Origin of the sequence: Rhizobium sp. SL86 (genome assembly GCF_026672545.1) — a bacterium.
Classification (GTDB): domain Bacteria; phylum Pseudomonadota; class Alphaproteobacteria; order Rhizobiales; family Rhizobiaceae; genus Neorhizobium.
The window spans coordinates 387,425-497,243 of record NZ_JAPPRJ010000001.1 but is presented as its reverse complement, the minus strand read 5'-3'; the positions used below and the strand labels follow the sequence as shown (position 1 = coordinate 497,243).

The 109,819-nt window shown below is 62.9% G+C and carries 118 protein-coding genes, 1 tRNA gene and 1 pseudogene (2 of these 120 cut by a window edge); 50 read left to right on the top strand and 70 right to left on the bottom strand.

The window, feature by feature from the left end:
* From OU993_RS02675 to OU993_RS02640, 8 genes are all read right to left on the bottom strand, one after another.
* A protein-coding gene (locus tag OU993_RS02675; protein ID WP_268154716.1) for a metal ABC transporter substrate-binding protein crosses the window boundary here: on the bottom strand, nt 1–46 show its 5' portion. The gene continues 854 nt to the left of window position 1, outside the view; only the first 46 of its 900 coding nucleotides appear in the window; the start codon lies at nt 44–46; its stop codon lies beyond the left edge, outside the window.
* Between the two features lie 19 nt (nt 47–65).
* The gene (locus OU993_RS02670; protein ID WP_268154714.1) at nt 66–938 is read right to left on the bottom strand and encodes a metal ABC transporter permease; all 873 of its coding nucleotides are present in this window, start codon (nt 936–938) and stop codon (nt 66–68) included.
* Nucleotides 935–1,699: a metal ABC transporter ATP-binding protein gene (locus OU993_RS02665; RefSeq protein WP_268154711.1), complete on the bottom strand. Its 765-nt coding sequence runs from the start codon at nt 1,697–1,699 to the stop codon at nt 935–937. Before OU993_RS02665 ends, OU993_RS02670 begins: the two co-directional genes overlap by 4 nt.
* A gap of 8 nt (nt 1,700–1,707) precedes the next feature.
* Nucleotides 1,708–1,830, bottom strand: a complete 123-nt coding sequence (locus OU993_RS02660; RefSeq protein WP_268154709.1) for a hypothetical protein — start codon at nt 1,828–1,830, stop codon at nt 1,708–1,710.
* An 88-nt stretch (nt 1,831–1,918) separates the two neighbouring features.
* Nucleotides 1,919–2,266, bottom strand: a complete 348-nt coding sequence (locus tag OU993_RS02655) for a phosphoribosyl-ATP pyrophosphohydrolase (RefSeq protein WP_268154707.1) — start codon at nt 2,264–2,266, stop codon at nt 1,919–1,921.
* A 160-nt stretch (nt 2,267–2,426) separates the two neighbouring features.
* Nucleotides 2,427–3,662: a tetratricopeptide repeat protein gene (locus OU993_RS02650; RefSeq protein ID WP_268154705.1), complete on the bottom strand. Its 1,236-nt coding sequence runs from the start codon at nt 3,660–3,662 to the stop codon at nt 2,427–2,429.
* Between the two features lie 164 nt (nt 3,663–3,826).
* Nucleotides 3,827–4,312, bottom strand: a complete 486-nt coding sequence (locus OU993_RS02645; RefSeq protein WP_268154703.1) for a peroxiredoxin — start codon at nt 4,310–4,312, stop codon at nt 3,827–3,829.
* A gap of 58 nt (nt 4,313–4,370) precedes the next feature.
* Complete coding sequence (locus tag OU993_RS02640) at nt 4,371–5,213, bottom strand: protein-disulfide reductase DsbD domain-containing protein (RefSeq protein WP_268154701.1); 843 nt, start codon at nt 5,211–5,213, stop codon at nt 4,371–4,373.
* 162 nt (nt 5,214–5,375) lie between these two features.
* Here OU993_RS02640 and OU993_RS02635 point away from each other — a divergent pair, with 162 nt between their 5' ends.
* The 3 genes from OU993_RS02635 to OU993_RS02625 all read left to right on the top strand — a co-directional run bounded on the left by OU993_RS02635 (nt 5,376) and on the right by OU993_RS02625 (nt 7,425).
* A complete protein-coding gene (locus OU993_RS02635; RefSeq protein WP_268154699.1) occupies nt 5,376–5,996 on the top strand; it encodes a YqgE/AlgH family protein in 621 nt (206 codons plus the stop codon).
* Nucleotides 5,997–6,076: 80 nt separating this feature from the next.
* Complete coding sequence (locus OU993_RS02630) at nt 6,077–6,268, top strand: CsbD family protein (protein WP_268154697.1); 192 nt, start codon at nt 6,077–6,079, stop codon at nt 6,266–6,268.
* Nucleotides 6,269–6,363: 95 nt separating this feature from the next.
* Nucleotides 6,364–7,425 (top strand): zinc-binding metallopeptidase family protein, encoded by a 1,062-nt coding sequence (locus OU993_RS02625; RefSeq protein WP_268154695.1) that lies wholly within the window; start codon nt 6,364–6,366, stop codon nt 7,423–7,425.
* A 40-nt stretch (nt 7,426–7,465) separates the two neighbouring features.
* On the opposite strand, the gene OU993_RS02620 is transcribed toward OU993_RS02625, so the two are convergent.
* From OU993_RS02620 to thrC, 4 genes are read right to left on the bottom strand one after another with little or no spacing between them, the layout of a single operon-like run.
* Nucleotides 7,466–10,372 (bottom strand): EAL domain-containing protein, encoded by a 2,907-nt coding sequence (locus OU993_RS02620; RefSeq protein WP_268154693.1) that lies wholly within the window; start codon nt 10,370–10,372, stop codon nt 7,466–7,468.
* Entirely contained in the window at nt 10,369–10,992 is a 624-nt protein-coding gene (locus tag OU993_RS02615) for a GNAT family N-acetyltransferase (protein WP_268154691.1), read from the bottom strand. The genes OU993_RS02620 and OU993_RS02615 overlap by 4 nt, the downstream gene beginning before the upstream one ends.
* Nucleotides 10,993–11,050: 58 nt before the next feature.
* Nucleotides 11,051–12,349, bottom strand: a complete 1,299-nt coding sequence (locus OU993_RS02610; protein WP_268154689.1) for a M16 family metallopeptidase — start codon at nt 12,347–12,349, stop codon at nt 11,051–11,053.
* A 29-nt stretch (nt 12,350–12,378) separates the two neighbouring features.
* Nucleotides 12,379–13,776 (bottom strand): threonine synthase, encoded by a 1,398-nt coding sequence (thrC, locus tag OU993_RS02605; RefSeq protein WP_268154687.1) that lies wholly within the window; start codon nt 13,774–13,776, stop codon nt 12,379–12,381.
* Nucleotides 13,777–14,001: 225 nt separating this feature from the next.
* Here thrC and OU993_RS02600 point away from each other — a divergent pair, with 225 nt between their 5' ends.
* A complete protein-coding gene (locus OU993_RS02600; protein WP_268154685.1) occupies nt 14,002–14,574 on the top strand; it encodes a PilZ domain-containing protein in 573 nt (190 codons plus the stop codon).
* 76 nt (nt 14,575–14,650) lie between these two features.
* On the opposite strand, the gene OU993_RS02595 is transcribed toward OU993_RS02600, so the two are convergent.
* From OU993_RS02595 to OU993_RS02580, 4 genes are all read right to left on the bottom strand, one after another.
* Complete coding sequence (locus tag OU993_RS02595) at nt 14,651–15,124, bottom strand: cupin domain-containing protein (protein WP_268154683.1); 474 nt, start codon at nt 15,122–15,124, stop codon at nt 14,651–14,653.
* 128 nt (nt 15,125–15,252) lie between these two features.
* A complete protein-coding gene (locus OU993_RS02590; protein WP_268154681.1) occupies nt 15,253–16,101 on the bottom strand; it encodes a helix-turn-helix domain-containing protein in 849 nt (282 codons plus the stop codon).
* 192 nt (nt 16,102–16,293) lie between these two features.
* Entirely contained in the window at nt 16,294–16,983 is a 690-nt protein-coding gene (locus OU993_RS02585) for an HAD family hydrolase (protein WP_268154679.1), read from the bottom strand.
* Nucleotides 16,984–17,053: 70 nt separating this feature from the next.
* On the bottom strand, nt 17,054–17,752 hold the full coding sequence (locus OU993_RS02580) for an ArsR/SmtB family transcription factor (protein ID WP_268154677.1): 699 nt from the start codon (nt 17,750–17,752) through the stop codon (nt 17,054–17,056).
* A 73-nt stretch (nt 17,753–17,825) separates the two neighbouring features.
* On the opposite strand from OU993_RS02580, the gene OU993_RS02575 reads away from it, so the two are divergent.
* Together OU993_RS02575 and OU993_RS02570 are read left to right on the top strand one after the other, a co-directional pair.
* Complete coding sequence (locus OU993_RS02575; RefSeq protein WP_268154675.1) at nt 17,826–18,155, top strand: NIPSNAP family protein; 330 nt, start codon at nt 17,826–17,828, stop codon at nt 18,153–18,155.
* Nucleotides 18,152–18,511 carry an antibiotic biosynthesis monooxygenase family protein gene (locus OU993_RS02570; RefSeq protein ID WP_268154674.1) on the top strand — a complete coding sequence of 120 codons (360 nt, stop codon included), beginning with the start codon at nt 18,152–18,154 and terminating at the stop codon, nt 18,509–18,511. The genes OU993_RS02575 and OU993_RS02570 overlap by 4 nt, the downstream gene beginning before the upstream one ends.
* On the opposite strand, the gene OU993_RS02565 is transcribed toward OU993_RS02570, so the two are convergent.
* Together OU993_RS02565 and OU993_RS02560 are read right to left on the bottom strand one after the other, a co-directional pair.
* Nucleotides 18,500–18,619, bottom strand: coding sequence for a HepT-like ribonuclease domain-containing protein (locus OU993_RS02565; protein WP_268154672.1), 120 nt, complete (start codon nt 18,617–18,619; stop codon nt 18,500–18,502). The two genes, OU993_RS02570 and OU993_RS02565, sit on opposite strands and share 12 nt — an antisense overlap.
* A gap of 217 nt (nt 18,620–18,836) precedes the next feature.
* The gene (locus OU993_RS02560) at nt 18,837–19,133 is read right to left on the bottom strand and encodes a nucleotidyltransferase family protein (protein ID WP_268154671.1); all 297 of its coding nucleotides are present in this window, start codon (nt 19,131–19,133) and stop codon (nt 18,837–18,839) included.
* 144 nt (nt 19,134–19,277) lie between these two features.
* On the opposite strand from OU993_RS02560, the gene OU993_RS02555 reads away from it, so the two are divergent.
* On the top strand, nt 19,278–20,408 hold the full coding sequence (locus tag OU993_RS02555; protein ID WP_268154670.1) for a site-specific DNA-methyltransferase: 1,131 nt from the start codon (nt 19,278–19,280) through the stop codon (nt 20,406–20,408).
* A gap of 198 nt (nt 20,409–20,606) precedes the next feature.
* Here the strand turns inward: OU993_RS02555 and OU993_RS02550 are convergent, their stop codons facing one another.
* From OU993_RS02550 to mutY, 3 genes are read right to left on the bottom strand one after another with little or no spacing between them, the layout of a single operon-like run.
* A complete protein-coding gene (locus tag OU993_RS02550) occupies nt 20,607–20,900 on the bottom strand; it encodes a putative quinol monooxygenase (RefSeq protein ID WP_268154669.1) in 294 nt (97 codons plus the stop codon).
* A gap of 13 nt (nt 20,901–20,913) precedes the next feature.
* Nucleotides 20,914–21,528, bottom strand: a complete 615-nt coding sequence (locus OU993_RS02545; protein WP_268154668.1) for an HAD family hydrolase — start codon at nt 21,526–21,528, stop codon at nt 20,914–20,916.
* A 32-nt stretch (nt 21,529–21,560) separates the two neighbouring features.
* Nucleotides 21,561–22,640 (bottom strand): A/G-specific adenine glycosylase, encoded by a 1,080-nt coding sequence (mutY, locus tag OU993_RS02540; protein WP_268154667.1) that lies wholly within the window; start codon nt 22,638–22,640, stop codon nt 21,561–21,563.
* 60 nt (nt 22,641–22,700) lie between these two features.
* Between mutY and OU993_RS02535 the strand changes: the two genes are divergently transcribed.
* From OU993_RS02535 to OU993_RS02490, 10 genes are all read left to right on the top strand, one after another.
* Entirely contained in the window at nt 22,701–23,453 is a 753-nt protein-coding gene (locus OU993_RS02535) for a glycosyltransferase family 25 protein (protein ID WP_268154666.1), read from the top strand.
* A gap of 97 nt (nt 23,454–23,550) precedes the next feature.
* Nucleotides 23,551–24,765, top strand: coding sequence for an O-antigen ligase family protein (locus OU993_RS02530; protein WP_268154665.1), 1,215 nt, complete (start codon nt 23,551–23,553; stop codon nt 24,763–24,765).
* A 2-nt stretch (nt 24,766–24,767) separates the two neighbouring features.
* Nucleotides 24,768–25,271, top strand: coding sequence for a DUF721 domain-containing protein (locus OU993_RS02525; RefSeq protein ID WP_268154664.1), 504 nt, complete (start codon nt 24,768–24,770; stop codon nt 25,269–25,271).
* Nucleotides 25,272–25,413: 142 nt separating this feature from the next.
* The gene (locus tag OU993_RS02520) at nt 25,414–26,118 is read left to right on the top strand and encodes a DsbA family protein (protein ID WP_268154662.1); all 705 of its coding nucleotides are present in this window, start codon (nt 25,414–25,416) and stop codon (nt 26,116–26,118) included.
* 105 nt (nt 26,119–26,223) lie between these two features.
* Nucleotides 26,224–29,685 carry a chromosome segregation SMC family protein gene (locus OU993_RS02515; RefSeq protein ID WP_268157471.1) on the top strand — a complete coding sequence of 1,154 codons (3,462 nt, stop codon included), beginning with the start codon at nt 26,224–26,226 and terminating at the stop codon, nt 29,683–29,685.
* Nucleotides 29,686–29,770: 85 nt separating this feature from the next.
* A complete protein-coding gene (locus OU993_RS02510) occupies nt 29,771–30,184 on the top strand; it encodes an Ivy family c-type lysozyme inhibitor (RefSeq protein WP_268154660.1) in 414 nt (137 codons plus the stop codon).
* 555 nt (nt 30,185–30,739) lie between these two features.
* Complete coding sequence (gene ppdK, locus OU993_RS02505) at nt 30,740–33,415, top strand: pyruvate, phosphate dikinase (protein WP_268154658.1); 2,676 nt, start codon at nt 30,740–30,742, stop codon at nt 33,413–33,415.
* Between the two features lie 16 nt (nt 33,416–33,431).
* Nucleotides 33,432–33,734, top strand: coding sequence for a BrnT family toxin (locus OU993_RS02500; protein WP_268154656.1), 303 nt, complete (start codon nt 33,432–33,434; stop codon nt 33,732–33,734).
* The gene (locus tag OU993_RS02495; protein WP_268154654.1) at nt 33,718–33,996 is read left to right on the top strand and encodes a BrnA antitoxin family protein; all 279 of its coding nucleotides are present in this window, start codon (nt 33,718–33,720) and stop codon (nt 33,994–33,996) included. Before OU993_RS02500 ends, OU993_RS02495 begins: the two co-directional genes overlap by 17 nt.
* Before the next feature lie 19 nt (nt 33,997–34,015).
* Nucleotides 34,016–34,243 (top strand): hypothetical protein, encoded by a 228-nt coding sequence (locus tag OU993_RS02490; protein WP_268154652.1) that lies wholly within the window; start codon nt 34,016–34,018, stop codon nt 34,241–34,243.
* Nucleotides 34,244–34,583: 340 nt separating this feature from the next.
* Here the strand turns inward: OU993_RS02490 and OU993_RS02485 are convergent, their stop codons facing one another.
* The gene (locus OU993_RS02485) at nt 34,584–35,663 is read right to left on the bottom strand and encodes a glycosyltransferase family 4 protein (protein ID WP_268154651.1); all 1,080 of its coding nucleotides are present in this window, start codon (nt 35,661–35,663) and stop codon (nt 34,584–34,586) included.
* A gap of 30 nt (nt 35,664–35,693) precedes the next feature.
* On the bottom strand, nt 35,694–35,969 hold the full coding sequence (locus tag OU993_RS02480) for a hypothetical protein (protein WP_268154650.1): 276 nt from the start codon (nt 35,967–35,969) through the stop codon (nt 35,694–35,696).
* 182 nt (nt 35,970–36,151) lie between these two features.
* Between OU993_RS02480 and OU993_RS02475 the strand changes: the two genes are divergently transcribed.
* Nucleotides 36,152–37,081: a DUF1499 domain-containing protein gene (locus OU993_RS02475; protein WP_268154649.1), complete on the top strand. Its 930-nt coding sequence runs from the start codon at nt 36,152–36,154 to the stop codon at nt 37,079–37,081.
* Nucleotides 37,082–37,099: 18 nt separating this feature from the next.
* Here OU993_RS02475 and OU993_RS02470 read toward each other — a convergent pair whose 3' ends face one another.
* Together OU993_RS02470 and OU993_RS02465 are read right to left on the bottom strand one after the other, a co-directional pair.
* On the bottom strand, nt 37,100–38,020 hold the full coding sequence (locus OU993_RS02470) for an MBL fold metallo-hydrolase (RefSeq protein WP_268154648.1): 921 nt from the start codon (nt 38,018–38,020) through the stop codon (nt 37,100–37,102).
* A 78-nt stretch (nt 38,021–38,098) separates the two neighbouring features.
* A complete protein-coding gene (locus OU993_RS02465) occupies nt 38,099–38,398 on the bottom strand; it encodes a cupin (RefSeq protein WP_268154647.1) in 300 nt (99 codons plus the stop codon).
* Between the two features lie 175 nt (nt 38,399–38,573).
* Between OU993_RS02465 and OU993_RS02460 the strand changes: the two genes are divergently transcribed.
* Nucleotides 38,574–38,648, top strand: a tRNA-Gln gene (locus OU993_RS02460).
* Nucleotides 38,649–38,667: 19 nt separating this feature from the next.
* Here the strand turns inward: OU993_RS02460 and OU993_RS02455 are convergent.
* Both OU993_RS02455 and OU993_RS02450 read right to left on the bottom strand, forming a co-directional pair.
* On the bottom strand, nt 38,668–39,063 hold the full coding sequence (locus OU993_RS02455; RefSeq protein ID WP_268154646.1) for a DUF2293 domain-containing protein: 396 nt from the start codon (nt 39,061–39,063) through the stop codon (nt 38,668–38,670).
* Between the two features lie 199 nt (nt 39,064–39,262).
* Nucleotides 39,263–39,616, bottom strand: a complete 354-nt coding sequence (locus OU993_RS02450; protein WP_268154645.1) for a hypothetical protein — start codon at nt 39,614–39,616, stop codon at nt 39,263–39,265.
* 397 nt (nt 39,617–40,013) lie between these two features.
* Here OU993_RS02450 and OU993_RS02445 point away from each other — a divergent pair, with 397 nt between their 5' ends.
* Nucleotides 40,014–41,051 (top strand): LacI family DNA-binding transcriptional regulator, encoded by a 1,038-nt coding sequence (locus OU993_RS02445; protein ID WP_268154643.1) that lies wholly within the window; start codon nt 40,014–40,016, stop codon nt 41,049–41,051.
* Between the two features lie 95 nt (nt 41,052–41,146).
* Here the strand turns inward: OU993_RS02445 and cysN are convergent, their stop codons facing one another.
* The 3 genes from cysN to OU993_RS02430 form a co-directional block, all read right to left on the bottom strand.
* Nucleotides 41,147–42,631, bottom strand: coding sequence for a sulfate adenylyltransferase subunit CysN (gene cysN / locus OU993_RS02440; protein ID WP_268154641.1), 1,485 nt, complete (start codon nt 42,629–42,631; stop codon nt 41,147–41,149).
* Nucleotides 42,631–43,587, bottom strand: coding sequence for a sulfate adenylyltransferase subunit CysD (gene cysD, locus OU993_RS02435; RefSeq protein WP_268154639.1), 957 nt, complete (start codon nt 43,585–43,587; stop codon nt 42,631–42,633). Before cysD ends, cysN begins: the two co-directional genes overlap by 1 nt.
* Before the next feature lie 146 nt (nt 43,588–43,733).
* On the bottom strand, nt 43,734–44,480 hold the full coding sequence (locus OU993_RS02430) for a phosphoadenylyl-sulfate reductase (protein WP_268154637.1): 747 nt from the start codon (nt 44,478–44,480) through the stop codon (nt 43,734–43,736).
* A gap of 437 nt (nt 44,481–44,917) precedes the next feature.
* Here OU993_RS02430 and OU993_RS02425 point away from each other — a divergent pair, with 437 nt between their 5' ends.
* Complete coding sequence (locus OU993_RS02425) at nt 44,918–46,231, top strand: phosphatidylglycerol lysyltransferase domain-containing protein (protein ID WP_268154635.1); 1,314 nt, start codon at nt 44,918–44,920, stop codon at nt 46,229–46,231.
* Nucleotides 46,228–47,595 (top strand): virulence factor family protein, encoded by a 1,368-nt coding sequence (locus OU993_RS02420; protein ID WP_268154633.1) that lies wholly within the window; start codon nt 46,228–46,230, stop codon nt 47,593–47,595. The genes OU993_RS02425 and OU993_RS02420 overlap by 4 nt, the downstream gene beginning before the upstream one ends.
* A gap of 11 nt (nt 47,596–47,606) precedes the next feature.
* On the opposite strand, the gene OU993_RS02415 is transcribed toward OU993_RS02420, so the two are convergent.
* The 15 genes from OU993_RS02415 to betA form a co-directional block, all read right to left on the bottom strand.
* Nucleotides 47,607–47,810, bottom strand: coding sequence for a hypothetical protein (locus tag OU993_RS02415; protein ID WP_268154631.1), 204 nt, complete (start codon nt 47,808–47,810; stop codon nt 47,607–47,609).
* An 80-nt stretch (nt 47,811–47,890) separates the two neighbouring features.
* A complete protein-coding gene (locus tag OU993_RS02410) occupies nt 47,891–48,175 on the bottom strand; it encodes a hypothetical protein (protein WP_268154629.1) in 285 nt (94 codons plus the stop codon).
* A gap of 43 nt (nt 48,176–48,218) precedes the next feature.
* Nucleotides 48,219–50,126: a PatA/PatG family cyanobactin maturation protease gene (locus OU993_RS02405; protein WP_268154627.1), complete on the bottom strand. Its 1,908-nt coding sequence runs from the start codon at nt 50,124–50,126 to the stop codon at nt 48,219–48,221.
* 271 nt (nt 50,127–50,397) lie between these two features.
* Nucleotides 50,398–51,711, bottom strand: coding sequence for a TRAP transporter large permease (locus tag OU993_RS02400; protein WP_268154625.1), 1,314 nt, complete (start codon nt 51,709–51,711; stop codon nt 50,398–50,400).
* The gene (locus tag OU993_RS02395; protein ID WP_268154623.1) at nt 51,711–52,250 is read right to left on the bottom strand and encodes a TRAP transporter small permease; all 540 of its coding nucleotides are present in this window, start codon (nt 52,248–52,250) and stop codon (nt 51,711–51,713) included. The genes OU993_RS02400 and OU993_RS02395 overlap by 1 nt, the downstream gene beginning before the upstream one ends.
* A gap of 77 nt (nt 52,251–52,327) precedes the next feature.
* A complete protein-coding gene (locus OU993_RS02390) occupies nt 52,328–53,362 on the bottom strand; it encodes a TRAP transporter substrate-binding protein (protein ID WP_268154621.1) in 1,035 nt (344 codons plus the stop codon).
* A 277-nt stretch (nt 53,363–53,639) separates the two neighbouring features.
* Nucleotides 53,640–54,983 carry a chloride channel protein gene (locus OU993_RS02385; RefSeq protein ID WP_268154619.1) on the bottom strand — a complete coding sequence of 448 codons (1,344 nt, stop codon included), beginning with the start codon at nt 54,981–54,983 and terminating at the stop codon, nt 53,640–53,642.
* Between the two features lie 146 nt (nt 54,984–55,129).
* Complete coding sequence (locus tag OU993_RS02380) at nt 55,130–56,353, bottom strand: DUF1501 domain-containing protein (RefSeq protein ID WP_268154617.1); 1,224 nt, start codon at nt 56,351–56,353, stop codon at nt 55,130–55,132.
* Nucleotides 56,354–56,357: 4 nt separating this feature from the next.
* Complete coding sequence (locus OU993_RS02375; RefSeq protein ID WP_268154615.1) at nt 56,358–57,872, bottom strand: DUF1800 domain-containing protein; 1,515 nt, start codon at nt 57,870–57,872, stop codon at nt 56,358–56,360.
* A gap of 79 nt (nt 57,873–57,951) precedes the next feature.
* Nucleotides 57,952–58,401: a periplasmic heavy metal sensor gene (locus tag OU993_RS02370; RefSeq protein WP_268154613.1), complete on the bottom strand. Its 450-nt coding sequence runs from the start codon at nt 58,399–58,401 to the stop codon at nt 57,952–57,954.
* Nucleotides 58,398–58,715: a hypothetical protein gene (locus OU993_RS02365; protein WP_268154611.1), complete on the bottom strand. Its 318-nt coding sequence runs from the start codon at nt 58,713–58,715 to the stop codon at nt 58,398–58,400. Before OU993_RS02365 ends, OU993_RS02370 begins: the two co-directional genes overlap by 4 nt.
* Nucleotides 58,708–59,301: an RNA polymerase sigma factor gene (locus tag OU993_RS02360; RefSeq protein WP_268154609.1), complete on the bottom strand. Its 594-nt coding sequence runs from the start codon at nt 59,299–59,301 to the stop codon at nt 58,708–58,710. The genes OU993_RS02365 and OU993_RS02360 overlap by 8 nt, the downstream gene beginning before the upstream one ends.
* A 60-nt stretch (nt 59,302–59,361) precedes the next feature.
* Nucleotides 59,362–59,940, bottom strand: a complete 579-nt coding sequence (locus tag OU993_RS02355) for a PIN domain-containing protein (protein ID WP_268154607.1) — start codon at nt 59,938–59,940, stop codon at nt 59,362–59,364.
* Nucleotides 59,937–60,386, bottom strand: coding sequence for a helix-turn-helix domain-containing protein (locus OU993_RS02350; protein ID WP_268154605.1), 450 nt, complete (start codon nt 60,384–60,386; stop codon nt 59,937–59,939). Before OU993_RS02350 ends, OU993_RS02355 begins: the two co-directional genes overlap by 4 nt.
* Nucleotides 60,387–60,490: 104 nt before the next feature.
* Nucleotides 60,491–62,146 carry a choline dehydrogenase gene (betA, locus tag OU993_RS02345; protein WP_268154603.1) on the bottom strand — a complete coding sequence of 552 codons (1,656 nt, stop codon included), beginning with the start codon at nt 62,144–62,146 and terminating at the stop codon, nt 60,491–60,493.
* A 111-nt stretch (nt 62,147–62,257) separates the two neighbouring features.
* Between betA and OU993_RS02340 the strand changes: the two are divergent.
* A pseudogene (locus tag OU993_RS02340) lies at nt 62,258–62,371 on the top strand (helix-turn-helix domain-containing protein); the annotation flags it as partial.
* 244 nt (nt 62,372–62,615) lie between these two features.
* Here OU993_RS02340 and betB read toward each other — a convergent pair.
* Both betB and betI read right to left on the bottom strand, forming a co-directional pair.
* The gene (gene betB / locus OU993_RS02335) at nt 62,616–64,079 is read right to left on the bottom strand and encodes a betaine-aldehyde dehydrogenase (protein ID WP_268154600.1); all 1,464 of its coding nucleotides are present in this window, start codon (nt 64,077–64,079) and stop codon (nt 62,616–62,618) included.
* Complete coding sequence (gene betI / locus OU993_RS02330; RefSeq protein WP_268157470.1) at nt 64,076–64,687, bottom strand: transcriptional regulator BetI; 612 nt, start codon at nt 64,685–64,687, stop codon at nt 64,076–64,078. The genes betB and betI overlap by 4 nt, the downstream gene beginning before the upstream one ends.
* A 159-nt stretch (nt 64,688–64,846) precedes the next feature.
* Between betI and OU993_RS02325 the strand changes: the two genes are divergently transcribed.
* The 3 genes from OU993_RS02325 (at nt 64,847) to OU993_RS02315 (ending at nt 68,404) form a co-directional block, all read left to right on the top strand.
* The gene (locus tag OU993_RS02325) at nt 64,847–65,401 is read left to right on the top strand and encodes an HdeD family acid-resistance protein (protein ID WP_268154598.1); all 555 of its coding nucleotides are present in this window, start codon (nt 64,847–64,849) and stop codon (nt 65,399–65,401) included.
* Between the two features lie 108 nt (nt 65,402–65,509).
* Nucleotides 65,510–67,315 (top strand): bifunctional diguanylate cyclase/phosphodiesterase, encoded by a 1,806-nt coding sequence (locus OU993_RS02320; protein ID WP_268154596.1) that lies wholly within the window; start codon nt 65,510–65,512, stop codon nt 67,313–67,315.
* A gap of 87 nt (nt 67,316–67,402) precedes the next feature.
* Entirely contained in the window at nt 67,403–68,404 is a 1,002-nt protein-coding gene (locus OU993_RS02315) for an NAD(P)H-quinone oxidoreductase (RefSeq protein WP_268154594.1), read from the top strand.
* Between the two features lie 28 nt (nt 68,405–68,432).
* On the opposite strand, the gene OU993_RS28805 is transcribed toward OU993_RS02315, so the two are convergent.
* The 3 genes from OU993_RS28805 to OU993_RS02305 form a co-directional block, all read right to left on the bottom strand.
* The gene (locus OU993_RS28805) at nt 68,433–68,750 is read right to left on the bottom strand and encodes a type II toxin-antitoxin system RelE/ParE family toxin (RefSeq protein WP_442792920.1); all 318 of its coding nucleotides are present in this window, start codon (nt 68,748–68,750) and stop codon (nt 68,433–68,435) included.
* A gap of 2 nt (nt 68,751–68,752) precedes the next feature.
* A complete protein-coding gene (locus OU993_RS02310) occupies nt 68,753–69,022 on the bottom strand; it encodes a ribbon-helix-helix protein, CopG family (RefSeq protein WP_268154591.1) in 270 nt (89 codons plus the stop codon).
* Between the two features lie 275 nt (nt 69,023–69,297).
* Nucleotides 69,298–70,035 carry a DUF3750 domain-containing protein gene (locus OU993_RS02305; protein ID WP_268157468.1) on the bottom strand — a complete coding sequence of 246 codons (738 nt, stop codon included), beginning with the start codon at nt 70,033–70,035 and terminating at the stop codon, nt 69,298–69,300.
* A gap of 99 nt (nt 70,036–70,134) precedes the next feature.
* On the opposite strand from OU993_RS02305, the gene OU993_RS02300 reads away from it, so the two are divergent.
* Nucleotides 70,135–71,142, top strand: a complete 1,008-nt coding sequence (locus tag OU993_RS02300; protein WP_268154589.1) for an asparaginase — start codon at nt 70,135–70,137, stop codon at nt 71,140–71,142.
* A gap of 279 nt (nt 71,143–71,421) precedes the next feature.
* Here OU993_RS02300 and OU993_RS02295 read toward each other — a convergent pair whose 3' ends face one another.
* Nucleotides 71,422–71,826 carry a hypothetical protein gene (locus OU993_RS02295; protein WP_268154587.1) on the bottom strand — a complete coding sequence of 135 codons (405 nt, stop codon included), beginning with the start codon at nt 71,824–71,826 and terminating at the stop codon, nt 71,422–71,424.
* A gap of 111 nt (nt 71,827–71,937) precedes the next feature.
* Complete coding sequence (locus tag OU993_RS02290) at nt 71,938–72,693, bottom strand: DeoR/GlpR family DNA-binding transcription regulator (RefSeq protein WP_268154585.1); 756 nt, start codon at nt 72,691–72,693, stop codon at nt 71,938–71,940.
* Between the two features lie 98 nt (nt 72,694–72,791).
* On the opposite strand from OU993_RS02290, the gene OU993_RS02285 reads away from it, so the two are divergent.
* Both OU993_RS02285 and OU993_RS02280 read left to right on the top strand, forming a co-directional pair.
* Nucleotides 72,792–73,163: a DUF4406 domain-containing protein gene (locus tag OU993_RS02285; protein WP_268154583.1), complete on the top strand. Its 372-nt coding sequence runs from the start codon at nt 72,792–72,794 to the stop codon at nt 73,161–73,163.
* Nucleotides 73,164–73,213: 50 nt separating this feature from the next.
* Nucleotides 73,214–73,837 carry a glutathione S-transferase family protein gene (locus tag OU993_RS02280; protein ID WP_268154581.1) on the top strand — a complete coding sequence of 208 codons (624 nt, stop codon included), beginning with the start codon at nt 73,214–73,216 and terminating at the stop codon, nt 73,835–73,837.
* A gap of 22 nt (nt 73,838–73,859) precedes the next feature.
* Here OU993_RS02280 and OU993_RS02275 read toward each other — a convergent pair whose 3' ends face one another.
* On the bottom strand, nt 73,860–74,072 hold the full coding sequence (locus OU993_RS02275) for a hypothetical protein (RefSeq protein WP_268154579.1): 213 nt from the start codon (nt 74,070–74,072) through the stop codon (nt 73,860–73,862).
* Nucleotides 74,073–74,172: 100 nt separating this feature from the next.
* Here OU993_RS02275 and OU993_RS02270 point away from each other — a divergent pair, with 100 nt between their 5' ends.
* Together OU993_RS02270 and OU993_RS02265 are read left to right on the top strand one after the other, a co-directional pair.
* A complete protein-coding gene (locus OU993_RS02270; protein WP_268154577.1) occupies nt 74,173–75,096 on the top strand; it encodes a LysR substrate-binding domain-containing protein in 924 nt (307 codons plus the stop codon).
* A gap of 168 nt (nt 75,097–75,264) precedes the next feature.
* Complete coding sequence (locus OU993_RS02265; RefSeq protein ID WP_268154575.1) at nt 75,265–75,900, top strand: DUF2087 domain-containing protein; 636 nt, start codon at nt 75,265–75,267, stop codon at nt 75,898–75,900.
* Here the strand turns inward: OU993_RS02265 and OU993_RS02260 are convergent.
* Both OU993_RS02260 and OU993_RS02255 read right to left on the bottom strand, forming a co-directional pair.
* A complete protein-coding gene (locus OU993_RS02260) occupies nt 75,848–76,513 on the bottom strand; it encodes a glutathione S-transferase family protein (RefSeq protein ID WP_268154573.1) in 666 nt (221 codons plus the stop codon). The genes OU993_RS02265 and OU993_RS02260 overlap by 53 nt on opposite strands.
* A 111-nt stretch (nt 76,514–76,624) precedes the next feature.
* Entirely contained in the window at nt 76,625–78,007 is a 1,383-nt protein-coding gene (locus OU993_RS02255) for a TIGR03808 family TAT-translocated repetitive protein (protein ID WP_268154571.1), read from the bottom strand.
* Between the two features lie 249 nt (nt 78,008–78,256).
* Between OU993_RS02255 and OU993_RS02250 the strand changes: the two genes are divergently transcribed.
* Nucleotides 78,257–79,783: a diguanylate cyclase domain-containing protein gene (locus tag OU993_RS02250; RefSeq protein WP_268154569.1), complete on the top strand. Its 1,527-nt coding sequence runs from the start codon at nt 78,257–78,259 to the stop codon at nt 79,781–79,783.
* 15 nt (nt 79,784–79,798) lie between these two features.
* Here OU993_RS02250 and OU993_RS02245 read toward each other — a convergent pair whose 3' ends face one another.
* Nucleotides 79,799–80,317 carry a MarR family winged helix-turn-helix transcriptional regulator gene (locus tag OU993_RS02245; RefSeq protein ID WP_268154567.1) on the bottom strand — a complete coding sequence of 173 codons (519 nt, stop codon included), beginning with the start codon at nt 80,315–80,317 and terminating at the stop codon, nt 79,799–79,801.
* A gap of 114 nt (nt 80,318–80,431) precedes the next feature.
* On the opposite strand from OU993_RS02245, the gene OU993_RS02240 reads away from it, so the two are divergent.
* The 9 genes from OU993_RS02240 (at nt 80,432) to OU993_RS02200 (ending at nt 89,558) form a co-directional block, all read left to right on the top strand.
* The gene (locus tag OU993_RS02240; RefSeq protein ID WP_268154566.1) at nt 80,432–81,937 is read left to right on the top strand and encodes an MDR family MFS transporter; all 1,506 of its coding nucleotides are present in this window, start codon (nt 80,432–80,434) and stop codon (nt 81,935–81,937) included.
* 45 nt (nt 81,938–81,982) lie between these two features.
* Nucleotides 81,983–82,993, top strand: coding sequence for a ligase-associated DNA damage response exonuclease (locus tag OU993_RS02235; protein WP_268154564.1), 1,011 nt, complete (start codon nt 81,983–81,985; stop codon nt 82,991–82,993).
* A gap of 476 nt (nt 82,994–83,469) precedes the next feature.
* Nucleotides 83,470–85,101 carry a cisplatin damage response ATP-dependent DNA ligase gene (locus OU993_RS02230; protein WP_268154562.1) on the top strand — a complete coding sequence of 544 codons (1,632 nt, stop codon included), beginning with the start codon at nt 83,470–83,472 and terminating at the stop codon, nt 85,099–85,101.
* Between the two features lie 33 nt (nt 85,102–85,134).
* Nucleotides 85,135–85,569 carry a putative toxin-antitoxin system toxin component, PIN family gene (locus tag OU993_RS02225; RefSeq protein ID WP_268154560.1) on the top strand — a complete coding sequence of 145 codons (435 nt, stop codon included), beginning with the start codon at nt 85,135–85,137 and terminating at the stop codon, nt 85,567–85,569.
* A 2-nt stretch (nt 85,570–85,571) separates the two neighbouring features.
* Nucleotides 85,572–85,814, top strand: a complete 243-nt coding sequence (locus tag OU993_RS02220) for a hypothetical protein (RefSeq protein ID WP_268154558.1) — start codon at nt 85,572–85,574, stop codon at nt 85,812–85,814.
* Nucleotides 85,815–86,011: 197 nt separating this feature from the next.
* Nucleotides 86,012–86,926, top strand: coding sequence for an alpha/beta hydrolase family protein (locus tag OU993_RS02215; RefSeq protein WP_268154556.1), 915 nt, complete (start codon nt 86,012–86,014; stop codon nt 86,924–86,926).
* Nucleotides 86,927–87,002: 76 nt separating this feature from the next.
* Nucleotides 87,003–87,827 carry a L,D-transpeptidase gene (locus tag OU993_RS02210; protein WP_442792857.1) on the top strand — a complete coding sequence of 275 codons (825 nt, stop codon included), beginning with the start codon at nt 87,003–87,005 and terminating at the stop codon, nt 87,825–87,827.
* 159 nt (nt 87,828–87,986) lie between these two features.
* Complete coding sequence (locus OU993_RS02205) at nt 87,987–88,697, top strand: L,D-transpeptidase (RefSeq protein ID WP_268154554.1); 711 nt, start codon at nt 87,987–87,989, stop codon at nt 88,695–88,697.
* 177 nt (nt 88,698–88,874) lie between these two features.
* Nucleotides 88,875–89,558, top strand: a complete 684-nt coding sequence (locus OU993_RS02200; protein WP_268154552.1) for an NYN domain-containing protein — start codon at nt 88,875–88,877, stop codon at nt 89,556–89,558.
* A 50-nt stretch (nt 89,559–89,608) separates the two neighbouring features.
* Here the strand turns inward: OU993_RS02200 and OU993_RS02195 are convergent, their stop codons facing one another.
* The 4 genes from OU993_RS02195 to OU993_RS02180 form a co-directional block, all read right to left on the bottom strand.
* On the bottom strand, nt 89,609–91,021 hold the full coding sequence (locus OU993_RS02195; RefSeq protein WP_268157465.1) for a D-alanyl-D-alanine carboxypeptidase: 1,413 nt from the start codon (nt 91,019–91,021) through the stop codon (nt 89,609–89,611).
* Nucleotides 91,022–91,326: 305 nt separating this feature from the next.
* The gene (locus tag OU993_RS02190) at nt 91,327–91,785 is read right to left on the bottom strand and encodes a nuclear transport factor 2 family protein (RefSeq protein ID WP_268154550.1); all 459 of its coding nucleotides are present in this window, start codon (nt 91,783–91,785) and stop codon (nt 91,327–91,329) included.
* Between the two features lie 39 nt (nt 91,786–91,824).
* Nucleotides 91,825–92,277, bottom strand: a complete 453-nt coding sequence (locus tag OU993_RS02185) for a GNAT family N-acetyltransferase (RefSeq protein WP_268154548.1) — start codon at nt 92,275–92,277, stop codon at nt 91,825–91,827.
* Nucleotides 92,274–92,477, bottom strand: a complete 204-nt coding sequence (locus OU993_RS02180) for a hypothetical protein (RefSeq protein ID WP_268154546.1) — start codon at nt 92,475–92,477, stop codon at nt 92,274–92,276. Before OU993_RS02180 ends, OU993_RS02185 begins: the two co-directional genes overlap by 4 nt.
* Before the next feature lie 403 nt (nt 92,478–92,880).
* On the opposite strand from OU993_RS02180, the gene OU993_RS02175 reads away from it, so the two are divergent.
* The gene (locus OU993_RS02175) at nt 92,881–93,486 is read left to right on the top strand and encodes a nucleotidyltransferase domain-containing protein (protein WP_268154544.1); all 606 of its coding nucleotides are present in this window, start codon (nt 92,881–92,883) and stop codon (nt 93,484–93,486) included.
* A gap of 210 nt (nt 93,487–93,696) precedes the next feature.
* On the opposite strand, the gene OU993_RS02170 is transcribed toward OU993_RS02175, so the two are convergent.
* The 3 genes from OU993_RS02170 to OU993_RS02160 form a co-directional block, all read right to left on the bottom strand.
* Nucleotides 93,697–94,680: a ribose-phosphate diphosphokinase gene (locus OU993_RS02170; RefSeq protein WP_268154542.1), complete on the bottom strand. Its 984-nt coding sequence runs from the start codon at nt 94,678–94,680 to the stop codon at nt 93,697–93,699.
* A gap of 391 nt (nt 94,681–95,071) precedes the next feature.
* Nucleotides 95,072–95,461, bottom strand: coding sequence for a hypothetical protein (locus OU993_RS02165; RefSeq protein WP_268154540.1), 390 nt, complete (start codon nt 95,459–95,461; stop codon nt 95,072–95,074).
* Between the two features lie 197 nt (nt 95,462–95,658).
* A complete protein-coding gene (locus OU993_RS02160) occupies nt 95,659–96,648 on the bottom strand; it encodes a YihY/virulence factor BrkB family protein (protein ID WP_268154538.1) in 990 nt (329 codons plus the stop codon).
* Between the two features lie 121 nt (nt 96,649–96,769).
* Between OU993_RS02160 and OU993_RS02155 the strand changes: the two genes are divergently transcribed.
* Both OU993_RS02155 and OU993_RS02150 read left to right on the top strand, forming a co-directional pair.
* A complete protein-coding gene (locus OU993_RS02155; RefSeq protein WP_268154536.1) occupies nt 96,770–98,386 on the top strand; it encodes a helicase HerA-like C-terminal domain-containing protein in 1,617 nt (538 codons plus the stop codon).
* 57 nt (nt 98,387–98,443) lie between these two features.
* Entirely contained in the window at nt 98,444–98,848 is a 405-nt protein-coding gene (locus tag OU993_RS02150) for an endonuclease domain-containing protein (protein ID WP_268154534.1), read from the top strand.
* 292 nt (nt 98,849–99,140) lie between these two features.
* Here the strand turns inward: OU993_RS02150 and OU993_RS02145 are convergent, their stop codons facing one another.
* The gene (locus OU993_RS02145; RefSeq protein WP_268154532.1) at nt 99,141–99,443 is read right to left on the bottom strand and encodes an alkylphosphonate utilization protein; all 303 of its coding nucleotides are present in this window, start codon (nt 99,441–99,443) and stop codon (nt 99,141–99,143) included.
* A gap of 304 nt (nt 99,444–99,747) precedes the next feature.
* Between OU993_RS02145 and OU993_RS02140 the strand changes: the two genes are divergently transcribed.
* Genes OU993_RS02140 through OU993_RS02130 form a run of 3 tightly spaced genes read left to right on the top strand, consistent with a single transcriptional unit; the run spans nt 99,748 to nt 102,595 of the window.
* Nucleotides 99,748–101,355 carry an AMP-binding protein gene (locus OU993_RS02140; protein WP_268154530.1) on the top strand — a complete coding sequence of 536 codons (1,608 nt, stop codon included), beginning with the start codon at nt 99,748–99,750 and terminating at the stop codon, nt 101,353–101,355.
* Complete coding sequence (locus OU993_RS02135) at nt 101,352–101,603, top strand: acyl carrier protein (protein ID WP_268154528.1); 252 nt, start codon at nt 101,352–101,354, stop codon at nt 101,601–101,603. Before OU993_RS02140 ends, OU993_RS02135 begins: the two co-directional genes overlap by 4 nt.
* Nucleotides 101,600–102,595 (top strand): hypothetical protein, encoded by a 996-nt coding sequence (locus tag OU993_RS02130; protein ID WP_268154526.1) that lies wholly within the window; start codon nt 101,600–101,602, stop codon nt 102,593–102,595. The genes OU993_RS02135 and OU993_RS02130 overlap by 4 nt, the downstream gene beginning before the upstream one ends.
* A gap of 6 nt (nt 102,596–102,601) precedes the next feature.
* On the opposite strand, the gene OU993_RS02125 is transcribed toward OU993_RS02130, so the two are convergent.
* The 3 genes from OU993_RS02125 to OU993_RS02115 form a co-directional block, all read right to left on the bottom strand.
* Nucleotides 102,602–103,501: an aminoglycoside phosphotransferase family protein gene (locus OU993_RS02125; RefSeq protein ID WP_268154524.1), complete on the bottom strand. Its 900-nt coding sequence runs from the start codon at nt 103,499–103,501 to the stop codon at nt 102,602–102,604.
* Between the two features lie 22 nt (nt 103,502–103,523).
* Entirely contained in the window at nt 103,524–104,438 is a 915-nt protein-coding gene (locus OU993_RS02120; RefSeq protein ID WP_268154523.1) for a DUF2243 domain-containing protein, read from the bottom strand.
* A 77-nt stretch (nt 104,439–104,515) separates the two neighbouring features.
* Complete coding sequence (locus OU993_RS02115) at nt 104,516–104,872, bottom strand: HNH endonuclease (RefSeq protein ID WP_268154522.1); 357 nt, start codon at nt 104,870–104,872, stop codon at nt 104,516–104,518.
* A 197-nt stretch (nt 104,873–105,069) separates the two neighbouring features.
* On the opposite strand from OU993_RS02115, the gene OU993_RS02110 reads away from it, so the two are divergent.
* Together OU993_RS02110 and OU993_RS02105 are read left to right on the top strand one after the other, a co-directional pair.
* Entirely contained in the window at nt 105,070–105,891 is an 822-nt protein-coding gene (locus OU993_RS02110) for an alpha/beta fold hydrolase (protein ID WP_268154521.1), read from the top strand.
* A gap of 49 nt (nt 105,892–105,940) precedes the next feature.
* Nucleotides 105,941–106,735: an alpha/beta fold hydrolase gene (locus tag OU993_RS02105; RefSeq protein WP_268154519.1), complete on the top strand. Its 795-nt coding sequence runs from the start codon at nt 105,941–105,943 to the stop codon at nt 106,733–106,735.
* 81 nt (nt 106,736–106,816) lie between these two features.
* Here the strand turns inward: OU993_RS02105 and soxR are convergent, their stop codons facing one another.
* The gene (soxR, locus tag OU993_RS02100; RefSeq protein ID WP_268154517.1) at nt 106,817–107,251 is read right to left on the bottom strand and encodes a redox-sensitive transcriptional activator SoxR; all 435 of its coding nucleotides are present in this window, start codon (nt 107,249–107,251) and stop codon (nt 106,817–106,819) included.
* An 89-nt stretch (nt 107,252–107,340) separates the two neighbouring features.
* Here soxR and OU993_RS02095 point away from each other — a divergent pair, with 89 nt between their 5' ends.
* Entirely contained in the window at nt 107,341–108,636 is a 1,296-nt protein-coding gene (locus tag OU993_RS02095; RefSeq protein ID WP_268154515.1) for an MFS transporter, read from the top strand.
* A 13-nt stretch (nt 108,637–108,649) separates the two neighbouring features.
* Here OU993_RS02095 and OU993_RS02090 read toward each other — a convergent pair whose 3' ends face one another.
* Nucleotides 108,650–109,444: a VOC family protein gene (locus OU993_RS02090; RefSeq protein ID WP_268154513.1), complete on the bottom strand. Its 795-nt coding sequence runs from the start codon at nt 109,442–109,444 to the stop codon at nt 108,650–108,652.
* 68 nt (nt 109,445–109,512) lie between these two features.
* Nucleotides 109,513–109,819 carry the 3' portion of a DUF1579 domain-containing protein gene (locus OU993_RS02085; RefSeq protein WP_268157463.1) on the bottom strand. Its footprint extends 161 nt past the window's final position, so only the last 307 of its 468 coding nucleotides appear in the window; the start codon falls outside the window, past its right edge; its stop codon occupies nt 109,513–109,515.

Sequence of the window (109,819 nt, the reverse complement as noted above, 5' to 3'; positions counted from 1 at the left end):
TGGCGGGAATGGCGGCGGCGGCAAAGAGCAGGGGGCGGAGTGACATCGGGAGCGTCTCCTTGAGGTTAGCCCGTCAGATGCGGGCGGGGAAAGTAACGCCGGGCAAGGCCGGACGGGGCGAAAAAGATCGACAAACCGTAGAACAGGGCGGCGGTGACGATGATCGTCGGGCCGGAGGCAAGCTCCAGATGGTAGGAGGCGATCAGCCCGAGATAACCGGAAACCAGCGCCGTGCCGGAGGCGATCACCAGCATGGTGGGCAGGTTGCGTGACCAGAGCTGGGCAATGGCCGCCGGCAGCATCATCAGGCCGACTGCCATCAGCGTGCCGAGCGCCTGGAAACTGGCAACCAGGTTCAGCACCACCAGCACCAGGAAGGCGATGTGATAGAGCGGCCCGCGCCCGCCGACGGCGCGCAGGAAACCGGGATCGAAACATTCCGCCACCAGCGGTCGGTAGATGATCGAAAGCGCCACGAGTGTCACAGAGGTGATCACGCCGATCTGTGTCAGCGCCTCGGAATCGATGGCAAGAATGGTGCCGAACAGCACATGCAGCAGATCGACATTCGAGCCGCGCAACGAAACGATCAGCACGCCGAGCGCCAGCGAGGTGAGGTAGAAGCTGGCAAAACTGGCATCTTCGGCGAGACTCGTGGCGCGCGAGACGGCGCCGGCAAGCAGTGCCACCGAAAGCCCGGCAATCAGGCCGCCGATCCCCATGGCGGTCAAGGAGAGCGACCCGGCCACCAGATAACCGATGGCAGCCCCCGGCAGCACCGCATGGCTCAGCGCATCGCCCATCAGGCTCATCCGCCGCATCATCAGAAAAACGCCGATCGGTCCGCAACCGAGCGACAGGCACAGGCAGGCGACAAGTGCCCGGCGCATGAAACCGTAATCGGCAAGCGGGGCGAGGAAGAGATCGTAAAGCGTCATGCCGCCGTCTCGCAAATGCCGGCCGTGTCATCCCAGCGCTCGGCCATGGCACGTGCCTTGAGCAGATTTGCCGGCGCCATCACCTCTTCGGTCGGCCCCCAGCCGATCAATTCGCGGGCAATCAGCAGGGTCTGCGGAAAATGCGTGCGCACCTGGTCGAAATCATGCAGCACCGCCACCACCGTGCGACCCTCGCCATGCCAGCGGGCAACGATTTCGAGCAGGTCATGCGTGGTGCGGGCATCGATCGCCGTAAACGGCTCGTCGAGCAGGATCAGCCGCGCATTCTGCAGAAGCAGCCGGGCAAACAGCACACGCTGGAACTGGCCGGCGGAGAGCGAGCCGATCGGTCGTTTCTCGAACCCTTCCAGCCCCACGGCCAGCAGCGCCTCGCGGGCCTGCGTGCGGGCGGCGGCAGACATCCGGCCAAAGGCGCCGCTTTGGTGCCAGTCGCCGAGAAGCACCGTATCCAGCACATTGATCGGAAAACGCCGGTTGATCTCGGCCGCCTGCGGCAGATAACCGATCTCGCGCGGCGAAAAGGCGTGTTCGATGCGGCCTTCCGCCGGACGAAGCTCGCCGACGATCGCCTTCAGCAGCGTGGATTTGCCGGCGCCGTTCGGTCCGGCAATCGCCGTCAGGCTACCGGCGGCAAGCGTACCCGACAGATGATGCACGGCCGGATGGCGGTCATAAGCGACCGTCAGGTCATGGAGCGAAAGGGCCGGCCCGCTCTTCGCCCCGCGTGTGGCCCCGCTCATGATACCGCTCATGGCAGGTCGACTGCCCAGGCGATGGCGAGCCACAGGCCGGCAATCAGGACGGATGCGGCGGCAACGCGCACAAGGGCTGCCTGTTGCAGCAGGCTGAAGGAAGAGGGGATACGGAGCATACGGCGCCTTCGTGATGTAACTGTATAACAGTTATGTTATAACGAATGCGGCGACAAGAAGGCAAGGCTGAAGGTCTCCCCGTCAGCGTCACTCCGCGCGGTCGGCAGCCTGAGCCAAGGCCAGGTAATGGTCGAGATGCCGCAGCCATTTCCGCTCGATGGCCGCCTCGATGTCGATCTCGTTGGCGCGCAGATAGAGCACGAACTGTCCAAAGAGGTCGGCCGCTTCGTTTTCCAGCGCCTCGCGCGTGCCGCTTCCCTCCGCAGCCGGCCGGGCACGGCCCTGCATCAACAGATGTTCCGCCGTCAGCTCGCCCAGTTCTTCCGTCAGTTTCAGGAGATACCAGTCGGGGCTGCGGGGAATGCCATGGACGCGCGCATAAAGCTCGCCCACCTGTCCGATGCGCGCGCTCAAAGCCTTGAATGTCTCACTCATCACGCCTCCGATGGTCGAATCGTCGTCAAACGAGCCTAGCCGGCAGATGCGACATCTAGTTTGTCTCTTTCACACCGTGACGAATTCACTGCAGTCGGCAGCCGAACCCGGCGGGCCCGCGGCCCCGTGCAGGGCGCCGCGGGACCGAAGCCCTTTGGCCTTATTCCGCCATCTCTGCCTCCGGTACGGGTGCGAGCAGGAAGTAGCGGCCTTCCGGTGCCGCCTCGGCTTTCGCCTGCAGTTCCCGGGCCAGATCCTTGTTGCCCATTGCCTCCTGCAGCACCGCGCGTTTGGCATAATTGGGCGCCCAGCGCGGCAACATGGCGATCGCCTTGTCAAGGGCCGCATCCGCTCCCTTCATGTCGCCACGGGTCTTCAACAGCAGAGCATAAGCGGCCTGCACATCGGCGCTGCCGGAATTGATCATCATGGCGCGTTCGATAAGCGCTTCCGGCGTGCCGACCGCTATGGAAATCGACAGACCGATTTCACCGAGCACCGCCATCGCATCGGCCGAGAGAACAGGATCGTTGCGACCTGCAACCTCTCGCAGAAGGTCGACAGCTCTTTGCAGCTTGCCGAGATCGTCGCGCCAGATGGCGGCCATCATGCGCGCCAGATCAAGGGCGCCGGCCGGATCACCCAAGCCCGCAGCACGCTCGAAATTGCCGATCGCCGCATAGGGGTCAAGCGGCAGACCAAGGCCTCCATCGCGGTAAAGGCGACCGAGAACCGTATGCGCCTCCGGATTGTTGTGACGCGCGGCATCCAAATAGGCCGAAACGATGGGCTTCGGATCATCACCCGCTACGTAGCGGTCCAGAAGCAGGCTTGCCTTGCCAAAACGTGCCACCGCATCGCCCTCGGCAATGGCTTTGTCGTAATATTGCAGCGCCAGTGCCTCGTTCTTTTCCACCCGATTTCCGGTGTGGTGCATGATGGCAAGTGCCCTCAATGCGCTGCCGATCTTCGCATCGGCCGCCTTCTGCAGCAGGTCGAGCACCTGGCGGGGGTCGCGTTCGTTCGAGGCGTTATCGAGATAAAGAGCTGCCAAGGTCACGTTGGCAAGCAGGTAACCCTTCTCGGAGGCTTCCTGGTACAGCGCTTTCGCCCGGTCGGCATTGCCCAGCTTGTGCTCCGCCCGGCCCAGCTGGTAGGCCAGCCGCGCGATCTTGGGAAAGGCGGCATAGGCCGGCTCGCAGGCAGCCTTGGCAGCCGGCGCATCCAGATCGCTGAGATAGACGCCCCGAATGCCCCCCGTTATCTGATGGTCCGCCCGCGTTGCAAAGCGGTCGCAGGCGAGGATGCGTGCGTCGATTGTCTGTGCTTGGCTATGGCATGCAAAACCAAGCAGGCTCACCGTAAAGAAAAGAATACGTGAAGAAAATCCCGTCATGTTCGTCCCTCGAAAACCTGTCCCGGAGGGCAAAATACATGGACCGCAACAAGGCGGTTAACCTACGCGTCTCATTCCGACGTCGGATTTGACCTGTGCGTCTCAAACAACAAAAAAAGCGGCCCGTTGGGACCGCTTTTTCATCAAAGACCGTGGGGCAGCAGTCAGAGCTGTTCCAGCATGGCGGCGGCACCCGAAACGGTGGCCTGGCCCGGATTTTCCTCAAGGTTCAGCGACGTCACCACGCCGTCTTCCACCAGCATGGAATAACGCTTGGAGCGCACGCCGAGGCCGGCGGCGGAAATGTCGATCTCGAGGCCGAGCGCTTTGGTGAACGAGGCATCCCAGTCCGAGAGAAAGTGGATCTTGCCCATGCCGCCGCTCTTTTCGGCCCAGGCACCCATCACGAACATATCGTTGACGGCAACGACGGCAATGTCGTCCACGCCGCGCTCCAGAATGGCGTCGCGATTTTCCAGGTAACCCGGCAGGTGGTTCATCGTGCAGGTGGGGGTAAAGGCGCCCGGCACGGCAAACAGCACCACCTTCTTGCCCTTGAACAGGGCTTCGGTCGTCACTTCCACCGGGCCATCAACGGTCTTTTCCTTAAAGGTGGCGGCGGGCAGGGTATCTCCGACGGCAATCGTCATGATGGTCTCCATGGTGCAACGGGTGGGGTTGAGATTCCGTCGCGACTATAAAGAGGCCTTAATCGAAGGCAAGCGAGGTTTCCATCGCGCGGCTGCCGGTCACCACCAGAATGTCCCAGCTCTTGCCCTTCGGGTCATAGCCCTTCGGCAGCCTGCCGACCGGCATGTCCACCTGGTAGAGCCCGTCATCCAGACGCCCGTTTTCCTGGTCAAACAGCACATGCCCGTCCGGACCCGCCACGTAGATCTTCGGCGCCTGTGAGGCCTGCGGCAGCCTGATGGCAAGGTTCAGCGTCTGCCGGTCGTCGGTCAGCCCGTGACGCGTGACGTCGAAATCCTTGGAGGGGCGTTCGGGAAGGCTGCGCGCGGCCTTGTCCAGGATGAGGTTTTCCTCGAGCGGCAGCCCCTTGGCCTTTGACAGATCCAGCTCGAATTCCGCCTGGAAGGGAATGCAGATATTGCGGCAGAGCCCGATGAAGGCCGAGGCATTGAGTTTGAGCGGTCGGTTGGGATCGGCAACCGTCAGCGTGAAGGGCAGGGTGACCGGATGATCATAACCCAGATCGCGCACATTGCCGGTCTCGAACGGTTTTGGCACCGGAAAGGAAATATTCTCCAGCGTGATGCCATCGCCCGGCGACAGCGTGATCTGTGGCGGAATGCCCGCCTCGCCCGGCTCTTTCCAATAGGTGATCCAGCCGGCTTTGGGCTCGATCTGCAGGGCGCCCTGCACGGTCCCGTCCTTTTCCGGCGCAAGCGCGATGATTCGCATGCGCCCGCCCTCGTTCTCCGCCCAGCGGGTCATGGCGGCCTCGACCGTCCCGGCAAACAGGAGCACTGGGGCGGCAAGCCCGGCGAACAGGCTTCGGACAAACCGATGGGATGGAGCAGAATTGAACATGGGCGGTTTTTTAGTTCATCCTTTTAACAGCGACCAGTCACAAGCACTGTGAACAGATCATTTTCGGTTGATTGATACGAGACACTGCCCCATCTTCGTTGAAGAAGGCTTTCCATGAAAGCCGCCCGCCCGAGGGCCGGGCCTACCGGAACAGGAGGCACGATGTCTTTTTCGACACTCACGGATAAGCGCGACCTGAACACGCGTGAGCGCGGTTTTCTGGACGGCCAGTTCCTGATCGCCATGCCCGGCATGCAGGACGGCAATTTCGCCCGCTCGGTGGTCTATATCTGCGCCCATTCGCCGGCCGGTGCCATGGGCTTCGTCATCAACCGCTCCCAGTCCATCTCGTTTACCGAAATCCTGCTGCATCTGAAGCTGGTGGACCAGCCGGAGGCCATCATGTTGCCCGGCGCCACGCGTGATTTTCCGATCCTCAACGGCGGACCGGTGGAAACCGGCCGCGGTTTCGTGCTGCATTCGGATGATTATGCCAGTGAAAGCAGCATTCCCGTCAGCGACGACATTTCGCTGACGGCCACGCTCGATATCGTGCGCGCGATCTGCGATGGCCGTGGCCCGCGCCGTGCAACCATGCTGCTCGGTTATGCCGGCTGGGGGCCGGGCCAGCTGGAAAGCGAGATCGGCGCCAATGGCTGGCTGAACTGCCCCGCCTCCGAGGAGCTGATCTTTGACCGCGCGCTCGATGGAAAATACGAGCGCGCGCTCGCCCTTCTCGGCGTGCGGCCGGAAATGCTTTCGACCGAAGCCGGACATGCCTGATGGGTGGAACCGCACGGCGGTTCCCGCGTTTCCCTTTCGAAGACGCCGCACGAAGCAGCGCCAACCAAGGGAGAAACACCATGGGTAGCATGAGCGACAAGATGACCGGCAAGGCCAACGAGATGGCAGGCAAGGCCAAGCAGGCTGTGGGTGATGCCACCGACAACCGCTCCATGGAAACCGACGGGCATTCCCAGGAAGCCAAGGGCAAGATGCAGCATGCCAAGGGCGAAGCCAAGGACGGTGCCAAGCAGGTCGTCGACCGCGCCTGATCTCAGACGTCTGATGAAGTTCCCTCGAGAGCCTGTCCCGCCGTTTCGGTGGGGCAGGTTTTCTCTGTCCTGACCCCCCTTTTCGGACATTGCCCATGCGTCTTTACGAATGTGATCATTGCGGACAGACCATCCATTTCGACAACCGCACCTGCGTGAACTGCGGCCAGCGGCTGGCCTTCGTGCCGGAACGGCTGGCGATCCATGCGCTTTCGGAAGGCGAGGCGGGGCGATGGCACCTGATGGCGGCACCCGATCATGTGGTGCGCCTCTGTGCCAACGAACATCACGACATCTGCAATTGGACCGTGCCGGCGGAAGGGACCGAGACCTTTTGTGTCGCCTGCCGCCACAATCGGCTGGTGCCGGATGCCAGCACCGACGAGGGGCTGTCGCAGTGGCGCCATATCAGCCAGGCGCAGCGCCACCTTTTTTATTCCCTGCTGAAATGGGGTCTGCCGCGCACGACCCGCAACGAGGATCCGGACGGCGGTCTCGTCTTCGATTTCCTCGTGGACGAGGTAAAGCCGGATGGCACCGTCGTGCCCGCCATGACCGGCCACGAGGATGGCCTCATCGCCATCCGCGCCGCGGAAGCCGACGACGTGACCCGCGAAAAGGTGCGCGTTTCGATGAGCGAACCCTACCGCACCATGCTCGGCCATTTCCGCCACGAGACCGGCCACTACATCTGGGACAAGCTGGTGCGCGACGGAAACCGGCTGGACGCCTTCCGGAACACGTTTGGCGATGAGCGCGCCGATTATGGCGAGGCACTGAAGCGCAATTACGAAGAAGGCCCGCCGACCGACTGGCAGGAACATTTCATCAGCACCTATGCCGCCTCCCACCCCTGGGAGGATTTTGCCGAATGTTTCGCCCACTACATCCACATCGTCGACACGCTCGAAACCGCCCGTGCCTTCGGCATGGTGGTTGATCCGCGCGGCCATGACGATCTGACGTCAGAGCTGCGTTTCGATCCCTACAGGGCGCGCAATGCGGAGCAGCTCGTCGATGCCTGGGTTCCCTTCAGCGTGGCGCTGAACAGCATCCATCGGTCGCTCGGCGTGCCGGATCTCTATCCCTTCATCCTCACGCCGGCGGTGGTTGCCAAGCTGCAATTCATCCACGGCGTCGTGCACGGACAGGTGTGATGGACCGCTGCCGACAGGTTAGCGGACCCCGGACATCACCTCACGCCCGTTTGGTCAGTGGAAAACGTTCCTTCAGCAATCTTTGTACGGCGTCGGAGGGCATGGGCGTGCCGAAAAGATAACTCTGGCCGAACTGGCAGCCCATCTTGACGAGCGCTGCGGTGTCTTCATCGGTCTCGATGCCTTCCGCGACGATCGTCATCTCCATCGCGCGCGACATGGCGATCACAGAGCGCAAAAGCACCACCCCACGGTCTGAGGTATCGGTCACCAGGCTCTTGTCCAGCTTGATCGTGTCGAAGGGCAGCTGCGTCAGATGGCCGAGCGAGGAATAACCGGTGCCGAAATCATCGAGCGCCAGGCTGACGCCGAGATCGCGCAGCTTGGACAGGATGAGCCGTGCCTGTTCCGGGTTCTCCACCATCATCGATTCCGTCAGTTCCAGCTTCAGCCGGGACGGTTCGCACTGGGTGCGGGCGAGCAGCGAGCGGATCTCGGTGAAGAGATCGGCGTTGAGCAATTGCGCGCTCGACAGATTGACGGACACGAAGATCGGGATTTCGCCGGTCTGTTTTTCCCAGCTCATCAGGTCGCCCGTCGCACATTCCAGCGCGAACATGCCGAGCGGCTCGATCAGGTCGCAACCTTCGGCGATCGGAATGAATTCGCTTGGCGGAATGGTGCCGCGTTTGGGATGTTCCCAGCGCATCAGCGCCTCGAAACCGGCGATTTCGCCATCGTTCAGCCGGATGATCGGCTGGTAGGCGAGCGACAGTTCCTTGCGTTCGATGGCGCGGCGCAGTTCCGTCTCGATCTGCAGGCGGTCCGGCACGCCATTGGTGCGGAAGGCCGGACGGAACGGTTCGACACGATTGCCGCCACCGCGTTTTGCCCGGTACATGGCAAGCTCCGCATCGCTCAGCATGCCGGAAGCGCTTTCCTGCTGGTCCACCCAGGAGCACAGCCCGATCGAGGCGGTAAGGATCACCTCGCGATTGGCAAAGTTGATCGGCACCCGGATGGCCTGGGCCACCGCTTCGGCAAAATCCGCCACCTTGCCCGGGTCCCTCTCGGAGGCGAGGATGAGGCCGAACTGGTCGCCGGAAATGCGACCCAGCGTGTCCTGCGGTTTCAAAAGACGACGCAGGCGGCGTGTCAGCGCGATGAGAATGTTGTCGCCGGCGGCAATGCCCAGCACGTCGTTGACCTGTTTGTAGCGGTCGAGATCGATCGCCATCACGGTCGGGCGCACGCTGTCGGACGCTGCGGCAATGGTCAGTACGCCCTGCAGTCGGTCGAGGAACAGCTGGCGGTTCGGAAGGCCGGTCAGGTTGTCGTGCAGTGCATCCGATAGCAGCCGCTCGACGGAATTTTTCGGTTCCGTGACGTCAATGATGGTGCCGACGCAGCGGATGATCTCGCCGTTTGAGCCGAGCACCGGGCGCGCCCTGATCTGCAGCCAGTGGAAATGCCCGTCTTCGGCGCGGATTCGGAATTCGTGGTTGAGCCGGCCCTTGCGTTGTTCCAGAAGCACGTCGAGCGTTGCCTTGAAACGGTCGCGGTCGTCCGGATGCAGGCGCGGCAGCCAGTTGCGCACCGGCCCGTGCATGGAACCCGGCGCCAGGCCGAGCCTCAGCGAGATGTCTGGCGTCGTCACCAGCCGGTCGCGCGCCACGTCCCAGTCCCAGACCGTATCGCCGCTGCCCATCAGCGCCAGCGACTGGCGCTCCAGATCGGAAAACAGCCCCTGCTGGTAGGCGCCGCCGGCAAAGGCGTGCTGCATCACGGTGAAGCCGATGAGCAGCACGATCAGTACCAGACCGCCGCCGAGCGCCGGCTGCACGATGTCATTGTCGAGCTGGCCCGTTACCGTCAGCCAGCCGCCGAACAGCCAGACGAGGATCAGCGTCCAGGAGGGCACGAGCAGGATCGCCCGGTCATAACGGTTGAAACCGAGATAGATGATCAGCACGATGCCGGCGGTCGCCGTCAGCGCCAGCGAGATGCGCGCAATGCCGGAGGCGATCGACGGGTCGTAGATGCCGACCCCGAACAGCAGCCCAAGCCCGATCACCCAGGCAAAGGTGGCGTAACCCAGGTGGACGTGCCAGCGGTTCAGGTTGAGATAGGCAAACAGGAAAATGTTGAGCGAGGAGGCGAGCGCCACTTCCGCGCAGGCGCGCCACACACGTTCGTCGCTGGAGGTGATGCTGATCAGTTTTTCGAGAAAACCGAAGTCGACGCAGATATAGGCCAGCACCGCCCAGGCAAGTGCTGCGGCGGCCGGCAGCATGGACGTGCCCTTGACCACGAACAGGATGGTGAGGAACACCGCCAAAAGGCCAGCAATGCCGAGCACGATGCCACGATAGAGCGTAAACGAGTTGACCGTGTCCTTGTAGGCGTCCGGCTGCCAGAGATAGAGCTGCGGCAGTTCCGGTGTCGTCAGTTCGGCGACGAAGGTGACGACAGCGCCCGGGTTGATCGTGATGCGGAAGACATCGGCATCCGGGCTCGGCACGCGGTCAAGCGCAAACCCTTCCGACGGCGTGATGGCATTGATCCGCTGCGAACCGAGATCCGGCCAGATCACCTTGGAATCCACCAGCCGGAAATGCGGCGCGACGATCACGCGCTCCAGCTGTTCCTCGGAGACGTTGGCAAGCGCAAAGACCGCCCAGTCGCCCTGGTGGCCGGGCGTGCTGGCCCGAACCTCGATGCGCCGGCGAATGCCGTCGGCACCGGCCGCGGTCGAGACCTGGAAGGCTTCGCCCTGGTTCACATAGACATCCGTCGTCGCCGTGAGATCGAGCGCGGTATCGTCACGCGAGATCTTCACGGGTTCGAAGGCCATCGCCGAACCGGTGGCGAAAGACAGGATCACGAGCGCAAGCAGCACGGACAACCGGCCGCAGACCAGCGCGAGAAGGGAACGGGCCATCGTCATCGTTCGGTCCGCATCTTGTCGGCGCGGTCACCCACCTCGTCGCCCGCGAGCAGCGAATAGAGAATGTGGTCCCGCCACTCGCCGTTGATTTTCAGATATTTGCGCAACAGACCTTCCCGCTCGAAGCCGGCCTTCTGCAAAAGCCGTATGCTCTTCCAATTGTCCGGAATACAGGCTGCCTCGATGCGGTGCAACTGAAGCCCGGAAAACACATAGGGCACTACAAGCCGGAGTGCGGCAAACATATGACCTTGGCCGGCATGCCGTTCGCCCATCCAGTATCCGATCATGCAGCTTTGGGCCGCACCGCGGCGGATGTAACCGATGGTAATGCCGCCCAAGAGCGCCATGTCGTCGCGCCGAAAGAGGAACATCGGCACGGCAAGGCCGGAGGAGAATTCCTGTGAATTGCGGGTCACGCGGGCCCGGAAAGAGGCTTCCGTCAGTTCGTCATGCCGCCAGGTCGGCTCCCAGGGCTGCAGGAACGACCGGCTTTCGGCGCGTACCGCAAACCACTGCCGGTAATCGGAATACCGCGGCAGACGCAGGAGGTGATGATCTCCATACAGTTCCGGCGTATCCGGCTGACGCGATAAAAACCGAAAAACCGACCTCGTCATGCTGAGAACATTCCGCTCCGTCCGAAGCGACTAGGCTGAACGGAGCGGAAACCCGCGCTCAGCCAAGAGCCTTCTGCGTCTTGTAACCCGGCATTGAGAGTGCCGCCGTGATGTCCGACAGCGGCGCCAGCTTTTCGACCGGCCCGATGGCAGACAAGGTGGGAACTGTATCGAAAAACAGCCGCCCGGCAAGATCGGTCAGGCGTTGTGTCGTAATTCCGGCCAGTCGCTCCATCATCTCCTGGTTCGGGATGATGCGGCCATAAAGGATCATCTGCCGGGCGATCTGGCCGGCGCGTGCTGCCGGGCTTTCCTGGCCCATCAACAGCTGGGCACGGATCTGGGCGCGGGCGCGGTCGATCTCCTGCTGGTCGATGAAATCGGCCGATTTGCGCAGCTCGTCGAGGATGACGGGCACCAGTTCCGGCAGATCTTCGCCGCCGGTCGCGGCATGGATGCCGAAGATTCCGGTATCGGAAAAACCCCAGTGGAAGGCATAGACCGAATAACACAGGCCGCGATGTTCGCGCACTTCCTGGAACAGGCGCGACGACATGCCGCCGCCGAGAATGTTGGCGAGAATCTGCGAGCAGTAGAAGTCGCGCATGTGATACGCCTTGCCCTCGAAGCCGAGGAGAAGCTGCGTGTCCATCAGGTCGCGTGTTTCGCGCACTTCACCACCGAGATACCGCGCCGCTTCGAAGACGGGCGGTGCCGATGGTTTCAGCGGAAGCAGCGCAAAACGTTCCTCCACCTGTTTGACCAGCGTATCGTGGTCCACCGCGCCGGCGGCAACGATGAACATCCGGTCGGTCGTGTAATTGCGCGACAGGTATCCGCGGATCTGGTCCGGCGTAAACGACTTGACCGTCTCCGGCGTGCCGAGGATCGCCCGGCCGATCGTCTGGTCGCGATAGGCGACTTCGGAAAACCGGTCGAATACAACGTCGTCCGGCGTGTCGTTGGCGGCGCCGATCTCCTGCAGGATCACGTGTTTTTCGCGCTGCAGCTCGTCCTCGTCGAAGGCCGATTCCGTCAGGATATCGGCGAGGATGTCGATGGCGAGCGGCACGTGGTCCTTGAGAACCCGGGCGTAATAGGATGTGGTTTCGGTCGAGGTGGCGGCGTTCAACTCGCCGCCGACATTCTCGATCTGTTCGGCAATGTCGCGGGCGCTGCGGCGCGCGGTGCCCTTGAAGGCCATATGCTCGAGGAGATGGGCAATGCCATGCTCGTCGGCCGTTTCATTGCGCGAACCCGACTTGATCCAGACACCAAGCGCCACACTCTCCAGATGCGGCATGTTCTGAGTCACGACGGTCAACCCGGAGGCAAGCCGGGTGATTTCAACATTCATTGTCGGTCTTTCCGGCACTCGATGCCTGTTCAAGTTTTTGCGCGGGCATGCTGGCCGATGAAGGTTTCGACCGCCTTAAGCTCAGCGTCCAACAGATCGTAGCGCTCCTCCCTGCTCATCAGATCAGCGAGCCATGATGGGAGCGACGGATGAATTCCGCAAGCGGATTCTACCGAAGCCGGGAACTTGGCCGGATGCGCGGTGGCAAGCGTCACCATCGGGCTCGATGGTTTTGCATGCTTTTTCGCGACGAAAACGCCGGTCGCCGTATGCGGATCGAGCAGGTAACCGGTCTCGGCGAGCGTCTCGCGGATCGTCTGGGCCACCTGCTTCTGCGTCGCGCGGCCGGCGCGGAATTCCTTGCGGATCGCCTTCAGGGGCTCCGGCTGGATCTCGAAGGCGCCCGACTGACGCAGCCCCGACATGGCAGAGCGTACGGCGGAGGCATCGCGGCCATAGGCCTCGAACAACAACCGTTCGAAATTGGACGAGATCTGGATATCCATCGACGGCGAGGTGGTGGCGATGACCGACTTCATCTCGTAACGGCCGGTCTTCAGCGTGCGGGCCAGGATGTCGTTGTCATTGGTGGCAATCACCAGCCTTTCGATCGGCAGGCCCATGCGCTTGGCGACGTAACCGGCAAAGATGTCGCCGAAATTGCCGGTCGGCACGGTAAAGGAGACCTTGCGGTCCGGCGCGCCCAGCGCGACGGCGGCGGAGAAATAATAGACCACCTGCGCCATGATGCGCGCCCAGTTGATCGAATTGACGCCGGAGAGTTTGACGCTGTCGCGGAAGGCCACGTCGTTGAACATCGCCTTCACCAGGTCCTGGCAATCGTCGAAATTGCCCTTCAGCGCCAGCGCATGCACGTTCGCGTGGCCCGAGGTCGTCATCTGGCGCTGCTGCACCGGAGAGACCTTGCCATGCGGGAAAAGGATGAACACGTCGGTGCGTTCGCGTCCGCCAAAGGCGTCGATCGCCGCCCCGCCGGTGTCGCCGGAGGTCGCGCCGACAATGGTGGCACGTTCGCCGCGCTCGGCCAGCACATAGTCCATCAGACGGGCGAGCAGCTGCATCGCCACGTCCTTGAAGGCGAGCGTCGTGCCGTGGAAGAGTTCGAGCACGAAATCGTTCGGGCCCGTCTGCACCAGCGGCACCACCGCCGGATGGCGGAAGGTGGCATAGGCCTCATCGATCATGCGCTTCAGGTCGTCGGCCGGAATTTCCCCGTCGACGAAGAGCGAGATCACCTGCAGGGCGATCTCCTGATAGCTCTTGCCGCGCATGCCGCGGATGTCCTTCTTGGAGAGTGTCGGCCATTCGCGCGGCAGGTAGAGGCCGCCATCCGAGGCAAGACCGGCGAGAAGTGCGTCGCGAAAACTCAAGGCAGGCGCGTCGCCGCGTGTCGAAATGTAATCCAAGATGCGTATCCCAAGACGAACTGTGCTGGCCTCGTCGCCGCGCCTTTCGGAGCGTTTGTCTCTCTCACGTCGTCGACGTTTAGAGGAGGCCGTTCCGTCTGGACAAATTTCGGCTGCAATGCCAATCGATTTTTCCGTGCGCCGCTGGTATAGACCATCGGAATTTGCGGTGAAAGCCCGGAATGAGTATTCAGGGACCGTTCAGAAGAAAAGGGTCGCAGTCACGTGTCTGGCAAGTTGTCGCTCAAGTTTCTCCCGCTGTCGCTTCTCGCAGTTCTTGCCGGCTGCAACTCTTCCTCGCCCATTGCCGGCCTGAATGTCGGCCAGCCGGCCGCCCAGCAACAGCCGGTGACGCCGGTCGTGCAGGCCTATTGCCCGGATGTGGTGATGCGCGACGATACCGCGATCCGCAGCACTTACGCGGGCAATGCCAAGGATGATCCGGAAAAGCTGATCTACCGCGCCTCGCTTGCCGATGCGACGCGTGCCTGCACGGCCAACGAGACGACCCTGACGATCACGGTGATGGCGCAGGGCCGAATCGTGCTCGGTCCGGCCGGCAAGCCGGGCCCGACCAAGGTGCCGGTGGTGGTCGAAGTCGTCGAAGGCGACAACGTGATCTATTCGCAGACCACGCAGTTCAATGTCGATATCCCGCCGGAAGGTTCCACCCAGTTCATCTTCGCCAAGAACGACGTGGCGATCCCCAACACCGCCGGCGGTGTCTCGCGCTTCACCCGCGTGCGCCTGGGCTTTGAGGCCGTGGCGGCCAAAAAGACCACCCGCCGCCCAGGTTGAGGCAAGCTGGTTGAGACAAACGGCAACGGGCCGCAATCTGCGGCCCGTCGTTCGTCGGAGAAGGTGTTAATCGCCGTCAGGCGGCCTGTGCCGGGGCGGCGATCGGCGGGCCCACGATCTCCATGCCGAAACTCCGGGCAAGGTCCGGGACATCGGACATCGGCCGTCCGCGCATGGCCGGCATGAACTGTTCGAAACCGCCAGGCGTCAGCATCACCAGCATGCGGGCAGGCTGAGCCTCGAAGTTGCGGAACGCGTGTGGTGTGCCTCGCGGGATGGCGGCAAATCCGCCGGCGCCCGTGCGGAACTGTTCACTTCCACAGATGAAATCGACGGTTCCCTCGAGAACATAAAGAACCTCGTCGGCATCTGTATGGATGTGGAGGGGTGGGCCCGACTGCGGCGCGACGATGATTTCGGTGAGCGAGAAGGCGCCGCCGGTGTGATGGCTTTCCACCCGCATGGCGATCTGTTCACCCGGAAGTGGCTGGAACCAGTCGCGGCTTTCTGCGCTGCTGAACATATGCCCCTGGAGGCAGGATACTGTCATTGGCTTGATTCCTTCGCATGGGCATCCAGCGCCTCGTGCGCGGGATGCGAACAGTCGAAGAATAGACGCTCGAGGTGAGCCGCTTCTGGAACAAAGCCGCTGGTTTTGGAAGGAAAGCGACGCGAAGTTTACCGGGACGCCCGGTTAAGGCGCCACACCCGCGGCGAACTTCCGGTGTGCTGCAGAAAGACCCGGGAAAAATGGCTCTGGTCGGCAAAACCGCAGTCCAGTGCCACATCGAGAAGCGTTTTATCCGGATCGTGCAACAGCTGTTTGGCGCGCAGGATGCGCCGTTCCTGCAGCCAGGCATGCGGTGTGACGCCGGTGGTCATCTTGAAGGCCCGTGTGAAGTGGTCTGCCGAGAGGCCACATTCCCGGGCGACCTCCTTGACGGAGGGCGCGTCGGCCAGTCCGGCGTCCAGACGTTCCTTCGCCCGCCGTTCCTGCCAGGGGGCAAGCCCGCCACGCAGACGCCGCGCCGGCGACAGCCCGCCATAACGGTGGGCGAAATGCCCGCCGAGCGCCAGCAGCATGTGGTCGATCAGCAGCCTGTTGCGCTCGGGCGGCGGTTCGGCCAGTCCGTGCAGAAGAAGCGGGGCCACCTGTTGCACGACAGGATCGACGGTCAGCCAGCGGTCCGGTGCGTGCAGGGGGGCTGCCGATCCGCTGCCGGCAGACGCGGCGATGTCCTGCAGCGCTGCGGTGGGCAGATGCACCATCAGCGTATCGGCTGGCGTTGTCAGGCGGCCGCAGGCGTCGCCGATGCTGAGATCGACGATGTTGAGCGACCCCTCCGGTGTTGCGGGCGATCGCTCGAAGCGGCCGTCGAGCTTGAACTCGTGGCTCGGATAGGCGCGCAGCTGATAGAGGACGACAAAGGCATGTTCGGCCTGCATCTTGGCCACGTAAACATCGCGCGGCGGGATGTCCGGGGTAAAGCGCGTCACGCTGATGGCCGAGGTCTCGGTCGAAACCATCAGTGCGTCCTGTTCACCGGGGAAGGGCGGCCGCTTTAATGCTGTTGTGGCAGACCTCATCATTCTCTACCGCTGATCCACTCTCCTGCGACAGTTAGCGCAACAGTGGTTCCGGCAAAAGAGTGTCGCGATCACAAGCCCGTTTTCGCCGGTTCCCTCTGACATGGCCATAACGCCAATTCCAGACGCTCCTCAGATCGCGCCGGCCCATTGGCCCAATGCGGCAATCGTCGCCGGCAGGTCGCTCATCCGGGCAATCACGGTTTCGGCGCCGGCATCCGTCAGGCGGTCGGCATGGCTCGGATAGGTGTGCGATGCACCCGTAAAGCCGATCACCCGGCAGCCGGCGGCAACCGCACCGTGAATGCCATGCACCGAATCCTCGATCACCACCGTGCGGGATGCATTCACCTTGAAGGTGTCGATGGCGTGCAGGAAAATGTCCGGTCGCGGCTTCACCTTGTCGGGTCCGAGATCTTTCGCCGAGAAGATATGCGGCTCGAAATAGGGTTTCAGGCCGACCTTGGTCAGCATCATGTCAAGCCGCTGGCTTGAGGAGTTGGAGCAGATGCAGGCCTGCGTGGTGATCTTCGACAGCGCAAGCTTCACACCGTCGATCACCTTCACGTCGCGCTCCAGGCGGGCGTCGAGCAGCTTTTCCGACTTGTCGATCAGCGAGGCGGACAGCGGAATGTCGACTTCCTTCTCGATTGCAAGCAGGATGTTCTTCCAGGTCATGCCGGCAAAACGTTCGCCCATTTCTTCCACGCTGATCGGGTATCCGGCTTCCGTCAGCAGGCGGGATTCGACCTGCGCGGCAATGATTTCCGAATCGACCAGAACGCCGTCGCAGTCGAAGATGATGAGGTCGAAGTCGCTCATGTCAGAAGTTCTCTTTCGTCAAGCCGTAAGGGATCGTGCCTGACCTACACGAGGCAGGCCTCGATAACAATCAGGCGGCGTCGACGTCCTGGACCGGGAAGAGGGCGAGAAAACGGCTGGTGCCCTCGCGGGTGAAACGGATGGCGCGGCTTTCCGGCTCGCGTTTCGCCCAGCCCTTCGCGAGCATCTGGTCGAAAAGCGCCTTGCCGAGCGAGCCGCCGAGGTGCGAACGGCGTTCGCTCCAGTCGAGGCAGGCCCGGCAGAGCGGCCGGCGCGGCGTCTCGATGGTCTCGACGTCAATGCCCATGTCGCAGACGAATTGCCGGCCCGTCGTCGTCAGTGTGAGCGTCTCGTCCTCGGAAAGGATCGCGCCGCGTTCGATGAGGCTGTCGAGGATCCGCACGCCGAAATCGCCGGCCAGGTGATCATAGCAGATGCGCGCCCGGCGCAGCGCCGGATCTTTCGGGCCGGGGCGATGGCGCAGATGACCGCGCGTTGCGGCAAGCCCGGCAAGATCCTCCAGCAGGCTTGCCACCCTGTGGTCGGCCAGCGCGAAATAGCGGTGGCGCCCCTGTTTGCGCTGGGTGAGCAGCCCACCTTCCTCCAGCTTGGAGAGATGCGCGCTGGCGGTCGCCAGCGTCACGCCGGCGGTCTGAGCGAGTTCGGTGGCCGTCAGCGCCTGGCCGCACATCAGGGCGGTCAGCATGTTGGCGCGGGCCGGGTCGCCGATCAGCGTGGCGATGCGGGCTATGTCGGGTCCTTCTTTCATACTTCGATCGTAACCGAAGCATCGATGCTCTGCAATAAGACAATTTGGGATCATCGAGACTGGAGACAACACGATGATCACCTGCTTCATCCGCTATGAGATCGACCCTTTCAAGCGCGGCCAATTTGCCGATTACGCCAAGGCCTGGGGGCAGGCCATTCCCCGCTGCGGCGCCGATCTCATCGGTTATTTCGCCCCGCACGAGGGATCTTCCACCACCGCCTACGGCGTCTATTCCATCGAAAGCCTCGCCGCCTACGAAGCCTACCGCGCGCGCCTTGCCGAAGACCCGCTCGGCCGCGAGAACTATGCCTTTGCCAGCCGCGAGCGTTTCATCCTGAAGGAGGACCGGATCTTTTTGCGCAACGTCTCGCTGCCGCATGGCCCGAAGGTGTCGCCATGATCGCCGTCATCTTCGAAGTGGTGCCCTATATGGGCGAACGCCACCGCTATCTGGATCTGGCCGGAGAGCTGCGCAACGAGCTTGAAACGATCGACGGCTTCATCTCGATCGAACGCTTCGAGAGCCTGACGCTGCGCGGCAAGCTCCTGTCGCTTTCCTTCTGGCGCGACGAGGAGGCGGTGAGGGCCTGGCGGAACGTGGAAGCACACCGTGCCGCGCAACGGGCAGGGCGGACCGAGATCTTCGCCGACTACCGCCTGCGCATCGGCCATGTGCTGCGCGATTACGGCCTGTTCGAGCGCGACGAGGCGCCGGCGGAGAAGGGGGAGGCGCTGGGAGTGCGGTCAAAATCTTGATCTGAGGCGCAATAAGGCAAGCTTGAGTGGCGGAAGATCGTGTGTGAGGACGTCCCAGATGACGTCCTCAGCGATCCGATGATACTCATGGCGAAGAACATTCCCCATGCTGCGCACCCGTTCCACGGGATCTGTGGCTCGTGCGCCAGCAGCTCTTCCGGCAAGTGCCTGCTTGCTTCGGACAGGATCTCGATTGCCCGTTCGACTCCCATCCGAAAGAACCAATCGGCAGCCAGGTACTCAATCGTCTTGCCATCGGTCGCCGTTTGCAGCTAGGTGATTGTCTCCAGCATTTCATCCAGAACAATGGTCACGTCCCGCGGCATCAGAAGATCCGTTCGGCGGAGGCGATGATGTGATTTTTAAGGCGGGGATGCAGGCTGTTGCGTGTGGTCACGTCCACACCCAGCCGCAGTTCCTCCTCGAGAAATTGCTTCAGACCCACCAGATCCAAAAGTGAAAACTTCTTCGAGGCATCATAATCGATGAACAGATCGAGGTCGCTCGTCTCCTTCGCCTCGTCCCGCACCACGGATCCGAATAGATACATCGAGGTCGCACCGAGCGCCCGGATGGCGTCGGCCCGTTCCGTCAACTGTCTGATCGCCTCGTCTTTCCTCATGCCGTTAATCTAATACGGACCGGCTGTTCTTTCCATTGCGATTATTTCGCGCGTTTTTCGCGGTCTCTTCAGGCTTTGGTAACCAAACTGGGTAACCATAACAGTCTGTAAACATTGTCCGAGTCAGCGTTCAGCGAGTATCAGATGGCATCCGTTCTTCCGCTTAAGGATCTGAAGGCCCAGGTTCGTCCCGACACCTGGCTGAATACCATCATCAAGGGCGATTGCGTCGCCGCCCTCGAAGCGCTTCCCGACCAGTCGGTCGATGTCATCTTTGCCGATCCGCCCTATAATCTGCAGCTTGGCGGCATGCTGCACCGGCCCGACCAGTCGCTGGTCGATGCGGTCGACGACGAATGGGACCAGTTCGAGAGCTTTCAGGCCTATGATGCCTTCACCCGCGCCTGGCTGCTCGCCTGCCGCCGCGTGTTGAAGCCGAATGGCACGATCTGGGTCATCGGCTCCTACCACAACATCTTCCGGGTCGGCTCCATGCTGCAGGATCTGCGGTTCTGGCTGCTGAACGATGTCGTGTGGCGCAAGACGAACCCGATGCCGAACTTCAAGGGTCGCCGTTTCCAGAACGCGCACGAGACGCTGATCTGGGCAAGCCGCGATGCCAAGGCAAAGTCCTACACCTTCAACTACGATGCCCTGAAGGCGTCGAATGACGACGTACAGATGCGCTCCGACTGGCTGTTCCCGATCTGCAGCGGCCATGAGCGGCTGAAGGACGATGACGGCAAGAAGATCCATCCGACGCAGAAGCCCGAAGCGCTGCTCGCCCGCATCATCATGGCCTCCACCAAGCCGGGCGATGTCATCCTCGACCCCTTTTTCGGGTCCGGCACGACAGGCGCGGTTGCCAAGCGGCTTGGCCGCAACTTCGTCGGCATTGAGCGCGAGCAGGATTACATCGATGCGGCGTCTGCCCGCATCGCCGCCGTCGAGCCTCTCGGCAAGGTGGAACTCACCGTGCTCTCCGGTAAGAAGGCCGAACCGCGGGTTGCCTTCAATACGCTGGTGGAAAGCGGCATGGTCAAGCCTGGCCAGGTGCTGACGGACGCCAAACGAAAGGTCAGCGCAATCGTGCGCGCCGATGGCACGCTGGTCTCCGGCGGCGAGGCGGGATCGATCCACCGCGTCGGCGCCAAGGTGCAGGGTTTTGACACCTGCAACGGCTGGACCTTCTGGCATTACGAAGACGAGGGCACGCTGAAGCCGATCGATGCCCTGCGCGCTCTTGTCCGCAAGGATATGGCGGCTCTCGATTGAGGGCAGGTCTGCCATCGGGCGAGGGGCGAACCGGTTGCCCCGTCCGGTGTGACATTGGAATGGTCTTTCTCATTGCACGGAGACAGCTGATCCACCGCCGCCGTCAATGAGCTTCCTTTTCGGTTCATTCTCCAGTCCCGAAGAGGGATATGACGCCCGGATCTGGTGAAGGTCCGGGCGTCAATTCATTGTAGCGGCTCAGCCGTCATCCCCGGTGCGGATGCGGAAATGCCGCTCAATGCCCGCCGTCACGCGGAACCATTCGGAAGCGCGGTTGCGGGCCTGATGGGCTTCGAAGGCGGCTTCGTCGAGGAAGATTTCCGAGACGATGAGGCGACCCGCCACCGTCTTGCTGGGAGAAACCTCGAATTTCACGCAGCCGGGTTCGGCGCGCGTCAGCCGGATATGCTCCGGCAGTGCCGCCAGAACCTCTTCCAGCCGGCTGGATGGAATATCGATATGTCCATCGAGATAGATTTTGTCGTCAGCCATTTACTCCTCCGCTTCACACTGCGATGCCATAGGCGCCAAGATCGCGGCGCAAGGTTGCGGCATCGGTAAACTGTACGGCCTGCCAGCCGGCTGCCTTGGCGCCGTCCACATTGGCCGCGGAATCATCGATGAAGATCGTCCGGGCCGGATCGAGGCCAAAATCCTCCGCATGTTTGCGGTAGATCGCGACATCCGGCTTGATGAGAAAGATCTCTCCGGAGACGGTGACACCGCGCGGGCGGTTCAGGAAGGGATACATCTCGCGCGCATGGCGAAAGGTGTCGGCGGCAAAGTTCGTCAGCATGGTCACGTCGCGGCCTTCATCGATCAGGCCTTCCATGATGGCGACGCTCTCCTGATAAGCATGCGGCACCATTTCATGCCAATGCTTGCGGAAGGCGCGGATCTGCGCCTCGCGTTCCGGATATTGTTCGATCAACAGCGCCTCGGCCACCGACCAGTCGCGGCCGCGATCCTGTTCCAGGTTCCAGTCATGGGTGCAGACATTGTCGAAGAACCAGCGCCGCTCCTCGGCATCGGGAATGATCCGGCTGAAGGGAAGGTTGGGATCGTAATGGATCAGTACCTTGCCGATGTCGAAGACGATATGCTTGATCTCAACGCGCATGAAACAGTCCTCTTCTCACAGATGAGTCCGGTTTAAATCGATTTGAATGCCAGTGGAATAGCCTGGACGATGACTTTTTTCATCACCGTCGGCAGCGCCTGCGCCTCGAGTGTTTCGACCGGCTCCCACCATCCCGCCACCGCCGCGGGCTCGTCGGTACGTGTGCGAAACACGGTCAGCCGCAGTTCAAAATGCGTAAAAACGTGGCTCACCACGCCGCAGGTCTGCCAGTCTGCGGCAAACGGCGCATGGTCCGCCGTCGTGCCGCCATCCATGCGTGAGGTCCAGTCCGTCGTCGGCACCTCGCTCATGCCGCCGAGCAGCCCGGAGGTGGGGCGCCGGCGCAGGAGAACGGCCCCATCCGAAGAGACCGCCACGAAGGCGGCCCCCTGGCGCACCGGCTTCTCCTTCTTCGCCGCCTTCACCGGAAAACGTTCCGGCTCGTCGGTCGCAAGCGCCAGACAGTCGCCGCGGAAGGGACAGAGCGCGCAGGCCGGACGTTTCGGCGTACAGATCGTCGCGCCGAGATCCATCATCGCCTGGGCGAAATCGCCGGGTCGCTCTGTCGGCGTCAATTCGCGCACCTTCGCCTTCATCTGCGGTTTGGACCCCGGCAGCGGCGAATCGATCGCATAAAGCCTTGAGATGACGCGCTCCACATTGCCGTCCATCACGGCGGCGGGACGGTCGAAGGCGATCGCCGCGACGGCCGCTGCCGTATAATCGCCGATGCCGGGTAGCGACCTGAGCCCGTCCTCCGTATCGGGAAAACGTCCGGCATGCTCGGCGGCCACCGCTTCGGCGCATTTCTTGAGATTGCGGGCGCGGGCGTAATAACCGAGGCCGGCCCAGGCGGCCATCACGTCGTCCACCGGGGCCGCCGCCAGATCGGTCACGGATGGCCATGTATTGAGGAATTTACGGAAATAGGGCTTGACCGCCTGCACCGTTGTCTGCTGGAGCATCACTTCCGAAAGCCAGACGTGATATGGCTCGGCCCTTTTGCCCGCCTCGCGCTCGCGCGGTGTCACCCGCCACGGAAGTTCCCGATGGTGCCGGTCATACCAGTGAAGCAGGGTGTCGGAAAGGCGGGTTTCTGTTCGTGCGGGCATCGGATCAGGACAACAGATTACATTTGGCCCCAGTGATAGAGTGCGGTGACGTTGAAGCCAATGGCATTAGAGATGGAATTGCCGGTCCTCCTGATCAATATCGAACGCGCCGCAGCCAGGCGCGCCCTGATCGAGAGCCAGGCCGCAGAGCTTGGCATCACGCTGGAGCGGGTGGCGGGCGTCGATGGCAGTCAGGTTCCCCAGGAGGACTGGGCGGATGTCGATCTCCATCTCTTCCGCAACCGCAATGGCCGTCCGATGATGGCGGGTGAATATGGCTGTTACCGCAGCCACATCAATGCCTTCCGCCATCTGGTCGCAAGCGGCAGCAAGGCAGCCCTCGTCATCGAGGACGATGTGGCTCTCACCCATGACCTGATGCAGCGCGCCACCGCGATCCTGCAGGCGGTGCCGGAGGATTGCGTCGTCAAGCTGGTCAATCACCGCACGGTAGCCTTCCAGCACCGCTTTACCAGCGCGATGGGCGATCGCATCGGCCTGTCGCGGTTCGGGCCGCAGGGCTCGTCCGCCTGTTACCTTCTGACCGCAAAGGCCGCGGAGCGGCTGGCGGAGCGGATGCTGCCGCAATCGCTGCCGCTTGACAGTGCTCTGGAGCGCTGCTGGCAGCATGGTGTCCCGGTCTATACGACCGAGGACAATGTCATCGATTTCGGCGCGCTGCGCAACGAGACGCTGATTGCCAGCCGGGCGGACTATCGCGGGCTCAAATTGCGTGGACTGAAGAAGATGCCGACCCATATGTTCCGCGTGGCAGAAGCATTCAGGCGTGCAATTTACGCATTGGTTCGGTAAATCTTGTGCTTTAACCCGGTTGTCGGGGCCGCGGTTTCAGTGTTCTAACGGAATTATAAAAGGCCGAAATGTTTTGATGATGTCGTTCCGGAAATTCATGCTCGCACGCCGGCGGATCGATCTCTGGCTGCTTGGTCTTGCTGGCATCATGTTCCCGCTTTACCTGCCGGGCCCTGTGGGTCTGGCGAGTTTTTTTGCCATCTGCGGCCTCTATGTCGTCTTTTCCAACCGACGCCGGGCCTGGCACTATGCGGCCTCCGCTTATGGCGTCGTGGTGCTCTATTGTGCCTGGTCGCTATCCCTGATCATTCTGCGAGGCGAAGTTGAGCCTGGAAACCGCCAGTTCGGTTTCATGCTGCTCTTGTTCGGAGCGACCTTTATCGGCCCTGGCCTCTGTCTGGTGCGCAGACCCTTGCGGACCCTGGTGATCGGCACCCGCATCGGAACCTGCGCGGCCTTCCTCGTTGCACTCGGTTTGCTGCTCTATCACGGTCACGATCTTGAGCGTTACAGTGGCGGCGGCAATGCCGCGATCGTGGCGCTGCTCGTGCTCCTCGGCGCGCTGGTGGCGACGATCCGTCTCGATCAACCGCCACGTTTCCTGCCAAACGGCCTGCAATACATGGCGCTCGCCAGTTTCCCGATCTTCCTGACCGAAACCCGGGCCGTCCTGGTGCTGGTGCCCGTCCTGTTCGTCGCCGAGTTCTTCTTCTGGAGCCTTGGCTGGCGGCCTCGCATTCGCAATCGCAGTTATGCCGGGATGTTGCTCGGCATGGCCGTGTTGCTTTTCCTGCCGCCGGTCCAGGACATGATCAGCGATCGTTTCTACAGCGTCTACGAATATTACGTGGCAGGCGCCAACAACTACAACATGGAATCGGGTGATATCCGCCTGACCATGTGGGTCTCGGCGCTCGCCGTGATCAAGCAGCATCCGCTGACCGGCGTCGGTCTCATGGACATGTTTGCTCTGATGAAGGTGGAGGCGGGAAGCCATGCCGGCATGATTGAGGGCTTCAAGCACGTGCACAATTTCGTGCTGCAGGAACTGCTCGCCAACGGCGTCGTCGGTCTGGTCCTGTTGTGTGCCATCCCGACCGCTTTCTTGCTGACCGTTCTGCGCCAGACCTTGCACCGGAGCATCCAGCGGTGCGGACTTTACTTCTACGGCAGTGTCGCGATGTTTGGTCTGCTGCACGATCCGTTCTATCATGAACTGTGCCTGGCAACGAGCATGCTGTTCTTCGGCTGCTGCATGGCGCAGTTCCGCCGCTGGAACATGCTGACCCCCGCCGCGGCAAGAAAGGTCTGACCATGGCAAAGCCGCGCGTTCCACTGCAGATCGCGGAGATCGCCAACGGCATCATGGATCCAGTGCTGGCGCGCCGGGCCGGCATCACAACGGCCTTGCTCGGCTCCTGGGACGAGATCGCCGGTGAGGATTTTGCCGATTGCACCCGACCGGAAAAGATCGCCTGGCCGCGGCGCGATGGCAGCGAGGGGCCGAGCGGCCACCAGCCCGGCACCTTGACGATTGCCTGCGAAGGTGCGCGCGCGCTCTTTCTCAGCCATGCGCAGGGCGAGCTGATAGATCGCATCAATGGCTTTTTCGGTTTTCCGGCGGTGCGGCAGGTGCGCATCGTGCAGAAGCCGGTCTCGGCACCGGTTAAATCGCGTCGCAAACCCCTGCCTCTGCGCGGCGATGCCGCACGGCGCCTGCACGACATGATGGACGGGATCGAAAACGAAGCGCTCAAGAAGGCTGTCGAGCGTCTGGGAACCGCCGTTCTGCAGCCCGGCACCCGTCGCCGGCCGTAAAGGGCGGCGCTCAGCCGCCGTTCATCTCGTGCGTGTCACGATTGTTTGAGAAAACCATCCGTGCAGACGCTTGTTCTCGACAAAACGGCACTATACGGAAGTTGAACATGAATCTGCTCTTTACTGAACAATGGGTGTCCCAATGCCGATGAATGCGTTGACAATCTCCAGGCGCCAGCTTCTTGGCGGTGTCGCAGCCTCTGCCTTCAGCCTCACGCTGCTCGGCCCGGTCTCCGAAGCCTTCGCGCAGGAAAAGCCGGAATCCTCCGGCAAGGTCGACATGGCCAAGGTCCTGCAGCCGGGTCCGCTGCCGGAAATGTCGATCGGCGATGAAAAGGCACCGGTCACCATCGTCGAATACATGTCGATGACCTGCCCGCATTGCGCCCATTTCCACGCCACCACCTTCGATCCGATCAAGACGAAATACATCGACACCGGCAAGGTGCGCTTCATCCTGCGCGAGTTCCCGTTTGATCCGGTTGCGACCGCGGCCTTCATGCTGGCGCGCTGCAATCCGTCCAACCCGCAGCAGCTCGCGGGTTCGAAGGAATATTACGCCATGGTCTCGATGCTCTTTAAGCAGCAGCGTGCCTGGGCGGCTCCGGCGGACGGCAATGTGCGCAACGCGCTGCTGCAGCAGTCGAAACTCGCCGGTTTTACACAGGAGAGCTTCACCGCCTGCTTGACGAACCAGAAGCTTCTCGATGATGTGAACGCCACGATGAAGCGCGGCGCCGAAGAGTTTGGCGTAAATTCGACGCCGACCTTCCTGATCAACGGCAACCGCTATTCTGGAGACATGTCGGTTGAAGCCATGTCTGCCCTCATCGACAGCCTGCTCTGAGACGACCGTTCCGGGTAAGGAAAAGGGCGTGTGGCCTTGCCGCGCGCCCTTTTTGCCGTCTGCGGCTCGCTTGGCCGCCCGCTGGCCGGACCTGAGGCGAAGCGCATGAAGTTCAACAAGCTGCGCCTGACCGGTTTCAAGTCCTTCGTCGAACAGACCGAGTTCGTCATCGAACCGGGCCTCACCGGCGTCGTCGGTCCGAACGGCTGCGGCAAGTCGAACCTCGTCGAAGCGCTGCGCTGGGTGATGGGGGAAAACTCCTACAAGAACATGCGCGCGTCCGGCATGGACGACGTGATCTTCTCCGGCTCCGGCAACCGCCCGGCGCGCAACACGGCGGAAGTGGCGCTGTTTCTCGACAATGCCGACCGCTCTGCACCTGCCGCCTTCAATGATAGCGACGAAATCCAGGTCTCGCGCCGCATCGAGCGGGAGCAGGGGTCGGTCTACCGCATCAACGGCAAGGAGGCGCGCGCCAAGGATGTGCAGCTTCTGTTTGCTGATGCCTCCACCGGCGCCCGCTCGCCCTCCATGGTCGGGCAGGGGCGTATCGGCGAGCTGATCCAGGCCAAACCTCAGGCACGCCGCCAGTTGCTGGAAGAAGCCGCCGGCATTTCCGGCCTGCATTCGCGTCGCCACGAGGCCGAACTGCGTCTGCGCGCCGCCGAAACCAATCTGGAGCGATTGGAAGACATCACCGCCCAGCTGGAAAGCCAGATCGAAAGCCTGAAACGCCAGGCGCGTCAGGCGAACCGCTTCAAGATGCTGTCGGCCGATATCCGCCAGCGCGAAGCGCTTCTTTTGCACATCCGTTTCGTCCAGGCCCGCGAGGCGGAAAACGAGGCGGCGATTGCGCTGAATGCCGTCACCTCGCTCGTCGCGGAAAAGGCGCAGGCGCAGATGGAGGCGGCCAAGGCGCAAGGCATTGCCAGCCTCAAGCTGCCGGAACTGCGGGAGGCGGAAGCGAAAGCAGGGGCCGCCCTGCAGCGCCTGCAGATCGCCCGCAGCCAGCTCGATGAAGAGGCCGACCGTCTTTCGCGGCGCCGAGATGACCTGATGCGCCGGCTCGCCCAATTGGGCGAGGATATTCGCCGCGAAGAACAGCTGATGGCCGACAATGCCGATGTGCTGGCACGGCTCGATGCCGAGGATGAGGAGCTTCGAGCACTTCTCGACCAGTCGGGCGAAGAGGCGGAGGAGACCAAGGCCGCCTTTGACGATGCCGCGGCAAAACTGGCCGAAAGCGAACGCCAGTTCGCCGCTGTCACCGCCGAGCGTGCGGAGGCGGCGGCAAACCGCGCCCAGCTAGAACGGGCGATCCGCGACATCGCCGACCGGCGTCTCCGTCTCGATCGCCAGCTGTCGGAGGCCGGCAGCGAGGTGGAGGCTTTGACGGAAAGGCTGGCGGGCCTTGCCGATCCGGAGGAGCGCCGCGAGGCGGTCGAGGCGGCCGAAAGCGCGCTCGAGGATGCGAGCCTTGTGATCGAGGCGATCGAGGAGCGGCTGGCGGAAGCGCGCACCCGCGAGATCGAGGCCCGTCGCCCGGTGGAGACGGCGCGTGCCAGCCTGAACGGCCTGGAGACGGAAGCCCGCACCATTCGCAAGATGCTGGCAACGGGGGCGGCCAGCGGCAGTTTTGCCCCGGTTGCCGAGATGATCCGTGTCGATCGTGGGTTCGAGGCAGCTCTTGGCGCAGCGCTTGGCGATGATCTCGACAGCCCGCTCGATCCGTCGGCCCCGGCCCACTGGTTGAAGAACGGCGATGGACGCGAGGATCCCTCGCTGCCGCCGGGCGTTTTGCCGCTGTCTGCCCATGTGAACGCGCCGCCGGAGCTCAACCGGGCTCTGCGTCAGGTCGGTATCGTCGAACCCGCCGAGGCCGCACGCTTGATGCCGCAGCTGAAGCCCGGCCAGCGGCTGGTGACGAAGGACGGCGCGGTCTACCGTTGGGATGGCCATGTCACCGGCTCGGAAGCCCCCTCAGCGGCGGCCTTGCGCCTTGCGCAGAAGAACCGGCTGTCGGAACTGGAAGCGGAGATCGACGAGGCGCGTATTATTCTTTCCGAGGCTGAAAGCCTGCTCGGCGATGCGGGCGAGGTCATCCGTGCGGAAGAGCTGAACCTAGCGGAAGCGCGCGAACGCAGCCGCATCCTCACCCGCACGCTCTCGGATGCGCGCGAGGCGCTCTCCCAGGCCGAACGGGCGGCCGGTGACCTGATGCGCCGCCGCGCCGCGGTCGAAAGCGCGCTCGAGCAGCTGCGCGGGCAGGGCGAAGAACTGGACGAGCAGGCCGAGGCAGCCCGCAGCGAACTGGAAGAGGCGCCGGACCTTTCCGATGTCGAACGGCGTCTGACCGCGCAGCAGATGGCGGTGGCCACCGACCGCGCCGAACTGGCAGAAGCCCGCGCCCGTTTCGAAGGCCTGTCGCGGGAGATGGAGGCACGCCGCCGCCGCCTCTCGGCCATTGCACAGGAGCGTGGCACCTGGGCCGCCCGTGCGGCGAGCGCCGAAGATCATATCGCGACGTTGCGCGAGCGTGAGGAGGAGGCCCGCGAGGAGGTGGCCGAACTCGATCTGGCTCCGGAGGAGTTCGAGGACAAGCGCCGTGCCTTGCTCACCGAATTGCAGAAGGCCGACGAGGCGCGCCGCGAGGCCGGTGATCGGCTGGCGGAAGCAGAAACGCGTCAGCGCGAGGCCGACCGGCAGGCGGCAACCGCACTTGCGGAGCTGGCGGAAGCCCGCGAAAAGCGCGGTCGTGCCGAAGAGCGCCTCGTTTCGGCCGCCGAACGCCGCCACGATGCCGAAAACGCCATCCGCCAGACCCTGTCGATCGAACCGCACGACATCTTCCGCCTTGCCGGCATCCAGCCAGGTGCCGCGCTTCCCGATACGGTCCAGGTGGAGCGAGAGGTCGACCGGCTGAAGATCGAACGCGAGCGGCTCGGTGCCGTCAACCTGCGCGCCGATGAGGAGCAGAAGGAGTTGTCCGAAAAGCTCGCCAGCCTCATCAAGGAGCGCGACGACATCATCGACGCGATCAAGAAACTCCGGTCCGCCATCCAGAGCCTTAACCGCGAGGGCCGCGAGCGTCTGATCGCCGCCTTCGATGTGGTGAATGCGCAGTTCCAGCGCCTGTTCACCCACCTCTTTAATGGCGGCACGGCCGAACTGCAGCTGATCGAAAGCGATGATCCGCTGGAAGCCGGGCTCGAAATCCTCGCCCGCCCGCCGGGCAAGAAACCGCAGACCATGACGCTCCTGTCGGGTGGCGAGCAGGCGCTGACGGCTATGGCGCTGATCTTTGCCGTCTTTCTCACCAATCCGGCGCCGATCTGCGTGCTGGACGAAGTGGATGCGCCGCTCGATGACCACAATGTCGAACGATATTGCAACCTGATGGATGAGATGGCGGCCTCCACGGAGACACGTTTCGTCATCATCACCCATAACCCCATCACCATGGCGCGGATGAACCGGCTATTTGGGGTCACCATGGCGGAGCAGGGCGTGTCCCAGCTGGTCTCCGTCGATCTGCAGACCGCGGAACTGCTGCGCGAGGCAAGCTGAGCCGGCAACCGTGCCGGCCTTCCGCGGTTCCACTGCGACAGGCAGCGGTGACCGTGTCGCTGCCGCGAACTGTGAGAGACACACGATGATCGCCCGGCTTTTCCTTGTCATCCTCCTTTTCGTTCCGGTTCAGGCCTTCGCGGCGGAGGCAAAATCCGGCCGTTTCCTGCATGAGGTGCTCGCCTCATCGAAGGTGCATGAACAGAACCTGCGCAAATTGCTGCAGGGGGAGCGTGGGCTTCCTTCCTGGGTGCGCAACATGCTGTCCCGGCCGCGTTACGTCTCGGGCGCCTCGCAGGCCGTCACCGTGGATGGCGTGGCGATGGAGCTTTTTGGCGCTTGCCTTGCCAAACACTGCCCAGACAGCCAGTTGCGGGTTCTCTTCCTGCCGGACGGGAAGGTCGTTGCCCTCCGCGTGACGGATAAAACTCTCGGTCAGGTTGTGCTCGGCAAACCTTCAGCCGACGCGCTATCTCAATTGCGGCGTGAAGGGCTCTAGGGAATGCCTTTGGTCTGTGCACATCTGCGTGACCAAAAGGGGCAAAGGATGCGCCAAAGGCCTGGCGTTTGACGCAGGAAGAGAAATTCTTGAAATTTATCAAACCTGTTGCAGAAATCTGTGGAATTACCCGGCCTTTTGAGGGGTGCCTATAATTTCTTGTCCCCTTATTATGACTGCTATCGAAGCTCATAATGTTGTGCTACGCAGCATCCATATGTCAGTTTCTTGCTGACACGTGCGCGTTTCGCACCCCCCGGCAGGGTTCCTGTACCTGCCGGAAGGCTTTGCGGGGCCGGAGCAGGCGGCCCCGCAAAGCCTGTTTCTCCACCGCTCCCGTCTTGACCGAATGCGCGTACAGGCTGCATCCCTGTGCCATGATCGTCGATGCTGGCTGCCGTTCCCTTCGTCCTTGTTCCCGCCATCGCGGCAGTGAAAGTGCCGCAATTTTGTTGCAATGCAGCATCATCCTGCATACCCCCGGTTTTCAAGGGCCTTCAACTCCTGTAAATGCTTGAGAAAACAAGAAGCAGCTATGCTCGGTGGAGGAGAACGATGACGAAATGGGTCTACCGCTTTGGTGGCGGAGAGGCGGAGGGGCGGGCAGTCGATGTTGCGCTTCTGGGCGGCAAGGGCGCAAACCTTGCCGAGATGGCCTCGCTTGGCCTGCCGGTGCCGCCGGGTCTCACCATCACCACCGATGCCTGCCTGGCCTATTTCGCCTCCGGAAAGCGCCTGCCGGACGATCTGAAAGCCCAGGTTCTCGACGGGATTGCCGAGATGGAACGGCTGACCGGCCGAACCTTCGGCGGCTCCGCCCATCCGCTGCTTCTCTCCGTGCGCTCCGGTGCCCGTGCCTCGATGCCCGGCATGATGGATACGGTTCTCAATCTCGGTCTCAACGACGAGACGGTTCAGGCGTTGGGTCACGATGCCGGCGATGCACGTTTTGCCTGGGACAGTTATCGCCGCTTCATCCAGATGTATGGCGACGTCGTCATGGGGCTCGACCACGAGATTTTCGAGGAGATCCTCGAGGACGAAAAATCCCGCCTTGGCCATGATTACGACACCGAACTTTCCGCCGTCGAATGGCAGCATGTCGTTTCCCTCTACAAGCAGGTGATTGCCGAGGAACTGGACGAGGAGTTTCCGCAGGATGCCGAGGTGCAGCTGTGGCGGGCGATTGCGGCTGTCTTTTCCAGCTGGAACAATGCCCGCGCCGTGACCTATCGCACGCTGCACCGCATCCCGCATGACTGGGGAACAGCGGTCAATGTGCAGGCCATGGTCTTCGGCAATCTCGGCTCCTCGTCGGCGACCGGTGTTGCCTTCACCCGCAACCCCTCGACCGGCGAGAAGAGCCTCTACGGCGAATTCCTCATCAATGCGCAGGGCGAGGATGTCGTGGCCGGCATCCGCACGCCGCAATCGCTGACGGAGGAGGGCAGGCTCGCCGCGGGCTCCGAAAAACCCTCGCTCGAAAAGCTGATGCCGGAGACCTTTGCTGAGTTCAAGGCGATCTGCGCGCGACTCGAATCTCATTACGGCGACATGCAGGACGTGGAATTCACCGTTGAGCGCGGCAAACTTTGGATGTTGCAGACCCGCTCCGGCAAGCGCACGACGCGCGCGGCGATGAAGATTGCCGTCGATCTGGTGGATGAGGGCGTGATTTCCGAAGAGGAGGCGATCTGCCGCATCGAGCCGCCCTCGCTCGACCAGCTGCTGCATCCGACCATCGATCCGAGGGTCGAACGCACCATTCTCGGCTCCGGCCTTCCGGCCTCGCCGGGGGCGGCGTCTGGCGAAATCGTCTTTACCGCCGAAGATGCGGTCGCGGCCGAAGCGGAAGGCCGCAAGGTCGTGCTGATCCGCATCGAGACCAGCCCGGAAGACATTCACGGCATGCACGTGGCCGAAGCGATCCTGACGACCCGCGGCGGCATGACGAGCCACGCAGCCGTCGTCGCGCGCGGCATGGGTATCCCCTGCGTCGTCGGCGCCGGTGCTCTGCGCGTCGATATGCGCAACGAACTCCTGATCGGCCCGGGCTTCACGCTGAAGCGCGGCGAGATCGTCACCGTCGACGGCTCCTCCGGTCATCTGCTGAAGGGCGAAGTGCCGATGATCCAGCCGGCCCTCTCCGGCGATTTCGGCCGGCTGATGCAATGGGCCGACAAGGCACGACGGATGGCCGTGCGCACCAATGCCGATACACCGGCGGATGCGCGCGCTGCCCGGTCTTTCGGTGCGGAAGGCATCGGCCTCTGCCGTACCGAACACATGTTCTTCGAGGGCGGCCGCATTCATGTGATGCGCGAGATGATTCTGGCCGAAGACGAGGCGGGACGCCGCGCGGCCCTCGACAAGCTGCTGCCCATGCAACGGTCTGATTTCACCGAACTCTTCACAATCATGTCGGGGCTTCCCGTCACCATCCGCCTGCTCGATCCGCCGCTGCACGAATTCCTGCCGAAGAGCCAGGAGGAAATCATCGAGGTGGCGGCGGCGATGGAGATGGAGCCGGCACAGCTGTCGCGCCGGGTCGAGGCGCTGCACGAGTTTAACCCGATGCTCGGCCATCGCGGCTGCCGTTTGGCGATCTCCTATCCGGAAATCGCCGAAATGCAGGCGCGGGCCATCTTCGAGGCGGCGGCCACTGCCGCAAGGGCGACGGGTGCAGCCGTGGAGCTGGAAATCATGGTGCCGCTTGTCGGCCTGCGCTCCGAACTCGATTACGTGAAGGCCTGCATCGACAAGGTGGCCGCCGATGTCTCCGCCGAAACCGGCATGCAGATCGGCTTCCTCGCCGGCACGATGATCGAACTGCCGCGCGCGGCGATCCGCGCCCATGTGATTGCCGAGACGGCGGATTTCTTCTCCTTCGGCACCAACGACCTGACGCAGACCACCTTCGGCATTTCGCGTGACGATGCGGCAAGCTTCATCCCCACCTACCAGCGCAAGGGCATCATCGTGCATGATCCGTTCATTTCGCTGGATTTCGATGGGGTCGGCGAACTCATCCGCATCGCTGCCGAACGCGGCCGCAAGACGAAACCCAGCCTGAAACTCGGCATCTGCGGCGAACACGGCGGCGACCCGGCCTCCATCCGCTTCTGCGAAGACGTCGGGCTCGACTACGTCTCCTGCTCGCCCTTCCGCGTGCCCATCGCCCGGCTCGCCGCGGCACAGGCCGCCATCGACGAGCGACGGCGGGGGGGCTAGCAATGTATGTACAAAAATGTCAATATCGGATAAAGTGACATTTGAATGGGATCCCGAAAAGGCTCGGCGCAACCGGATAAAGCATCTGGTGTCTTTCGAACTCGCACGCGAGGTGTGGGATAATCCGTTGCATGTCATTGTTCCAGATCGCGTTGTGGATGGCGAGGAACGTTGGCACGCCGTCGGAATTGTTGGTGCGGTTGTTCTGCTTGTCGTGGTTCACACCTATCCGCGAATGAACAATGACACCGTTGTTCGTATTATTGGCGCCCGCAAAGCGACCAAACAGGAAAGGCAGCGATATGAGCAAGGCGGATGACAGGCTATTGGAACTTGCTCGGCTCGAGGCCCTGCCTGACAATGCGATCGATACGCATGATATTCCGGAAGCGCCCGGAGAAAACTGGCTGAACGCCAGGCGCGGGGATCTGTATCGCCCCGTAAAGCAGGCGATTACCATTCGCCTGGATGCCGATATCGTTGCATGGTTTAAGGACAATGCGGGTGGCAGCGGCTACCAGACAGACATAAACCGTGTTTTGCGTTTGCATGTGTCCCAGTCGCACAAGCGGGACGCGTGAGGAGGGAGTAGTTTTCACTATGACCGATCTCCTCGAACACGCCGTCAACCGACTTCGCATGCTGCCGTTCGACCAGCAGAATGAGATGGCGCGTCTGTTGATGCGGTTGCTGGATGCCGAAGCCGAGCCGGTTTCCTTCTCGGCTGCGGAGCGGGCAGCCATTGCAAAGTCGAAAGCGGCGGCAGCGCGCGGGGAATTTGCCAGCGATGAGGAAGTCCGTGCGGTTTGGGCGGGCCATGGCCTTTGAAGCTGTGCTATACTCGGCCCGTGCTGGAGGATTTGAAGCAGATTGCTGACTAGCTCGATCCGCGCTCGCCGGATGGAGCACGCAAAGTCCGACGGCGGATCAAGCTTCTCATCGAGCAACGGCCTTTTCACCCGCTCCTGGGCAAACGCACGGAAGATCCCGCTATCCGTCGTCTTGTGGCGACGCCTTACCTCTATCAGATACTTTATGAGATGGCGGAACGGGACATCATCATTCACGCCATCCGCCATGGCGCTAGTGATCCGTTGACGCCGCAAGGCGAGGCCGGGTCTTGACGAATTTCCTCGCCGCGACAGGCGGCAGGAGGCCGATAGAGCTACTATTCGCGCACGACATCGACCGTTGAAAGCCGCGCAACCTCCGCAAGCCACCCATCCATTCCGTCAAACGTCTCCTCCCAGCTCGGCAGCGTCTCGCCAAAACGCCAGGCCCGATCTGCGAGTTCGCGCAGGCGGCCGCGGTCCGACAGCAGCGGGCGGATGAGGTCGGCCATGCCGGCCGGATCGTCGGCGGGGGCGGCCAGCATGCCGCCGGCGGCCCAGGTGGAGACGGCGCCGGAGGCGGTCGTCACCACCGGCATGCCATGCCGGAAGGCTTCTGCCACCGCCATGCCGTATCCTTCGTAGGCCGAGGTCGCGACATAGAGATCGCTCTCCTGGAACAGTCTTTCCAGGTCGTCATCCGCCACGTCGCCGAGGAAGACGAAACGATCGGCCAGTCCGGCGGCGGCTGCCGCAGCCTTCAGCGCGGAAAGATGGTCCGGATACCGGTTCGGATCTCCGGCGATCTGCCAGCGCCAATCGACGTCTTTCAGGCAGGCGGCGACCGAGAGCATGTAGTCGTAACGTTTGCGCGGGATGATTGCCCCGACGGAGAGGATCGACAGCGGCTCCGGCCGTGTGCCGACGGCAACACGCGGCACGATCCCGTTGCCGGGCACGGCCACCCGCACCCTGTCTCCGTCCGCGCCATAGTGATGGGCAATGTAGCGCGCCGTCTCGTCGGAGGTCACGAGAATGCCGGCCGACCGGGCGATTGCCCGCCGCTCCGCTTGGCGCAGTGTTTCCGCCTGTTCATCCGCATGGTCGCCATGTTCCACCACCAGCGAATGATGAAAGATCGCCACCACCGGCAGCGTCACGGATGCAAAGACATCGGCGAGGTCGCACAGATAGATATGATCGGTCAGGAGGATGGCATCCTCCGGCAGACCCTTCAGCGCCGCAGAAAGCCACTGGCGCTCCGCCTCCGGCACGCGCGGAAAGCCCGTCTCCAGTGTCAGCTGCTCAACCCGCATGCCCTGCCGTTTCAACGCGTCGAGCAGCTGCATGTTGTAGACGAAGCCGCCGGTGCGGCGCGCGTAATCGGCGCTGGCAAGAAAAACGATCGGTGCTGGCAAGGGGAGGGGTCCTGGTGTGGCGAAGAACTGTTACCGTCGCTCTACGATCACCCGCCGTTCCAGGATCACCGGCTGGTTCCACATGGCCGCCGAACGAGCCTCGAAGGCGCGCATATCGGCGCGGCGGTCGAGATCGAGCTGCAGCAGGCACTGCGCCATGCCGTCGGTGTTCGGTTTGAAGCCATAGCCCATGCAGGTGCGCTGGTCGGCGGCGCGCCGTTCCTCGGGTGTCATCGTCTGGCAGCCGGCCAGCAGGCCGGCCAACGCCGCAAGCGCGATCAGGGCGGCGGTGCGCGAAATATTCATGAGACGGTTCCTCCGGCAAGGGTGACGACGCATAACGCATGTCGTAAAAGAAGGGGCGCAAGGCAAGTCAAAAAAGCGCGTTCTTGCCCGCCGATGCCGTCAGCGGCCGCTTGGCCGACGACGATATTGTCCGGGCGCCGGGCGGGAATGCCGATCACAGACTGGGACAAGACCGAGATCCGATGGCCGTCCGTTTTGTCAGACCCGTTTCTTCCGCCGCCTTCCTGGCCAGACGGCTCGCGCTCGGGGCTTTCCTTCTGTTGCTCATCGCCGTCGTCTCCCACCGCTTCGGCCCCTTGCCGACGCCGCAGCTGGCGGCGCTCGTGCTGCTGTCGGCGGCGATTGCCGCGCTCAGTGTACCGCTCGCTCTGCGTGGCCTGATGCAGCTGTGGACGATCGGTGCCCTGGGCGGGGTCGCGGCCGCCAAGGCGTTGTTTCTGGCGCTGCCGCCGCTGCTGCTCGTCGGTTTCTGCCTCTGGCGGTTCGAAACCATGCCGCGGCTGTTCGACCTGACGACGGATATTGCCGATCCGCCCACCTGGGTACGGCAACCGCAGGCGGACCAGATCTGGCTGAAGCGTCCGATGTTTGTCACCTCGATGGACCGCCAGGTGCAGAAAAGCGCCTATCCGGGCCTGTCTGGGCGGCGTTACGAAGGCGCGCCAGACCGGGTCTACGAGGCGGTGATGAAGGTGGCAAAGGCCGAAGGCATGCAGCTCCGGCCGCAGGGTGACAGCCCCATCGCCCGGGCGGAAAAGGCAGCCGAACGCCAGGTTCAGGCCGCCGCTCAGTCGCAGGAGCCTGCAGGTGCCCTGTCGGGGCTTCGGCTGCCCGCCATCGTGCCCGTGCCGCTACCGCGTCCCGACCGACAGGCCGCCATCGCCGCGGCGGAAGCCTCCAGCGATGTGCTGCTGCAGGGATCGACCCGCACGCTTCTTCTCGGTATTCCGTTCGACGTGGTGCTTCGCCTGCGCGAAGAGGAGGAAACGACGCTGGTGGATCTCAGGATTGCCGCCCGTTACGGCGCGCATGATCTCGGTTTCGGGGCCGGGCTTGCCGAAAGTTTCCTGAGGGCGCTTGATGCGGAAATGCTGGGTATTGCCACGCAATAGGTGTCCGGAACTGTGGTCTCACGCCACCCGGTAACGGCCGGAGAGCGCCGGCGGACCCTCGGTCAGGATTTCGCCGCGCTCCACCAGATCTTCCAGATGCGCGAGAACCGAAAGGGCGGCCGCCGGATGCAGGCGCGGATCGGTGCGGGCATAGATCGCCTTCACCATCTGGTCGATGTCCGTATCCCCGGCCTTCACCCGCTCGAAGATGGCGCGTTCGCGCATACGCCGATGCGTGCGCAGGCCGCGCAGAAAGGCTGGCGGATCGCTGACCGGCCCACCATGCCCGGGAAAGAAGATCTTGTCCTGGCCCTCGCGCGCGATCAGCTTGTCGATCGAGGCCATGAAATCGGCCATGGATCCGTCCGGCGGAGCCACGATCGTCGTGGCCCAGGCCATCACGTGATCGGCGGAAAACAGGATGCCGGTGCCCTCCAGCGCAAAGGCCGCATGATTGGCCGCGTGACCGGGCGTATGAATGCCGGTGACCTTCCAGCCGTCGCCTTCCACCGAGGCGCCGTCGGCAAGCGTGATATCGGGGCGGAAATCGTAATCGGAGCTTTCGGAGAAGGGGTTCTCTTCACCCTCATGCAGCGGGCGCGATGCGCGGTGCGGACCCTCGGCCACCGTGAGCGCCCCGGTTTCCGCCTGCAGCCGGCGGGCCAGCGGCGAGTGGTCGCGATGGGTATGGCTGATCAGGATATGGCTGACCACCTTTCCCTTCAGCGCCCGCATCAGCGCCTCGAAATGCTGGTCGTTCTCCGGCCCGGGATCGATCACGGCCACCGCGCGGCCGGGGCCGATGATGTAGGAATTCGTGCCGTGGAAGGTAAAGGGCGAGGGATTGTTGCAGGTGACCCGCCAGACACCCTCTGACAGCGGCACCGCCTCCCCATGGGCCGGTTCGAAGGCGAGGTCGAAATCGGGGGCAGCGCTCATGGCATCACACGTATCTGTTGGCGATCTGTTGGCCGGCCTCAAAACGTCGCACGCAAAACCGCGCGCGGCGCCGGCCGGTCATTTGTATTCGATTTCGATGAAGGACATCGGCTGTGTGCCGGCATTCACCACGTTGTGTGTGGCGCCCGCCTCGCGGCGATAGGCAGCCCCTTTGGTGATGAAGGCACGCCGTTCGCTGCCGTCTTCCTCCTCGATCAGGAAATCGCAATCGGTCATCGGCACCACCACATAACCCAGCCCGTGGGTGTGAACACCGGTATCGGCGCCGGGTTCGAAATCCCAGCGGATGATGCGCACCACGGCATCGTCGACGAGCGTGGTGGGAATGGCGGGCGGGCGGGCGCGGAACTGGCTCATGCGGATCTCATCGCAGGTGTTTCGTCTTCGTTTGCAAGACCTAGCACGCACCGTCGCCGATGCCACAAAAAACTGTCACAAGGCGAAACTTAGAGATTGTGAGGTGCCGGGAGCTTTGCTAAACGCAAGTCGCATTCGAGACGCGAGTGCTTTGCCTTGCGTCTTCGGTCTCTGGTGGGGCGTAGCCAAGCGGTAAGGCAGCGGTTTTTGGTACCGCCATCCCCTGGTTCGAATCCAGGCGCCCCAGCCATGAACTTCAATGAATATCGCTAGACTGATATCGGCAGCTGTCGCGCGTGTTGTGCTGGCGGACTGTTGGGGCGCGGTCCTTCATCGGTCGTTTGCCAGATGGCGATCATGGCAGCGATTTTGGCCTGCACCCTCCGCCGGGCCTCTTTGCGCCGGACTCCAACCAGCAGCATCTGATCATAATCTGTCAGTTCATGCCGGAGCACGTTTTGGATGACGTGGTCGACGGCCGCCGCGATTGACACGCCTCGCCAGTTCTTCGGCTCGGTGCAAACGAGATGCGCAAACCGCACCACGGCGAACTCCGGACATCCCGGGTATTCCCGTCTTATGAAATATTCGACTTCGTATTGATGAAACCACTGTGTGTAGCGTCGTCGCTGACGTTGCAGCTTCCGCTGCCGCCGGCTGGGCATGGTGCACATCTCCGTCACCCCTCAAGAGCACCGGCACCATTGGCGCAGTGTTCCAAAAGGCTGTCAACGCTCGCCTGGCGGGGGCGCCAAGCGGTTGTTTCGGGCCACATCGCGGCCCTCCGCCCCTTGTCGCACGGCAAGAACCGCCCGCAATGGCGGTCCTTGCGTCATATCTTGTGAAAAACCGGTAGTGCCAGCCTCACTCCGCCGTCAGCAGTTCCTCGCAATAGCTCGGGCCCTTGGCGCCCGGCCGGTCGGCGACGACACGGATCGAGCGGATGCGGTAGTCTTCGCCGGTCACGATCTGCGCGGAGCAGCTGACATTCAGCGTGCGGCCCTCTTTGGTCTTGATACGGTTGAAGCCGCCGCGCCAGTTGTAGACGGTTTCGGAACCGTTGCGACTGTCGCTGTAGGGCGGCGCGTAGCGGGCAAAAAACGAGCCGGCCGACTTGCCGTTCCAGCGCATTTCGATCGGGTTCGATGCCGGGCCCGTGGTCGTGCATCCCGACACGAGACCGGCCATGGCCGCCAATGCAATCAAGCGGGTGTTCATGATATCTGCAAAGCCCTTCCTGGAGGAAATCGCGGCTTTCGGCCGCGCGAATTGAATGCGGCGAACCTCTCGGATGACAAAGATGTGCGCCGCACCATCGCACTAGCAGATGTCGCACCGTTTCCGCGAGTGGGGTGCGCCGCGCGGAGGCGAAAAAACTGTGACAATGCTGTGGCTGGCACAGCTGACAACGTCGAGACGGGTGCCCTGCACAGCTGGGCAAAGCATTGGATCGTCAATGCAGTTGGCATTCCGCAAGATTGGTGGCTTGGCCATTGCTTCCAAAGTCAGCTATACTTTTGCGAAGGACAGTTTATGCTGCCATAGACTGTGACGGCGTGGCTGGTTGTTCCTCTGGTTGAAGAGGCAACGGAGTTCCAGGACGAACTCAGGGAAGGTGCGATTGAGACGAGGACGAGGCGAACGGACAACGCTGCACGACGTAGCCAATAAGGCAGGCGTGAGCGCGATCACTGTTTCCCGCGTCCTGCGCGAACCCGAGAAGGTCTCGGTCGACCTGCGCAAGCGGATTCTCCAGCTCATCGACGAGATGGATTACGTGCCGGACCAGGCGGCCCGGGCGCTTGCCAGCCGCCACAATTCCACCTTTGGTGTCCTGGTCGCGTCGCTGACGAACCGCGCCTTCCTCGGTTTCATGCAGGGTGTTGAAGAGCGGGTGCGCGACACCAGTTACCGTATCCAATATGCCAACACGCACAATGACATCGAGGAGGAAAAACGCCAGGTGCGGCTTCTCCTGTCGCAGAACACCGCCGGTATCGTGCTGGGCGGCATGGAAGGGCGCGAGGCGGTTGCCGAACTGCTGCAGCGGGCCGCGTGTCCCGTTGTCCAGGTGGTGGATATCGGCCTTCAGACGGCCGGCACGGCGATTGCCCTCAATCACATCGACGCTGCGGCCGCCGCCACCCGCCATCTGTTGAAATGCGGCTATCGCCGTATCGCCATCCTGGGCGGTTCGCCGGACGAGCGCAGCCGGCGCCGCATCGAAGGTTTCAGCACCGTCATGCGGGAGGCAGGCCTGTTCGAGCGGTCGCTGATCCAGTACGAAAATGCCACGACCAGCACCCAGATGGGCTGCCGGCTGCTGCGTCGCGCCCTGAAGGCGGTTCCCGATATCGATGCCGTTTTCTGCCAGAATGACGATATTGCCCTTGGTGTGCTGTTCGAGGCGCAGCGCATGGGCAAACGTGTGCCGGAAGACCTCGGCATCTGCGGTTACAACGATCTCGATTTTGCCTCGGTGATGGAGCCGCCGCTGACGACGGTGCGCACGCCGCTTTTCGAGATGGGTTATCGTTCCGCCGACCTGATGATCCGCGCCGCCTCCGGCAAACGGCTGGAGACGCAGACGATCGACCTCGGTTTCGAACTCATCGAACGCAAGACCACGCGGCGCATCCCGACACCCGCGTGAAGGGCAGCCGGAACGGGACGGCGGAATGACCAGGCGGAGACGCGAAAAACCGGCCGCCTTCTGAGGAAGACAGCCGGCCTTTGCCCCTCGAGGGTTTATTCGATCTCACCGAACAGGTCGGCCGCTGCGGCGGATGTCACCCGGCGCACCTCGGCCTCGTCGCGGCGGGCGGCAAAAATTTCCGTTGCCATCAGTTCGTCGGCAAGGTCTGCCGGCAGCGACAGCAGGACCCGCTGCTGGTCGCGGTGGATGCCGCCGAGATCGGAACGCTTGGCGCTGACCATGCCGCCTGCCACCGTGTTCAGTGTGTCGGGATCGATCAGGATGAAGGCGCCGGTATTGCGGTTCTGCTCGTAGGGGTCGAAGATCGCCGCTTCATCGAAAGAGAGCCTCACTTTGCCGATCGCATTCATCGGCAGCGCTTCGGCATGGTTCTTCCACTTGCCGCTCGAAAGTTCGAGCTGGGAAACCGGCTGCACGCTGACGCGCTGGCGGCGTGAACCGGCCTTCAGCCAGTACCGTTTGCCGGGTTCGATGCCGCCCGGCTGCAGGGCGACCAGCTGGGCATCGAAGGCCAACCCGGTCATCGGCTGTGCGTCGAGCGAAACGATCATGTCGCCGCGCGACACATCCACCTGCCGGTCGAGCACCAGCGTGATGGCGTCACCGGCCACGGCCGCATTGCGCACCAGATCGAAGGTGACGATCTGTTTGACATTGGCGACCATGCCGGACGGCAGGATGGCGACGGAATCGCCCGGCTTGATCGAGCCGCCGGCGACCGTGCCCTGATACCCGCGAAAACTTTCGCCGGGGCGCGAGACGCGCTGCACCGGCAGGCGGAAACCGCCAGCCGCCGCCGTGCGGGTGGTGGCAAGTTCCAGCGTTTCGACCAGCGTCGGGCCGTCATACCAGGGCATGGTGGCGCGCCCGTCATACACGACGTTTTCTCCCTTCAGCGCCGACATCGGGATCGCGGTGACCTGGCGCACGCCGAGAGACAGCGCCAGCTCCTTGAAGTCATGGGAGATCTTTTCGAAGACGGCCTTGTCATAGGCCACAAGATCGAACTTGTTGACGGCGAGCACGAACTGCTTGATGCCCATCAGCGAGGCGATGGTGGCGTGGCGGCGTGTCTGTTCCAAGAGGCCGGAGCGAGCATCGACCAGAAGCACGGCAAGATCGGCGGTCGAAGCACCGGTTGCCATGTTGCGGGTATATTGTTCGTGGCCGGGCGTATCGGCGACGATGAAGGAACGGCGGTCGGTGGCGAAATAACGATAGGCGACATCGATGGTGATGCCCTGTTCGCGTTCGGCCTGCAGGCCATCCAGCAGCAGGGCGAAATCCGGCAGGCCGAGATCGTTCTGTTTGCCGCTGTCGCGCGATAACGCCGCCGCCTGGTCTTCCTTGACGGCCTTGGTATCCCAGAGAAGGCGGCCGATCAGCGTCGATTTGCCGTCATCGACGGAACCGCAGGTGATGAGGCGCAGCGGGCGGGTGTCGCGCAACGGCTTTGCCGCATCGGTGATCGGCACGACATTGCTGGCTTCTGCGGCGGTGGTGGAGTGAGCGGTCATCAGAAATACCCTTCGCGCTTCTTCTTTTCCATCGATCCGGCCTGGTCGCGGTCGATGGCGCGGCCCTGGCGTTCGGAGACGGTGGCGATTTCAAGTTCGGCGATCACCTCGTCGAGGGTCGCCGCGGTGGAACGAATGCCGCCGGTCAGCGGCCAGCAGCCGAGCGTACGGAACCGAAGCGAACCTTCCTGCACCTGTTCGCCGGGCAGCGCCACGAAACGCGGGTCTTCCGCCCACATCAGCATGCCGTCGCGTTCGACGAACTTGCGGGTCTTGGCATAATAGAGGGGAGGCAACGGAATGTTTTCCGCCTGGATGTAACGCCAGATATCGACTTCGGTCCAGTTGGAGAGAGGAAACGCGCGCACGCTCTCGCCGCGGCGGATCATGCCGTTATAGAGGTTCCACAGTTCCGGGCGCTGGTTGCGCGGGTCCCATTTGTGGTCGGGCGTGCGGAAGGAATAGATGCGCTCCTTGGCGCGGGATGCCTCTTCGTCGCGGCGTGCGCCGCCAAAGGCCGCATCATATTTGCCGGCGTCGAGCGCCTGGCGCAGCGCCTCCGTCTTCATCACGTCGGTATGATAGGCCGAACCGTGGGTGAAGGGGGAGATCTTTTCGCTGTCGCCGCGCGGATTGGTATAGACGACCAGATCGAGATCGAATTTTTCCGCCATCTCGTCGCGGAAGGCGATCATCTCCGGGAATTTCCAGCCGGTATCGATGTGCAGAAGCGGGAAGGGCACTCGCCCGGGATAAAAGGCCTTGCGCGCCAGGTGCAGAAGCACGGAGGAATCCTTGCCGATGGAATAGAGCATCACCGGGTTCTCGAACTCGGCCGCCACCTCGCGGAAGATATGGATCGCCTCGTTTTCCAGCGCCTTCAGATGCGGATCGAGCGGCGGCTTGGCGGCCGGTTCGTTCCGGTGCGGGTCGAATTCAGAGCTATGCGTATGCATGATCGTCCGTTGTCCTTTTTGCCGCGTCCGGCAGCTTTTCTGTTCCTGCGCCGCGCATCCGGCGGCGTATGTGGAGCGCCCCTCATCCGGCTGCCGCCACCTTCTCCCCGCCTGCGGGCAGAGGGGCAGGGTGAGGGGCAAACCGCTCAATGCGCCGGTGCGATGATCGAAGAGGCGGCGGGTTCCGCCACATGCAGGCCGCATTCGCGCTTTTCGTCGTTTTCCCACCACCAGCGGCCGGCGCGTTCGCTCTCGCCGGGCTTGATCGCCCGCGTGCAGGGCTCGCAGCCGATCGAGGGATAACCGCGGTCGTGCATCGGGTTGATCGGGATGTCCTCCGCTGCCACGTGGGCGCGGATCGTCTCGATGTCCCAGTCCGCCAGCGGATTGATCTTCAGGAGGTTGCGCTCCGGGTCGTATTCGGCAAACGGTGTTGCGGCGCGGTTGCCGGATTGTCCGCGGCGAAGGCCGGTGATCCAGATGTCGGCGCCAGCCAAGGCCGCGGCGAGCGGCTTCAGCTTGCGCACATGACAGCACGCGTGCCGGGCTTCGACACTCTCATAGAAGCCGTTCAGGCCATAGCGTGCGGCATAGGCGTCGATATCCTGTTCCAGCGGCCGGAACCGGCGGATCAACAGGCCGTACCGTTCCTCCGTGGCGCCGATCAGACAGACCGTCTCCATGAACAGCCGCCCCGTCTCCAGGGTCACGACCTCGATCGGCAGGCGATGCGTGCCGATCGCCGCGGTGATCACCTGATCCTCGATGCCGAGCGAGGTGGTGAACACCGCGCGTCCGAGGCTGGCCGCAAGTGAGAGCCGGCCGGCAAGCGGAAGACCGGCCAGTTCCGCGTCGAGCGACGCGATGTCATGGGGCGTCTGATGCTGGGTCATGCACGTCATGTCCGTTTGTCCAAGGTGTCCCGTTTATCTCACGCCCAACCAGCCGGAGACAGAAACAGGGATTTGAACAGGCGGAACGGAAGAGCAAATATCTCTAGAAAAGCGGCGGGACTTGAAAAAACGCTCAAATACGGTTCTTGCGCGCGGAGGCGGCGAGGCGGCGAGGCGGCAGGCCGGAGGGGGCGGCATGGGGTACATGTCGTCAGGCTGTCATCGGTTAATTCTAAGGAGACCGGGCGGGAGGCTGCGGGGGGCTTTTGTAGTGCGGACGTCTTGTTGTCCCGCGGTCGCGTGGCTTGCCACGCCCGATGTGCCAGTTTCATGGATTGAAAACCTTGCGGCTTACCGCTTCGTTCACAAACCTGTGAGATAAGCTTCGGCACATGCAGCACCGTTATAGCTGAGATCGAGCTTCAACCGGACGTGTTATGGACACTCTTTCCGCTGATCGTGATATGATCGTCCCGACGACCCTCACCACCCGGTCGCCGTCGCGCATCGCCGCCTATCTGGCAGACATCGCCCGGCATGTCAGGCCGGGTAGCAACCTCTTCGGTTTCACCAGCCTTGTTGCGCTGGCCGGCGTCCTGTTCGTTTATCTGTTCATGGAAGAGGCCTTGTTTGCTCTTCGCCTCTGGGGGGCTCCCGGCATCGGCGAGACGACGGGCGCCACCTTGTCCTTCACGCTGATCGCCGGTGCCTGGGCCGGGCGCCGTTTCGTCGGTCCCATGCGGCGCCGCAAGACGGCCGTCTGTCCCGTCGCGCTCGAAAAGGCCGTCGCGATCCTCAACGAGCAGGGCAATGCCAGCGCGGGTCTTGTGCGCCTTGGCGACAAGCAGATCCTGCTGTCCGACGCCGGGGATGCCTTCATCATGTTCGGCTGTCATGGCCAGTCGCAGATCGCGCTGTTCGATCCGGTCGGGCCGAAGGAGGCCTGGCATGATCTGGTTCTCAAATTCGTGCGCGATGCCAAACGCCAGGGCCGCCGGCCGGTCTTCTATCAGGTGTCGCCGCAATTCCTGCCGATTGCCGTCGAGGCTGGGCTCAATCCCTACAAGCTCGGGGAACAGGCGATTGTCGACCTCAAGGGGTTTTCCCTGCAGGGCGGCGAGTGGCTGAAGCTTCGTCGGTCGATCAACCGTGCCGAACGCGACGGGCTTGAATTTTCGCTCTTGTCTCCGGACGCGGTGCCGGCCGTGCTGGACGAACTGCGCGGCGTGTCCAATGCCTGGCTCGCGGCCCATAACGCGGCGGAAAAGGGCTTTTCGCTCGGTACCTTCCGGGATGCCTATGTGGCGGCACAATCGGTGGCCGTCATCCGCATGGAGGGCCGCATCGTGGCTTTTGCCTCGATCATGACCGCGCCGGCAGATGGTGACGCCTTCATCGATCTGATGCGCCATATTCCCGGCACCCATCGCGGCATGATGGACCTTCTGTTCGTCAAGATCATGGAACGCCTGAAGGCGGACGGGTTCCGGACGCTGAACATGGGCATGGCGCCGCTGGCCGGTCTGCCGAACGGCGATTACGCGCCCTTGTGGAACCAGATCGGCCGACAGGTCTTCGAAAACGGCGAACGGTTCTACAATTTCCGCGGCGTGCTGGCCTTCAAGTCCAAGTTCGATCCGAAATGGGAATCCCGTTATCTGGTCGTGAGTGGCTCCGGCCTGCCTCTTGGATCGCTGCTGGATGTGACCATGCTGATCGGTGGCGGGATCAAAGGCATCTTGCGCCGATGATGCGGCCGCTTCTCCTGGCATCGACGTTTCTGGCCGGCCTTTTTGTAACAGAACCTGTGTCTGCCAGCGACGTCTTTACGACGGCAACGTTGCCCACGACCCATCTGTCCTTTCCGAACGGCAAACCGCAGGCCGTGGTTCTTCTGATTTCCGATGGCGATGGCTGGACGCAAGACGAGGCCGACGCGGCAGGGCGGCTTGTCGCGCGCAGTGCCGCAGTGATCGGTGTGGATCTGAGGCAGTGGTATGAAAAGCTCTCGGCCAAGGCCGCCGACTGTCATTACCTCGTTGCCGATATCGAAGCCCTGAGCCAGCAGATCCATCGCCGCATGGCGATTGAGACCTATCGTGCACCGGTGGTTGCCGGTGTGGGTGAGGGGGGTGCTTTGGCGCTGGCGATTGCCGCACAGACGCCACCCGCCACGATCGACGAGACGCTCGCGGTCGATCCGACCACCACCATTCCCCTGACGACAGTGCTTTGCACGCCGGCGCCGAAGACGGTTGCAGAAGGCGGCACCATGTATGGTCTGACGCCCGGCGCGCTGCCCAATCCCGTCTCCATCGATCTTGGCGAAGCGGCCATGCCCGAGGGCCGGGCTCACGCCGCGGCATTGAAGGCCAGCCATCCGGAGGTCGCGGTAACCGATGGCGGCAACAAGCCGGCCTTCGCCCGGCTGGCGTCACGCCTTGATGCGACGCTCGACCGGCTGCAGGGGGCACACACGCCACTCGACCTGCCCATCGTGCCGATGGAGGCCAAACCCCGTTACGATACGCTCGCCATCATCTATTCCGGCGATGGCGGCTGGCGCGACATCGACAAGAAGCTTGCCGCCTATCTGCAGAAGGACGGCGTTCCGGTCGTCGGCGTCGACGCGCTGCGTTATTTCTGGCGCGAAAAGAGCCCGGAGGAGACGGCGGCGGATCTGGCGCAAATCATCGATACCTATCGAAGCCGCTGGCGGGTGAAACGTGTGGCGCTGATCGGTTATTCCTTCGGCGCCAATATCCTGCCGGCCACCGTGAAGCGCCTGCCGAAGGCGCAGGCGGACAGCGTGTCGCTCCTGTCTCTGCTGGCGCTCAGCCATCAGGCGGACTTCCAGATCTCCGTCATGGGCTGGCTGGGCGTGGCCGGGGCGGGCAAACACGGCGATCCCGTCGAGGATCTGAAGGGCCTGAAGACCGATCTCGTCCAGTGTGTCTACGGCGCGAAGGAAGAGGACACCGCCTGTCCGGCCGTCAAAACCCTTCCAGGCGCCGAGGTGATCGAACGCCCCGGCGGCCATCACTTCGACGGCAATTACAAGATCATCGCCGATGCCATCGTCAGCCGCATCAGTCGCACCGCGGCCCTGGACTGACCAGACGCCCCTCACGAATGCCGGAACGGCATCCAGTTGTTGAGCCTCTGCTGCCGCTCGCGACAACCGCCGCAGGGGGTGATGCCGGCCGATTCCGCCAAGCGCGCTATGACGTCGCCGACACCGCGATCTTCCGGCTTGATGATCGGGGGCAGGCGCATCCGGCGGCGTGGCTCAGCCGGCTGCGGCTTCTCGTCTTGATCCTCATTGCTCATGATGGGCCTCCGTCGAAGGATTTTGAACGATGCCGTCCCCCGCCCCGGCAAGGGAGCGGAGGACGTTGTCAGTGGAGCTCTCAGCAGGAGCCGATGCACTCGTGAGCGACCTGCTTTCCGAGCGCGGTGACCGTGATGCAGGCGCCGGTCGGGATCCAGGAGCCGCAGGTGCTGACGCAGGCCTGGGCCGCCGTGCCGGAGGGCAGCGGCAGGGGGATCGGGATGCACTTGGTTCCGAGGATCGGAATTTTGACGCACACCTGGCCGTTCTGCACCGAAACCGAGGCGCAGAAACTGATGCTGGGCCGGATGCCGGCAAGGGATGTGGACGGCATGACGCCGGCAGTCTGTACGGGTAGACGCATGATTTCATCCTTTCACGGTTGCTGCTTTCGGAAGTGAGGCGGATCAGTAGGCGCGCCACTGGCGTACTTTTCCGACCATCACGGGAATGACGTCGGAGACGTCAACGGTGAACCGGAAGATCATTCTGGCTTCCTCCAACCGACGCATCGGATTGAAGAAGGTCAGCTTGACATCCCAGCTGTCGGAGTTCGGACGGGCAATGGGGCTTTTCTCCACCTCGATGCCATCGAGCTGCAGATCCTCCTTCATCGCACTTTCGAACACTTTCTCGACCTGGTAGGCCTGGGTGGCGGCAAAGTTCAGCGCCCGGTCCTGCGGTTCCTGACCGGGATTGCGGATCTCGAAATAGATGCGCTCCAGGAAGTTGCCGATGGCGGCCTCGCGGTCGGCGGCCTTTTCGGCGGTGATGCCGGCCATCAGGCTCTTGACCAGTTCGGACGTCGTCCAGCTGTACATGCCGCGCATTTCCGGCACGACCACAGGCAGGATCAGCCCACCGGGCAGGGCCACGTGCCCATCAAGTACGCCGGGCAGGGAAATGCGCTCGGCCCCTTCGTTCAGATGATCGTCCAGGAAGCCGACCAGTTGTTTGTAGGTCTCCGCCGCAAAGGCGCCGGCGGGACGGACTGCGTAGAGCGGCACTTCATCCACCGACAGGATCCAGGTGATCGCCTCGGCGAGCGGCGCATTCTGCGCTTTCTTCAGTTCCTTCAGCATGGCGGAGGGATCGCTCAGCGCCTTTTCGTCGAAGGAGGAGAGCAGCGAGCGACGGCGCGTATCGCTGCCCAGATCATAGCTCAACGTGCCGAGCGCGTAGATGAGCGGAGCCCCTTCGCCGGTGCCCTTGGCACAGGTCGGGCAATCCTGCTCTTCTTCGTGCGGTCGGATGCCCGTCATGCGCGACGGTGCCTGTGCTACGGTCGGCACGGCGGCACGGGTGTCGACTGTCGAGGGCGCCAGCCGGGCCGATGCATCGGCTGCGGTCGGGTGGAACGAAGGGTTGTGATCCCCATGAGGGGCATCCGAAACATCAATCTCAGTCATGACTACCTCTGCTTGGCTGTTTGGGGGTTGGACATGGGGAAGAAGCCGGGTGAGCGCACCGGTAAGATCGATGCGACCTGCCAGGTATTTGTGGGCGTCCTCTCCATCGACGCGTTCTGCGCCGGAGACGAGAGCGTCTCGAAGGAGGGGAGCGCCGATCGAAAGCCCGGCCTTGCGGGCGGCCGAGAGGAGGAGAGCCGCAGCGCCGGACACGAGCGCCGCCGAAATGCTGGTCCCGCGCGGCTGTTTCACGCTTCCGCCTGCGGCGGCAACCACCAGGCCTTCGCCCTGGGCGACGATGCCGTGCCGGGCGTAGTGGTCGCCCCAGTTGCTGGAGGGCAGAGGCAATCCGTCCGGGTCGATGGCGCCAACGGCGAGCACGCTGGGTGCGAGCGCCGGAATATGGGCGCAGTCGCAACCCTCGTTGCCGGCGGCTGCAACCAGAAGTACATTCTGGGCTTCTGCATCTGCAAGTGCTGCAGCAAGGTCCGGATGGATCGTGAGGTCCCCGCTCGGCTCGCCGCCGCTGATGTTGATGATGTCCGCGCCGGCGGCCATCACCTCGCGGATTGCCACCGCAAGGTCCTCCTGGCTCGCCGGTTCGATCCCGTCTTTGCCATCCCGGTAGATGGGGCGGATCACACCCCGGCAGCGCCAGGCAAGCCCGGTTGCAGCCGTCGCCGGCTGGCCGAAGATCAGACTTGCGATCGCCGTTCCATGATCGCGGCCAAATCTTTGTTTCGATTGATGAATATCATCCGGAAAGAAGGGGCCGATGCGGCTGACCCGGGCCCCCTCCAGGCTCGGATGGGTGAGATCGGCGTCTCCGTCAAGGATCGCGATCACGATATCGTCCCGCCCGCCATCGAAGAGATCGACTGCAGGCATGCTCTGGTCTTCGGGCATCGCTGACCTCCCCAGGCGGCCTATGCCGCACTGTCCGACTGCTCTGTGATTGAATGGTGGGTGCTCTGTCTTATGTAATTATTTGTTGCTTGCTTTATAGCAATACAGCCTCTGCGTGTCCAGTGAATTATACACGTAAAGCGAGCTTTATTTAACCATGCAACCAATGAGAATGGCTTGCGATGCTGCCGCTCGCGACATCTGCCACGAACGCAAAAAGCGCGCCCCGAGGGACGCGCTTTGCCGATTGTTTTGTTTGTGGCGGTGACCGTCAGCTGATCAGGAAGACCGAGATGATCGGGAAGGCCGTCAGCAGGACGATGCGCAGCAGGTCTGCCGAGACGAAGGGAACGATGCCCCTGTAGGTCTCGCGCACCGGCACCTCGCGCGCCATCGCGGATATGATGAAGAGGTTCAGCCCCACCGGTGGCGTGATCATGCCGATCTCGGCCACCATCAGCACGAGGATGCCGAACCAGATGGCGAACTGTTCCGGTGACAGACCGTAATCCATGGCGGTCACGATCGGGAAGAAGATCGGCACCGTCAGCACGATCATCGACAGCGAATCCATGATGCAGCCGAAGATGATGTAGAGCACCAGGATGATGATCAGCACCGTCATCGGCGAGAAGCCCTGCGCCGTCACCCATTCGGCCCCCACCTGCGGCAGCCGCGAAAACGCGATGAAGGAGTTGAACACCGAGGCACCCAGCACGATGAAGAAGATCATGCCGGTGGACACCGCGGTTTCCTTGAAGCAGTCGAGCAGCGATTTGCGGTCGAGCCCGCCATTCGCCCAGGCGACAAGGCCCGTGCCTGCCGCGCCGACGGCAGCGGCCTGTGTCGGCGTGAACCAGCCGAGATAGATGCCGCCGACGACGAGGAAGAAGATCAGCGCCACCGGCCAGACGGCGATGAGGGCGGGGATCCGGTCCTTCCAGGGCATGCGGGGCGCCTGGCCTGCCGATTCCGGTTTCAGGCGCACATAGATGGCAATCACGATGAGATAGGAGATGGCCGCGATGATGCCGGGCACGAAGGCCGCGAGGAAAAGCTTGGCGATATTCTGTTCGGTCAGGATCGCGTAGATGACCAGCACGACCGACGGCGGAATGAGGATGCCGAGCGTGCCGCCGGCTGCAAGCGCTGCGGTGGAAAGGCCGCCCGCATAACCGTGGCGACGCAGTTCCGGCAGTGCCACCTGCGCCATGGTCGCAGCTGTGGCGAGCGAAGAGCCGCAGATCGAACCGAAACCGGCGCTTGCACCGATCGCCGCCATCGCAACGCCGCCTTTTCGGTGACCGACAAAGGCGGCGGCGGCATTAAACAGCGCCTGGCTCATGCCGCCACGCGCCGCAAACTGTCCCATCAGCAGGAACAGCGGCACGATGGAGAGCGAATAATTGGCATAGGTCGTCCAGGTCAGCGATTTCATCTGGGCCAGAATCGGTGTCCAGCGGCCGAGCACCAGATAGACGCCGATCGTGCCGACGGCGAGCATGGCCGCGCCGATCGGCACGCGCAGGAAGATGAGGAGGATCAGGACGGGGAAGGACCAGAGTCCGATTTCAATGCTGCTCATCAATGAACTCCGACAGACGCGACGATGGCGTTGCCATGGCGAATGTCGCGCAGGTCAGCCAGAATGACAAAAAGACAGGTGATCAGGTTGGCGGCGAGCAGGACGAGCGCGATCGCATAACCCCACCACACGGGAATGAGCAGGAGCGGGGTCGTCTCGCCATTGCCGAGCTTGTCCATGAAACCCACCCAGTGACGCCAGGTCAAAAGCCCGATCAGCACGGTGATGATGACGTCGCCGGCAAGCTGCGTCCAGTTCATCGCCTTCGGGCCGAAGGCGCTGATCAGAAGATCGACGCCGACATGGCCGCGACGCAGCTGGCAAAAGGGCAGGAAAGCGAAGACGGCCAGCCCGCACAGCGCCTCGACGATCTCGATTTCGCCTGGAATGGGACGGACGGCCAGTGATCCCATGATCGAAAGACCGGTCAAGACGCTGGCCCCGACGAGACAGAGCCCGCCAACCGCGACGAGGGCGGTTGCGAGGCCGTTGGTCCAGCGTTCGAAACGATCAAGGGCAGTCGGGGGAACGGTTGCCATTGCGGCACATCCTTGTATCGATAGAAAAATCCAGGCGCTTTGCGTTCAGCAAACCGCCTGGATGTGAGGGAAAAGACTTATTTCGAATACTGCGCGATCAGGTCGAGCGCGTCCTTGTAGAGGCCGGTGCCGTTGAGGCCCTTGGCGTCCATGTCGGCAACCCACTTCTTGGTGACGGCTTCGCCCTGTGCCTTCCACTTGGCGGTTTCGGCTTCGTCGAGCGTGATCGTCGTGTTGCCGGCCTTGTCGGCCAGTTCCTTGCCGCGCTTGTCACCGGCATCCATCACCTGGCCGAACATGCGCGCCAGATCCTTGCCGGAATTGGCATCGATGATCTTCTTCAGATCATCCGGCATGGCGTCATAGCTGTCCTTGTTCATCGCGAACAGGAAGGTGCCCGTGTAGAGGCCGTATTTGCCGGAGAACTGGGTGTGGTTCGGCGCCAGTTCGGCGATCTTGATCGAGGGCGTCACTTCCCACGGAACGACGGTGCCGTCGATGACGCTCTTCGACAGCGATTCCGGTACGGCGGTCACCGGCATGCCGATGGCCGAAGCGCCCATGGCTTCGAGCATCTGGTTGACGACCTTCGAGGTGCCGCGCAGCTTCAGGCCCTTCATGTCGTCGAGTGACTTCACCGGCTTCGAGCCGATGGTGTGGATGAGGCCCGGACCATGTGTGTGCACGGCCAGAACATGGTAGTCCTTCAGCTCATCCTTCAGGTGCTTTTCGTAATAATCCTGGAAGGCGAGCGAGGTCGCTTCGGCGGTCGTGACCATGAAGGGCAGTTCGAAGGCTTCCGTCTTCGGGAAGCGGCCCGGCGTATAACCGATCACCGTCCAGATCAGATCCACCACGCCGTCCTTCACCTGATCCACCAGGTCCGCAGGACGGCCGCCGAGCTGCATGGAGGGATAGAGTTCGACGACGATGCGGCCCTTCGAATCGGCTTCGACCTTCTTCGCCCAGGGTTCGAGAACCTTGGCCGGGATGGTTGCCTGGGGCGGCAGCATCTGGTGCAGTTTCAGGGTGACATCCGCGGCAAAGGCGGAAACGCCGGACATCATAAGGGCGACACCGGAAATTCCGGCCAGCATAAGGTTGCGCAACATGTTCTCCTCCCATCGCGCCAGCATTGATATGTAAAGACCGAAGACCGGCAGTCCCCGCGACCATCGAAAAACAGCCCTCTTTGCTGTTCCCGCGTCTCCCGGAATGCCGCTATCCTCTACTCGCAGTCTTCCATGACGGTTATGCTTACAGAAGCGGATAAAGCCCGCAAATAAAAATTGGCATGACATGCATAACCATATGATTATGGCAGATAGCATTCTCCGGGGCGGATAACCTCCCGAAGCCCGTTTTCAGGGGAAATTCCCGGCTCCGTGCTCAGATCCGGGCGGCATCCTCGTTGCGTTTGGCCCGCAGGGCCTGCGCCAGGACGGGGCGTGACAGGCCGTGATAAAGCGGTTCCGGCGCAAGCAGCCGTGAGGTGACATAACCGATCATCGAGGCCGCCATGATCGGGATCACCGAGCCCTGGTTGCCGGTCATCTCGATGATGATGACGAAGGCGGTCATCGGCGCCTGCACCACGCCGGCGAAATAACCGGCCATGCCGAGCACAGCACCGAGCGCGATATTGCCGCCGACAAAGCTGGCCAGTGTGCCGCCGAGGCTGACGCCGACCGTCAGCGACGGCGCAAAGATGCCGCCCGGAATGCCGGACGCCATCGAGAGGAAGGTGGAGAGGAATTTTTCGACAAACAGCAGCGGCGAGGGCGCCTGGCCTTCCAGGATCGCGCGTGACTGTTCATAACCCGTGCCGAACGTATCGCCGCCCGACAGGATGCCGATGACCGCGACCGCAAGCCCCGCGACGGTCGCCGTGGCAACCATGCGCTTCATCGGTGCCGGCTGTGCGAACCGGCGAAGCCGTCTGGCCACCTCAAGCGCGCCGGCGCTGAACAGCGCGCCAAGTGCGCCGCCGGCAAGGCCGCAGACCGGCACCAGCAGCCAGTCGGTGGCGGCGACAGCCGCCACATTGGTTTCGCCGAAATAGGTATAGCTGCCGACGAGGCCGAGCGCTGCAAGGCCGGAGAGGATGACCGCTGTCAGCACCAGCCCGTTGGCACGCGATTCGAAGGTGCGGCTCATCTCCTCGATGGCAAAGACGATGCCGGCCAGCGGCGTGTTGAAGGCGGCGGCAATGCCGGCGGCAGAGCCTGCCAGGATGAGCCCGCGCGCCTGTGCCATGCCGCCGATGCGCCCGCTCGCCAGCATGATCGCCGCGCCCACCTGCACCGTTGGCCCCTCGCGGCCGATCGACGCGCCGCAGAACAGGCCGACGATCGTCAACAGCACCTTGCCCGCGGCAATCTTCAGCGACAGCAACAGCCCGCGCGAGGTTTCGTCGTTGAGATGGCGTGCGGCGATCGCCTGCGGAATGCCGCTGCCTTGCGAATTGGGAAAGAAGCGGATCGACAGATAGGCGCAGAGCGCAAAACCGGCCGGCGTCAGCACAAGCGGCAGAAGGAAACTCTGCGCTGAGCTTTCCAGCAGCACGCGGAACAGATGCTGCGCATGGTCGGCCGCCGCGGCAAAACCGACGCTGACGACGCCGATCGCAATGGCGCCGATCCAAAAGACGATCCGCGGTTTCCACACCGCCCAGGAGCCACGCATCACGCGGGAACGGCGAAAGACCTTGGAACGACGGAAACGAGGCGGCATGGGAAAGATCCGTGGGCGGCGGGCGTTTCATCTCTGTAAACGCCTTTTGCGCCGCATCATCAACCCGCAGGCCGAGAATTTTTAGAGCGCCCCGCACGGAAAAGCCGGCCCACCGCCGGAGGTCGGGCAGTGGGCCGTAATCTATCTCACACCAGCAGCCCCTTCATCGGCTGAACCGCACCCGATCCCGGAAAGACCGCTTCTGCCAGGTGTTTGGCATCGGCGCCCAGAAGATCGGTGGCGATGCCCTTGATCACCGCGCGCAGGTCGGTGGTGGCGGCAAGGTCGCGGCCTTCGTAGAGCTGGTTGTCCTTCAACCCCGGCCAGTCGGCGATCACGCGGCCGCCGCGCACAGCACCCCCGGCGAGGAAGGCGGTGGTGGCGGTGCCGTGGTCGGTGCCTTCGGTGCCGTTGATACGGGCCGTGCGGCCGAATTCGGTGGCGACGAGCACCACCGTATCCTTCCAGGCCGGACCCATTTCCTGTTCGAAGGCGGCGAAGGCGCGGTCGAGGCCGGAAAGCAGCTTGGAAAGCCGTTCGGTCTCCTGCGCATGCGTATCCCAGCCTTCGAAGGCAAGGGCTGCGATGCGCGGACCTTCGTCGTCGGCGAGAAGTCTCGCCGCACCGCGCGCCATCTGCTCCATGCCGTTCGGATCACCCGGTCCACCCTTGGCCTTCATGTCCATGCCCGACGCGATCCGTCCGGTCTCGATGCCCTCCTTCAGGAGTTCGGCCAGCATCGGGTCGGTCCGGTCGTAAAGATCCATCAGCCGCGGCGGCAGGTCGCCGTCCGCCTGTTTCAGCACCGAAGGCGCCCAACCGAGCAGCGGAGCAGGGCCACGGATGACGAGCGGCGCGTTTGCCCCGACGGACAGTCCGCGCACCCGCTCGGTGGCACCGGGCGTGATCTTGTCGCCCGCCGGCAGGCCCTGCAGCATGCGGTTCAGCCAGCCGTTTTCCACATGGCCGGGAGTGGCATAACCGCTTTCCAGAACGTCCTGCCCGTCGAAATGCGACCGCTCCCGATAGGGCGTGGCACTGGCATGGATCACGGCCGCCTGTTTTGCCTGGTAGAGCCGGTGGAAATTCGGCATCGACGGATGAAGCGCAAAGAAGCCATCGAGCGGCAGGGCCGGCTGGTTGCCCTCCGTGTGCAACGCGATCGATTGGCGCAGCCCCTCGTAACCCGGATCGCCGACGGGCGGCACGGCCGTCAGCCCGTCCAGCGCGCCGCGCAGGATGATCGTGACGAAGCGTGGATCGCGCCCTTGCGCGGCCGTCGCGAACTTCGGCATGAAGGCCCAGGCAAAGAGCGCTCCGGAGGCGCCGAGCACGGCGCGGCGGGTGGGGGTCAAAAGTTCGCAAGACATCGGATCAGCTCCTCACGAATTCGGGGGCAAGAAAGGCAATCGACAGGCCCTGCGGCCGCGTCTCGGCCCGTGAGATCGCCTGCAGCGTCTCGTCCGACAGAAGCGGGCCGAACCGGTCGCCGGCAAAGGCACGCGGATCCACGCCGCCCGCCACCTGATGGGCAAAGAGATTGGCCGCTTCGATGCGGGTGGCGAGCCCTTCCGAGGAAGCCCAGCCGTCTGTCACGTCGGAAAAACCGTTCGGTCCGGCGGGATCCCATATCGGCTGGCCGAGCGCCCTGAGGGTCGAGACGATCTGCTGCGGTTTCGGGCGCAGGCCGGAGGCCCGCAACATCGCCGTCACATATTGCAGGGGCGGGCGCAGTTTCGTCAGCCTCGGGCTCCAGGCCGCATCGGACGAGATCATCGCCGTATAGACGGCGGAAAGATCGCCGTCGCTTTTCGTGTAGGCCGCAGCCATGGCCTCGACGAGTTGCGGCGGCGGTTGATCCGAAACGAAGTGGCGCGCCAGCTTGAAGGCGAGATGCCGGGCGGTGGCGGGGTAGCGGGCGAGATCGTGCAGCACGGCACGCCCCTGTTCGACACCGCCTTCGGCATAGGTGACGCCCATCACCGTGTGGTCGCCCGGCTCATGTGTGTTGGCGTTGAAGAAAAATTCGCCCTGCGGCCCCGGCCGCTTCTCCTTGCGGAACACCGTCCAGCCGGTGATGATCCGCGCAAAGGACGTCACATCCGCCTGGGTATAACCGCCATCAACGCCCAGCGTATGCAGTTCCAGGATCTCGCGGGCGAGGTTTTCGTTCAGCCCCCGTTTGCCGTTCTTGTTGGCCGGCGAGTTGGGGCCGATCGACTGGCGGTTGTCGAGGAAAACGAGCATGGCCGGATGGGTTTCCACCGCCACCAGCATGTCCTCGAACCGGCCGAACAGATGCGGACGGATCGCCTCGCGTTCGAAACAGCCGGCCAGGATATGCACCTCGCCACCCTTGCCGGTGGCAATGGCAAAGTGGTTCGCCCAGAACATCGCAAGCCGTTCGCCAAACCCGATCAGCGGTTCGTGGATCGTGCCGTTGAAACGGGCATCCACCTCATCAAGCAGGATCTGCTGCGGCAGATTGGGGCGTTTGTCGGCGGGGCGGGCATTCATGCTCTTGGCGTTGGTGTCAGGCCCCTTGTCCATGCCAGGCATCATGGCCGTTGCCGCGGCCGCTATCTGTCCGCCCGTCATCTGGCCGCCTGGGGGACCGGCCGCCGCCGGAGCGGAGGTCGGCTCGACGGCGGCCGGCAGCGGGCGCTCGCGCTCCGCTTTCACCTGATCCTGATAGTCATAAAGGGCAAGAAGAAGGTCGCCGGAGGAACGAAGTGTGCCGCCGACCGGGGTGGGCACGGCCTGCTCCGTGATTTCCTGCAGCAAGAGATCGCGCGGACCGTCTTTGATGGCGGCAATGCTGCCCTGCTGCGCGCCGAGCCCGAAGCGCCAGAGCGCGAGCGCAGCATCCAAATCCTTGGGATTTGCCATGACCGATACGACCTCCGTTTCATCGTCATCGGTCCTTCAACGGATGAGGTGGGGCTGATCCGTCGCTTGGCAAATGTGATCATTTCGTGGCAGGGCGGGGTGCCTCACGCCCGATCAGGCCATCGGCCAGGCGCCGCCGTTCGTCGACGGAGAGGGTGGCGGCAAACGCCACGGCCCGGGCTTCGACGGCCGCCCGCACCGCCATCTCCGCCTCCCGCGCCCGCGTCAGCGCCCCGGAAAGGGCTGCCGTATCCAGCTCCGGCTTGCCCATCAGGGCGGCGGCCTCGACGCGTGCCTGGCGCGCCTCGAGCTGGGTGGAGCGTAGGGCACGGCGCGCCTCCGCCAGCGCCTGCTGTAGCGCCTGCCGTTGTTGGCCCGGTAATTGTTCGCCCGCCAGCGGCAGGCGTTGTGCTGACTGTCGCGGCTCTCCGGACAGGTAATATACGCCGCCGCCGATCACGGCTGCGAGCAGAAACGTGTTGAGGAAAAGCAGGCCGAGCACGAGCCTGCGATAGAAAATCTCTGTCATTGAACCTCACCGATCTCTGCGAGCTGCGCTTCCGTCTGGACCGAGCCGAAAGCCGTCTCCAGCGTCTCGGATGGTGCAAGGCCTTGAACCGAAGGCGACAGCACCATCACCACGGTTGCCCCGGACAGTGCCCCGGCCAGGCCGATGCCGATCAGGCCAGCCCCGGTCAGCCAGCGGCCGATCCGCGCCCGCCGCTGGCGGAGCCTCAAGCCATCGGCGAGAATGCGCCCGGTAAGCGCGCTGTCCGGCGCCTGAACCTTATGCCGGGCCAGCAGCGCATCAAGCCACTCTTCGCGGTTTCCGTTCTCACTCATCGTCACCATCTCCCAGCAAGAGGCTCTGCAGCATGCGCCGCCCGCGCGACAAAAGACTTTCCAACGCATCGACACTGACCGCCATCACCGAGGCGGCCTCGCGGTTCGACAACTCCTGATAATAGACCAGAATGATCGCCTCCCGTTGCCGCGGCGCAAGGTTTTGCAGGGCAAGCTCCACGCGCCGGCTGTCGCTGTTCTCGGTCAGCCCGGCATCGGGCAGCGGTCCCGGATCGATCTGTTCGGGCAGGTCGTCTGTGATCACATCGCGCCGCTTGCGCAGTCGGTCGTAACAGAGGTTGAGCGCCACCCGGTGCGCCCAGCTATCGAATTTCGCCCGGCCCGTCTGCCAGCGGCTCGCCTGTTTCCAGATCCGGAGAAAGGTCTCCTGCGCCACGTCCTCGGCCTCCGCCCGGTCGCCCAGCATACGTTGTGCCAGCGCGAGAAGCCGCGGCAGCTTGGCCGCGACCAGCGCCCGCATGGCAACCTCATCGCCTGCCGCCACACGCCGCAGGAGATCTGCATCCGGATCAGATTGAGACTCGTTTTCAACAGGATGCAGGTCGATCTTCTCCCGGCGGATCATGCAGTTCAGTGCGCAGTTGAACCTTGAACGCAGATGAGATGCAAATCCGTCGGTCGAAACTTAATCCGGTTCGATCTGCACGCGCAGTTCTTCGATCAGCTTTGCCGTCTTCGGCACACCGGCCTTGCGCAGATCCTCGACATAGTTTTCGAAGGTTAGGGCGGGAGCCTTGTAGTGCTGAAAATCTTCACGGACATAGGCAATGAAAAGTTCCTCCGAGATGCCGAACTGATCCAGCAGGAAATCATCGGGGTGGCTGATCTCGATGCCCAGCGGTTCAACGACATCCGCTGGAAAATCACGGTCATTGAAGGTGAGGATCACGTCGGCGCGGGTTTTCACCGCGGCAGCCAAGATGTGCCGGTCATCCGGATCCGGCAGTTCAAAGCTTGTTTCCAGAGCTTGGTAGCCTGTGACGAGGCAGTCCGGAACGGCAAGGTCCATCAGGTTGCGTGTCGTTTGAAGCCTTGCAATGTCGATGTTTCGCTTAGCTGCAACATTGCGCATCCATTCGTCGTGAACCCGCTCCGTCCATCGCGCCCGGAACAGTGTCGACTGCGCCAGATAGAGGACGAGGCTTCTCAGCCTCGCGCCGAAAAACACGTTTGCGTCAATGACAACAGTGATCCTGACCCTCACTCGAGTCCCAGGTCTCTGGCCTCCCGTGCCATCTCGGCAAGTGCGGACATCCTGTCTGCGCGAGACTGTTTGTCGTAAGCGACGAGATCTGCAAACAGGATCCTGCGGTGTCTGTTCACTTTGCGCGCCGGCAGTTTCCCGTCATCGATGAGCTTCACGACGAAAGGACGCGAAACATTGAGGAAGTCCGCTGCCTGCTGTGTCGACAATTCCGCCTGCTGCGCAATGACGGATATCGACTGACCATCGGCCATGGCAGAAAGCACGGAGACCATGATCTCGACGGCCCGGGCCGGCAGCGGAACGGCAAGTTCTGAGCCATCGATTTGAATTCTGACGTCCTGTTGCCCTTCGGCGGCGGCTTTCAGCCGCTTGGCGGCACGGCGCGCACCGGCCGCTTCCGTTGTCGTTACCGGAACATCTGTATGATCAAAACGTGCGAGCATCGACACATCCAGTCAGAGGTCGTTGCCGATGATCATAGGTCAATACTCGGATAAACGCAATAAACGAAACGAACGCAACAAACGAAAGTTCCGCCTCTAGGTCCCTACCGGTCGCTCACCTGCCAGCGCGGATTGATCCACGGTTCCTGATTGCTGCGGGGCAGGGGATCGCGGCCCAGAATATGGTCGGCGGCCTTTTCGCCGGTCATGATCGAGGGACCGTTCAGGTTGCCATAGGTCACATGCGGGAAGATCGACGAGTCTGCCACGCGCAGGCCGTCCACACCGATCACCTTGCAGGTCGGGTCGACGACTGCCATGGGATCGTCGGCGCGGCCCATCTTGCAGGTGCCGCAGGGATGGTAAGCGCCTTCGAGATGTTCGCGAAGGTAAGCGTCGATCTCTTCGTCGCTTTGCACTTTTTCGCCCGGCGCGATCTCGCTCTCGCGATAGGGATCGAATGCTTTCTGAGAAAATATCTCGCGGGTGACGCGCACCGCATGGCGGAATTTTATCCAGTCCTCCGGATCGCTCATATAGTTGAAGCGTAAGACCGGCGCATCCTTCACATCCGGCGAACGCAATGTCACCGAGCCGCGCGATTTCGACATGTTGTAGCCGACATGCGCCTGGAAACCGTGGCCTTCCGCCGCCGACTTGCCGTCATAGGAGACGGCGATCGGCAGGAAATGATACTGGATGTCCGGCCATTTGACGCCGGCGGCCGAACGGATGAAGGCGGCTGCCTCGAACTGGTTGGAGGTGCCGAGCCCCGTCTTGAAGAACAGCCACTCAGCCCCCACCACGCCCTTCCAGAACCAGTTGTTCTTGGCATGCAGGGTGATCGGCAGTTTCGATTTGAACTGGTGGTAATATTCCAGATGATCCTGCAGGTTCTGGCCAACACCCGGCCGGTCGGCCACCACGTCGATGCCCATATCCTTCAGATGCGCGGCCGGCCCGATGCCGGACAACATCAGGATTTTTGGCGAGTTGAAGGCGGAGGCCGCCACGATCACCTCGCGGTTTGCCCGGATCACCTCGATCTTGCCACCGATCTCGACCTCGACGCCGACGGCGCGGCGACCCTCCATGACGACCTTGCGGGCAAAACAGCGGATGAGCCGGCAGTTTTCCCGCTTTAGGGCGGGTTTGAGATAGGCATTCGCCGTGGACCAGCGCCGGCCGGCCCAGCTCGTCTGCTCCATCAGGCCGAACCCCTCCTGTTTCGAGCCGTTATAATCCTCCGTCACCGGAAAACCGGCCTGCCGGCCCGCCTCGATAAAGGCGCGGTAGAGCGGGTTTTTGACCTCGCCGCGCCGCACATGCAGCGGCCCATCCGCACCCCGCCAGCCATCCTCGCCGCCATGGGCATGTTCCTGCCGCTTGAAATAGGGTAGCACGTCCGCATAGGCCCAGCCGGTGGCGCCCATCTCCTCCCAGCGGTTGAAGTCTTCCGCGTGGCCGCGCACATAAACCATGCCGTTGATCGAGGATGAGCCACCGATCACCTTGCCGCGCGGGGCAATCATCCGCCGGTTGTTGAGATGCGGCTCGGGTTCGGAGAGATAACCCCAGTTGTAGCGCTCCATGTTCATCGGAAAGGCAAGGGCCGCGGGCATCTGCACGAAGGGGCCGATATCCGAGCCGCCGAATTCCAGCACGATGACCGAATGCTTGCCGTCTTCCGAAAGCCGGTAGGCCATGGCAGCCCCTGCGGAGCCGGAACCGATGATGACGAAATCTGCCTGGTAGGACATGGAGGAAATCCAGCGGGTTCAGTGGATGGAGTGACGGTGGTATCGCGTAATGCAATAATTCGAGGCGGCTGTATTGCTGAGGGCGACGGTGGAGCGATGAGGGAAGTCGTGGTGTCGCAGCCCTATCTCTCCGAAATCGAAAGCGGCAAAAAGACCGGCTCCGTCGATGTGCTGAAGCGCATCGCGGCGGCATTGAAGGTGGATCTCGACGACATCGTGCGGTGAGGGGTGGGCGGCGATGTGACGTTTTTGCCCTGCCGCTCCCTCACCCGGCCTCCGCTCCGCTCGGCCACCCTCTCCCCGAGGGGAGAGGAGCAGTCGCAGGCGTGACCGCGGTCTCCCTCTTCTCCCCATCGGGGAGAAGGTGCCCGAAGGGCGGATGAGGGGGGCGCAGGCGAACCCGCCATGCCACTCCGGCCGCAGCCGGCAGGGCAGAGGGGGGCGAGCTTGCGCGACGGTATCCCTCATCTCAATACGGCGCCTCGCATCTGCCCATGCCGACATAGACCGTCTTCAGCTCGGAATAATGCTCCAGCGCCGCGGCCGAATTCTCCCGTCCGAAGCCGGACTGTTTCGAGCCGCCGAAGGGGATTTCGACCGGGCAGAGATTGTAGGTGTTGATCCACAACGTGCCGGCCTCCAGCCGGTCCACCACCCGGTGAGCGCGGGAAATGTCGGCGGTGAAGACACCGGCGGCCAGCCCGAATTCGGTGGCATTGGCGCGCGCAATCACCTCGTCTTCGTCATCGAAATCCAGGACGCACATCACCGGACCAAAGATCTCTTCCCGCGCAATCACCATGTCGTCCGTCACATCGGCAAACACGGTCGGCTGCACGTAAAAACCTTCGCCGGAGACGCTGTTCGGAATGCCGCCGCCGGTAAGGAGCGTGGCACCTTCTGCCTTGCCCTTTTCGATATAGGCGAGCACCTTCTCCCGCTGGGCCTGCGAAACGAGGGGCCCCATCTGGGTCGCTTCGTCCTGCGGATCGCCGAGCACGATCGCTTCCGTGCGCTCCTTCAGGCGGGCAAGGAAGCGCTCTTTCAGCGCCCGGTGCACGAAAACACGGGTGCCGTTGGAGCAGACCTGGCCGGTCGAATAAAAATTGCCGAGCATGGCGCCGGAAATCGCTCCTTCGAGATCCGCATCGTCGAACACGATCAGCGGGGATTTGCCGCCAAGCTCCATGGTGACATGTTTTAGCTGCCCGGCGGCGGCACCTGCCACCTTGCGGCCCGTCGGAACGGAGCCGGTGAGCGAGACCTTCGCCACATCGGGATGGGAAACAAGCAGCGGTCCGGTGTCCCGGTCGCCCTGGATCACGTTGAACACGCCTTTCGGCAGGCCGGCCTCGATCAGGATCTCGGCGATCTTCAGCGCCCCGAGCGGTGTCACTTCGGACGGCTTGAACACCATGGCATTGCCGGCGGCCAGCGCCGGGGCCGCCTTCCAGCAGGCGATCTGCTGCGGATAGTTCCAGGCGCCGATGCCGACGACGACGCCGAGGGGAACGCGCTTGGTATAGGCGAAATCGGAACCCAACGGGATATGGCTGCCGTTCAGAGCTGACGCGATGATGCCGCCGAAGAATTCGAGGCTGTCGGCGCCGGAGGTGGGGTCGGCAACGATGGTTTCCTGGATCGGCTTGCCGGTATCGAGCGTCTCGAGTTCGGAGAGTTCGCGGTTGCGCTCCCGCATGATCTCGGCCGCCTTTTTCAGCACGCGTCCGCGCGCCGTCGGGCTCATCGCCGCCCATTCGCCCTGCGCCCGTTTGGCCGAGGCAATCGCCTTTTCCACGATCGCCGGTGTCGCGGCATGCAGCTTGGCAATCACCTCGCCGGTCGCCGGAAAGATGCTCTCGATCACCGTGCCGGCTTCGTCCTCGACATAAGCGCCGTCAATGAAATGGGAGGCTTGGGGCTGGGCTTTCATGATCTGTCTCCGGACGGAAAAGGGGTTTGAACGGCAGCGAGCTGCCCCGCCACATAATCCTCGACCAATGTGACAGAGGCATCGATGGACAGCGGTGCGGCGCGCAGGGACTGCCGGATATAGAGCCCGTCGATCATGGCGGCGGTGCCCTCTGCAATCCTTGCAGCGGAAAGGGGAGGGGTGAGCGCCTTCAGTGCATGCATCAGATTGGAGTGCAGGCGGCGGGCATAGATCACCAGCAGCCGGCGGGTCTCTTCCGAACGTTGCGCCTCGACATAAAAGGCAAGCCAGGCCGCCACGGTTTCCGGCGCGAACTGGTCGGCCTGGAAGGAAATGCGGATGATTGCCGAAATCCGTTCACGTGGCGTGTGAGCGTGTTGAAGGGCCGTGACAGCATCGGCGCGCAAGCGATTCAAAAGACTCCGGATCGTCGCGATCAGGAGCTGCTGCTTGCTGCCGAAATAATGATGCGCCAGCGCCGGGGAGACCCCCGCTTCGCGCGCGATATCGGACATGGTCACATCCAGCGAACCATGTGTTCCGATCGTCTTCAGGGTCGCATCCACCAGGGCCTTTCGGCGCACCGGCTCCATTCCAAGCTTGGGCATGTCACACTCCACGATGGGCAGCAGCATATTTTTGATTGACTGATCAATCAATAAAAATCCGGCCCCATTGGGGAGCAATCTGCGGGCGCTTGACCCCGATCAATCCAGGCCCATGTCCTTGGTATTAATCTGGCCATAGCTTTCGTGAAGGAGGGTTTCATGACCGATCTGTTTGCCCGACCCGATCCGCATCAGCTGCACAACAAGTGGGGCTGGTTTCTTGCCCTCGGTATTCTCGCGCTCGTGGGTGGCACGCTGGCGCTCGCCAATCTGCTGCTCGCCACCGTGGCCTCTGTCTTTTATCTCGGTGCTCTCATGCTGGTCGCCGGTATTCTGCACCTCGTGCATGCCTTCCAGGTCAAGGCGTGGCGGGACTGGCTCTACTGGGGGCTCAGCGGTGCGCTCTATACGATTGCCGGCTTCCTCGCCTTTGCCAATCCGGCCCTGACGGCGGCGGTCTTCACCCTGTTCATGGCGATTGCCCTGATTGCCGCCGGCCTTGTCCGCCTCTGGGCCGGCAATCGGATGCGGCCCATGATGGGGGCGGGCTGGATCATGGTCGGCGGCGCCATCACCGCCCTTGCCGGCCTCGTGATCGCACTGGGATGGCCGGTCAACAGCGTCTGGGTCCTCGGTCTCTTCCTGGCAGTCGATTTGATCTTCCAGGGCTGGGCACTCGTTGCGGTCGCTCTGGCCGCCAAAAGAGCCCGCTAATTGAGGGTTTGCGGTTTCATTAAACCTTCACATTCGGTCAACGATTCCTTGATGATTGGCGTGTGAGCTTCACCCGCAATTGTATTGCGTATCAAGGTGGGGACCCGCATGTCAGGCGCATTGCCGCTCGAAACCGGAGTGCTGAGGCGTTACGCCAACGATCAGCTGTTACCGCTGTCAAAACTGGTCCTGGAAGCAGCCTTCCAGCCCATCGTCGAAGTCGCCACCGGCAGGGTCTTCGGTTACGAAACGCTGATGCGCGGGTATGAGCGTCTGGGTTTCGAGACCCCGCTCGACCTGCTGGATACCGCGGCGAAGGCCGGGCAACTGCTGGGCCTGGAACAGATGACGGCCGCGCGCGCGCTCGCCAAATTCTCAACCCTGTCGGATTTTGCCCACAACACGCTTTTCATCAATCTCGATCACCGCCTGATCCAGCATGGGGATTACGTGCTGGAAAAACTGGTCCAGCATCTGCAGAAGGCAAAGATCCCGCCCTCTTCGGTCTGCTTCGAACTGTCGGAACGGTTCGACAATACCCGTGATCCGGCCTTTGCCGAACTGATCGCCAAAATGCGCAAGGCGGGTTTCAAGCTCGCCATCGATGATTTCGGCGTCGGCCACGGGGAAATGAAGCTTCTGTGCGATTTCCCGGTCGACTATCTGAAGGTCGACCGTCACTTCATCGCCGGGCTGGAAGAGAGCCCGCGCAAGCGCCACCTGGTGCGCAACATCGTCAACATCGCCCATGTGCTCGGCATTCGGGTGATTGCCGAGGGTGTGGAGACCGAGGCGGAATTCCTCGCCTGCCGCGAATTCGGCGTCGACATGGTGCAGGGCTGGTTCATCGCAAGGCCCACCACCTTCGTCAGCGAACTGCAGTCGGGGTTCCCGCATTTGGCCGATCTCGGCCGCAGCCGCCGCTCCAGCCAGTCGCTCGACGAAATCCTCATCCGCAAACAGATCGAGATGCTGCCGACCGTTTTCGAGCACGAAAGCGTTGATCACGTTTTCGAACTGTTCCGCAGCAATCCGCGCCAGTCCTTTTTCCCGGTCTTGAACGCCAATGGCGAGCCGCGCGGCATCATCAGCGAATACCACCTGAAGGAATATATCTACCGTCCCTTCGGTCGTGATCTTCTGAAGAACAAGATCTACGAGCGCTCCATCTCGCATTTCGTCGAGGGCGCGCCGATCGTTGGCCTTGATGCGAATGCCGAGCGGCTGATGAACATTTTTGCCAACATGGACGGCAGCGACTGCGTGATCCTGACCGAGAACATGCGTTATGCCGGCGTGGTTTCCGCCGCCTCGCTGATCAAGGTCATCAACGAAAAGCAGCTGAAGGTGGCGCAGGACCAGAACCCGCTGACCGGCCTGCCCGGCAATCGCGCCATCCGCGATTTCATGCAGGAGGCCGGCCGCGACGACGATCAGCCGCGCTTCTTCTGCTACTGCGATTTCGATTATTTCAAGCCGTTCAACGATCATTACGGTTTCCAGATGGGTGACCACGCGATCACCCTGTTTGCCGCCCTGATGCGCCGTTATTTCTTCTCGGAAGGCGATTTTCTCGGCCATGTCGGCGGCGACGATTTCTTCATCGGCCTCAACGACTGGTCGCGCGACGAACTGTCGGAAATCCTGGAGCGGCTGCTGTCGGATTTCCACGATGATGTGGTGGAACTCTATTCGGCCGAAGATCGTGCCGCCGGCCGCATCCGTGGGCATGACCGCAGCGGCACCGAACGGGAATTCCCGCTCCTGCGCTGCTCGATCGGCGTGCTGGAACTGCCGCAGGGTCTGCTGCTCGACGATATCGGTGGCATCAGCGCCGCAATCGCCGCCGTCAAGGCGGAGGCGAAGGACAGCGACGGCGGGTTGGTGTTCAGCACGTTTGGCGAAAACCATTAGGTTGAATGGGGGCGCGTCAGCGCGCCGCCTTTTCAATCGGTGCCTCGTGTCCTACATCGGTTCTCCGAACAGGAGGACGTTTTGCCGATGACCCTTCCCGCCACCATGCGTCATGTGGATCTGCCAGGTTTTGGCGCTCCCGAGGTGATGACCTTTGCGAACGGCCCGGTGCCGCAGCCGAAGGCCGGAGAGGTCCTCGTGCGCGTCGAGGCAGCCGGTATCAACCGCCCGGATGTCGCCCAGCGCCAGGGAACCTATCCGCCGCCGAAGGATGCAAGCCCGATCCTCGGCCTGGAAGTGGCAGGCAAAATCGTGGCGCTTGGCGAAGGTGTCAGCGAGTTCGCAATCGGAGACCTCGTCTGCGGTCTCGCCAATGGCGGGGGTTATGCGGACTATTGCGTGCTGCCGGCCGGACAGACGCTGCACGCGCCAAAGGGTTATGATGCCGTCAAGGCGGCGGCGCTGCCGGAAACCTTCTTCACGGTCTGGGCCAATCTCTTCCAGATGGCCGGGCTGACGGAAGGCGAAAGCGTGCTGATCCACGGAGGCACCTCCGGCATCGGCACGACCGCGATCCAGCTTGCCAAGGCGTTTGGCGCAACCGTCTATGCCACCGCCGGCTCGGCGGAAAAATGTGCGGCCTGCGAAGCGCTGGGGGCCGCGCGCGCCATCAATTACAAGACCGAGGATTTCGCCGCCGTCATCAAGGAAGCGACCGGTGGCAAGGGCGTCGATGTCGTGCTCGACATGATCGGCGCCGCCTATTTCGAAAAGAACCTCTCCGTGCTCGCCAAGGACGGCTGCCTGTCGATCATCGCCTTCTTGGGCGGCAACGTCGCCGAAAAGGTCGACCTGCGCCCGATCATGGTCAAACGCCTGACGGTCACCGGCTCCACCATGCGCCCGCGTACGGCGGAAGAAAAACGCGCCATCCGCGACGAATTGCAGGACCAGGTCTGGCCGCTCCTCGAAAGCGGCAAAGTCGCGCCCGTCATCCACACGGTGCTGCCCTTCGATCAGGTGGTGGAAGCCCACCGGCTGATGGAATCGAGCAGCCATATTGGCAAGATCGTCATGACGCTGGGGTGAGGGCCCAATCCGCTGATATCGTTGCGGCTCAGCCCGGCTTATCGGTCAGGTGAGAACGCATGCCGGCAAAGTCCAGAGGATAGCGGCGAGCACTATAGACTCTCGGTATCCAAAGCGTTTCGTTGCGCACACTATACGGAATGATGAAGCCGTAACGCGGTTCGACTGCTTCGCGTATATCAGGACGAGACGTTGCACGCCCCGTATCCGGATGCTGCTGCAGAGTCCGAATGGTCTTGGTTATGGCGGAAACGACGTTCCTGTGTCCCTGTGGCGATCGTGGCTTCAGCCAGGTCCGCAGTTCATCGAGATCGGCGACTGCGTCGGGAGCAAATCGAAGGCGCATGCTCACGCTGTACGAATTGGCAGCGGACGCGGACGCTCATCGCTGCGTCCCCAACTGTCCATCCACTCCAACACATCCTCGCCATCAACCCCCACACCGTTCTCAACATCCTGAAGCGCCGCCTGCATATCGTCGTCCCAGGGCTGGTTATGCGTTAGAAAGGATTGCAGCGCACTGGCAATGACATCCTGTGTCGATTGCCCGCGACGCTCTGCCAGACGGTGAAACGCCTCGATCATGTCATCCGGTAACGTCACGTCGAACTTCGTCATATAACGTTCCTTGCGCTTTGCCGTTTCCGCTCCTAACTTAAGTGCATGTTCAACGAAACGAAAGGAGGTGATCCGATGTCGAGTGAGATTGCGGTTTGCAACGCGGACATGGGAAAGGTTTTGGTTTTGACGGGGCAGCCCTCGGCCTGACCACACCTCCCGAAGGGGCCCGTTGAAGGTCCCGGTTCGCATTCCGAACCGAAACTCATGGAAAGGGTCGCGCAAGCGGCCCTTTTTCTGTTTCAAGGCTCTTTCTACGTCCTTTCCGCTCCCCTTCAAACCCCGATGCGGCCGATAGCCGGGATCTTGATGCCGGGGCGGGCGATGTCGAGGCCGGCGACGAGGCCGAGGACATGTACCTCGAAACCGCTGCGCCAGCCGGCGGACAGGCCGATCAGCCCACGGATGGTCAGGTGGATGTCACGCCAGTCGTCGTCCACATGCACGAATTCGCCGTCCGGCAGATAGTCGCGGCCGACCGCATGCGGCGGCAGCACCGCACCGAGCGCCGGCACCTCGCGCAGCACGAAGGCGACGAAGGTGTTGGAATTCGGCCCCGGCCAGATCGTGTACCCGCCGGGTTCGGCATAAGGGTAGGCGGCAATCGCCGCCTCCACCTGAGGCATCAGCCGTTCCGCCTCCTGACCGTGAACGGAGGTCACCAGTTCCGGGGCGTTGGAATACCAGAAGGCATCGGCCGGGCGGTGGTTGCGGCGGATGGGCGAGCCCCAGCCGACCTTGTCGTAGCGCATGTAGCTTTGTGCCCCTTTCGCTTTCGTCACGATCCAGGCGTGGCTCGCGACCGCGCCCTTCAACCCGCCGGTCTTGGCTGAGAAGATGTAGATCGCCGCCTCCTTGCTCTCCTCCGGTTTCGGCAAAATGCCGGCCGAACCCCAGTTCGCCTCGCTCCAGCGCTGCGGACGGTCCTTCAGCACCCACCAGCCGGCGGAGGCAAAGGTCGGGATGAGATAGATGACGAAAATGGCAATCAGCAGCTTTTTCAGCAGTCGCATCGGTATGGATTCCCGTGTCGGGTTCTTCGGCAAAATCGGTTTGGCTTTGAACCACTTCAGGCTATCAAGACAGGAAAGCAGCATCATCAGGGCATCCCAATGCAAAATCCCGTTACCGTCGAAGTCACCCGCGGCAACCGCGTGGAAAGCCGCCATCGCGGCGCAGCCGTTGTCGTGGATGGTTCAGGCGCCGTACTTTTCTCCACCGGCGAGATCGAGGCCGGCGTTTTCCCGCGCTCGGCCTGCAAGGCCATGCAGGCGCTGCCGCTGATCGAAAGCGGTGCTGCCGATGCCTTCGGTCTGACCAATCAGGAACTTGCGCTTGCCTGCTCCTCGCATTCCGGCGAGGACGAGCATGTGAAAACCGCAGCCGGCATGCTCACAAAGGCAGGCTACGATCTCTCGGTGCTCGAATGCGGCGCCCACTGGTCGTCCGACCAGCAGACGCTGATCCATCAGGCCCGCACGATCGACACGCCGACGGCGCTGCACAACAATTGCTCCGGCAAACATTCGGGCTTCATCTGCACCTGTGTGAGTTCGGGTTTCGACCCGAAGGGCTACGTGACATACGACCATCCGCTGCAGGCGGAAATCCGCGCCGTGATGCAGGATCTGACCGGCGCTGTGCTCGATCGCGATATCTGCGGCACGGATGGCTGCTCCATCCCCACCTATGCCGTGCCCCTGAAGGGGCTCGCGCATGGTTTTGCGAAAATGCTGACGGGCGAGGGCATCTCCGCAGCGCGTGGAAAAGCCTCCGAGCGGCTGATGGCGGCCTGTATGGCCGAACCCTTTTATGTCGCCGGGACTAAACGCGCCTGCACGCGACTGATGCAGGTGGCGCCGGGCGAAATTTTTGCCAAGACCGGTGCGGAGGGCGTCTTTATCGCAGCCCTTCCGCGAGCGGGCGTTGCGATGGCGGTGAAATGCGAGGATGGCACAGCCCGCGCCGCCGAAGTGATGATCTATGCGCTGATTGCCCGTTTCTTCGAACCCGGCAGCGAAACCCGCGAGACGCTTCTCGGCATGGCCAACCGGCCGATGCACAACTGGAACGGCATCCATGTCGGCGATATCCGGGTAACGGACGCGCTGTTCGGGTAAGGGTGGGGCTCGCCCCTCTTGGGCGTGCCGTGTGGCGTTACCCCCCTCTGCCCTGCCGGGCATCTCCCCCTCACGGGGGGAGATCGACTCGTGGCGCTGCTCTGCCCCAAACTTGAGGCTGTTGCGCACAATTGAACCGGCGTAGATCGTCGCTGGGCGGGAAGCCGGCGCGTCTGGCCAATCTCCCCCCTTGAGGGGGAGATGGCCGGCAGGCCAGAGGGGGGTAAGCGGCATTGCAGAACGCCAGCCGGCCCTATCGCCCCGTAACAAGGCCCCCCCTCAAATCTCCCCGCCAATGCGCGCGGTTCCCGTCTGGCCGTTGTCGCGGATCCATTTCAGCGTCTTGTCACCGGTGCGGTAAAGCTCGAAGCACATCGGCGCACCCTTGTACCAGGTGGAAAACTGCTGGCAGAGCCGGTCGCCGCGGATCCACCATTTACCCGTATCGTTCGGCTTGACGAAACGGCCGAGACCAAGCGCCTCGCCGCTGCCGTCCACCACGCCCGACGTGCGATAGTTCAGCGGAAACTCGCCGCCGAGGGGGGCTGCGAGATAGATGCGTTTGCCGATGATGTCGCTGCGGATATCGGCGGCGGAAATGCGCTCCTGGTTGGCCGCGGCAAGCGAGATTGGCGCAAACAGGAGCGCCAGGATCATGAGCAGAGGCGGCATTCGAACGGGCATCGACAAACTCCTTGTGATGGGGTCACGGTCGCGTGGCGCACCATCTTTCGGTGGTCCCCGTGTACGCCTGCAGGCCGTTTGCATCGTTAACGGTTCTTTTGTGATGCCGGATCAGTCGGCGATGAGGATTTTGATGCCCGCCTCCCGATAGGCCAGGAGCCGCTCCTCCTCCAGACCTGCCGGCACGACAAGCACGGACAGCCGCGTGGCCGGCATGATCACATGCGGCGAGGTTGCATCGAGTTTTTCCGAGGTCACCAGCGTCACGGTTTCTGCTGCGCGACTGGCGATCTGCCGTTTGATTGCAGCCTCCTCGAAATCGCCGGTCGAAAGGCCTCGTGTGGCGTGGATCGCCGTCACGCCGAGAAAAAAGAGGTCGGGCGACAGAAGGGCGATCTGTGCGGCGGCATGGGCACCCACGGCCACCATCGAATGTTTGTAGAGCGTGCCGCCGATCAGGATCACCCGTGCTGCGTGATGTTCGAGGTCGGCGGCGATCGTCGGACTGTGTGTCAGGATGGTCAGCGGCAGGTCACGCGGCAGGTGGCGTATCAGCGCGGCATGGGTGCTGCCGCCATCCAGGAAAATCGTCATGTCCGGCCGGATGAGCGCCACCGCCGCCTTTCCCAGCCGGTCCTTCACGTCATGGTCGAGACCACGCCGCGTCGCGAGGTCCGGCAGACCCGGCGTCACGGGCAGGGCGCCGCCATGGACGCGCAGCAGAAGCCCGTCGGCGGCCATCTCGCGCAGATCCCGCCGGATCGTGTCCTCCGAGAGGGAGAGCGATTGCGCCAGATCCCGCGCGATGACCTGGCCCTCGTGGCGCAGGAGGTCAAGGATCATGGTTTTGCGTTGGCTGGTGAGCATCGCTTGACTCTTCACGAAATTGCACGAAACATAACGATATTGCCTGAAATGAGTCGAGATGGCAAGAAAGCAAGAAAAATCGTGCGGAGATAGCGACGATGTTGATCCTGATTGCCGGCCCGTATCGCTCTGGAACGGGCGATGATCCGAAGAAGATGGCGGAAAACCTGCACCGGCTCGAAGCGCCCTCGCATGCGCTGTTCAAGGCGGGCCATGTGCCGATGATCGGCGAATGGGTGGCCCTGCCGATCTGGCGTGCCGCGGGCGGCCAGACGGTCGGGGACACGCTCTACGAAGAGATCTTCTATCCGGTTGCCGGACGCCTGCTGGCGCTCTGCGAGGGTGTTCTGCGCCTGCCGGGTGAGTCGAAGGGCGCCGATAACGACGTGCGTATTGCCCGCGAACGGGGGCTGCCGGTCTGGTATCGGCTGGAAGACGTACCGGGCGTTACGCCGGAACAAGCGCTTTGATTGCGCGTCGAAATGGGGTACGCCTGGAAACAGATTTCAGGAGGAAACCCATGTACACGCTCTTCTTTTCGCCCGGTGCCTGTTCGCTCGCCGCCCATATCGCCATCATCGATTCCGGCCTTCCGTATCAGCTGCGCCGGCTGAAATTTGCCGAGAACGAGCAGCAGTCCGCCGAATACCTGAAGGTCAACCCGAAGGGCCGCGTGCCGGCGCTGGTGACCGATCGGGGCACGCTCACCGAAACCACCGCCATCCTGCTTTTTCTGGCACAGATGGCGCCGGACCGGAAGCTCGCGCCGCTCGATGATCCCTTCACGCTTGCGAAGCTGCAGGGCTTCAACAGCTTCCTCGCTTCGACCGTGCATGTGAACCATGCCCATGGCCGGCGCGCCACCCGCTGGGCGGATGAACCGACCGCCATCGAGGACATGAAGCGCAAGGTGCCGCAAACCATGCGCGATGCCTATCGCCTGATCGAGGATGACATGCTCATCGGCCCCTTCGTCATGGGCGAGGATTATTCGATCGCCGATCCCTATCTGTTTGTCATGTCGAGCTGGCTGAAGGGGGATGGCGTGGATATCGCCGAATTCCCGCGGGTGAAGGCGCATTACGAGCGCATGCTGGCGCGTGCCTCGGTCGAAAAGGCGCTGGCCGACGAGGCCGCGTCCTGACAAAGGCGCCTGAAGTTTTTCTTCAGGCGCAACGAGACAGCTGCGGTGCCGTACGCGCCGCGGCCTGGGGTGCGTCCGGCAAGGCCGGCGCCTCGCAGGCGCCGAGCGGCAAATCGGCCAGCGCCCGTCCATCCATCTGTCGAAGTTCAGGATGTTGCAGAGGATCCTCCGAAAATTCGGGTTCCTCACGCATCGCCCAGTCGAAAAACTGGCGAAGAAGTCTGATGATGGCCATGTCGGCACCTCGCAAATAGGTTTTATTTGCGGCTTCTTCATTGCCGGATTTGCTGCGATCTTCAATTGATGAAATCAGGCGCCTGATGTAGAAAATCTATATGCAGAACCTCAATCGCGTGCATCTTAACGGCTTACGGGCGCTGGAAAGCGTTGCCCGCCTCGGCTCGTTGCAGGCGGCAGCCGAAGAACTGGGGGTCACCATCGGTGCGGTCAGCCAGCAGGTCATCAAGGCGGAGGCGCAGCTCGGTCGGGCCGTCTTTGCCCGCACGCCGAAGGGTCTCGTGCCGGTGGAAGGGGCAGATGCGCTGATCGCCCGGTTGGGGCAGGGGTTCCAGGCATTGTCGGAGGCGGTTGCGATCGGCCGCCAGCCGGATGATACGCTGCTCACCGTCTCGGTCGCGCCGGTCTTTGCCTCGCGGTTCATCCTGCCGCGCATCGACCGTTTCACCGCCCGCCATCCGGAACTGCGCCTGCGGCTCGATGCCACCGCGCGGCTCGTCGATTTCGCCCGCGACAATGTCGATGTCGGTATCCGTATCGGCCGCGGCAACTGGCCGGGTGTCGAGGCTGACCTGCTGTTGCCGCAGACGGTCTTTCCGGTCTGCGCCCCCTCTTTGGCGCGCGACCTCCGCCAGCCCGCCGATCTCCTGAAACTGCCCGTCCTTCTGGATGGGCAGGCCATGTTCTCCTGGGATGTCTGGCTGGCCGAGGCCGGCCTTGCGGGACACGAGATCAAACCGCGCCATGTGTTCAACGAGGCCGCGCTCGCGCTGGAGGCGGCGATTGCCGGGCAGGGGGTCATGCTCGCCTGGCGGCTGCTGGCGCTCTCGGCGCTTGGCCAGCACTGCCTCGTAATGCCTTTTGCCATCGAGGCGGCAACCGGCATGGGCCATTATCTCGTCACCCGTGCCGGTGCGCGGCGTCCGGCCAAGGTTGCGATGTTCGAAGCCTGGCTCAGGCAGGAACTCGAGGAGGCGATGGCCGATTGGGCGGCGCTTGACGAACGGGCGCTGCGGCGCTAACCATCGGCGCAAGGGTCCGCAGTTCACCCAGGCGTCACCGCCCGATGGTTTCATCGGGAGCTAAACCTGCCATATCATCCCGCACACACGACTGGTTTTTTCCTTCGTGCCGGGTCGGAAGACGGTGACCACCGACAGCATTTTCGGCACGCATTCGAGGACGAAACAATGTCGAAAGACGTGCATGTACTGACGATTCCCGATATTTCGGCGCTGGCGAAGACGCTGCGCCGCGAGCTTGAGGCGCGGGACACACGGCCGAGCCATGTGGAACTTTTGAACATCATCGCGCGCGGCGCCGGTTTCCGCAATTTCCAGCACCTGAAGGCCTCGCAAAGCGCCGCCGTTCGGCTGGAGGCGCCGCAGGTCCCGGCAGAACCGGAGCCCGTCGATCACAGGAAGATCGAGCAGGTGCTGCGCTGTTTCGATGGAAGCGGCGTCATGGCCCGCTGGCCGAAAAAGACCTCGCAGCAGAAGCTGGCGCTCTGGTGGTGCTGGGCGCAGATCCCGGCCCGCCGGGATTTGGCCGAACGGGAGGTCAACGAGATCCTCAAACGCTTTAACGGCTTTGGCGATCATGTGCTGATCCGCCGCGAGCTGATCGACTGGGGCATGGTGTCCCGCTCGGCGGACTGCCGCATCTACCGGCGCATCGAAACGCGCCCGCCTCCGGAAGCGGCAAACCTCATCCGCCATCTCGCCGAGCGCGTCAGGGCAGCGGTGCCGCCCCGGCTGTCGAACCGGCCCGGACTTAGACGGGACCCGTCGCCGGTTCCGCCAGCCGCTTCTCCCACATCGCCTTGAAGGCGGGGCGGGCCTGCACCCGCTCCAGCCAGGCCTTCAGCGCCGGCCGCGCGTCAAACAGCGGCGCATGCGACTGGGCGTAACGCACGATCTCGGCCAGGTTGATATCGGCGACGGTAAAACGTTCGCCGATCATATAGGTCTTGCCCGTCAGGTGCTGTTCCAGCACGTCGAAGGGACGTTTGAGGCTGCGGGCGGCGACCTCGATCACCGCCTTCGTCTCGTCCGTCGGTTCACCCAGCGACGCATAGGAAATCTTCAGCGCATTGGCCTCGATTTCCGTCACGGCAAACAGCGCCCACTGCATCATGGCGGCATCTTCGGAAAGATCCTGCGGGCCGAGCGCGCCGCCATATTTTTTGGCGAGGTAGAGGTTGATGGCGAGCGATTCATGCACGATGACGCCGTCATCCTCGATCGAGGGGATCGAGCCCATCGGGTTGATGGCGAGAAAGGCGGGTGACAGCGTGTTGATCGGCGCGTCTGGCGCCAGCGGGTCGTCAAGCCGTTTCGCCTGGACCACGGGCACATGCGTGAAGGGAATGCCGAGTTCGCCGGCAAGCCAGAGATTGCGGGTCGCGCGCGAGCGATAGGCGCCGTAGATGGTCAGCATGACAGGTCTCTCCCATGGAATGCGATGGGCAGACCGTAATCATCCGGCGGCAGCACGAAAAGCGCGTTCCGCTGCCATGATCCATGAAATTTTCTGATGTACGCGCAAGGCTCAGGCGCGCCGGTTGCCGGAGATCGTCAGGTGCCGGTAGCGGCTGGACCCCTCCACCAGATCGGTCGTCGCCGCATCATGCCAGCGATAACCGATGATGGCGCCTTTCGGCGTCTCGTCGAACAGGTTGTTGGCAATCAGCGCCTGGCCGGCATCCTCCACCACCGAGACCGCCATGCCGGTGGCCGCGCGGCGCACGATATTGCCGCTGATCGAGAGATTGCGCAGATAAGGCCCCCAACCGGCCAGCATGCCGAACCGGGCGATGTTTTCGATCACGTTGCCGCTGACGGCGGCATCCGCCTCCGCGCTGATGCCGAAACCGAAACCGACATTGTCATGCACGTAAGGGCCCTGGTCGGTGATGTTGCGCACGATATTGTTGGCGATCGTCGCCAGCCGGCCGCCCGTGTCGAAATTGACGACGGAGATGCCGTTCGCCGCGCCATCGACCAGATTGCCGGTCACCAGCGCGCCCTCGAAACCGAATTCGGAATAGATCGCCGTTTCGCCGGAGGCGAGGCACTGGTTGCTGGCAATCATCACATTCGATGCGGCATTGGCGCGGATGGCGGAAAAGGCCGAACCGCGAATGTGGTTGTTCGCCACCATCACGTCATCGGCGCGGAAAATATTGATGGCATTGCCGAAGGGGCCGGTGCCGCCGCTGCGTGCGCCGATATCGGTCACCCGGTTGCCCGTCACCTGCGTGCCGTCGGCACCCTTTGTCCAGCGATGGATCAGGATGCCGCCATTGCCGCAATTGCTGACCCGGTTGTTGGTGACCGAGGAGGTGCGGCCTTCGACGGCATAAAGTGCATAATCGGCGGCACCGGAAATCCGGTTCCCCTCGATACGGGCGCTCGAGCGTTCCAGATGCAGCGCCGTCTTCGATGCGCCGATGATGTCGCAGTTCTCGATGATGAGTTCGGAGACCGCGCGTGCTGCAAAAAGCCCGGCGGTCTGGTCCGAAAGCCAGCCATTGCCGCCATCGATGACGATATTGCTGATCTCGGCCCGGCGCAGGCCTTCCGCCCGCAGCATGTAGCCCTCACCGGTATAGAGCAGGCGCGAGGCGCCCGGCACGCCGGTGAGGCGCACATTGTCCGGCAGGTCGAGGTTGGAGATCGGATAGGTGCCGGGTGGCAGGAAGACCGGTTTGTTCTCCGCCGCCGCCTTCGCCAGGATCTTGCGGAACTTGCGGCCGCTGACGTCGCGGGCCTCCGGGGTGATGTCGAATTGGGCGGCCTGCAGCGAGCCGCGCAACTCACCCTCGGCAAGCGGCGCACGCGGTGCTGCGGCAACGGGACGAATCACTCCCGTCGTTGCAAGCCCGGCAAACAGCAGAATCTGGCGTCTGGAAATGGCGCTGGTATTTGTCATGCCGTGCAACCTGCAGGAAATGTGCCAGATTTTTGTGCCCTTTTGAAACGTTGCCGTCTGCGTGGCATCGAAATTTGCAGCAGGCGATGACAAATCGATAAGCTTTTTTAAGCGAAGTGGGGCAATTCTACGGATGTCTTACTTGAGTAGCGGGGGCTCAGGACTAGTCTCCAGGCTCAGGAGGCCAGACAGAATGTTTGGTGACGGATCGGCTTCACAGAAGCCGTTCTTGGCATGAGGAGAGGCTCAATGACTGATGCCACCACCGGTCGATTGGCTGCCCAGAAGGGGTCCGATCCTCTGGCATTGCTGCGCCGGCGTCTCCTGAAGATCGCCACGGCCTCCGATATCGATGATGGCGACAGCGCGCTCGTCATCCAGTCGCTCGACGCCAAATCGCTGATGGACCAGTTCCCCGAATGGCTGTCGATCAAGGATCGCCGTGGCCGCTTCGTGTTTGCCAATGCCGCCGTGCTGTCGATTGCCGGTGCCCAACAGATCTCCGAGATTTTTGGCAAGACCGTCTTCGACGTCATGACCGATGAGGTGGCCGAAGAACGTTTCCTGCTGGAGCAGCAACTGATGTCGCTGGGGCAGGCCCACGAACAGGAAGAGCTGGCCCGGTTGGCCGATGGCCGCGAGATCTGGCTTCTGACGACACGCACGCCGTTGCGCAATGTGGATGGACAGGTGGTCGGCCTCATCAGCATGTCGCGCGATATCACCGAACGCAAGCGCCAGGAGGGATTGCGTCGCGAGCAGGCATCCGTGCTGGAAATGGTGGCGCGGGGCAAACCGCTTTCCGTCATCCTCGATGCAATCTGTCGGCTGGTCCAGCAGCAGCTCGACGATGTCGTCGCCTCCTTCCTGCTGATGGATGACGACGGCAATCATCTGCGCCACGGCGCGGCTCCGGATCTTCCGCTCGCTTATACCCGCATCGTGGACGGTGTCGAAATCGGACCGCGCGTCGGTTCCTGCGGTACCGCCGCCTGGCGGCGCAGCCCCGTCATCGTCCGTGACATCGAAACGGATCCGCTCTGGTCGAATTTCCGCGAGATCGCGCTCGTCTTCGGTCTGCGCTCCTGCTGGTCGACACCCATTCTGAGCACCGACCGGGAAGTGCTGGGCACCTTCGCCCTTTATTCCGGTGAAGTCCGCGAGCCGACGCAGCGCGAACTGGAGATCACCTGCATGGCGACCGATCTCGCCGGCATTGCCGTCGAACGGGCCCGCAGCGAGGAGCGTATCCGCCACATGGCGCATCACGATCCGTTGACGGGACTGCCGAACCGGGCACTCTTCTGGCCGCAGTTCAGCCGTGCGCTGCACGAGGCACGGCGCGAGCACCGATGCGTGACGGTCGCCTATATCGATCTCGACAATTTCAAACAGGTCAACGACGTTTTGGGGCATGCCGCCGGTGATGAGGTGCTGAAGATCCTCGCCACCCGGATGGTCAACTCCATCCGCGCCACCGATCTCGTCGTGCGCCTCGGCGGCGACGAGTTCGCCATCGTCTTCAGCAACGCCACCCAGGACGAGGCGGGCATCCTGCGACGGCTGAGGGAATTGCGGGCGGGCCTTTGCGCGCCGATGGAGGTGGAGGGAGCCTCGGTCCATGCCACCTGTAGCATGGGCGTTGCCTTTTTCCCGCGCGATGGCGCGACACCCGAAGAACTGCTCGCCTGCGCCGACCGGGCCATGTACGAGGCCAAGGCGCATGGACGCGATACGCTGGAAGTTGCACGCTCCAGCATTCCGCTGGTCGTCTGAGCGCGGCAAGGGCGGTTACCCGTCGGCCTTGTCCACCGAAAGATACACGCGTTCGATCCCGTCCATGAAGCGGGAAAACGACTGTGCGAAAAAGAGCCTTTCCTCGTCGCTCCAGTCGCTGGTCGCCTGTTCGACAATGCTGTGTTTGACGGCGCGGATCTCTTCCAGCAGTTCCTCGCCCTTGTCCGTCAGCTTGAGGATGGAGCGACGGCCGTCGTTCTGGCAGGCCTGGCGGCGCAGGAGGTTCAGCGACACGAGGTCCGCGACGATCCGGCTGCCGCGCGACGGATCGAGCCGCATCGCCTCGGCGATCGCGCCGACCGTTGCCTCGCCGCCTTCGATCTCGATACGGCGGACCACATACAGGATGTCGAGTTGCGACAGGTCGAGGCCGGGGGCCGCCCGGGCAATCGCCATCTTGCCGATCACGCGCCTTCCCATCATCACGCGCATGCGCGTCATGCTGTCGCCGATACGGACGGTCTCTTCTGTCGCCGCTTCTTCGTTCCGCGGCAGGTTCGGTTCGGCTCTCATGTGCCCTCCTAACGCGACTCCCGCGCGTTACGCAAGTCTCTGCATAGCGCATCAAGATGCGATTGACAATTATATGCGGAAGGCACATAAACCGGGAAACGCAGGATGCCTCCCATGGATATGTCGCCCCACACGTTTCAGCCGCTCGTCAGCAATCCGCGCCTGCGACTGACCATCTTTCTTTTCCTGATGACCGCCATGTTCATGGCAACGCTCGACAATCAGATCGTGTCGACCGCACTTCCGACCATTGTCGGCGAGTTTGGCGCCTTCGAGCGTTTCGGCTGGGTCGGCTCGGCCTATCTGCTGGCCACCAGCGCGGTGATGCCGGTCTATGGCAAGCTCGGCGATCTGTTCGGCCGCAAATATGTAATGATCACCGCCGTCACCATCTTCACCATCGGTTCGCTGCTCTGCGGGCTCGCCTGGTCGATGGACAGCCTGATTGCCGCCCGCGTCTTCCAGGGGCTTGGCGGCGGCGGCATCATGGTGTCGATCTTCTCTGTGAATGCCGACCTGTTCGAACCGCGCGAACGCGCCCGTTACCAGAGTTATTCCTCGCTCGTCATCATGGCGTCGGGCACAGTCGGACCGACGATCGGCGGCACGCTCAGCGACCTGTTTGGCTGGCGTTCGATCTTCCTCGTCAACCTGCCGATCGGTCTGCTCGTTCTGGCGGGCCTTGTGTTCCTGCTGCCGAACCGGCGGCCGGCACGCCAGCCGAAGATCGATTACATGGGCGCCGTGCTTCTGGCACTGGCCAGCACCGCGGTCGTGCTTCTGACCGATGGTCTGTCGTTGTTCGGTTCGCTTTTCTCCTGGCAGAGTTTTCTGGTGCTGGCGATCGGCGTCCTGGCGGTTCTCGGCTGGATCGCGGTGGAACGCCGTGCCCCGGAACCGATCATTCCGCTGCGCCTGTTCAAGGATTCCACCTTCTCGCTCTTCCTCGTCGTGTCGCTGATGACCGGCGGCGTGGCGATCGGCATGGTCAACTATTTCGCGCTTTTCCTGCAGACGACGACCGGTCTGTCGCCGACGGAGGCCGGCCTGTTCTTCATCCCCGTCACCGGCGGCATCGTTATCGGTTCGCTCTCGGCCGGACGGCTGATCTCGATTACCGGCCGCTACAAACCCTTCGTCGTCGCGGGCCTGGTGATGAATGTCGTGACGCTGCTGATCTTCTCGCAATTGCATGCGGGAACCTCGCTTGTCGTGGTTGGTCTCGTCATGCTGCTGCAGGGTCTCTCCGTTGGTCTTGGCCAGCAGGGACCGGTCATCGGCGTGCAGAACGCCGTGCCCCGCGCCGATGTCGGTTCGGCAACCGGTGCGGTCACGCTGACGCGGATGGGGGGCGCTGCCATTGCCATCTCCATCTACGGCGCCGTCATCACCGCTTTCATGCACGGGGTCAGCGTCTCCGGCGTCGAGAATGTCGCCACCCTGACGCCGGACCAGCTGTCGAAACTGCCGGACGCGGCACGGCTTGCCATTGCCGATGCCTATGCCAACGCCTTCGAACCGATGTTCCTGACGGCAGCCGGTCTGGCCATCGTCGGCCTCATCGCCGCACTGATGCTGAAGCCGAAACGCCTGCCGATGGCGACCGTTCCGAAGGCCTGAGACGCCGCTCTTTCAAAGCGGAAATTTCCGCCTATCTTCAGGGACATGAAACCTGAGGCGCTGCTTTATCCAACGCCTGCCGGGCTCTATTGCCCGGTCGGCGATTTTTATGTCGATCCCGTGCGCCCGGTCGCCCGTGCCTTGATCACCCATGGCCATTCCGACCATGCCCGCGCCGGCCACGGCCAGGTGCTCGCCACCCGCCAGACGCTCGACATCATGGCGCTGCGCTACGGCGAGGATTTTGCCGGATCGAGGCAGGCCGCCGCCTTCGGCGAGGTCATTGATGTCGGCGGTGTCGCCGTCTCCTTCCATCCGGCGGGTCATGTGCTGGGCTCGGCGCAGATCGCGCTTCAGAAGGCCGGCACCCGCATCGTCGTCTCCGGCGATTACAAGCGTGGCGTCGACCCCACCTGCGCCCCCTTCGAGCCGGTCGCCTGCGATGTCTTCATCACGGAAGCCACCTTCGGCCTGCCGGTCTTCCACCACCCGGACCCGAAGGCGGAAACCGGAAAACTTCTGGCCTCGATCGCCCAGTTTCCCGAGCGCACCCATCTCGTCGGCGCTTACGCGCTTGGCAAGGCACAGCGCGTGATCCGGCTGATCCGCGATTGTGGTTACGACAAACCGATCTTCATCCACGGCGCGCTGTCGAAACTCTGCGATTATTATGTCTCGCAAGGCATTGATCTCGGTGAGCTGAGGTCGGCGACGCTGGAAAAAAAGGATCCGGCCGCCTTCCACGGCGCAATCGTCGTCGGCCCACCGTCGGCCTTCCAGGACCGCTGGGCGCGCCGCTTCAACGAACCGCTGATATCCTTCGCCTCAGGCTGGATGATGGTGCGCCAGCGCGCCAAACAAGGCGGCGTCGAACTGCCGCTCGTGATTTCCGATCACTGCGACTGGCCGGAACTTCTGGAGACGATCCGGGAGATTTCGCCATCGCAAGTCTGGGTCACCCATGGCCGCGAGGAGGCGCTGGTGCGCTGGTGCGAACTTGCCGGCATTGCCGCGCGCCCGCTGCATCTGGTGGGTTACGAGGACGAGGGGGATTGAGGATGCCAGCCGTGCCTATCTGCCCCTCATCCGGCCTACCGGCCACCTTCTCCCCGCAGGCGGGGAGAAGGAGAGATGCCGCCTGCGCTCTGCCCCATCCATGCCTCCGTGTAGCGACAAGATTGAGGGAAGGGGGAGCCGCAGTCTCCTTCCCTCTCCCCGCCTGCGGGGAGAGGGTGAGGGACATGTCCTGCTTCGGCCTTCGTGCGCGCCGTGCCGTTCACCCCCCCTCTGGCCTGCCGGACATCTCCCCCTCAAGGGGGGAGATTGTTCCGCGGCACTGCCCTGCCTCAAGCCCTTCATGCGGTCGTCGTTCGGCTGTGCCCGGTGGAGCAAGGGTCGGGAAGCCAGCGCGCCCAGCCAATCTCCCCCCTTGAGGGGGAGATGTCCGGCAGGGCAGAGGGGGGTATTCCGGGGCAGGACGCGCAAGGCATCCCACCCCTCCCAGCCATGCACGTCTCCACCGCGAGGCACCCATGAAAGCCTTCGCCACACTCCTCGACCGGCTGGTGCTGACCCCGGCGCGCAATGCCAAGCTGACGCTGCTCGCCGATTATTTCCGCACAACCCCCGATCCCGATCGCGGTTACGGGCTGGCGGCCCTTGCCGGTACGCTGGACCTGAAGGGCGTCAAGCCAGCACTTCTGAAGGAGCTGGCGCTGGAGCGGCTCGATCCGGTGCTGTTCCAGTATTCCTACGATTATGTGGGAGACCTCGCAGAGACCATCGCGCTGATCTGGGATGGCGGCGCCAAGGAGCGTGTGCCGTCCGACACCCAGCCGCGGCTCTCCGAGGTCGTTACCCGCATGAATGCGCTCGGCCGCACCGAGGTGCGTGCCGCCGTGCGCGACCTGCTCGATCATCTGGATCACTCCAGTCGCTTCGCCTTCCTGAAGCTTGCGACCGGCGGGCTTCGTATCGGTGTCTCGGCCCGGCTCGCCAAACAGGCGCTCGCCGAGATGAGCGGCGAAAATGGCAAGGACGTCACCGAGATTGAAACCCTCTGGCATGGCCTCACGCCGCCTTATACGGCGCTGTTCGCCTGGCTGGAGGGCCGGGGGGAGAAGCCGGTTCTTGCCACGCCCGCCATCTTCCATTCGGTCATGCTGGCGAACCCGGTCGAAGACGGCGACCTCGAGAAACTCGATCCGCGCGATTACGCGGCCGAATGGAAATGGGACGGTATTCGCGTACAGATCTCCGCCTTTGGCGGCACGCGAAAACTCTATTCCCGCTCCGGCGATGACATTTCCGCCGCCTTTCCGGATGTGATCGACGCCATCAGCTTTGAGGGCGTGATCGACGGCGAACTCCTGGTCGGCGGCACGGCGCGGTCCAACAGCGCCACCCGCACCTTCTCCGATCTGCAGCAGCGGCTGAACCGCAAGACGGTCAACACGAAGCTCATCGAAGAATATCCCGCCTTCGTGCGCGCCTATGACCTGCTCTTCCAGCGAGATGAGGACATCCGCACACAAACCTATCTCGACCGCCGCACGCGCCTGGCCGGTCTGATCGAGACGGCGCCGCACGACCGGTTCGATCTCTCGCCGCTGGTTGCCTTCGAAAGCTGGGCCGAGCTCGATCAACTGCGGCTCGCGCCGCCCGATCCGGTGATCGAGGGCGTGATGATCAAGAGAACCGACAGTCCCTATCAGGCCGGCCGCCTAAAGGGCCCCTGGTTCAAATGGAAACGCGATCCGTTTAATGTCGATGCGGTGATGATGTATGCCCAGCGCGGCCACGGCAAACGCTCCAGCTATTACTCCGACTTCACCTTCGGTGTCTGGACGGAGGGGCCGGAGGGCGAGATGCTGGTGCCGGTCGGCAAGGCCTATTTCGGTTTTACCGATGCCGAACTCGAAGTGCTCGACAAGTTCGTGCGCGACAACACCGTGGAGCGTTTCGGCCCGGTGCGGGCAGTGCGCGCCGAACCCGGCTTCGGTTTTGTGCTGGAAGTCGCCTTCGAAGGCATCAACCGTTCTTCCCGCCACAAATCGGGCGTGGCCATGCGTTTCCCCCGCATCGCCCGCCTGCGCGCCGACAAACTGCCGCGCGACGCAGACCGCCTCTCGACGCTGCTTGCCATGGTCGAGGCGAAGGCATAATATCATATGTGATATCATTCCTGGGGCCAGGCAATGAGGGCCGTCGCCGACACCAATGTTCTGGTGAGTGCAATCCGCTCTCCGCAGGGCGCGTCGGGATTTGTGCTGAAGGAAATGCTGGCGGGCAAGCTGTCGTTCGGCCTCTCTCCGGCGCTTCTTCTCGAATACGAAGATGTGCTCAAGCGTCCTGACGTTCTGGGAACCCCACCGAAGATTTCGGTCGCTCAGGTGGATGTGATTCTGGATGCTCTTTGTGTCCGGGCGCGGCGAGGGCAATCGTATTTTCGGTTTCGTCCCGTGTTGCGCGATCCCAAGGACGACTTGCTGATTGAATGCGCGCTGGCGACGAATGCGTCCATCATTCTGACCAGAGACAGTCATTTCCTGCCGGATGCACTTCGGCCATACCGGTTATCGGCCATTACACCGAAGGAATTCCTGCAGACCATCTACCAGAAGGAGGCTTGATCATGGGACAATATCCGCTTCGGGTCCCGGATTACATTCTTGACCAGGCGCGCAGAGCCGCCGAGGAGGAAAATGTGTCCGTCAACCAGTTTCTCGGAACTTTGATCGCCGAAGGGCTCGGTCATCGACGCGCTGTTCTGTCGATGCGTGAGCGGGCCGAGCGGGGAAATCCGGAGGCGGCCTTGGCAATTCTCGAACAGATTGTGGGAGATGATCCGGACGCCGGGGACGAACGGCCGTTCTGACCACTGTCCAACCCGTTCTTCGAACAGCCTTTGCCGAACGAGGAAGGATACGCCGCGGGGTTGTTGGGCATTCTCGGCTCTCCGGTCCTGCCGGCTGACCGGCGGCGCCAGTCGAGAAAGCGTGATGCATCAGCCGCTTGCCGCAAGCGCGTCCGGTGTTAGGATCACCGCTCCCGCCACAGTCGCCTGAGTTCGTGATGCAAATCTCCCGCCGCCACCTGATGTCGTCTCTTGCCGCTGCCGCCCTTCTGCCGCAGGCCGTGCGCGCCCAGGAGCCTCCGCCGCCGTTTCCGATCCCCGCGGTCCCGCCACTGGAAACGGAAGACTATGCCGTTGCGCGCAAGCACTTTCAGACGAAGCTTCTGCGCTTCGGACCTTCGCCGGAACAGGCGCCCCCGCTGGGTGAACCCGCCGGTGCGCGCAAGGTTCTCTATCCGAGCGGACAGGATGGCGCCCTGAAGCTGATTGCCTGGGTTTCGCACTACGAACCGTCAACACAGCTGAAGCCGGCGGTTCTCTTCCTGCATGGCGGCAATGCCACCGGGGACGGGCACTGGGAACTGGTGATGCCTTATGCGAAGGCGGGTTTTGTCGCGATGTTGCCCTCGTTTCGCGGGGAAAACGGGCAGGCGGGCAATTATTCCGGCTTTTATGACGAAACCTCCGATGCGCTGGCCGCTGCCGAATTCCTCGAAAACCTGCCGGGCATCGACAAGAACCGCATCTTTCTTGCCGGCCACAGCAATGGCGGAACCCTGGCTTTGCTTTCGGCCATGACGCGGACCTTCAAGGCAGCGACGCCGATTTCGGCCGGCGTCAGTGCCTGGCGCTATTTCGGCCGCTTCCGCAAGGAGATGCCGTTTGATCCGTCGAATGAGCGCGAGCTGATCATGCGCTCCTCGGTCTGCTTCGGCACCAGCCTGAAATGCCCGACGCTGCTTTTGCGCGGCACCGAGGAACGTCCCTTTGATGCCAATGACCAGCTCTTGATCGATCGTGCCCGTTCCGCCGGCGTTTCGATCGATCACCGTCTGCTGCCCGGCACCCACAACGGCGTCGTGCCGGGGGCCGTGGAGGAAAGCATCCGCTTCTTCCGTCACCACGGGGCGTAAACGGCAGGCACGCGAAAGCCTCGCGCCAGCCGCAACTGCCATGGTCAGGGCGACGTCATCTGCCGGAAGTCCCTCCATGACCCTCATTGCCCGACATCTGTCCCGCACCGTTCAGCTGCTTGCCCTGCCTGTGATGGCGGGTAGCCTCTCCGGCTGCATCCTGGTGACGGATACCAGCCGCATGAACCCGGATGTCTTCGTGCAGGAAACGGCACCCGTTTTCCTCAACCCGGCCTATGCGGCGCAGGTGCCGGTGCAGCCGCAACCGGTGCCGGAACGCCAGCCGATTCCGCAGAAACGCGACCTCTACCAGACGCAGTTCCACCAGACCTACGGCATTCCGGTGTCGAACCCGGTGCATCGGGTCTATTACGCCAGCATCCGCGATGACGGCTTCACGCTGCCGGCCATTCCCTATTCGCGCATCGATGCGCGCTATCTGCGCCAGGAGGTGGATTACCGCACCAACGAGGCGCCGGGCACCATCGTTGTCGATACCAAGCAGCGCTTCCTCTATCTCGTGCAGCCGAACGGCAAGGCGATCCGTTACGGCGTCGGCATCGGCCGCGACGGTTTTTCCTGGTCCGGCCGCGGCGTGATCCAGTGGAAGGCCAAATGGCCGCGCTGGACGCCGCCGAACGAGATGGTTCAGCGCCAACCGGAGCTTGCGAAATTTTCCGCCGCTGAGGGCGGCGCCATGCCCGGCCTCAACAATCCGCTCGGTGCGCGCGCGCTCTACATCTTCAAGGACGGCAAGGACACGCTTTACCGCGTGCACGGCACGCCGGACTGGCAGTCGATCGGCAAGGCAACCTCGTCGGGCTGCGTGCGCCTGCTGAACCAGGACGTGATCGATCTCTTCGACCGCGTGCCCTCCAACACGCCGATTGTGGTGATCTGATCACACGAGGGTCACGATAAGGTGCAGCGGCCGCCCCTGGCCGCCGCATTAAGGCTCCCTATACTTCTTCTGGCCACAATTGCGGAACCAAAGTCGGGACCATCCGTTGGTTCGCGTTCCATCGTCCGCCGTCTCCAGTGAAGAAGTAAACCCGGCCCCATGATTTCAGACACTATGAACCGCCGCCGTCTCCTGAGCTTGCTCGCCGTCGGTACCGCCTCCACGCTTGCCGGCTGCGCCTCTTCCGGCCCTCCCGGTCTCCGCCCCATCGCCATTGCCGCACCACAGCTGCCGGCGCCGCCCACCGGCCGTTCGCCGGAACTCGACGCTACCTACGGCCAGATGGTCGATGGCGGTTTTGTCATCCCCGCCGTGCCCTACTGGAAGATCCCGCCGCGCTTCTATCGCCAGCGGGTCGCCAACATCACCGGTGAACCGGCCGGCACCGTCGTCGTCGACACGCAGTCGCGTTTCCTCTACCTGGTGGAGCCGGGCGGAGAGACCGCCATGCGTTACGGCGTCGGCATCGGCCGCGAGGGGTTTGCCTGGCAGGGCGAAGGTGTCATCCAGTGGCGCCAGAAATGGCCGAAATGGACGCCGCCGGACGAGATGATCGGCCGCCAGCCGGAACTCGCCAAATATTCCGCCGCCAATGGCGGCATGCCGCCGGGGCTCCTCAACCCGCTCGGCGCCCGCGCGCTCTACATCTTCCAGAACGGCCAGGACACGCTCTACCGCCTGCACGGCAATCCCGAATGGAACTCCATCGGCAAGGCCGTCTCGTCGGGCTGCGTGCGCCTGATGAACCAGGACATCATCGACCTCTACGAACGCGTGCCGAACAAGGCACGGATCATTGTGTGGCAGTAAGGGGGGAAGCAGAGGATCCTGCTTCGGTAGCATCGAGCATATTGACCATCCTCTTGGTTGACATGCGACGTTACCTTGACCATATTCCAGCTATGAACCCACTGGCAGCGTGCTGTCAGTCCAAAGGCCGTAGGGAGTTTCCTTGCGGCTTTTGCGTTTTCTGGGCCCCATTTAGCCATGCGAACATTTGTCTATGTCGATGGGTTCAACTTTTACCATATGCGGCTGCAACGGCAGCGTCAGCATCGCTGGCTGAATCTGAAAGCTCTTGCCGATAACCTCGTAAAATCTCCGCATGTCATTGAGCGCGTCAATTACTATACGGCGCGCGTATCTTCGAAAATCGATCCGCTCGCTCCCGCCAAGCAACAAGTGTATTTGTCGGCCCTGAACACCGTCCCAGAGATTGACATTCACTATGGGCGTTTCTTGTTCGGTGAGAAATGGGCTTTTCTGATACAGCCGCCATCAGCAAAGCCTGCTGACTATGTGTGGAATGTTCCTCCACCACGCACCGTCTTGGTCGCCAAAGTCGAGGAAAAGGGCAGTGACGTCAACCTCGGCAGTCATCTTGTGCGCGATGCCTTGCTTGATCGCTTCGATGTAGCGCTTGTTATATCGAACGATACCGATCTGGTCGAACCCATCAGGATTGCTATCCAGGAGGCAGGCAAGAAGGTCGGTATAGTCGCTCCGATCCGCGCCCGGCACAACCAGGCACCGATACCATCTCCCAGTCTCAAGCAGGTCAGTTCCTTCGCGATCTATATTGATGATCACCATCTGAAGGCGGCACAGTTTCCGAGTGAGGTGACGCGCGCTGACGGCAAGACCGTGGTTCGGCCGGCCGGCTGGAGCTGACTGGGTTCTGTGTAAGATATCGCCACAACCTGCCCGGCAAGTTGCCCCTGTCATCCCCCCGCCGGCAGCACCTGGCAGGCGAAACTGCTGGCCTTGAGCACCTTGCAGGCCGACAGCGCTGCCGCCTGGTCGGAAAAACCGGAGAAGCGGGCGCGGTAGGTGGCGCCGGATTTTCCGTGCACGGAATCGGTATAGGGGGTGAGGCCCTGGAAACGGCCGTCGAGTTTCGGCATGGCGCGCGAGAGCAGCGAAATGGCCTCGGTTTCGTTGCCGGCCGAACCGACCTCGACCCGCCAGCCGGCGGCGCTGACGATCTTGAAGGGCAGGGGCGCATCACTTTTCGGCGCTGCCGCATAGGCAAGGTCGGAGGAACGCGCGGGGGTCGCCATGTCTGCGGCCTGCGTCCGGGCGACGGCGGCCGGCTGCTGCGGCATGGCGACAGAAGGCGTGTAGCGATCGGCGATCACCGGCTGCGGTAGGGCAGGGGTGGCGATTGCCGGCGCAGCGGAAGCGGGAGGACGCGGCGCGACAGGAAAACTCGCCTCCTGCCGCTTCGGAGCCCGTGTCGGTTGCTGCTCCATCGGCGCATCAACCTCGCTGCGCATCACCGGTTCCGGCACGTCGGCGCGCTGCGGTGCGGCCTGGGGAAAGATCGGCTGCGGCGCAGGGCGTAGCGCCGCCATCAGCGTGCCGCTGCGGGTGGCGGCCTTCGGCATCGCCTCGTCCAGGAGTTCGGCCATGCGGGCATCGCGGCTGCGGGCGCTTTTGCCGCCCAGCACGACGCCGATCACCCGGCGGCCATTGTCGTTGACGGCGCTGACGAGGTTGAAGCCGCTGGCATTGGTAAAGCCGGTCTTGATGCCGTCCATGCCCTTGTAGCGGTACATGAGATTGTTGTGGCCGCGCAATGTCTTGCCGCGGAAATTGAAGCTTGCGGTGGAAAACAGCTGATATTCGCGGGGAAAATCGCGCATCAGCGCCAGGCCCAGCCGTGCCATGTCGCGCGCCGTCGTCACCTGCCGGCTGTCGGGCAGGCCGGAACCGTTGCGAAAGACCGTGCGGCTCATGCCGAGCTGGCGGGCTTTCGCCGTCATCGCGGCGCCAAACCGTTCCTCCGAGCCGTAGAGATGGTCACCGATGCCTTCTGCCACGTCATTTGCCGAGCGCACGATCATGCCGTAGACGGCTTCGCGCACCGTATAGGTCTGGCTCTGGCGAATGCCGAGTTTCATGGGAATGGTGCGGGCGCCGTTGGCGGACATGACGATCTGCTGGTCCCACTTCAGGCGGCCGTCGCGCAGCGCCTCGAACACCATGTAGAGCGTCATCATCTTGGTGAGCGATGCCGGATGGTTCAACTCGTCGGCATTGGTCGCCTGCAAAACCTTGCCCGAATTGACGTCCAGTATGAAATCCGCGTAACCGGCCTTCGCCTCGAGCGCAAACAGCCAAACGCCCATCATCAGCGCTAGTGCGGCGGCGTGGCGGAAAACCCCGCCCGTCGTCTCAGTCATCCCCAAATCCCCGAAATCCGTGTTACCGTTTTAAGATAACGGACGACTGGGGCGGAAAATTAGTCACAAGTTTAATTTTTAAAATTGTAGTTAATGATGTCTTGCCAAAGGGATGCGGCGGGATTTTGAGACGACGTCCCAACCGATGCCGGAACCGGCGAGAGGCCGGTGGCGAGCCCCGTTGCGGCACGGGCGTGTGATGCAAGGCGGTGGTTTGCGACAAGAGGTGAACGTCTTCTATCGGCCCAAACCGGTCATTCTTGCGGGATAGGCGTTCCCTGATGAAAAACCATCTGCCACCGGCCCGAACCCAGTTTCCAGATCGAGCTACGAAGAGTTTCGAAGTTTCTTGACGCTTCGTCTGCAACGCGAATGCTTCGATAAGTCACCAGGACCACGTCGCTTGAGAGCGAGGTGACAGAGAAGTCGGCTACCTGCGGCACAATGCTTGATCCCGACGAGCCTTCGCTCGCGAGTGCATCAACCGTGATCTGCTTGTTATAGACCCGACCCGATTTCCCGAATTCAAAAAACTCATCGGCCAGAAGGTCTGAGACTTGTTGGGGCGACATCCTTGTATCGGGACGATGGAGGCTAGTTTCCAAGCTGTAAAAAAGATCAGCGTCGGGTTCTGTGAATGACATGAAAGCTCCAACCATCGTTGTGACAGCACGATGATACATCAGATACATCGACGGTTCGATGTCCGCCAATGGCGCTTCTTCGCCATGACGGCCGTCGGCCCGAAGCGGTCATTGCTTGCCACGAAAGATATGGGTCGTGTTATCGCGCTCAATTGGGGTAAATCCAATCGTTGGCCAGAATGCTTCCGCCTCTGGGCCTGCGGTATAAAGTACGATCGGGCGATCGAAAGCTTTCGCATGTTCAAGAACAAACAACGCGATCTGTCTGCCAACCCCTAGCCTTCGATAGGCTGGCCGAACGTAGAACCGCCTCATACGCAGCCAACCGCTATCCATGAAATCCTGTGTCACGCCGCCAATACCGGCGACCTCACCATCGATTGTGGCAAGAGCTAGAATTTCCCCTGAGCGCTCAAAGCGATTGGCCCCGCTGCGCCATTCGTCTTGAAGGACAGAAATCATCTCGAAGCCTTCTGCCTCCGCCTCTAGCAGCAATTGATCAAGCCGGTCGGGCAGCTCTACAATCTGCCTAACCACAACAGCATCACGGTCGCCCATCATCCGAATTCCACCTCTGTCAGCGCTGAACCTTCTTTGCTTTGACCGAGTTGAACCTTTCCTGTCTTGTCGCGCATCACGATTAAACGCATCCGCTTTTGGTCGCGAATGGCATCGACAAATCCATGAGTTGTAACGCGATGCCCAATGCAATGGGACAGATCGGCTATGGCTGGATGGCTTAACCACAAAATATCAGACATGACTTTCGCCGAAAAAGCCGGGAGGAAAAGCCAAAACCTGAAGCCCTTCCGAAACCGGCAGGGCTGTGATGATCAGTGAGCTACGCTAAAATGCGCACACGCCATCCACGACCCCAAAGGGGCCATTGTTATTGACGGCGATGTTACGCTGCGTGCTCATGATCGTGATCTATGCATAACGGTAGGCCAATGTAAATTACTGAGCGACGCAAGTATCCGATTTTCGGAAAGAGAAAAGTTCCCGAACGCCAGAAACGAGGATCAAAACCACCTTTTTCGATGCTCATGAACATGTCGTCTTTCGGCGCATCAAAGCCATGGGGCTATCGGCCCGAAGCCGCCATTGAACATGGGGGTCAGCTCACGTATCAGGCGTTCTTGTCCAATCAGGAGCAATGCCTCAATGCAGCCACCGCCAGATGATGCTTGGGAACCATGGTCCCCGGATGAGTTGTTCGCTCGTCTCGGCGTGTCTAAAACCGACTGGTACATCGTGGGCGGCTGGGCCCTGGACCTTTGGCACGGCGAGCTGACCCGTGCGCATGAAGACTTGGAGTTCTCGGTGCTTGCCTGCCAGGCTCAACGCTATCGCGGCGCCCTGTCGGATCTGGAGTTCTTCACAGTGAAGGATGGCAAACTTGACCATCTCCCCCTCGTAGAACCACTGCCCACGGATGTTTGGCAGCAGTGGGGTGCGGACATTGGCGCCGGGCGCTGGCGCGTCGACATGATGGTCGATCGGGGATCGCCGGATATGTGGGTCTACAAGCGTGATCCATCTTTCTCCTTGCCGCGAAGCGAAGCCATACGCGCAACAGCCGGCGGCATCCGATATCTGGCACCGCATATCGTCCTGCTCTTCAAGGCCAAGCACGTCCGCGACAAAGATCACGGGGACTTCCGCAATGCCCTACCTCGCTTGGAATCCGATGAAAAATCCGCCCTTCGTGGATGGTTGGAGATGCTGCATCCAGGACATGTCTGGACTGACGAGCTTCAATCCGGCTGACCTTCTACCTGGCTGACGATCTGTCGCGAAATCCCAGTTAAAGTTATTCTCGCTTTTCTGGCCTTGGCGACGTCGCAGAGTAGGGAGTTTTGCGGCAGCCACAATGTCAGTGTTGGTGCTGGGCGACTGACGGTTCCTGGTCCTTTGCGGATATGACGTCTGCATTACCTGAGACCGGGTCAAGTCCTGCAGGCTGAGAAAAAGCTGACTTCAATTGCTTTGAGACGCAGCGATTGCCCGGGCCGGAGCAATGTCCTCGGCCAGAAGCGCGCTGACGGAATCGCCCGAATTGATCCGGCGCATGGCTTCGGCGAGAGCGGGTGCGACAGATAACACGGTCAGCTTGGGCAGCCGCTTTTCGGCAGCGATTGGCACGGTGTTGGTGCAGACGATCTCCAGCACGTCCGGTTCCGCGGCAAGCCGGGCAACGGCCGAGCCAGCGAGAATTCCGTGCGTGGTGGCGATCCGGATGGTGCGAGCACCATGGGCGCGCAGATGCTGCAGCAGTTCAAGAATGGAGCCGCCGCTGGCGATCTCGTCATCGAGCACGATGACGTCGCGATTGCGGATATCCCCTATCAGTGCCGAGATGCGCACTTGGGTATCGCTCACCCGTTCCTTGGCACCGGCGGCGACAGGCACATTCAGGCGCTTGGCAAAGGCGGCCGCATTCTTGGCATTACCAAGGTCGGGAGAAACGACGACGGCTCTGGTGAGATCATAACGGAAGAAATGATTGGCAAGCTCGCCCAGGGCATGGAGTTGATCGACGGGCACGCTGAAAAAGCCGTGTACCTGCGGGGAATGCAGCGTCATGGTGAGCACGCGGTTGGCACCTGCCGTCACCAGCAGATCTGCGACCAGCCGACCGCCGATGGAAATCCTCGGAGCGTCCTTCTTGTCGGAGCGGGCATAGGAAAAATGTGGAATGACTGCCGTAATGCGCGAAGCCGACGCACCACGCGCAGCATCGAGCATCAAGAGCAGCTCGATCAGGTTTTCCTGAACCGGCGCGCTGAGCGGTTGCACGATAAAGACATCCTGCTCCCGGCAATTGGCCTGCAGCTGGACTTCAAGGCAATCGTTGGAGAAGCGCTTGGTCCGCACCGGATGCAACGGCACGCCGAGATGGGAACAGATTTCCTTCGCAAGTTCGGGATGGGCACTGCCGCTGAAGATGGCTATCTGGTTCAACGGAACCTCCCCCAATAACTATCCGGCTTATGATGGTTGCCCCTGTCATAGTCAAGCCTTGCGGACCGGGTTTGCCGCGAGCTTTCGGTGCTTTCCAGCCATGTCCGCCAATGGCGCACAGGAGACGTGCCGTTGGCGTGTCTGCTTTCAGGTGTGTGTCAGTAGGGCCTGTATGACCGACATGAAAGCGCAAGCCGGACGTTTCGCCTTTAGGCATCCCCCAAGTAAATCGAAACTGCCGCTGGACGTATCGTCCGCGAAACCAAGTCGCAAAGGCGCAGCATGGTTGCGACGGGTGTTACCCAAACATCCGTCTATGGCCGGACCCTCGACGGGTCCGGCTCATCGTGTGGAAGGCCAAGGGACAGCATCTGGCAGCCCGGGCTTCGCGTCACACGAACTGGGAAAGACCCGGCACGGAATTGACAACCTCGTCCACGGTTTCTGCGCCGGCATGTTCGCGGGCAACGGCGATGGTTTCGCGGGCAAGCGCGGTGATCTCGCCCATGCCGAGCCCTTGCGCCATCAGCTGCTGGCCGAGCGCCATGACGCCGCCGCCGAAGCTGGCCATCAGGCCGCCCAGAAGGCCGCCGCCGCCGGCGCCTTCGCCGTTGAATTTTGCCACCAGTTCCGGGGCACCGGGAATGGCTTCGATCATGCGGGCGACCGCGCCGTCATCGGCTTCGCGCTGCAAGAAGCCCAGCATCATGCCGACAGCCTTTTCGGCAACCTCGGGGGAAATGCCGACATTGTCCGCAACGCGGCTTACGAGATCGTTCATCAAACTCTCCTCAGGTTTTTGACGTTAACGTCAAAGTAAATAAATCGCCGCCCGGATGCAAGCCGCAAGCGTGGGCCGGCTTTTGGTCCTGCCTAACATTTTACGGTGAAAAGTACATGGCACCGCGGCGACTGATTGGCCGGCGCGGGATCTGCAGCCGTCTCTGCAGCAAAGGGCGGGTGAGGGCCGGGAAGAGGTCAGTCCGATGCCTTGCCGAGAGTGTCGGCCATATAGGCGCCGCGTTGTCCCATCGGCTGTTCCGGCCCGGTCGTGCTGTCGCGCGCCGTCTGGTGCTCCAGTTCCGCATTCACCTCGGCGCCGAAAATGACGATGATGGACGAAATCCAGGTCCAGAACAGAAAGCCGATCAGCGCGCCGAGCGTGCCATAGGTCGCGTTGTAATTGGCAATGTTGGACAGGTAATACGACACGCCGAGCGAACCGATCAGCCAGAGGATCGCGGCCGTGGCAGAACCCCAGGTCACCCAGCTGAGTTTTGCCTGTTCGCGGCTCGGGCCATAGCGGTAGAGCAGCGTGATGCCGAAGGCGATCAGCACCAGAAGCACCGGCCAGCGCAGCACGGTCAGCACCGTTTCGGCCATGCCGCCGAGATTGACGAGTGCAATGATCGCCGGGATCACGCCAAGCCCGATGACGAGGATGATGAGCCCGATCAGCCCGCCGAGCGTAAACGCGAAGGAGACGAGGTTGAGGCGCAGAAAACTGCGCTTTTCGTCCTCGCCATAAGCGATGTTCATTGCCTCGAACAGCGCCTTCACGCCATTGTTGGCGCTCCACAGCGCAATCGCCAGACCGAAGATCAGACCGAAGCTGAGGGCGCTGCGTTTTTCGCCGGCCAGCGTCTGCAACTGGCCGAAGAAGATGTCGAGCCCTTCGGAAGGCATGATCTGGTTGAGAAAGGACAGCCGTTCGGAAATCGTCGCCGGATCGGCGAAGAAGCCGTAGAGGGATACCAGCGCCGTCATGGCGGGGAAGATCGACAGCAGCAGATAAAAGGTCACTCCGGCCGCCACCAGCATCACCCGGTCCTCCTGCACGGCGGCAAATACGCGCCAGAACACATCCTTCAGCCCCTTGGCCGGGATATCGCGCGGGCGATCCGCCTCCCGTCCACGCCGGTCCGAGCCGGGCGCTGCCGTCCTTGTTGTCTCTGCCGCCTCTGCCATGCCGTCTCTCCTGCATTCGCCTCCAGCGGGCGATGTTGCAATTGCCGATCCTCCGGCCCCGGCCTATACAGGGGGCCTTATATGCGCATAAATGCAAACGAATTGAAGGAAGGGCGGTTGCATGGCAGAGGCGGGAAAACTCTTCATTGGCGGAAGCCGAAATCCGGACGATACGCTGAAGAAGCCGGAATTCTTGAGCCTGAAATTCGGCAACCGGCATGGCCTCGTTACCGGCGCCACCGGCACCGGCAAAACGGTGACGCTGCAGGTGTTGGCCGAAGGCTTTTCGGAGGCCGGCGTGCCGGTCTTCTGCTCCGACATCAAGGGCGACCTCTCCGGCATTGCCGCAATCGGCGAGCCGAAGGATTTTCTGCTGAAGCGCGCTGAACAGATTGAGTTCGCCGACTACGACAATGCCGCCTATCCGACGATCTTCTGGGATCTTTATGGCGAAAAGGGCCACCGCGTCCGCTCGACCGTCGCCGAAATGGGGCCGCTTCTGCTCGCCCGGCTGATGGATGCGACGGAGGCGCAGGAGGGCGTGCTGAACATCGCCTTCAAGATCGCCGACGAAGGCGGCCTGCCGCTGCTTGACCTGAAAGACCTGCAGGCGCTGCTCACCTATATGGGCGAACATGCCGGCGAAATCTCCCAGCGTTACGGTTTTGTCTCAAAAGCCTCCGTCGGCTCGCTGCAGCGCGGCCTGCTCGTGCTGGAACAGCAGGGGGCCGAACATTTCTTCGGCGAACCGGCGCTGAAGATCACGGACATCATGCGCACCAGCACCGATGGCCGCGGTGTGATTTCCGTGCTCGCCGCCGACCGGCTGATGATGAACCCGAGGCTTTACGCCACCTTCCTGCTCTGGCTCCTGTCGGAACTGTTCGAGGAGCTGCCGGAAGTTGGCGATCCGGACAAACCGCGGCTCGTCTTCTTTTTTGACGAGGCGCATCTTCTGTTCTCCGAGGCGCCGAAGGTGCTCCTGGAGCGCGTCGAGCAGGTGGTGCGCCTGATCCGCTCCAAGGGGGTCGGCGTCTATTTCATCACCCAGAACCCGCTCGACGTGCCGGAAACCGTGCTTGCCCAGCTCGGCAACCGGGTGCAGCACGCGCTGCGCGCCTATACGCCGCGCGAACAGAAAGCGGTAAAAACGGCGGCCGATACCTTCCGCCCCAATCCGGATTTCAAGACCGACGAGGCGATCACGCTGCTCGGCACCGGCGAGGCGCTGGTTTCGACGCTGGAAGGCAAGGGCGCGCCCTCCATGGTGGAACGCACCTTGATCCGCCCGCCGTCGGGCCGCATCGGGCCGCTGACGGACGAGGAGCGCCGCAAGCTGATCAATACCAGCCCCGTGGCCGGCCAGTATGACGAGGATATCGACCGCGAATCCGCCTTCGAGATCCTGATGGCGCGCGCCGAAAAAGCGGCGAAAGGCGCCGTGCCGCGCCGCGCCGAAGTGGAGGCGCCGGACGAGCGTGAAGACACCCAGCCGACCCGCAAGGCCGACAGCGCCGCCGGCCGCTGGTCGCTCCCCGGTTTTGGCGATGCGGCAGACGAGGTGCTGGGCGAAGAGCCGCAGCGGAAACGTGCCCCCGCCGGCAGAAGCTCCGGTTACCAGCGCGAAACGGTGATCGAAGCGGCAATGAAAAGTGCCGCCCGTTCCGTCGCCACCTCGGTCGCCAACCAGCTCGGCCGGGCGCTCGTGCGGGGGATTTTGGGGAGTTTGAAGCGGTAGCGTTCTAACGGCTTCATCGGGCCGACCCGTACTCGGGATGAGCGCGCGGGAGGAGGCATGCGGGGTGCTAGGAAAGCTGTGACCCGCCGTGCGCGGGCTTTGCGGCAATCGGACAACGATGCCGAACAGAGATTGTGGTCGAATCTCCGCAACCGTCAGCTCGGTGGTTTTAAGTTTGTCCGCCAACTGCCCATCGGACCGTATTTTGCGGATTTCGCCTGCCGGGAACGGATGCTGGTGGTGGAAATCGACGGCAGCCAGCACGCTGGGTCGCTGTCTGATCAGCGGCGCAATGTGTTCATGCTATCGGTCGGCTGGTCGGTTTTGCGCTTCTGGAACGTCGATGTGCTGCGCGAGACCGACAGTGTGCTGGAAACCATTCTTGCCGGTCTGGACGGTCGACTGGTCGATCCGGTGGAGGCCTATGATCTGCGCTTTTATCCGGCTGTGTGGCGCGGATGATGTCGCGCCGCGGGTTGGGTCTGCCCCTCACCCTAACCCTCTCCCCGCCAAGCGGGGAGAGGGGACTGTGGCGTGCCTCGCTGCCAGAACTGCACCCGGGCGGAGTGTCCTCGTGTGGGGCCGGAGTTCGCGAAAGGCAGATACAGGTCTCTTGAAGGTTTGACGGAGCATGTTTCTCGCATCTGGGACGCCGGATGTTCGAGGCAGAGCGTATCGGCTCCTGCGTCCCCTCTCCCCGCCAAGCGGGGAGAGGGCTAGGGTGAGGGGCAAAACCCCGCTCCGAGGAAAAACCTCACCTCTTCCGCACGAATTCCGTGCGCAGCACGAGGCCCTTGATGGCGTCGTGGCGGCAGTCGATTTCTTCCGGGTTGTCGGTGAGCCGGATGGACTTGATGACCGTGCCCTGTTTCAGCGTCTGGCCGGCGCCCTTCACCTTCAGATCCTTGATCAGCACGACGGAATCGCCGTCGGTAAGCAGCGTGCCGGAGGCATCGCGGACTTCTGCGCCCTTGGCGGCTTCGGCCTTCAGCTCGGAGGCCGGGCGCCATTCGCCGGTTGCTTCGTCATAGATGTAGTCGTCGTCATCGGCTGCCATGGTGGCCTGTGTCCTTGTAGAAAGAGAAAGGGCAAAAAACCCGCTGTCCGGCCTTAGACGCCTCCGCGCGCCGAATGTCAAAGCCCCCGCGCGGCAACCGTGCTTGGCCGGCCGGCGGAAAGAACCCGCGCCGCAGGGAAAACCGGCATTTTCCGTTAACCATACGCACGGGAAATCGCGTGGTTTTCCCGCGGTCCGACGCGCCGGCGCCTGCGATCACGTGATGTTTAGAAACATCGCATAGGCATCTCTGCTCAACTTGTCGTAGGTCGGTTTTCGCACGGACGAGGGAGGTTTAACACGGATGGCGAGCTTCAACAGTGCAGACGGGTTCTTCCGCTCGGTCGTGCAGCATGCGGATCGTGCCTTTTATTGTGATGCCGCCCGCGAGGTTTCTTATGGCGAAATGGGCGCGGTCGTGCAGCGCCTTGCCGGTTACCTGTCGCAGAATGGTCGGCCACGCCGCATCGGTATTCTGGCGACCCGCAGTTTTGAAGCCTATGCAGGCATTCTCGCCGCCGGTTTTGCCGGCGCGGCCTATGTGCCGATCAACCTCAAATGGCCGGAAGAGCGTATCGTCACCCTGCTTGGCCTGATGGAACTCGACGCACTTGTGGCGGACGTGCAGGGTGCGGCGCTGCTGACGCCGGCGGTGCTGGCCGCAGCACCGGATCTCGTCGTCATCGCCGATACAGCGGTCGAGGTTGCGCCCCGGTCGGGCCAGACCATCGTCCGGCTTGGCGCGATCGATACCGTCCCGCTTGCCGAACCGGTGCCGGTCGGGCCGGACGAGCTTGCCTATATCATCTTCACCTCCGGCACGACCGGCCTGCCGAAAGGCGTGATGATTTCCGCCGGTTCGCTTGCCAATTATCTGGCCGAAAGCCGGTCCTGGACCAATCTCACGCCCGAGGACCGGCTGGCGGAAACCTGCGACGTCACCTTCGATCTCACGGTCCACAACCTCTTCCTCTGCGTCGAAGCCGGTGCCTCGCTGCATATCCTTTCGGCGCTGGAGATGATGGCGCCCGGCCGCTTCGTGCGCGCCCGTGCCATCACGGTCTGGATGTCGGTGCCGACGCTGATCGCCATGATGCGCCGCAACGGTTCGCTGAAACCCGGCATCTTCCCGAGCCTGCGCCTGTCGATCTTCTGCGGCGAACCCTTGCCGGTGGCCGCGGCCGAGGCCTGGGCGGCGGCCACTCCGAACGGCGTCGTCGAAAACATCTACGGCCCGACGGAAGGCACCGTCATCTGCATGCGCCAGCGGCTGACAAACCCGCCGGTCGCCACCGAAAGCCGCGGCATTCTGGCCATCGGCAAACCTTATGACAGCATGGAGATCGCCATCTTCGACAGTGCACAAAATCCGGTGGCCGACGGGATGCCAGGCGAGATCGCGCTCTCTGGTCCGCAGCTTGCGATCGGTTACCTCGGCCAGCCGGACCAGACGGCGGATCGTTTCCGCATGATCCGCGGCAAACGCTGGTATCTGACCGGCGATCTCGGCATGCGGGATGAAAAGGGCACCTTCCACCATCTCGGCCGCACCGACAATCAGGTGAAGGTGAAGGGCAACCGCATCGAGCTGGAAGAGGTGGAGGCGCATCTGCGCCGCGCGGCGGAGACAGATGTGGTGGCGGTCGTCGCCTGGCCGGTCATTGATGGTTCGGCGCAAGGGCTCGTCGGTTTCTGTGTCAGCGCGTTTTCGGGGGAGGCGATCGGCAAGCGACTGCTCTCCAGCCTGCCGCGCTACATGGTGCCGGAACCGATCGAGGTGCTGGAGGACCTGCCGGTCAACATCAATGGTAAGGTGGATCGCAGGGCGCTGTTTCAGCGTCTGGAGGACAGAATGAAAGCGGCGGCCGAGGCGCGGTCCGCCGTGGCAATAAAAGCAGGAGCCGCAGAATGAGCGAACAGGCAAGCGCCACAATCCGTGAGATGATCCTCTCCCTTCTGAGGGCGCGGGGCGTGGAGAGCGTCGGCGAAACGGAGCCGCTGTTTTCCTCCGGGCTTCTCGATTCGATCGCCGCCACCGACGTGCTGATGGCGCTGGAAAGCGAGCACGGCGTCGATCTGGCGGATGAGGATTTCGACATCCTGCAGATCGATACGCTGCAGGGGCTGGAAACCTTTCTCTCGGCCCGGAAGGCGGCATGAAACTTCGCCCGATCACCCGCAATGAGACCGCCGCCGCGCTCTCGCTTCTGACCGAAGGTTTTCCGCTTCTGCCGGAAAACACCTGGCGGCAGAGTTTTGCGCGCATGCTGGCCTATGCGGAGGAGGAGGGCGATGGGGTGGTCGGCCAGATCGGCATGGCGGGCGGGCGCGATGTCGGCATCTGCCTCGCGCTGCCGGCACGCCGGCTTGTTTATGCACACACGCCGCGGCGTCAGGTGAATCTGTCGGCCTTTTACCTGAAACCCGGCCACGAATGGATGACGACACTGTTCCTGCGCCGGCTGATGGCCGATGACAGCGTCGATTATCTCGATGTCACGGCCTCCTATTCGATGCGCGAGATCAACCGCCGCATCGGTTTTCAGGATCACTCGGCCGGCATGGTGGTGGTGCCGACGGCGGCCGCCTGCTGGCGTCCGGGCGGCGCGTACCGGCTGCTGGACCTTGGAGACGTGCCTGAGAGCGCCCTGTCACCGCGGATACATGGCCTGCTGGAGCATCACCGCCGGCTTGGCTGCGTGGCGCTGGTGGTGGAAAAAGAGGGAGAATACCATCCGCTGATCCTGGCCACGACCGGCCGCAAGGGTGTCGCAGGCGCGCGCATTCTGCTCGTCCGCGACCGGGCGCTGGTGCATGCCGTCCTCGGTCCCCTGAGCCGCCATCTCCTTGGTCGCGGTCTGTTTTATCTCGAATATGATGCCATGGCCGCACCGGAGAATTTGCCCGAGGCCTTGTTCTGGCGCCGTTCCGCCCCGGTACAGATGACGCGGGCGCCGGAGGGCGAGGCGATCGATCTCACCTTTTCCGAATTCGCCTTCATTCCATCACCGAAACTGTCTGCCGGCATGAAGGATCTGCCGGCGCGGACGCGCGACCGGATCCTCCGCTGGTCGGCAACGGGCCGTTTTTCGAGTTATACCGATCCGGTCACCGGGGTTGCGCTGCAGCTTGCTGAACTTGGCGTGGTGTGAGGAGCCTTACGAAGCCTGCAGGCCCGCCGCATGGTCATCGATCAGCGTGCCGATGACCGTCAGCGCCTTCGTCTGGCCCTCGCTGTCCGGCTTGTCGAGCGCCAGCAATGCCTTCCACAGCGTCCAGCCGCGGGCCCGCGCAAAGGTCTCGGCGTCGAGACCAAGCGTCGCGCGAAAGAGGGTCCGTTCTTCGCCCTCGAAAAAGGTCCAGGCCATCATCAGGTCGCAGGCCGGATCGCCGATGCCGCAGCAGCCGAAATCGATGACACCCGAAAGCCGCCCGTCGCGCAGCAGCAGATTGCCGGGCGAGACGTCGCCATGCACGAAAACGGGCGCCGCCGTCCAGCGGGAAGACAACGCCGTCTGCCAGACGGCGGCGGCGGCCTCGGCATCAATGCGGCCTGCGCTGCGGGCCAGGCAGGCCTGTGTTTCCGCGTCATAGACGGAAAGATCCCCGCCGCGGAAGAAATTGTGCGGCCCGGGCGGCGGCGCATCCCCGGAGGGCACCTTGTGCAGCGCCGTCAGATAGGCCGCGATATCGAGCGCCAGCTGCCGCCGGTTAGGCGCGGGGGTTGCGGCAATCGTCTCGCCCGGCAGAAAACTTTGCACCGACCAGGAAAAGGGATAACCGTGACCCGGCCTGCCGATCGCGACCGGCTCCGGCACCTGATAGGGCAGGTGGGCAGCGAGATGCGGCAGAAGCCGCGCCTCTTTCTCGACCTGCGGCTGATAACGGACAGCTGTCGGCAGGCGGACTTTGAGGTCCGCGCCCAGATGAAAGGTGGAATTGTCCCAGCCGTTGACGCGGACCGGCCGGATTGCAAGCGCGGCCCATTGCGGAAACTGCTCCGCCACCAGCGCCTTGACCGTGTCCACTTCGATTGTCAGCCGATCATCATCTGCCATGAGTGCCTCCGAAAGGCCTCCCTCATAACGATCTTTGATTGCCTGTCGATGACGTCGCGTCCGGCGCGGCAAACCAGTTCAGGCAACCGGCCGGCAGAAACCGGTTGCTGACCAGAAGCGCCCCGTGGCGGTAGAACGGCGATCCGCTGGCGCCCTCAGGCAGATCCACGGCCCAGACCGTCTCTTCCGGATTGCTCCAGATCAACCGTGCGCCGGACACCTGCAGGCCGCGCGCCGCGTCCGCCGGGGCCGTGCCGGGCGCCAGAAGCACGAGCGTTGCGGTGGTGGAGGTCTCTGCCGGCAACCCGGCAACCGGTGCGCCGATTGCGCAAAGCAGCACCAGCAGCATCGCCATCTTTCCGGCGCGCCCCCGGCCATCATCGCTCCGCCGTTCCAGTCCGGTGCCGCCGCCCGCTCCCGGTTCATCCGGCCTCCTGCGCAGCCGCCAGCCGATCAGCGCCGGAAGGATGCCGAACACCGCCAGCCAGCCGAGATCCCAGAGGAGCGGGTTTTCCACGCCCATGCGGATCCGGTGGATGCCGAGGATCCAGTGGGAAAGAACCGCATCCAGGCAATGCCAGGTGCCGAAACCGATTAGCGCATCGGCCAGCAGCCGGCGGTCGGCTCCGGCCGCGATCGCGTGGGACCGGTGCCGCCACAGCAGCCAAAGGCCGATGCCGGTGATGGCGTACATCAGCACATGGAAGATGCCGTCCCACAGGATCAGCAGGCGAAGATCGCCGCGCGCCGCCTCCACGGCGGAGAGAAGGTGATGCCATTGCAGCACCTGATGCAGCAGAATGCCGTCGAAAAACCCGCCGAGCCCGAAACCGAGCAACAGCGCGGGCCAGGTCGCGCCACCATGGCCGTCAGGTTTCTCCGTGCCGCCGCCGTGGCTTCGGCCGTCCCGTTCTTGCGTTCGCTCCGGGTTTTCCATGCTTGCCTCTCATGCGTTTCCCCGTCGAACCGGGGCAGGCGGCAAGGGTTGCATCACGCGGGATCTCCGCCGACCGTTCACCAGCGGGCGGCGGGTTTTCCCGTCTCGCGCCGTCGGTTGCTGCGCCGTGTGCCGTCGAAGAAACCGGGCGGTTTTGTCGAGACCCAGCGGACGAAGTTTGCCATGTCCGGATGGGCGAGCAGCGCCTCCACGCTGGAATAGGTTGTTTCCAGCTCGGCTTCGGAAAACAGCGCATGGATCTGCCGGTGGCAGATGCGGTGCAGCGTCTGCGTTTCCCGCCCGCCACGGCTTTTCGGCACCAGATGGTGTTCGTCCCGCTGGTCTTCCGGGATCGGGCGGCGGCACAGCGGGCACACCACATCCTCGGGCGGTCTGTACCAGGCGGCGATCTTTTCTCGGTGTTTGCGGGCCATGCGCATCCGGTTCTGTGACGAAACGGCAATATGGGGCGCATGGTTTCGCCGCACAATGGGTGGCACGGGCGGGAGCAGGAAACATGCATCCATAAAAAATTGCGCGCAATTGAATTGTAGGCAATTGACAATCGCGACCGCTTCGGCGATATAGATTGTGCGCAATCGAAATGCGCACAAACAAAGGAGAGATGGACATGAGCTTTTTCACCACGACCGACGGCACGCGCCTCTTCTACAAGGACTGGGGCACCGGCCAGCCGATCGTTTTTGCCCATGGATGGCCGCTGTCGTCGGATGCCTGGGACCAGCAGATGCTGTTTTTTGGCCAAAACGGTTTTCGCGTCATCGCCCATGATCGCCGCAGCCATGGCCGTTCGGACCAGACCTGGGATGGCAACCACATGGACCAGTATGCCGACGACCTGGCCGAGCTGATTGCGGCGCTCGACCTGAAGGACGCGATCCTGGTCGGTCATTCGACCGGAGGCGGGGAGGTGGCGCATTACATTGGTCGTCACGGCACTGCGCGGGTCGCCAAGGTCGTGCTGGTCGGCGCCGTTCCGCCGCTGATGCTGAAGACGGAAACGAACCCGCATGGCACGCCGCTCTCGGTCTTCGACAGCATCCGTGAGAACACGGCCAAGAACCGCTCGCAGTTCTTCTTTGATCTGACGGTGCCCTTCTACGGTTTCAACCGCGAAGGGGTGACGGCCAACGAAGGCATGCGCGAAAACTTCCGCCGCATCGGCCTGCAGGGTGGCATCAAGGGTCAGTATGACTGCATCCACGAGTTCTCCGAGGTGGATTACACGGCAGATCTCAAGCGCATCGACCGCCCGACGCTGATCATCCATGGCGATGACGACCAGATCGTGCCGATCGAGGCCTCTGCCCACCGCGCCGCCGAAATCGTCGCCGATGCCACGCTGAAAATCTATCCGGGCGGCTCGCACGGTCTCGCTGAAACCGAAGCCGACCGCTTCAACGCCGACGTTCTCGCCTTCATCCGCGGCTGATCCCGCACCGTTTGCCGCAACCCTGTTTCATGGAAGAAAGGATATCCTCATGTCGAAGTTCGCAACCGCCGCCGCCCGGGCTGCTGCTCTGGCCGCCGCCTTCGCCGGTGCCGTTCTGACCGCCGGTCATGCCTCTGCCGAGCCGGCAAAGCCCACCATCGTTCTCGTTCATGGCGCCTTTGCCGACAGCTCCAGCTGGAACGGCGTCACAAAAATCCTGCAGAAGGACGGCTACACGGTGGTCGCCGCCGCCAACCCGCTGCGCAGCGTCACCGCCGATGCGGCCTATGTCGCCGATATCGTTGGCGCCATCGAAGGCCCGGTTGTTCTCGTCGGCCATTCCTATGGCGGGCAGGTGATCAGCACGGCCGCCAATGGCCAGGAGAATGTCAAGTCGCTCGTCTACGTGGCAGCCTTCGCGTCCGAAGAAGGAGAGGCCGTTGCCGAACTGGCCGCAAAATTTCCGGGGGGCACGCTGGGCGGGGCACTGGCCGCTCCCGTCAAGCTGAAGGATGGCGGCGTCGATCTCTCCATCGACCAGACGAAATTCCACCAGCAGTTCGCCCAGGACGTGGACGCCGCAGACGCCGCCCTGATGGCTGCCGCCCAGCGCCCGATCACCGAAGGTGCGCTGACCGAAAAGTCCGGTAAACCCGCCTGGAAGACCGTGCCTTCCTATTTCATCTACGGCACGGGGGATCGCAACGTCCCGGCCAAGGCTTTGGGTTTCATGGCCGAGCGCGCCGGTTCGAAACACACCGTCGTCATCGACGATGCCTCGCACGTCGTGATGGTCTCGCAGCCGAAGGCCGTCGCCGCCCTCATCGAAGAGGCCGCCCGATAGGAGTTCGCAAGACGGAAAAACACCCGCCGCCCCACCTCGGGGCGGCGCACGCTTTGCGGCGGATGGGGGGCGGTGATCCCCTCACTCCAACAGCAGGCGCGCACCGGCCCCCTCTTCGGCCAGGCGGTCGCCGTCATTACGCAGCGGACACTGGTCGAGCGACAGGCAGCCGCAGCCGATGCAGCCGGACAGATCGTCGCGCAGCCGGGTCATCTGGCGGATGCGGGCATCGAGAAGGTCACGCCAGGCCGCCGAAAGCCCGGCCCAGTCCTTTGCGGTCGGTGTGCGTCCGTCCGGCAGGGTCGCGAAGGCCGCTGCGATCTCCTTCAGGCTGAGGCCCGCCGCCTGCGCCACGCGGATCACGGCAATCCGGCGCAGCACGTCGCGCCCGTATCGCCGGTGGCCGCTTTGGGTGCGCTGGCTTCTGATCAGGCCTTCCGCCTCGTAGAAATGCAGGGCGGAAACGGCAACGCCCGCCCGTCGTGCCACCTCGCCGACGGAGAGTTCGCGTCTCATGGATTTTTGTGCCCGTTCGTCTTGATCTCAACCATGCTTGAGGTTTTACACCGCCTGTCCGATGGTGCAACAAGGATCGGACAACAGACATGACACAGGTGACAGGCGGGATGGACACGGGTGCGCCGGCAGAGGGCACGGGCCAGGGCTGGCGGGAGCTGCTCTGGGCGCCGCATGGGCTGAGGCTGGCGGCGGTCTCCGCCGGTATCGGCCTGCATGCCTTCAACGAGGTGGCGATCGGCCCGGTTCTGCCGATTGCGGTGACGGCGCTGGACGGCGTGGCGCTTCTGCCCTTTGTTTATGCGGCCTTTTTTATCAGCGTGATGGCCGGCGGCTTGTCCGCCTCGCCGTTGCGTCGCCGCTTCGGCGCGCGCAGGGCGCTGTTCCTCGGCGGTCTGGTCTATGCCTGCGGCATGGCCGTGCAGGCCGCGGCGCCGAATGCCTGGGCGCTGATGGCCGGGCGCGCCCTGCAGGGCCTGTCGGATGGCTGGATCGTCGCTCTGTGTTACACGCTGATCGCCGATCTGTTTCCGCCGCGCCTCGTGCCGCGCATCTTTGCCGCCGAAGCTGTCGTCTGGGCGCTGGCCGCCGTGCTCGGTCCCTTTGCCGGCGGGCTGGTGGTGGAAGCGCTCGGCTTTCGCGCGGCGCTCACCGTCAGCCTGCCCGTGGTGGCGCTGTTTTTTGTGGTGATGCCCTTTGCCCTGCCGCCGGATGAAAAGCGGGCGGCGCCCGTCGCCGGCGCGCCGCGTCACCGGCTTCTGCCGCCCGGCCTGTTCCGACTGACCGGCACCGTCGGGCGCGGCAGCTGGCTGCTGTTCCTGATGACGGCGGCGCAAAGCGTCTCCACCGTGTTCCTTGCCTATACGCTGCATGCGCGCCTCGGCCTGCCGCCGGTCCAGGTCGGCCTCGTGCTGATCACCCTGTCGCTCAGCTGGAGTGTCGCGGCGATCCCGATCGGCAATGTCGAAAGCCTCGCCAGACGTCAGGCGATCATGCGGGCAGGACCTTTGTTGCAGGCGATCGGCGCGCTGCTTGTCGCGACCGGCCTGTTCCTCAGCCTGCTGCCGCTCGTTCTCTTCGGCCAGATGCTGAACGGCATCGCCTTTGCGATGGTCTTTGCCAGCGCCAACCAGGCGGTGATCGAAGGCGCGGCACCCGACGACCGCCTGGCGACCAGCGCGCTCTTGCCGGCCTTGGAAACCAGCGGTTATGTCGCCGGCGCCGTCATCGTCGGCGGGCTGGGCTCCCTGTTTGCCGTGCAAACCGCGGTTGTGGAAGGCCAGCCCGGCCATGCGGTCTTCGCGCTTTGGGGCACCGCCGCCGCCCTCTCGCTCCTTTCCTTTGCCGCCGCCCGCGGCGTGGTGCTGCGGTTGCGGGAGGTGTGACGGTCGTCCCCTGTTACGCCGCTCCCACCAGTGCGAAATAGGCGCCCTGCGGGTCGAGTGCCTGGACGATCTGGTTGCCGCCGGGCACTTCCTGCGGGCCGAAGACCACCGTGCCGCCGCCGGCCTGGATTTTCTCCACCGCGGCGGCGATCGACGGCACGGTGATGTAATAGCTCCAGCAGGCGACCGGCACGGCGGGCGGGCGGGTCATCATGCCGCCGACCGGGCGGCCGTGATGGGCAAAGACCAGATAGTCACCGGCGTCGCCCATCGGCATGGCGTGGTCGAGCGTCCAGCCGAACAGTTTTTCGTAGAAGGAAAGCGCCTCGCGGCCGTCATTGGCGTAAAGCTCCTGCCAGCCGAAGGTTCCGGGCGTGCCGATCGGCGCCATCGGCGGCGGGTTGTCCATCGGAACCGGCGTCATGATGCAGAGGACCGCGCCATGCGGATCGGCAATCACCGCCATGCGGCCGATGCCGGGTATGTCGAAGGGGTCCTTGCGGACAGATCCGCCCTCCGCCTCGATCTGTTTCACCGTCGCGTCCACATCGTCGACGCCGACATAACCGGTCCAGTTCGGCGGGATCTCGCCCGCCATTTCCGGCGGCAGGATCATGAAGCCCGCGACCCCGCAATCCTCGTCACCGCTGCGGGTGTCGAAGATGCCGTAGGGTTCGTCCTCCATGCCCGGCATCGGCATGGTCTTTGCCGTCCAGCCGACAACGGACCCGTAAAAGGCGGCGGCCTGGTCCATGTCGGTGGTCATCAGCTCGCACCAGATGAAGGTGCCGTGGGTGGGGGAGGGCATGGGCGATCCTTTCGTGGGTCAATCTCTGGTGATGCCCGGCCATGGACGCGCATCGAGGGGCAGGGGATTCAGGCCAAACGCCTGTAGTCGGCGCGCATAAACGTCTGCCAGCCACCATCCGGCTGCTGCGCGCTGGAGGTGAAGATGCGGGTGTCGGTGCCGGTGAAGATAATCTGCTCGCGAAACGCCTGTGTGACGGCGGGATCGGCAAAACTCGGGCCTGTCGTGAAGAGGCTGAGCGTCGAGCCGTCCTCCGACACTTCGCCGTCATAAACCCACATATGCTCCATCATCGTGCCGATCCAGCTGCCGACATACCGGCCCGTGCGGCTGTCATGGCCAAGCGTCAGAAGCGTGGTCGCCGGCACGCCGCCC

Coding starts and splice junctions, on each gene's coding strand:
- OU993_RS02670 (WP_268154714.1), bottom strand. CDS start 938: ATGACGCTTTACGATCTCTTCCTCGCCCCGCTTGCCGATTACGGTTTC.
- OU993_RS02665 (WP_268154711.1), bottom strand. CDS start 1,699: ATGAGCGGGGCCACACGCGGGGCGAAGAGCGGGCCGGCCCTTTCGCTC.
- OU993_RS02660 (WP_268154709.1), bottom strand. CDS start 1,830: ATGCTCCGTATCCCCTCTTCCTTCAGCCTGCTGCAACAGGCAGCCCTT.
- OU993_RS02655 (WP_268154707.1), bottom strand. CDS start 2,266: ATGAGTGAGACATTCAAGGCTTTGAGCGCGCGCATCGGACAGGTGGGC.
- OU993_RS02650 (WP_268154705.1), bottom strand. CDS start 3,662: ATGACGGGATTTTCTTCACGTATTCTTTTCTTTACGGTGAGCCTGCTT.
- OU993_RS02645 (WP_268154703.1), bottom strand. CDS start 4,312: ATGACGATTGCCGTCGGAGATACCCTGCCCGCCGCCACCTTTAAGGAA.
- OU993_RS02640 (WP_268154701.1), bottom strand. CDS start 5,213: ATGTTCAATTCTGCTCCATCCCATCGGTTTGTCCGAAGCCTGTTCGCC.
- OU993_RS02635 (WP_268154699.1), top strand. CDS start 5,376: ATGTCTTTTTCGACACTCACGGATAAGCGCGACCTGAACACGCGTGAG.
- OU993_RS02630 (WP_268154697.1), top strand. CDS start 6,077: ATGGGTAGCATGAGCGACAAGATGACCGGCAAGGCCAACGAGATGGCA.
- OU993_RS02625 (WP_268154695.1), top strand. CDS start 6,364: ATGCGTCTTTACGAATGTGATCATTGCGGACAGACCATCCATTTCGAC.
- OU993_RS02620 (WP_268154693.1), bottom strand. CDS start 10,372: ATGACGATGGCCCGTTCCCTTCTCGCGCTGGTCTGCGGCCGGTTGTCC.
- OU993_RS02615 (WP_268154691.1), bottom strand. CDS start 10,992: ATGACGAGGTCGGTTTTTCGGTTTTTATCGCGTCAGCCGGATACGCCG.
- OU993_RS02610 (WP_268154689.1), bottom strand. CDS start 12,349: ATGAATGTTGAAATCACCCGGCTTGCCTCCGGGTTGACCGTCGTGACT.
- OU993_RS02595 (WP_268154683.1), bottom strand. CDS start 15,124: ATGACAGTATCCTGCCTCCAGGGGCATATGTTCAGCAGCGCAGAAAGC.
- OU993_RS02590 (WP_268154681.1), bottom strand. CDS start 16,101: ATGGTTTCGACCGAGACCTCGGCCATCAGCGTGACGCGCTTTACCCCG.
- OU993_RS02585 (WP_268154679.1), bottom strand. CDS start 16,983: ATGAGCGACTTCGACCTCATCATCTTCGACTGCGACGGCGTTCTGGTC.
- OU993_RS02580 (WP_268154677.1), bottom strand. CDS start 17,752: ATGAAAGAAGGACCCGACATAGCCCGCATCGCCACGCTGATCGGCGAC.
- OU993_RS02575 (WP_268154675.1), top strand. CDS start 17,826: ATGATCACCTGCTTCATCCGCTATGAGATCGACCCTTTCAAGCGCGGC.
- OU993_RS02570 (WP_268154674.1), top strand. CDS start 18,152: ATGATCGCCGTCATCTTCGAAGTGGTGCCCTATATGGGCGAACGCCAC.
- OU993_RS02565 (WP_268154672.1), bottom strand. CDS start 18,619: ATGGGGAATGTTCTTCGCCATGAGTATCATCGGATCGCTGAGGACGTC.
- OU993_RS02560 (WP_268154671.1), bottom strand. CDS start 19,133: ATGAGGAAAGACGAGGCGATCAGACAGTTGACGGAACGGGCCGACGCC.
- OU993_RS02555 (WP_268154670.1), top strand. CDS start 19,278: ATGGCATCCGTTCTTCCGCTTAAGGATCTGAAGGCCCAGGTTCGTCCC.
- OU993_RS02550 (WP_268154669.1), bottom strand. CDS start 20,900: ATGGCTGACGACAAAATCTATCTCGATGGACATATCGATATTCCATCC.
- OU993_RS02545 (WP_268154668.1), bottom strand. CDS start 21,528: ATGCGCGTTGAGATCAAGCATATCGTCTTCGACATCGGCAAGGTACTG.
- mutY (WP_268154667.1), bottom strand. CDS start 22,640: ATGCCCGCACGAACAGAAACCCGCCTTTCCGACACCCTGCTTCACTGG.
- OU993_RS02535 (WP_268154666.1), top strand. CDS start 22,701: ATGGCATTAGAGATGGAATTGCCGGTCCTCCTGATCAATATCGAACGC.
- OU993_RS02530 (WP_268154665.1), top strand. CDS start 23,551: ATGCTCGCACGCCGGCGGATCGATCTCTGGCTGCTTGGTCTTGCTGGC.
- OU993_RS02525 (WP_268154664.1), top strand. CDS start 24,768: ATGGCAAAGCCGCGCGTTCCACTGCAGATCGCGGAGATCGCCAACGGC.
- OU993_RS02520 (WP_268154662.1), top strand. CDS start 25,414: ATGCCGATGAATGCGTTGACAATCTCCAGGCGCCAGCTTCTTGGCGGT.
- OU993_RS02515 (WP_268157471.1), top strand. CDS start 26,224: ATGAAGTTCAACAAGCTGCGCCTGACCGGTTTCAAGTCCTTCGTCGAA.
- OU993_RS02510 (WP_268154660.1), top strand. CDS start 29,771: ATGATCGCCCGGCTTTTCCTTGTCATCCTCCTTTTCGTTCCGGTTCAG.
- ppdK (WP_268154658.1), top strand. CDS start 30,740: ATGACGAAATGGGTCTACCGCTTTGGTGGCGGAGAGGCGGAGGGGCGG.
- OU993_RS02500 (WP_268154656.1), top strand. CDS start 33,432: ATGTCAATATCGGATAAAGTGACATTTGAATGGGATCCCGAAAAGGCT.
- OU993_RS02495 (WP_268154654.1), top strand. CDS start 33,718: ATGAGCAAGGCGGATGACAGGCTATTGGAACTTGCTCGGCTCGAGGCC.
- OU993_RS02490 (WP_268154652.1), top strand. CDS start 34,016: ATGACCGATCTCCTCGAACACGCCGTCAACCGACTTCGCATGCTGCCG.
- OU993_RS02480 (WP_268154650.1), bottom strand. CDS start 35,969: ATGAATATTTCGCGCACCGCCGCCCTGATCGCGCTTGCGGCGTTGGCC.
- OU993_RS02475 (WP_268154649.1), top strand. CDS start 36,152: ATGGCCGTCCGTTTTGTCAGACCCGTTTCTTCCGCCGCCTTCCTGGCC.
- OU993_RS02470 (WP_268154648.1), bottom strand. CDS start 38,020: ATGAGCGCTGCCCCCGATTTCGACCTCGCCTTCGAACCGGCCCATGGG.
- OU993_RS02465 (WP_268154647.1), bottom strand. CDS start 38,398: ATGAGCCAGTTCCGCGCCCGCCCGCCCGCCATTCCCACCACGCTCGTC.
- OU993_RS02455 (WP_268154646.1), bottom strand. CDS start 39,063: ATGCCCAGCCGGCGGCAGCGGAAGCTGCAACGTCAGCGACGACGCTAC.
- OU993_RS02450 (WP_268154645.1), bottom strand. CDS start 39,616: ATGAACACCCGCTTGATTGCATTGGCGGCCATGGCCGGTCTCGTGTCG.
- cysN (WP_268154641.1), bottom strand. CDS start 42,631: ATGACCGCTCACTCCACCACCGCCGCAGAAGCCAGCAATGTCGTGCCG.
- cysD (WP_268154639.1), bottom strand. CDS start 43,587: ATGCATACGCATAGCTCTGAATTCGACCCGCACCGGAACGAACCGGCC.
- OU993_RS02430 (WP_268154637.1), bottom strand. CDS start 44,480: ATGACCCAGCATCAGACGCCCCATGACATCGCGTCGCTCGACGCGGAA.
- OU993_RS02425 (WP_268154635.1), top strand. CDS start 44,918: ATGGACACTCTTTCCGCTGATCGTGATATGATCGTCCCGACGACCCTC.
- OU993_RS02420 (WP_268154633.1), top strand. CDS start 46,228: ATGATGCGGCCGCTTCTCCTGGCATCGACGTTTCTGGCCGGCCTTTTT.
- OU993_RS02415 (WP_268154631.1), bottom strand. CDS start 47,810: ATGAGCAATGAGGATCAAGACGAGAAGCCGCAGCCGGCTGAGCCACGC.
- OU993_RS02410 (WP_268154629.1), bottom strand. CDS start 48,175: ATGCGTCTACCCGTACAGACTGCCGGCGTCATGCCGTCCACATCCCTT.
- OU993_RS02405 (WP_268154627.1), bottom strand. CDS start 50,126: ATGCCCGAAGACCAGAGCATGCCTGCAGTCGATCTCTTCGATGGCGGG.
- OU993_RS02400 (WP_268154625.1), bottom strand. CDS start 51,711: ATGAGCAGCATTGAAATCGGACTCTGGTCCTTCCCCGTCCTGATCCTC.
- OU993_RS02395 (WP_268154623.1), bottom strand. CDS start 52,250: ATGGCAACCGTTCCCCCGACTGCCCTTGATCGTTTCGAACGCTGGACC.
- OU993_RS02390 (WP_268154621.1), bottom strand. CDS start 53,362: ATGTTGCGCAACCTTATGCTGGCCGGAATTTCCGGTGTCGCCCTTATG.
- OU993_RS02385 (WP_268154619.1), bottom strand. CDS start 54,983: ATGCCGCCTCGTTTCCGTCGTTCCAAGGTCTTTCGCCGTTCCCGCGTG.
- OU993_RS02380 (WP_268154617.1), bottom strand. CDS start 56,353: ATGTCTTGCGAACTTTTGACCCCCACCCGCCGCGCCGTGCTCGGCGCC.
- OU993_RS02375 (WP_268154615.1), bottom strand. CDS start 57,872: ATGGCAAATCCCAAGGATTTGGATGCTGCGCTCGCGCTCTGGCGCTTC.
- OU993_RS02370 (WP_268154613.1), bottom strand. CDS start 58,401: ATGACAGAGATTTTCTATCGCAGGCTCGTGCTCGGCCTGCTTTTCCTC.
- OU993_RS02365 (WP_268154611.1), bottom strand. CDS start 58,715: ATGAGTGAGAACGGAAACCGCGAAGAGTGGCTTGATGCGCTGCTGGCC.
- OU993_RS02360 (WP_268154609.1), bottom strand. CDS start 59,301: ATGATCCGCCGGGAGAAGATCGACCTGCATCCTGTTGAAAACGAGTCT.
- OU993_RS02350 (WP_268154605.1), bottom strand. CDS start 60,386: ATGCTCGCACGTTTTGATCATACAGATGTTCCGGTAACGACAACGGAA.
- betA (WP_268154603.1), bottom strand. CDS start 62,146: ATGTCCTACCAGGCAGATTTCGTCATCATCGGTTCCGGCTCCGCAGGG.
- betB (WP_268154600.1), bottom strand. CDS start 64,079: ATGAAAGCCCAGCCCCAAGCCTCCCATTTCATTGACGGCGCTTATGTC.
- betI (WP_268157470.1), bottom strand. CDS start 64,687: ATGCCCAAGCTTGGAATGGAGCCGGTGCGCCGAAAGGCCCTGGTGGAT.
- OU993_RS02325 (WP_268154598.1), top strand. CDS start 64,847: ATGACCGATCTGTTTGCCCGACCCGATCCGCATCAGCTGCACAACAAG.
- OU993_RS02320 (WP_268154596.1), top strand. CDS start 65,510: ATGTCAGGCGCATTGCCGCTCGAAACCGGAGTGCTGAGGCGTTACGCC.
- OU993_RS02315 (WP_268154594.1), top strand. CDS start 67,403: ATGACCCTTCCCGCCACCATGCGTCATGTGGATCTGCCAGGTTTTGGC.
- OU993_RS28805 (WP_442792920.1), bottom strand. CDS start 68,750: ATGCGCCTTCGATTTGCTCCCGACGCAGTCGCCGATCTCGATGAACTG.
- OU993_RS02310 (WP_268154591.1), bottom strand. CDS start 69,022: ATGACGAAGTTCGACGTGACGTTACCGGATGACATGATCGAGGCGTTT.
- OU993_RS02305 (WP_268157468.1), bottom strand. CDS start 70,035: ATGCGACTGCTGAAAAAGCTGCTGATTGCCATTTTCGTCATCTATCTC.
- OU993_RS02300 (WP_268154589.1), top strand. CDS start 70,135: ATGCAAAATCCCGTTACCGTCGAAGTCACCCGCGGCAACCGCGTGGAA.
- OU993_RS02295 (WP_268154587.1), bottom strand. CDS start 71,826: ATGCCCGTTCGAATGCCGCCTCTGCTCATGATCCTGGCGCTCCTGTTT.
- OU993_RS02290 (WP_268154585.1), bottom strand. CDS start 72,693: ATGCTCACCAGCCAACGCAAAACCATGATCCTTGACCTCCTGCGCCAC.
- OU993_RS02285 (WP_268154583.1), top strand. CDS start 72,792: ATGTTGATCCTGATTGCCGGCCCGTATCGCTCTGGAACGGGCGATGAT.
- OU993_RS02280 (WP_268154581.1), top strand. CDS start 73,214: ATGTACACGCTCTTCTTTTCGCCCGGTGCCTGTTCGCTCGCCGCCCAT.
- OU993_RS02275 (WP_268154579.1), bottom strand. CDS start 74,072: ATGGCCATCATCAGACTTCTTCGCCAGTTTTTCGACTGGGCGATGCGT.
- OU993_RS02270 (WP_268154577.1), top strand. CDS start 74,173: ATGCAGAACCTCAATCGCGTGCATCTTAACGGCTTACGGGCGCTGGAA.
- OU993_RS02265 (WP_268154575.1), top strand. CDS start 75,265: ATGTCGAAAGACGTGCATGTACTGACGATTCCCGATATTTCGGCGCTG.
- OU993_RS02260 (WP_268154573.1), bottom strand. CDS start 76,513: ATGCTGACCATCTACGGCGCCTATCGCTCGCGCGCGACCCGCAATCTC.
- OU993_RS02255 (WP_268154571.1), bottom strand. CDS start 78,007: ATGACAAATACCAGCGCCATTTCCAGACGCCAGATTCTGCTGTTTGCC.
- OU993_RS02250 (WP_268154569.1), top strand. CDS start 78,257: ATGACTGATGCCACCACCGGTCGATTGGCTGCCCAGAAGGGGTCCGAT.
- OU993_RS02245 (WP_268154567.1), bottom strand. CDS start 80,317: ATGAGAGCCGAACCGAACCTGCCGCGGAACGAAGAAGCGGCGACAGAA.
- OU993_RS02240 (WP_268154566.1), top strand. CDS start 80,432: ATGGATATGTCGCCCCACACGTTTCAGCCGCTCGTCAGCAATCCGCGC.
- OU993_RS02235 (WP_268154564.1), top strand. CDS start 81,983: ATGAAACCTGAGGCGCTGCTTTATCCAACGCCTGCCGGGCTCTATTGC.
- OU993_RS02230 (WP_268154562.1), top strand. CDS start 83,470: ATGAAAGCCTTCGCCACACTCCTCGACCGGCTGGTGCTGACCCCGGCG.
- OU993_RS02225 (WP_268154560.1), top strand. CDS start 85,135: ATGAGGGCCGTCGCCGACACCAATGTTCTGGTGAGTGCAATCCGCTCT.
- OU993_RS02220 (WP_268154558.1), top strand. CDS start 85,572: ATGGGACAATATCCGCTTCGGGTCCCGGATTACATTCTTGACCAGGCG.
- OU993_RS02215 (WP_268154556.1), top strand. CDS start 86,012: ATGCAAATCTCCCGCCGCCACCTGATGTCGTCTCTTGCCGCTGCCGCC.
- OU993_RS02210 (WP_442792857.1), top strand. CDS start 87,003: ATGACCCTCATTGCCCGACATCTGTCCCGCACCGTTCAGCTGCTTGCC.
- OU993_RS02205 (WP_268154554.1), top strand. CDS start 87,987: ATGATTTCAGACACTATGAACCGCCGCCGTCTCCTGAGCTTGCTCGCC.
- OU993_RS02200 (WP_268154552.1), top strand. CDS start 88,875: ATGCGAACATTTGTCTATGTCGATGGGTTCAACTTTTACCATATGCGG.
- OU993_RS02195 (WP_268157465.1), bottom strand. CDS start 91,021: ATGATGGGCGTTTGGCTGTTTGCGCTCGAGGCGAAGGCCGGTTACGCG.
- OU993_RS02185 (WP_268154548.1), bottom strand. CDS start 92,277: ATGATGGGCGACCGTGATGCTGTTGTGGTTAGGCAGATTGTAGAGCTG.
- OU993_RS02180 (WP_268154546.1), bottom strand. CDS start 92,477: ATGTCTGATATTTTGTGGTTAAGCCATCCAGCCATAGCCGATCTGTCC.
- OU993_RS02175 (WP_268154544.1), top strand. CDS start 92,881: ATGCAGCCACCGCCAGATGATGCTTGGGAACCATGGTCCCCGGATGAG.
- OU993_RS02165 (WP_268154540.1), bottom strand. CDS start 95,461: ATGAACGATCTCGTAAGCCGCGTTGCGGACAATGTCGGCATTTCCCCC.
- OU993_RS02160 (WP_268154538.1), bottom strand. CDS start 96,648: ATGGCAGAGGCGGCAGAGACAACAAGGACGGCAGCGCCCGGCTCGGAC.
- OU993_RS02155 (WP_268154536.1), top strand. CDS start 96,770: ATGGCAGAGGCGGGAAAACTCTTCATTGGCGGAAGCCGAAATCCGGAC.
- OU993_RS02150 (WP_268154534.1), top strand. CDS start 98,444: ATGCGGGGTGCTAGGAAAGCTGTGACCCGCCGTGCGCGGGCTTTGCGG.
- OU993_RS02145 (WP_268154532.1), bottom strand. CDS start 99,443: ATGGCAGCCGATGACGACGACTACATCTATGACGAAGCAACCGGCGAA.
- OU993_RS02140 (WP_268154530.1), top strand. CDS start 99,748: ATGGCGAGCTTCAACAGTGCAGACGGGTTCTTCCGCTCGGTCGTGCAG.
- OU993_RS02135 (WP_268154528.1), top strand. CDS start 101,352: ATGAGCGAACAGGCAAGCGCCACAATCCGTGAGATGATCCTCTCCCTT.
- OU993_RS02130 (WP_268154526.1), top strand. CDS start 101,600: ATGAAACTTCGCCCGATCACCCGCAATGAGACCGCCGCCGCGCTCTCG.
- OU993_RS02125 (WP_268154524.1), bottom strand. CDS start 103,501: ATGGCAGATGATGATCGGCTGACAATCGAAGTGGACACGGTCAAGGCG.
- OU993_RS02120 (WP_268154523.1), bottom strand. CDS start 104,438: ATGGAAAACCCGGAGCGAACGCAAGAACGGGACGGCCGAAGCCACGGC.
- OU993_RS02115 (WP_268154522.1), bottom strand. CDS start 104,872: ATGGCCCGCAAACACCGAGAAAAGATCGCCGCCTGGTACAGACCGCCC.
- OU993_RS02110 (WP_268154521.1), top strand. CDS start 105,070: ATGAGCTTTTTCACCACGACCGACGGCACGCGCCTCTTCTACAAGGAC.
- OU993_RS02105 (WP_268154519.1), top strand. CDS start 105,941: ATGTCGAAGTTCGCAACCGCCGCCGCCCGGGCTGCTGCTCTGGCCGCC.
- soxR (WP_268154517.1), bottom strand. CDS start 107,251: ATGAGACGCGAACTCTCCGTCGGCGAGGTGGCACGACGGGCGGGCGTT.
- OU993_RS02095 (WP_268154515.1), top strand. CDS start 107,341: ATGACACAGGTGACAGGCGGGATGGACACGGGTGCGCCGGCAGAGGGC.
- OU993_RS02090 (WP_268154513.1), bottom strand. CDS start 109,444: ATGCCCTCCCCCACCCACGGCACCTTCATCTGGTGCGAGCTGATGACC.